Source organism: Leifsonia sp. (assembly GCF_051955155.1).
Classification (GTDB): Bacteria; Actinomycetota; Actinomycetes; order Actinomycetales; family Microbacteriaceae; genus Leifsonia.
Genome location: NZ_JBQCGZ010000086.1, coordinates 1 through 94,757 on the forward strand (window position 1 = coordinate 1; position 94,757 = coordinate 94,757).

The window sequence follows — 94,757 nt, forward strand, 5'->3', positions numbered from 1 at the left end:
CGGCGGGCACGGCGACTACCAGTACGTCATGGTGGCTGCGCTGATCGTCACCCTCCCGATGCTGCTGCTCTTCGCCTTCGGGCAGCGGTACTTCATCGAAGGAGTGGCGACCCAAGGCCGGAAGGGCTGACGCGCTAGCGACGATCGGGCCGTTGGTCAGGAAGGGAGGACCGGCCGGGGCGCGGGCCGGCGTGTCGCTGCGAACGGAGGAGATCGGCGAGAGATCGCGTCGGGAAGTCCTCCCTTGCCGACGGGCTGGTGTTACTTGCTGCTCTTCGTGGACTGCTGGTAGGCGGTCATCGAGGCGGACTGTGCGTCCGCGAGCGCCTTCTCCGCCGACTTGTTGCCGAGCAGGTAGGACTGGATGGCGTTCTGCAGCTCGGTCTGGATCTGCTGACCGGCCGGCGATGCGCCGAACGACTTGCCCTGGTCCACCACGTCGTAGTACGTCGAGATGGCCGAGTCGAAGCCCTTGTTGCCCGACGTCTTCACGTACTTCTCGCGCAGCGTCTTGTCCGCCTCCGGCGAGCCGGTGAAGAGGCCGGTGTTGATGGCGCCCGGCGTCTTGTCGATCGTCTTCTGGCGTGCCGCGCCCGCGGCCTCCCAGGCCTGCAGGTTCGTCAGGTTCAGCGCCCAGGCACACGCGGCGTCCTTGTTCTTGGCGCCGGCCGGGATGACGAACGAGGTGCCGGAGGCGACCGCGAACGGCTGGCCGTCGCTGTTCTTGAACGGGACGCCGCCGATGTCCACCTTGTCGACGAACGGCGTCAGCACGTTGACGTACCACTGGGCGTTCACCTCGGCGCCGACCTGGTCCTTGACGTACTGGTTGTTCTCGCCGAAGAAGTCGAACGAGTCGGTGAAGCTCTTCATCTTGGCGTAGCCGCCCTGGGCGTCCGCGATCTGCTTCAGGACCTCGAGGCCCTTCTGGTTCTTCGGGTCGTCGAGGGTCGGCTTGCCGTCGGAGCCGATGATCTGGCCGCCGTAGGCGAGCACCCACAGACCGGCCTGCCCACTAGCCTGCGGGTCGAACCCGAGCGTGCTGGGGTTGCCGCCGGACGCCTTGTACATCTTCTTGATGGCGGCGACGAGCGTGTCCGGCTTGGACGTGTCGATGTCGGAGTCGGTGACGCCCGCTGCTTTCATCACGCGCTCGTTGGTCATGATCGCCGGTGGCTGGTAGAACTGCGGGACCGCGTAGATCTTGCCCTTGTACGTGATGTCGTCGACCACCGACGGGTAGTACGACTTCTTCGGGTCGACGTTGTGCGTGGAGTAGCACTGGTCGAGCGGCAGGATCAGGCCCTGCGCGGCGTAGGTGGCGACGAACTGCCTGTCCATCTGCACGACGTCCGGGACGTTGCCGCCCGCGACGCGCGTCGTGAACTTCTGCGCATCGAACGGGGTCTTGTCGATCGTGATGGTGACGCCCTTGAGCTGGTCCTTCGCGTAGTCGAGGCGCGAGGTGCCGACCTCGTCCGCGTTATCGAAGCCCCAGGCGTTCAGCGTGCCCTTGGCGTCCTTCGAGAAGTCGGTGCTGGACGAGCCTCCGCCACTGGAGCTGCATCCCGCGAGGAGCGCCACCGAAGCGGTGACGGCCAGCGCGGCCAGGGCCGTGTGCCTCTTGTTCATCGTGTTCCCTTCGGATGCGTGACAGGCGTCGTCGCCCGGCGAGGCCTGGTGATTCCTGATGCCGGCACTCCGGCAGCAAACCTGGAAACCTTCCCACATCCCAAATGGTGCAGGATTTCCTTCGCGGGCACTTTAGTTACGTGATCGTTTTGTACGCCGGAAGCGTCGCGCCGTCAACCGGGGCGCGAGCTCTGGCAACGATGCCACATGGCGTCAGGTACGGAGGACGATCGAGCCGGGAGAGCGGCGTGTCGCGCGGAAGGGAGGACGGCCCGCCGTCCTCGGCGCGGATGTCCTCCCTTCCGGACGGCGGGCGCCGTCCCGGCGTGCGCGAAAGGGAGGACGCACCGTCGCGGCCGGCGCGGAGGTCCTCCCTTCCGCGCGACACGCCGCCGTCCCGGCGCGGGTGTCCTCCCTTTTGGACGCGGCTAGACCACGCGGTCGTTTCCGCCGTCGACAGAGAGGTGGGCGCCGGTCGTCGCCGGCAGGCCGGAGACGAAGGCGAGCACCGCCTCCGCCACGAGCGCGCTCGTCACCTCGATGCCGAGCAGGTTGCGGGTGCGGTACTCGTCGACGGTCAGGCCGTAGCGGGCGGCGCGCTCGGCAAGCAGCTCCGGGGTCCAGATCGCGGTGTCGAACACCGCGTCCGGCTCCACCTGGTTCACGCGGATGCCGTCCGCCGCCCACTCCAGGGCGGCGACCCTCGCCAGCTGCGCCGCCGCGGTCTTGCTCGCCGAGTAGGCGGCGGCGCCGGGACCAGGAGCGACGACGTTCTTGGTCGAGACCAGGACGACCCGTCCGCCGCGCGGCGCGAGCGCGAGCAGGGGATGCGCGGCACGCAGCGCCCGCGCGACGGCGGTCGTGTTGACGCGCAGCGAGCGCTCCCAGACCGCGTCGGCGAACGCGTCCAGAGGCTCGCTGGCCGGAAAGATGCCCGCCGCGACGACCAGGATGTCCAGCCCGCCGAACTCGCGTGCGGCGGTCTCGAGCGCCGTGGCCAGCACGGCGTCGTCCGCCACGTCCCCCACCACGCCGCGCCAGGCCGGCCCGTCGAACGCGTCCCGCACGCTCTCACTGAGGTCCACCCCGACCACCGACGCGCCCTGCGCGAGCAGGGCGGCGACCGCGGCCCGCCCGATCCCCGACGCTGCGCCGGTGACGAGCGCGACCTCGCCGTCCAGCGGACGACGGGCGGACCCGGAGCGCAGCCTGGCCTGCTCCAGCTCCCAGTACTCGATGTCGAAGCTGAGCGCGGGATCCAGCGAGCGGTAGCCGTCCTGGCCGTCAGCGGCGTCCACGATGTCCATCGTGTGCAGCGCGATGTCGTGGACCGCGTCGGCCGCCGTCCGTGAGACGCCCGCGGTCAGCAGGCCCAGTTCCGGATCGAGGATCACCCGCGGCGCGGGGTCGATCGGCTCGATGTCGCCGGGGATGCGGTGCCGGTGGGCGTCGACGTAGCCGCGGTAGGCGTCCGCGTAGCCGGCCACATCCCTGCCGAGCAGCGGGAGCCGCTTGGTGCGGATGATGTGCTCCGGCGTCGCCGTCCCGCGCGAGGTCGCCTCCGCAGCGTCCGCCCGGCGCGCGAACGCGCTGCCGCGGGACGACTCCGACTGCCGCACGATCAGCGGCCGACCGGCGGCGGCGGACAGGTCCCGGCGCAGCCCGGCCAGCTCGACCGGCGAGCCGCCGCGCGGCGCGGCCGTGCCGGGGTCGCCCCAGGCGGGCGCGCCGAACGACGCCGATGCCCGGTCGACGAGCTCGCGGTGCCGCCGCAGCGCCTCGTCCGGGTCGTCGGCGAACGTGAAGAGACCGTGGTTCGCGAGCACGAGGGCGTCGACGCCGTCGAGCGGCGCGGAGGCGACGGCGCGCGCCAGCGGGAAGCCCGGCATCACGTAGGGCAGCACGGTCACGCCGTCGCCGAGCACCTCGGCGGCGCGGCGGACGCCGTCCGGCTGGTCGGTCAGCGCGACGATCGCGTCGGCGTGCGAGTGCAGCACGACGCGGGCGGGCAGGTGGGCGTGCAGCAGCGCCGCGATCGAGGCGGCGGGGGCGGAGGCGTCGAGCGAGGCCTGCCTCAGCTCGTTGACCATCCGGCCGTCGCCGAGCTCGTCCAGTTCGAGCAGCCGGCGCAGCCGCTCCCTGCGGAGCGGGGCGAAGCCGGCCGGCTCGATCGAGCCGAGGTCCCAGCCGCTGCCCTTCACCAGGACGAGCTCCACCGGCTCGCCGGTGACGTCGACGCCCACCGTCTTGATGGAGGTGTTGCCGCCGCCGTGCAGCACGAGGGCGGGATCGCCGCCGAGCGACCGGGACACGCGCGTGATCTCGGCCAGCGCCGCCTCCGCGGTCTCACCGAGCGGGAGGCGCGTCACCGCGACAGCTCCGTCCACACGGCGCCCATCGCGTCCAGGACGCGGTCGAAGCGCTCGGCCTGCCGCCGGTACAGCTCGCGGTCGGCGCCGGGGGCGACGACGAGCGACGGGTCGGGGTCGACGCGCCAGCGGGCCGTGTCGACGCCGGCTCCCGCCGCGGCGAGCGACGCGACCCCGCGCGCGCCCAGCTCGGTCCCGAGCTGGCGGCGCACCGGGTGGCCGATGATGTCGGCGAACATCTGCGCCCACAGCGGGTTCTTGGCGCCGCCGCCGGCCAGGGTCCACGGCTCGGCCGAGACGGTCGCCCCGCTCACCCGGACCTTGTCGAGCTGCACCCGGTGGTACTGCGTGATGCCCTCGGCGACGGCACGCGCGATCTCGCGGTAGCCGTGCTTGTCCTTCACGCCGAGCAGCGTCCCCGACGCGCCGAGGTGCTCGGGCGCTCCGTGCACGAAGGGCAGGAAGAGCAGCCCGTCCGCGCCCGCCGGCACGCCGGAGGCGGCGTGCAGGAGGTCGCGCGGGGTCACGGCGTCGGCCGCCATCGTCGACATCAGGGTGGAGAACCACTCGACGCCCGCGGCGGAGGTCGGCGCGACCTCCTGCGCGAGCATGTACCGGTTGTCCGGGAGCAGCGCGTTGAGCGTGACGCGCGGCGGCTCGGAGTCGGCGGGGACCACGACGGAGTTGATCGCCCAGGTGCCGACGATGACCGTGACGTCGGACGGCTCGACGGCGCCGGCGCCGATCGGGCTCGCGATGCAGTCCATGCAGCCCGCGACGACCGGCGTCCCCTCCGGCAGGCCGGTCAGAGCGGCGGAGGCCGCGGTGACAGCGCCGACCACCTCGTCCGAGCGGGAGAGCTCCGGCTGCAGCCGCATCAGGTCGCGCGGGAGGCCGAGCAGGTCGAAGACCGCGGGCTCGTAGGCGCGCTCGGCGAGGTTCACGAGCCCGCACGCGGACGCGTCGGAGAAGTCCGCGCTCGGCCGGCCGGTCAGGCAGGCCGTGATCCAGTCCTTGCAGCTCAGCGCCCAGCGGGCGCGCTCGAGCGTCTCCGGCTCCTCGTCGTGCAGCCAGCGCAGCAGCACGCCGGGCTGGCCCGCCCACGGCACGGAGCCGGTGAGCAGGCGCACCCGCTCCACCTCGTCCGCGTCCAGCGCACCCACGATCCGCTCGCTCCTGCTGTCGGTCGACGCGAAAGCCGTGCGCACCGGGCGCAGCCGGTCGTCCACGAGGTACAGGCCGTTGCCGTGGCCGGTCGCGCCGACCGCGCGGGGCGTCCAGCCCTCGGCGTCGAGCCACGCGGTGAGGTCGGCCAGCACGCCGGCGACCACCTCCCACAGCGCGGCCATGTCGATCTCCTGACGGTCGGCGGCGACGGCGACGCGCGGATTCGGCGCGGACACCGTGCGCAGCTCGGCGCCGTCCTCGTCGAAGGCGGCGGCCTTGGCGGCGGTGAGGCCGACGTCGATCCCGATCAGGCAGTGCTTCATTCCGTGCTTCCTCGCAGGGTCCCGGCCTCGCGCTCGGTGTCGAGGGCGCGCGGCTTGAAGCGTCGCATCGCGGCGCGGTAGCGGTCAAGTTCGGCGGCGGCGCGGTCCTCGCTCCAGCCGGCGTGGCGGACGAGGACGGCGGCCACGGCCGGGGCGGCGGCTAGCCCGACGTCGCGGTTCAGGGCGACGGCCATGCGGCGCAAGACGACGTCCTCGAGGGTCAGCGCCCCCTCCTCTGCCACGGCGTGCACCGCCTCTGCGGCGATCGCTCCGGTGTCCTCGTCCACCACCTCCGCCAGCTCCGGGGTCTCCTCGGCGAGCCGCGCGATGGCCTCCGCGACCACCCCGTAGGTGTCGACGAGCCGCGTCGCGGTGCGGGCGGGGAGCGTGCCGGCCTCGATGAAGCCGCGGCGGTAGGCGGCCCACTCGCCCTCCGGCGCGCCCGGGAGGCGCGCCGCGCGGGTCGGAGAGGGGCCGGGGCGACGGCCGAGCTCCCGCTCCAGCCGGCGGACGACGAACTCGCCGAGCGCGCGGTGCGTCGTCAGCTTGCCGCCGATGATCGTGACCAGCCCGGAATCCGCGCCGTCGTGCACCACGATCTCGTGGTCGCGGCTGACCTTCGATGGGTCGTCCAGCTCGCCGACGTACGGCAGCGGGCGGACGCCCGAGTACGACCACAGCACGTCCTCCGGCGTCAGCCCGGCCTGCGGGATGAGCGAGTTGACCGCCCCCAGCAGGTACGCGGTCTCGTCGTCGTCGATCACGATGTCGTCGATCGAGCCGTCGTAGGGCAGGTCGGTCGTGCCGATCATGTACTTGCCCTCCCAGGGGAGGACGAACATCGGCCGGGCGTCGTCCGGCGACTCGAAGAAGATGCAGGTCTCCGGGGCGCCGGGGAACGCGTCGACGACCAGGTGGCTGCCCTTGGTGGGGCCCATCCTCCGGTCGTGCGCCCCGGCGAGGTCGAGCACCCGGTCCACCCAGGGCCCCGCGGCGTTCACGACGAGTCGCGCCGGCACGGTCCTGGTCTCCCCGGTCTCGCGGTCGCGGTAGCGCAGGCCGGAAATGCGGCCGCCGGTGCGCACGAGCGACTCGACGGGGGCGTGCGTGGAGACGATCGCGCCGTGGCGCTGGGCGTCGACCGCCAGCTCCACCGCCAGACGCTCGGTGACCGGCACGTTCGCGTCGTGGAACAGGCCGCCCCAGCGCAGGCCGGCCTCGGCGAGCGCCGGCCAGTCCCGCTGCAGCCGCTTGCGGAAGACGACCCGGTTGAGCGGAAGCGGCTTGCCGAGCGACAGCACGTCGTGCAGCATAAGCCCGCACGCCAGCAGCCAGCCCGGCCGGCTCTGCTGCTTCGAGAACGGGATCAGCATCGGGTAGTGGTGAACCAGGTGCGGCGCCTTGGCGAGCAGGATGTTCCGCTCGCGGATCGACTCGTAGACGAGGTGCAGCTCGAAGCGCTCCAGGTACTTGAGGCCGCCGTGGATGAGCCTGGTCGAGATCGCGGAGGTGCGGGCGGCGAGGTCGTCCTGGTCGAACAGGGCGACGGTCAGGCCGCGCGCTGCGGCTTCGCGCGCGACGGCCAGGCCGTTGATGCCTGCGCCGATGACGGCGACGTCGACCGCCGGGATCTCCGGCGTGTATGTGCTGAGCGCCGGCATGTCAGTGCGCGAGCTGCTGGTAGAACTCGAAGGCGTCCTCGGCCGTGAGCCCGTCGTGGACGACGCCGCGGACGGCGGCGAGCATCGCGGACGGGTGCTCGGACTGGAAGACGTTGCGGCCCATGTCCACGCCGGCGGCGCCCTCCTGGATCGCGCGATACGCCACCCGCAGCGCCTCCTTCTCCTCCACCTTCTTGCCGCCGGCGATGACGATCGGGACGGGGCACGCGCTGGTGACCGTCTCGAAGCCCTCCTCGACGTAGTAGGTCTTGACGAAGGCCGCGCCGAGCTCGGCGGCGATGCGCGTCGCGAGCCGGAAGTAGCGGGCGTCGCGAACCATCTCGCGGCCGACGGCAGTGACCGCCAGCACCGGGATGCCCGCGGCCTGGCCCTGGTCGACGAGGGTCGTCAGGTTGCGGACGGACCTGCTCTCGTTCTCGGCGCCGACGAAGACCTGGACGGCGAGCGCGGCCGCATCCAGGCGCACCGCGTCGTCGATGCTCACCGCGATGTCCTCTGTGCTCAGGTCGCCGAGCACGCTCGGGCCGCCGCTCGCGCGCAGCACGACGCCCTTGCCGCTCGTGGCGGGGACCGTGGTGCGCAGCGCCCCTCGCGTGCACATCAGCGCGTCCGCCTGCGGGATCAGCGGCACGATGGAGCGGTCGAGCCGCTCCAGTCCCGAGGTCGGGCCCTGGAAGTAGCCGTGGTCGAAGGCCAGCATGACCGTCTTGCCGTCCGCCGGGTCGAAGACGCGCGAGAGGCGCGCGCGCATCCCCCAGTCCTGTCCGGCGAGGCCCTTGAGCGGGAAGTCGCCCGCCCGGGCGACGGCACCCGTGAAGTCGGTCCCTTCGCGGAGGTCGTCGAGGTCAGCCATGGATGTTCTCCTTCTTCTTGGCGGGGATGGTCAGCGAGTCGCGCAGGCGCGACAGGGCGGAGCGGCCGGTGCCGGTCGCGGCGGTCGAGACGACGACCACGGCGACCACCAGCACGCCCTTGAGGATGTTCTGGGCTCCGACGCTCCAGCCGACGAGGTTGAGCAGGCCGGAGAGCAGCACGAAGAACAGGGCGCCGGTCCAGGCGCCGACGGGCATCGCGCGGCCGCCGGAGATCAGCGTCCCGCCGATCACGACGACGGCGACGGAGTCGAGCATGTACGAGCTGCCGAGCACCGTGCTCGGCGAGATGAACGCGGCGAGCAGGCCGCCGGAGAGGCCGGCGAGCCCGCCGGAGAGCAGGTAGGTGACGGCGGTGACGCGCCAGACCCGGATGCCGGCGCGCTCGGCGGCGCGCGGGCTCTGCCCGACGGCGAGCACAGAGAGACCGAATCGGGTGCGGGCGAGCATCAGCGCGACGACGACGGTCACCGCGGCGACGAGCAGGGCCATCACCGGGATGCCGAGCAGCTTCGCGTTCACGAACGCGCGCAGCCCGGCGTCCGCCGACGCCCGGTTCGCGTCGGCGAGGACCAGGGTCGTCGACTGCACGATGAGGCTGGTGGCCAGCGTCGCGATGATCGGAGGCACCCGCAGCACGAGGATGGCGATCACGCTCACCGCGCCGGCGAGCAGGCCGACCCCGGCGGCCGCGGCGACACCGGCGACGGGCCCGGCGGCCGCGCCGACGCCGACGGAGACGTAGGAGGCCATCGAGACGACCGTCCCCACCGAGACGTCGATGTTGCCGGGGCCGAGCGTGATGACCAGCATCTGGCCGAGCGCGACGAGGACCAGGAACGGTGCGAGCGAGAGCGCCTGCGCCAGCGGGTCGAACGGCTGCGCGGGACGGACCGCGACGATGCACGCCCAGACGGCGATGACGCCGATCAGGGACCAGCCCCAGGCGGGCCAGTGGAAGCGGGCGCGCTGCGCCACCGGGGCGGGGAGCGTCGGAGTGGTGGATGCGGTCATCGGCTGAACCTCTCGGTGACGATGCGGCCGGCCAGCACCGCGAGCACGATCACGCCCTGCGCGCCCGCCTGCATGCTGGAGGGGAGCGCGACCAGGCTGAGCAGCACGGAGATCAGGCCGAGGGTGACGGCACCGAGCGCTGTCCCGAACGGGAGGGCGCGGCCGCCGGAGAAGGTGCCGCCGCCGAGGATGACCGCGGCGATGGTGGTGAGCGTGAAGTTGCTCGCCGAGTTGATGTCGCCCGACCGGGTCTGCGACGCGAGCAGCAGGCCCGAGATCAGGATGAGCACGGCGGCGAGCACGTACGCGGCGATCCGCGTGCGGGTGAGCGACCAGCCGGCCTTGTCCAGGGTGGCCGAGCTGGAGCCGAGCGCGCGCATCCTGGTGCCGATGCGGCTGCGCCGGGTGAGCCACCAGCCGAGCACGGCGGCGAGCGCGATGAAGACGAGCGGCGGCGGCACGATCGTGCTGCGCCAGGATCCGATCGCGGTCAGCCACTCCGGCGTGGCGCCTCCCGGTGTCGGCAGCAGCTGCAGGCCGATGCCGAGCCAGACGAAGGACATGCCGAGGGTGACGATGATCGAGGGCACGCCGCGCTTCTGGACGATGAGGCCGAGCAGGGCGTAGACGACGAGCACCGCGGCGAGCATGAGGACGCCGAGGAGCGGGTTCGTCGCGAGGCTGGTGGCCGCGATCACGGTGACCAGGCCGACCAGGTTGCCGATGCCGAGGTCGATGTCGCCGACCGACATCACGATCATCTGCGCCTGGGCGGCGAAGACCAGCGGGACCGCCGACATCAGCATCAGGCTGAGGCCGCTGACCGAGAGGATGCCCGGCTGGATCGCGGCCGCGATCGCGACGATGACGACGAGCGCCACGAGCGAGAGCAGCGCGGGCGAGCCGTGGGCGAGCGATGCGCGCAGCCGGACGGCGGGCGCCGGCCGCCCGGAGCGGGCGGGCGCTGGTGCGGTGGTGGCGCTCATCGCGCGTCCCCTTCCTCGAAGGAGTCGGCGATGATCCGCTCCTCGGTGTTCGTGTCGCCCGCGAGCTCGGAGACGATCCGGCCCGTGCGCAGCACGTAGACGCGGTCGCAGTGGGCCATCTCGGCGTTCTCGGTCGAGTACCAGACGATCGCGCGTCCCGCGGCCGCTTCGGCCTTCATGAGCGTGTAGAGCTCGTTCTTGGTCGCGACGTCGACGCCCCGGAACGGGTCGTCGAGGAGCACGAGCGCGGCGTCGGTCGCGAAGGCCCTGGCGACCAGAACCTTCTGCTGGTTGCCCCCGCTCAGCGCGGTGATGGGGGCGCCGGCTGCGCCGCGGATGCGGAGCGCGTCGATCCAGCGGGCGGCGAGGTCGCGCTTGGCGCGCGCGTTCACGATGCCCGCGGTGCTGATGGAGCGGAGCGCGGCGATGGTGAGGTTCTGCGCGACGCTCCAGAGCGGCAGAATGCCGGAGGTCTGCCGGTCGCCCGGCACGTACGCCCTGCGGCGCGGGGCGGTGACCCCGCGGGAGAGCACGCCGGCGGCCCAGAGCCGGGTGAGCATCCGCTCCTGGCCCTGCCCGGCCAGTCCGGCGAGGCCGACGATCTCGCCGGAGCGGACCGTGAACGGGATGCCGTCGCCCCGGATCGAGGCGACGACATCGCCCGCCTCGCGCGCGTCCGCGGCTGCCTCCACCTCGGCGGCGGCGTGAACCTCGCCGCCCATCGCGTGCAGCAGCGTGCGCTCGTCCGCGCCGGTGAAGACGCCGGCGACGGCGCCGTCGCGCATGACCGCAACGCGGTCGCTGTGCCCGATGACCTCGGCCATCCGGTGCGAGATGAGCAGCACGCTCACGCCGTCCGCCGTGAGGCGGTGCAGGTGCGCGTAGAGCTGACCGGCGGCGTCGACGCCGAGGGACTCCGTGGGCTCGTCGAGGATCAGCAGGCCGAGCCGGTCCGTGCAGAGCGCGCGGGCGATCTCGACCATCTGGCGCTGCGCCAGGGTGAGCTCGCCCACGCGTCGGACGACCGCGATCCCGTGCCCGGGGAACACGGTGTCCAGCACCTCGCCGATGCGGCGCTGCGCGCGGCCCCTCCACCCGCAGGAGGGGCCGGCGCCGCCCGCGGAGAGGTACGCGTTCTCTGCGACGGTCAGGTCGGCGCAGAGCGCGAGCTCCTGGTAGACCATGCGGACGCCGGCGGCCGCGGCCGTCCTGGCGTCCCACGGCCGTCCCGCCTCGGCGTCCCGCGCGGTCACGGCACCGGCGTCGGGCTGCTCGCGTCCGGCGAGGATGCGCATGAGCGTGCTCTTGCCCGCGCCGTTGTGACCGACGAGCCCGAGGATCTCGCCGCGCTCCACGTGCAGGTCGACACCGGTCAGCGCGCGGGTGCTCCCGTAGCGCTTGGCGACACCGCGCGCGGCGATGGTGGCCGTCGCGCTCGGTTCGGCGGAGGCGGGGGTCCCGGCTCCGGGACCCGCGATGGTGGGATCGATCGTCGTTGGCATGGGGTTCTCCTCGAACTCGCCGGTCGCATCGCTACTTGAGCGCGGGCGCCTCGGCGTCCTTCCCGTCGGCGACGGCCGCGATGGCCGCCTCGACGCTCTTCTTGTCCCACGGGTAGGCGGCGTACTCGTCGGCCGAGAGGGCGTTCACCCAGTGGTCGAGGTCGCTCTGGCCGATCTCCAGCAGCGGAAGGACGACGGTGGACGGGACCTTCTTGCCTGCCAGCAGCTCGAGACCGACGTACAGCGCGGCGACGCCCTGGCCCGGGTCGGTCAGCGCGGCGAACGAGCCGTTGTCGATGCCCTTGTCCTTCCAGAACTTCAGCGACTTGCCGTCGGTGTCGAACACGACGACCGGGTCGGGGCGGCCGGCGGACTCGAACGCCTGCACGACGCCCATGCCGCCGATGCAGCCGGGGACGGCGGCGATCCTGGGGAGCGAGCCGAGCACCGACACGATCTCCTTCTGGGCCGTGGAGCCGTCGCAGTAGCCGTTGACCTCGGCCGCGACCTTCACGTCCGGGTAGTCCTTCAGGATCTCGTGCTGCCGCTTGTTGAACTCCTCCTCGGGCTGGGAGCCGATGACGCCGCGGTTGATGATGATGTCGCCCTTCCCGCCGATCGCCTTGAGCGCGGGGACCAGGGAGACCTCGCCCCACTTGGCGTAGTCGTTGCGGACGATGTGCGCGCACGGCGCCTTCATGTCGGCGTCGAGCACCAGCACGGTGATGCCGGCGTCGCAGGCCTCCTGCACGGCCGGGACGAGGGCGGTCGAGGACGCCGGGATGACGACGAGCATGTCCGGCTTCTGCAGCACGAGGCTGCGGATCTGCGACGCCTGCTCGGTCGCGCTGTTCTCGCCGGGGGCGTTGACGGTCGTGTACTTGGACACGACACCGTCCTTCTTGAGCTTCTCCGCCTCCTTCTCGAACTTGTCGATGAGGGTGAGCCGCCAGCCGTTGACGAAGCCGTTGCTGAGCGCGACGGAGATGCCGGACGTCTTGGTCTCTCCGGCGGCCCCGCCGTCTCCGGCGGCGCCGGCCGAACAGCCGGTGAGTGCGAGGGCCGCCGCGACGGCGGCGACGACGCCGATGCGGCGCCAGGATCCAAACGACATTGTTCTGCCTCCAGGGGATTCGCTTCTCTGCGAAGGGTGTGTGCGTATTCGGGACGAGTGCTTGGAATGCTTGCTTCCGGTCAACTTGTCACGTCTAACTCATCATGACAAGCTTGTAGTGACAAGACTGTAGACAGTAGCCTTGCGACGTGTCAAGCGAAGGCCACCGGACGAGGACGCCGGGCCCGGAGAAGGGGGATGCGATGCCCGCACACGCACTCAGCGATGCGCGGCTGGACAGGGACTCGAAGGAGCCCCTCTGGCAGCAGCTGGTCGCCGTGCTCCGCGACGCCATCGAGACCGGCGCGCTCGCGCCCGACCAGGCCCTCCCGTCCGAGGCCGACCTCATCGACCGCTACGGCGTCTCGCGCACCGTGGTCCGGGAGGCGCTGGCCGAGCTGGTCCGCCGCGGCCAGATCTACAAGATCCGGGCCAAGGGCTCCTTCGTGGCGCCGCCGCGGCGCGACCTGTCCTTCATCGGCTCCAACGCCGGCTCCTCGGAGGACCTGGCCGGCAGCGGGCGCGCGGTCGTCACGCGCATCCTCTCGCTCGACGAGGCGGAGGCCGACCAGCAGGAGGCGGCGGCGCTGCGCGTGCCGGAGGGGACGCCGGTGGTCCGGATGCGCCGGCTGCGCACGGTGGACGGGACGCCGTGGCTTCTGGTGCGCACGACACTCCCACTCGACCGGTTCTCCGGCCTGCTCAAGGCGCACCTGGAGAACCGCTCGCTCTACGACCACCTGCGCCGCACCTACGGGGTCGCCCCGGCCGGCGCCGACCGCTGGCTGAAGGCGGTCATCCCCTCGCCGGAGGAGGCGCACCTGCTGGAGCTGCCGGCGGGAACCCCCGCGCTCGACATCGAGTCGGTGGCGTGGGACGAGGACGGCGTCCCGTTCGAGTACTACCACGCGCTGCACCGCAGCGACGAGTCGCGGTTCTACGTCGGCGTGCGCTGACCCGTCAGGCGTTCGCGGCGGCGACGAGCTGGTCGAGCTGCTCGCGGGTGACCGGGCTGCCGGGGAACGCCGCGGCCCGCACCAGCGGGATGGACTCCGCCATCCTGCGCAGGCTCGGGTCGGCCAGCATCGCGCCCATCCCCGCCGCCTCCGCGCTCTGCGCGAGCGCGCCTTGCAGGATCGGCCCGCCGACCGGGTGGCTCAGCCACTCGCCCAGGGTGGAGTCGACGGTCAGCGGGGCCCGCGTCCCGTCGCCGGCCAGCGCGACCGTCGCCGTGCCGCGCAGGTCGCGGGACGACGCCCCGACCGACACGACGTAGTCGCCGCCCTCCACGACCCAGCCGTCCACGTCGGTGTCGAAGTAGGCGAGGTCGCCGGCGGGGATGTCCACCGTCGCGGTCGCCGTCTCCCCGGCCGCGAGCGGCACGACCGCGAAGCCCTTGAGCTCGCGCACCGGGCGCTGCACCCGCGACCCGGGCAGCGACACGTAGACCTGGACCACCTCGCGCCCGTCGCGACCGCCGGTGTTCGTCACGTCGACGCTCACCCGGATGCCGCCGTCCTCCGTCGCGGTCGCCGAGACCGGGCCGTACGCGAACGTCGTGTACGACAAGCCGTGGCCGAACGGGAAGCCGACCGCCGCGTCCCGCGCGTCGGCGTCGCGGTAGCCGACGAAGAGTCCCTCGCCGTAGCGGACGTGTCCCTTCTCGCCGGGGAAGTTGAGGTAGCTCGCGGTGTCCTCCAGCCGGAGCGGGATGGTCTCGGCCAGCCGACCGGACGGGTTCACCACCCCGAACAGCACGTCCGCGATCGCGCCGCCTCCGGCCTGGCCGAGCAGCCAGCCCTCGACGATCGCCGGGACCCGGTCCGCCCAGCCCGACACCCGCACGACACCGCCGTTGGAGAGCACGACCGTGACCCGCGGGTTGGCCGCGATCACCGCCTCCAGCAGCGCCGTCTGCGCGGCGGGAAGCTCGATGTGCTCGCGGTCGAAGCCCTCCGACTCGTCCTCGGCAGGGAGGCCGAGGAACACCAGCACGTCGTCCGCGTCCGCGGCGAGGGAGACGGCCTCGGCCGTGAGCGCGACCGCGTCTCCGTCGGCACCGTCGCCGAGCGCGTACCCCGCGGCGAAGTCCACCATCGCGTCGCCGGCGAGCGCGCGGATCTCGTCCAGCGCGGTGTCCAGGCGCGTCGGCACGATCTGCGACGACCCGGCGCCCTGGTAGCGCGGCGTCCTGGCGAACTCGCCGACCACCGCGATCCGGCGGCCGGCGTCGGCGGCGAGCGGCAGGATCCCGTCGTTCTTGAGCAGGACGACGCTGCGCCCCGCCACCTCGCGGGCGAGCGCGTGGTGCGCGTCCACGTCGTAGCTCGCGTCCGGGTCCGCCCCGGCGAGCGCCTTCTCGACGAGCGCGATCACGCGGTCGGCGGCGCGGTCGAGCACCGCCTCGTCGAGCGAGCCGTCGCGCACCGCGGCGGCGAGCTGCGCGTCCGTGGCGCCCGACGTGGACGGCATCTCCAGGTCGAGACCGGCGACGAGCGCGCTGACGCGGTCGTTCACCGCGCCCCAGTCGGAGACGACCAGCCCGTCGAAGCCCCACTCGTCGCGGAGCACCGAGGTGAGCAGCCACGGGTCCTCGCTCGCGTAGACGCCGTTGATCCGGTTGTAGGAGCACATCACCGTCCACGGCTGCGCGTTCTCGACGACGTGCTGGAAGCCGCGCAGGTAGATCTCGCGCAGCGGGCGCTCGTCCACGTCGGCGCTCACCCGCAGCCGGTCGGTCTCCTGGTTGTTGGCGGCGAAGTGCTTGAGGGAGGCCCCGACGCCCTGGGACTGGAGCCCGCGCACGAGCGCGGCGCCGAGCCGGCCGGAGACGATGGGGTCCTCGGAGAGGTACTCGAAGTTGCGGCCGCACAGCGGCGAGCGCTTGATGTTGATGCCGGGGCCGAGAAGCACGCCGACACCCTCCGCTTTCGCCTCCTCGCCGAGCGCGGCGCCGACCCGCTCCAGCAGCTCGGCGTCCCAGCTGGAGCCGAGGGCGACGGCGGGCGGGAAGCAGGTGGCGGGAACGCTGTCCCCGATTCCGAGGTGGTCCCCACCCTGCGCCTGCTTGCGGACGCCGTGCGGCCCGTCGGTGAGGTACATCGACGGGATGCCGGCGCGCTCGACGGCCTCGGTCTCCCAGAAGCTCGCGCCGCTGGTCAGCGACGCCTTCTCCTCTGTCGTCAGTTCGGATGCGCGGGCGAGGCGGTCGACCATGGTTCTCCTTCGATGCAGGCCGGGTGTGACCAATACCATACACCGCTCGGTTTTAAGCGTCGAGAGCCCGCCTCAGATGCGCCGCATCAGCTCCCGCAGCGCGGTGTAGTACTGGGCGGTCGCCGGGTAGTTCGAGTGCGTCGCGACCGTGATCAGATAGCGCTGCGGCCCGAACTCGTCCGCGCCGCGATCGATGTCGTTGCGGCCGTAGGAGACATCCGGGAAGCCGAGGAAGTCGGTGCGCCGCCACAGGTTGATCCACGCGATCGGGCCGCCGGGACCCGGCTGCCGCAGCAGCTCGCGCAGGGTCGGGTGATCGCCGCCGGCGACGGGTACGGCGCCAGCGGCCTGGTCCTCGTTCACCTGGCGCCGCCAGGGGTCGGCGGACACCAGCGACGGTCCGCGCGAGCGGTGGCCGCCGAGCGCGGCCGGGCCGTACAGTTCGGGGAAGAAGCGCCCGAAGTAGACCCTCAGCTGGGTGCCGTAGGTGAGCAGGCCGACGTTCCTGAGCCCGCCCGCGGTGTCCGAGCCGAGGGTGAAGAGCGTGGACACGGCGAGCACGCCGCCGAGGCTGTGCGCGCTCAGGATGACCTTGCGGCGCTGCGGCTCGGTGAGCGCGGCGAGCTCGTCCTCGGTCTGCCGCTCGGGCGATCTGGTGTCCCTGCCGTCCACCGTCTTCCCGCGCACGAGGTCCGTCTCGAGCCAGGCGACGATGCGGTCGCGCAGCTCGGGGACCACCCGTTCCGAATAGCACGGCGGCCCGTAGGGGTGGCCGCCGCGCGGGAGGAAGCACATCAGGTCCCACATCACGCCGATGGGCCGCTCCTTGGTCGTGATCGCGTTGTCCAGGATGGCGACGATGCCGAACACGGCGACGAGACCGAGCGCGGGCAGCGTGAGATCGAGCAGGCCCGTCCAGCGCTTGTCGGCCAGCACCAGGTCGATCCCGATCGCCACGGCGAGCAGCAGGGCGAGGAAGCCGAGCACCGGCTCGCCGCGGTGGAAGAGGGCTGCGGAACGCCGGGCGCGCAGGATCCTGGTGTCGAGCTTCCCGGCCGGAGGCGCCGTGCGCACCCGGCCGCCTTCGTAGCGCTCCAGCGGCATCCGCAGCTCACGGCCGCCGTCGGTGCGCGGCGTCGTCAGCCACGGCAGGTGCATCATCCTGGCGAGCCCGACGATGCCGACGAAGAGGGCGAACACGACGACGAGGACCGGCACCAGGTCGCCGAAGTTGGCGAACGCGCGCGGAGGATCGAGCGCGCTGGCGGCGAGGTTGCACATCGGCGGCGAGCCGGTGGAGGTGAGGTAGCACTGCGCGCCGAACACCAGCAGCGTCGACAGCAGCAGCGCGGCCCCCAGCGCGAGCAGCAGCACGACGCCCGGTCCCGCTCCGCGCCAGCCCTCGTAGCGGTTCGGCCGCCGGCGCGCCGACGGCCACACCACGATCAGCAGGACGAGCACGAGGACGCAGCCGCCCGCCACCGCGTACGCCGCCGGCGCCGCAGGCGGCCACAGCGCCGCGACGAGCAGCGCGACGCCGCCGAGGGCGACCAGCGCGATCGAGAGCGCGGACGGGATCCCGCGCACCCACCGCCGGTGCTCCCGCCTCCACAGCTTCGGGTCGCCCAGCCGTCGCCAGCCGAGCGCGGACACCGCGATGGCGAGCAGCACGCCGAGCACCAGGGACGGCGTGATGACCAGGCCGAGGAAGGAGGCGTGGACCTGCTCGGCGCGCTCGGTGGGCAGGGCGATGACGACCGCGACCGCGAGGTAGACGGCGATGCCGAACAGCAGCGCGATCACGGCGCTGCGGTCGCGGCGCCGCAGCTTCTCGCGCACCAGCTCACGGCGCAGCCGGTCCCCGGCGCCCCGCCCGACGGACGCGATCTGCCGTTGCTGCCGACGCGTGACGTGCGTGCGCGCCTGCAGGGCGACGGCGAAGACGGCGAACACCAGGCCCGCGATCGCGAGCGCCCCGAGCAGCGAGATCCACCAGTACCGGAACAGCGGGGAGCCTGCGCCCTGCCAGCAGGCCGCGGGCAGCGAGACGCTCTCGGCGCTCGCCCCGCACTCCGCGAACACGGCGTCCCAGCTCAGCAGCAGGGCCACCAGGAACAGGGTCGCGGTCAGGTGCAGCAGCTCCGACGGCAGCTTCACCCGCGTGATCCCCCAGAAGCCCTCGGTGGCGAGCGGCCGGCGCATCGTCCCCTCGACGCCGCTGCGCGCCGCCGCCTCGTGCATCTTGTGGGCGGTGTCGAAGATCGCCGCCTCGTAGCGGACCCGCGCGGCGTGCGAGACCAGGAAGAGCACCAGCACGCCGGCGACCGGGACCAGCGAGAGGACGGCGAGCCGGAAGCCCCGGTAGTCCAGGCCGAGCGTCACCAGGGCGTCGTGGACGCCGCTCGGCAGGCCCGTGCACCGCGTCCCGTCGACGAGGCACTGCGAGCCGACCAGGTCGAAGGCGACCGACGCCAGCGCGCACACGTAGAGCAGGGTCAGTCCCAGCGCGAAGACCCGGATCGGAGCGGCGCCGCGGCCGGCGCGCCACTCGCCGACATCGGGCTGGTCCGGGATGCGCCGCATCCAGTACGCCGTGTTGCAGAGCCCGAACGGCAGGATCAGCAGCCACGCGAGCTGCACGAAGAACAGCGCGATCACGCCCTTGGCGCCGCCGCCGTATCGGGCCAGCCCGCCCCAGCGGTAGCCCTCCCTGCGGATGCGCGTCGGCGGGGTGGCCGGGTCGTCGGGGTCGAGCGGGTCGACGGTCGGCACGTAGAAGCCGCCGACGTCGTCGCCCTCGTCCAGCCGCGCCTGGCCGGGAGGGACGCCGAGCATCTCCTCCGCCGGCGTGTTGTCGATGCCGTGGATGCGCAGCTCGAGCACCTCCGGGTCGGGTGTCTTGGCGCGCAGGATTGACCGGATCATCGTCGATCCCCCTTGGTGCCGGCGTCGCGTCCGGCAGCGGGCACCTTACTCCTGTCGAGGAATGCTCGGCTATGCCGCGCGCGGTCCATCGACCCTCTGGTCGCGCGGCCCGCGGCGGCGTAGTGTCCCTGCTATGAGCACCCCAGATGCGGGCGACGCCCGCGAGAACCTCGAAGGCAGCTACACCGAGGCCAACGACGAGGGGCCGCACGAGCGCACGGTCCACGGGCAGTACACGGAGACCGAGGAGTCGGCGCCGGAGCCCGAAGTCGAGGGCACGTACACCGACGCGGAGGAGCCGGCCGACGCCCCGGACGGCGAGTACACCGAGGGCGACTACCGGGAGCCCTGAGCCCGCCGGCCGCGCGTCGGCTCAGCGAAGGCTCGAGCCGGCGCAGGCTCAGGCCAGGCGCTTGCGGGCCTTCTCGGCCGCGCGCTTGGCCTTCTTGCGCGCGTTCTTCACGTCAGGGTCGTTCCAGAACGAAGTGACGGAGCCGACGATCTGCTCGTACCGCTCACGGCCGGCGCGGGCGCCGAGGATGTAGGCCGCGGCGAGGAGGACGAGCAGGAGGAGAGTCTTGGGTCGCATGCCGCGACGATAATCCTCACTCCGTCGTCTGGGAAGGCCTGCGCCTGAGCCGGCGCAGCAGCAGGTGCAGCGGCTCCGAGAGGAACATCAGGAACAGCCAGAACATCCCGACGCTCGGAACGAGCACGGCGAGCACCAGGCACACGGCGATGATGATGATGGCCGACCAGCCGCGCGTCGAGTCCATCGCCCCGCGCGCGTCCTCCCGCACCAGGTGTGGGCTGCGCACGAGCACCGCGCCGATCGCCTGCATGGCGAGGGAGATCGCGAGCAGGTTGCCGATGTAGAGCGCGTCCACCTCCGCCCGCTCGCCGTTGCTGTTGGAGAGCACGTTCGCGGTGAACGGCATGAACACGATCGTCGCCAGCCACAGGAAGTTCAGCCAGACCAGCCGGCCGTCGTAGTCCTGGACCCATTCGAAGACGCGGTGGTGCACCACCCAGTAGCGCGCGATGACGGCGAACGAGATGACGAAGGCGAGCAGCTCCCAGAAGTTCTCGCCGAAGAAGTCGCCGAAGCTCTGATGCCCGATGTCCTTCGCGGCGTCCACGAGCGGAAGGATGAGCAGCGTGATGGCGATGGCCACCGTCGCGTCCGAGAAGTTGACCAGACGGTCCAGTCCCCGTTCGGTGCGCACGACAGCCATGCGCACATTCTGCTATCCGAGCAGGCCGAGCTCCAGGGCACGACGCACCGCGGATGTGCGATCGGAGACGCCGAGCTTCTCGTACGCACGGCTGAGGTAGGTCTTCACCGTCGCCTCGCCGAGGAACAGCTCGGCGCCGATCGCGGCGTTCGTCCGCCCGTCCGCGGCGAGCGCGAGCACCCGCAGTTCCTGCGGTGACAGTGCCGGAGCGGGCTGCCGGCCCTGCACCCGGCCGAGCAGCGCGGAGGCCGCCGACGTCGCGAGCACGGTCTCGCCCGCGGCCGCGGCGCGGACCGACCGGGCCAGCTCGGCCGGCGCGATGTCCTTCAGCAGATACCCGCTCGCGCCCGCCTCGATCGCGCGCAGGATGTCCTGATCCGTTTCGTACGTCGTGAGCACGACCACACGGGTCCCCGGATGCCGCGAGGCGATCTCCCGTGTGGCCTGCACGCCGTCGCCGCCGGGCATCCGCAGGTCCATGAGCACGAGGTCCGGCGTCAGAGCCGCGACCAGCGCCACCGCCTCCGGACCGCTCGCGGCCTGAGCCACCACGTCGATGTCGTCGTAGGCCGAGAGCATCCCGCGGATCCCTTCGCGGACCACCGGGTGGTCATCGGCCAGGATGATGCGGATCACGGCCGACCCGCTTCCGTCGACGCCGGGGATGCCGCCGGCAGTGCCGCCGTCAACGTCGTCCCCGTCCCGGGCCGCGAGTGCAGCTCGAATCGGCCTCCGACCTCGCTTACGCGCGCCGCCATCCCGTCGAGCCCATAGCCATCGCGCGGGGCGTCGGGATCGAACCCGCCTCCGTCGTCCGCGACGGTCAGCACCAGCTCGGCGGGCCGGAAGGCGAGGCGCACCGACACCTCCGTCGCCCGCGCGTGCTTGCGAACGTTGGCAAGCGCCTCCTGCAGCACGCGCAGAGCCACCACCTCGACCGCCGGCGGCGCGGTCCGCGGCTCGCCGTCCGTGTCGAACGCAGCGTGAACGCCGGTCTCCTCCACGAAGCGCGCCGTGACCCGCTGGAGCGCCTGGTCGAGCGATGAGGACTCCAGCCGGACCGGCGTGAGCGCAGCGATGATCCGCCGCGACTCCTGGAGGTTCTCCTGCGCCGTCTCCGTCATCAGCCGGACATGCCGCCTGGCCGCTGTCGGGTCCGTCTCGAGCTCGGCCTGGGCGGCGTGGCCCAGCGTCACGATGCTCGTGAAGCCCTGCGCCAGCGTGTCGTGCATCTCGCGCGCGATCCGCTCGCGCTCGGTCGCAGCGCCCTGCCGCTCCGAGAGCTCGGCGATCTCGCGCTGCTGCTCGCGCAGCCGGTCGATCAGGAGCCCCCTCTCGCTGCTCTCGCGCGTGATGCTGATGATCCGGTTGCTGAACCAGATGGACATCACGATGATCAGGATGGTCAGCGCGAGCAACTGAAGCAGGTCGCTCGGTCCGAGCGTGTCCCGCACCAGGCGGAGGACCATACCGGCGACGTTGACCACCACGATCGAGAGCGCGGCGGGAAGGGTGCCGAGCAGCAGGAAGATCTGCGGCGAGATCACGAAGAGGGCCACGTTCGCCGTCTCGTTCAGCCCGAGCGCGACGAGATACGCCACGATCGCGATCACCACGTAGCACCAGGCGCGCACGGTGTTGCCGCGCACCCCGGCGAGCACCGGGCGGGCCAGGAGCCAGTAGAGCGGGAAGAGCGCGAGCACGATCGCGGCGGACAGCGCCGTCCTGGCGAACCCCGGGTACGGGTTCGCCAGGATCAGGAGCACCGAGACCACGGTCGCGACCGCCGAGTAGACGATCCAGTCACGGAAGCCGCGATCGCCGATCCGAGCTGCTGTGGTCTGCACGATCAGACTGTAGCGGGTCGGGCGTCCCGCTCCGCCTGGCCGGGCTCGGCGGCGCCCGCGGCCTGTCCTGACGGGTAGAGCAGACCGATGACGGCGACGACGAGCATCGCCGCCGCCATGCCCCAGAACGCCCACTGCACGGCGCTCGCATAATCCGTCTGCACGGCGTGCATGATGCTGTCCCGGACACTGGAGGGCAGGGCAGACAGCGAGGACGACGAGTCGCCGGACGCCCCGCTGATCTGCTCGACAGCGCTCCTGGCGTCCGCCGCCGACCCTCCGAACCGGGAGAAGTCCGCGGTGAGCAGGTCGGTCAGCCTGGACGTGACGACAGTGGTCAGCACGGCCAGACCGAGAGCCCCGCCGAAGTTCTTCATCGTCTGCGAGATGGCGGTGACCTCGCCGTAGCTGGCGCCGACGGCACGGTTGACCGCATCGGTGGAGACCGGGCTGAACATCAGGCCGATTCCGGCACCGGCCACCATGATCGGCCAGGTCTGCTGGTTGAAGAAGGCATCGGCGTGGATGTCCAGGTCCGTCGCGCTGATCGCCAGCCACGCGAAGCCGGCCGCACCGACCAGACCGCCGAGCAGGACGACACCCCTGGCGCCGTGCCGATCGAAACGGACGGAGCCGATCCTGCTGGCCACGACGAAGCCGATGAAGAACTTGAGGAACAGCAGGCCGGTCTCCATCGCCGGCAGCTGCAGCGACACCTGGCCGTAGACGCTGAGGAAGAAGAACGTGGAGATGAACGCGATCGAGGCGAACAGGGTGGCGAGCGTCGAGAGCGAGAAGCCCCGGTCCCGGAACGCCGCCAGCCGCACGAGCGGGCTCGTGCTGCGCAGCTGGGTCACGACGAACAGCGCCAGCAGCACAACACCGGCCACGAGGGCCCCGATCACGCGGGCGTCGCCCCATCCCCACGCGCTCGCCTGCTGCAGGCCGAACACAAGCGCGCCCATCCCGGCCGCCACGACCGCGGCTCCGAGCCAGTCGATGCGCTCGCGGCGGCGCACGGACGGTCGCGCGGCGACGGCGACGATCACGAAGGCGGCGATCGCGATCGGCACGTTCACCCAGAAGATCGCCCGCCAGGTCCACAGCGTCAGGTAGCCGCCGGCGATCGGGCCGATGGCCGTCATGGCGCCCGTGATCGCGAAGAAGATCGCCATCGCCCGGCCCCGGCTCTCGCGGGCGAAGCCCTCGACGACGATACCGATCGCGGCGGGGAACATGATCGCTCCGCTCACGCCCTGGAGCGCCCTGGCCGTCACCAGCCACGCCTCGGCGAGGTCGCCGGTCGGCGCCAGCCCGCACAGCAGCGAGGTGATGCCGAATCCGGCGATGCCGACCAATGCCATCCGCTTGTGGCCGACGACGTCGGCGATGCGACCGCCGAGCAGGAAGAACGCGGCGGTGGCGAGCAGGTACACGTTGACCGCCCACTGCATCCCGTCGTGGCCGAGCCCGAGGTTCTGCTGGATGGTCGGGGCGGAGAGGGCGACGATCGTCTGGTCGATGGTCGTCATGGAGACGGCGAGGATGAGGCCGGCGAGGGCGAACCGCGAGGAGCCGGCGCCGGGGGCGGGTGCGGATGTCATGCTCCCAGCCTCGCGACCTGCGCCCGGCGGCGGCACCGGCGGTCGGATGTCACCCGTGTCCACCGATCGGCGGACACGGGAATCCACGCGCCGAGGGCTCGTGCCAGACTGGCGGGCATGCCCCACCTGAACACCGGCCCCGGCGAGTACGACCTGACGGCGAGCGCGATCGTGCTGCGCGAGCTGGAGGGACGCATCCACCTGCTGGTGCACCGGCACCGCAAGCGCGGCATCCTGCTGCAGCCCGGCGGTCACGTGGAGCGGACGGAGGACCCGTGGGCCGCGGTCGCGCACGAGCTGCGGGAGGAGTCCGGCTACGACCTGGAGCAGCTGATGCTGCTGCAGCCGCCGCACCGGATCGCGTGGGCGGAGGGTGTCAACGTTCTGCCGTCGCCGCTGTGCGTCGACGTGCACCCGATCGCCGAGGACCACGCGCACACCGACATCGTCTACGCGTTCCTGGCGACGACCGACCCGGCGGGCACGCCGGAGGAGGGCGAGTCGCAGGAGCTGCGCTGGCTGCCGGTGGACGCGGTCGACGACCCGGACATCCCGGCCGGGCTGGTCGCGATCGCGCGCTACGCCAGCGACGCGATGAAGTCGTCGATGCTCGTGACGGTTGCGCCGCCGCGCGCGAACACCTTCTCGGTGAGCACGCGGTGGACCTCGGGGTCGGAGTCCCAGCAGCCGTCCTCGAGCACGACGATCCGGTAGTCGCGGTCGGCCGCGTCGCGGACGGTCGAGAGCACGACGCCGCTGGTGGCGACGCCGGCGAGCACGAGGGTGTCGATGCCGCGCGCGTCAAGCTGCTCGCGCAGGTCGGTGGTGGAGAAGGCGCCGACGCGCTTCTTGCGCACGACGAGCTCGCCCTCGGCGGGCGCGATGCGCGCGTCGATCTGCGTCGCGGGGCTGCCGGCGTCCAGCCGGGCGCCGGCACCGGCGAAGCGCGAGGTGGCCGGGATGGTCGCCGCCTCCTCCGCGGTGAGGGCGACGCGCACGAAGCCGATGGTCAGCCCGGCGGCACGCGCCGCCTCCCGCGCGCGGACCAGCCCGCCGAGGAAGCCGTCGACGTCGGGGTGGCGCCCGACGATCCCCTTCTGCAGATCCATCAAAAGAAGAGCCGCCCGCCCCGGCTCGAACCCGATTTCGTTCACACACATAAACTACCTCCTCCCCTCAGCCGTCGAGCCCGCGGGACGGGCGGTCAGGAGCAGGCGGCGAGGATGTCGTCGCTGACGTCGCTCAGGTGGCGGAGCGCGCGGGAGCGCTCGTCGGCGGTGTCGGTGAGGTAGGCGACCACGAGGTCCCGCGCGGGATCGGCCCACACGTTGCAGATGCTGCTGCCGTTGTGCCCGAAGGTGAGCGGGTCCGCGCGCGAGCCGGTGGGCCGGGCGAGGCCGATCGGGCCGCCGAGCTGGAAGCCGTGCGCCCAGCGCACCGGGAATCCCATCACGCGGTCGCGCTCGTCCCCGTCGCTGGACACCGCGCGGGCCGCGGCGATCGTCTCCGGTCGCAGGATGCCCTCGCCGCCGGCGAGCAGGACGCGGTAGAACTCCGCGAGCTCGCGCCCGTTCGTGCTGATCGCGGCCGCGGGGATGGGCACCTGCCGCGTCCGCGGCCGGTTGAACAGCAGCGTGCGCGCGTGCTCCGCCGCGCTGCGCGCTCGCAGCGGGACGGCCCGGTTCGCCCGCTCCGGCGGCAGTCCGAGCGTCGTGTCGCCGAGGCCGGCCGGCCCCAGGAGGTTCTCTGCGATGAAACGCTGCACCGGCATCCCGCTCACCCGCCGCACCAGCTCGCCGAGGATGAAGCCGTAGCTGATCACGTGATAGCCGACCACCTCGCCGGCCGGCCAGCGCGGCCGGGCGTCCTCCGCGGCGGCCACCGAGCGCGCCGGATCGGTCATCCGCACCGTGTCACCGAGCATCGTCCCGGTGGAGAACGGCACGCCGGCCCGGTGCGAGAGCACCTGCCGGATCGTGATGCCCTCCTTTCCGCGCGACCCGTAGCCCGGCCAGTGGTCGGCGACCGGGTCGTCCAGCCTCAGCAGCCCGCGCTCGGCGAGCAGGTGCACCGACAGCGCGACGAACGGCTTGCTCACCGAGAACGTGTAGAAGAGAGCGTCCGCGTCGCAGCCGGACCGCCGGTCGAGCAGCACCTCCGATCCGCGCAGGACGGTCAGCCAGGTCGCGCCGCCCCTGGCGTCCACGCGCTGCAGGACGCGGCGGAAGTCGGGCATGAACGCATCTTCCCGTGCCCGCAGGGGGCTTGCAATACCCGCATTGCCTACTGTATACAGAATACAGACCCACCCCGATGCGCATCCCGAAGCATCGCACACAGCAGAGACACTTCAAGGAACGAGGTACTCATGTCTCGCGTCGACTCAACGGTGAGAAGGGCGCTGGCCATCACGGCGGCCGCCGCACTCGCGCTCAGCATGGCGGCCTGCTCCGGCTCCGGAGGCTCCAGCGGCAAGACCGTCGTCTGGTCCACCTGGGGCACCCCGGAGGAGCTCACCCGGTACAAGGACTTCGACACCCAGTTCATGAAGGACCACCCGGACATCAAGGTCGTCCTGCAGCCGGTCGCCGACTACGGCGACTACCACACCAAGCTGCTCGCGCAGCTCGCCTCCGGCACCGCCCCGGACGTCTTCTACATCGGCGACGACAAGATCGGCCAGTTCGTGAACTCGAACGCGCTGCTCCCGCTGACCGACCTGATGAACTCGTCCGCGAGCAAGACCAAGCCCGAGGACTTCGCGCAGGGCCTCTTCGGCGCCACCAAGAAGGGCGACGAGATCTACGCGGCGCCCAACGACTCCAACCCGGACGCCCTCTGGTACGACAAGGCCGCGCTCAAGAAGGCCGGCGTCACCGACGACCCGGCGACGCTCGCCGCCGAGGGCAAGTGGACGACAGAGGCCTTCCTCGACATGAACGCGAAGCTGCACAAGGCCGGCCTCACCGGGTCGATGTTCTGGAACTACTGGTCAACCCACTACAGCTGGATCTCCGCCCAGGGCGGGAAGGCGTTCGACGACTCCGGGAAGTTCGTCGCCAACACGGACGAGACCAGCGTCAAGGCGATGGATGTCCTGGCCAAGAACTTCCAGAACGGCACCTTCGTAGTCGCCGACACGCTCCCCGAGGGCGCAGGCGCCGACAGCGTCTTCGTGACCCACAAGGCCGGCTTCTTCGTGCAGGGCCGCTACACGATCGGCACCGTCAAGGCCGCGGGCGACCCGGAGAACTACGACGTGGCGCCCTGGCCGACGCCGTCCGGCAAGGCCGCGCCGACCGGCGTCGCCGTGAGCTACCTCGCGATCAACGCCAAAACCAAGAACAAGGACGCCGCGTTCGAGTTCTGGACCAGCTTCCTCTCCGCCGAGGGCCAGACCTTCCGCCTGAAGGGCGGCGGCAACGCCGTCCCGTCGATCACGGGCGCGGACTCCGTCGTGCTCGACGGCTACCCGAAGCACGCGCAGACGATGCTCGACATGCGCGACATCGGCTTCGAGGACTACACCACCGAGGCGAGCGTCCCCGGCCTCTCCAGCGACATCAGCGACAAGATGCTCGCCCTGTACCAGGGCAAGGCGTCCACGCAGGCGACGCTCGACGAGGTCGCGAAGATGATCGCCGACAAGACCGGCGGCAAGTGAGGCGACGAGCGTGAGCGCATTGGGAGAGGCGGCCGTCGCCACCGAGGCCGAGGTCGTCCCCGCGACGCCGGGCGGGCTCCGGAAGGAGTCCGCCTGGCGGCGTCGCGACCGGCGCTGGGGCTACGTCTTCGTCGGACCGCAGCTGATCGGGATGGCGCTGTTCGTCGTCGTCCCGTTCATCGCGAGCCTCGTGCTCGCGTTCGCGAAGTGGGACGGCCTGAACGCCCTCAGCTGGGTCGGCTTCGACAACTTCCAGACCGAGATGACCGACCCGCTGTTCGGCCGGGCCATCCTGAACACCCTCCTCATCGCGCTGATCACGGTCCCGGTCGGGCTCGGCCTCGCCGTGGTGCTCGCGGTCGCGCTCGAGCGACTCAAGACCCGCACGCTCTACCTCATCCTCTTCTTCGCGCCGGTCGTCACCTCGTCGGTGGCCGTCGCGATGATCTGGCAGCAGCTGTTCCGCAAGGACGGCGTGCTGAGCGGCTTCATCGCCTCCGTCTTCCACATCGCCCCGCCGGACTGGCTGGGCGACCCGCACCTGGCGCTGATCGCCGTGTGCATCGTGACGATCTGGTCGTCCGTCGGCCTCAACGTGATCATCTTCCTCGCGGGCCTTCAGAACATCTCGCCGACGGTCATCGAGGCGGCCCGGCTGGACGGCGCCGGAGCGGTGACCCTCTTCTTCCGGGTGCGCCTGCCGCTGCTGTCCCCGATCATCTTCTTCTCGACGGTGATCGCGTTCATCAGCTCGCTGCAGACGTTCGACACCGTCTTCATCCTGACCGCGAACGCCGGGCCCGACAACGCGACCCGCACGATCGTCTACCACATCTACGACCTGGGCTTCGGGAAGTTCCAGTTCGGTCCCGCGAGCGCCGCCTCGATCATCCTGCTGATCATCACGCTGGTGATCACGGGCATCCAGTTCGCCGCGCAGAAGAAGTTCGTCCACTACGAGGATGGTGCAGCATGACCACCGCCACCGCGCCCACCGAGCGCACGCGGTCCGTGGACCCCGCTCCCCGCACCGGCCGCGGAGCCGCCCGCGCCCGCACGCTCGCGCTGCACATCGTGCTGCTCGCCGGCGGCATCGCAATGGTCTTCCCGTTCCTCTGGATGCTGCTGACCTCGTTCAAGCCGCTCCCCCAGCTGCTGAACGACCCGCTGAGCTTCTGGCCGAAGCCGTTCACGCTGCAGAACTACGTGGACGCGTGGAACGACGTGCCGTTCGGCACGGCCTACTGGAACACCATCTACATCGCCGTGCTCGTCGTCGTCGGCACGCTGATCACCGCCGCGATGGCCGGCTACGCGTTCGCGCGCATCCCGTTCCGCGGCTCCCGGGTGCTGTTCGTGGTGTTCCTGGCCACGCAGATGATCCCGATGCAGGTGACGCTGATCCCGTTCTACTTCCTGATGGCGAAGCTCGGCTGGGTGGACTCGCACCTCGCGCTCATCGTGCCGGCCGCGCTCGCGAACCCGTTCGCAGTGTTCCTGATGCGCCAGTTCGTGCTGTCGCTGCCGAAGGAGCTGGAGGAGGCCGCGATCGTCGACGGCGCGGGGCGCTGGCGGATCTTCTGGAGCATCATCCTGCCGAACCTGCGCCCCGGCCTCGGCGCACTCGCGATCATCGTCGCGCTGAGCACGTGGAACAACTTCCTGTTGCCGCTGGTGATCCTGAACTCGCAGGAGCTGTTCACCGTCCCGCTGCTGCTGCAGAGCTTCCGCGGGCAGTTCGGCTCGGTCAACTACGGGCTGATCATGGCGGCGTCCGCCATCGCGACCATCCCGATGCTGATCGCCTTCGTGATCGGTCAGCGCCGGATCATCGGCAGCATGGCCGCCTCCGGGCTGGGCGGCCGGTGACCCCCGCGGAGCGGGCGGCGCGGTACCTCGACCTCGAGAACGCGCCGTTCACGCTGCCCGGATCCCGCATCCTGGTGCTGCGCGCCCACAGCGGGCTGACCGTGTGCCTCGCCGAATACGAGCGGCGGCTGGACGAGTCCATGCTGGTGCGCACCCTGCGCGTCTTCGGCGCGGACGGCCGCCTCGCCCCGGTCTCCGACGTACGGCCGGACCGCATCGCGTTCGGAGACGCCGGGGTCACCCTGACCTTCGACGGACCGGACGCGCTCAGCCTCGGCGGCGACGGCCGGTGGAGCGTCGAGCTCGACCTCCCCGGCCTCGCTCCGGACCACGTCTGGCGTCCCGGTCTGCCCTCAGCGGCGACGGCGGGATGGTCCGCGACCGGCGCGGACGACGTCGTCGTGACCGGCGACACGGTCCGGCTCTCGTTCGGCGGCGGCTCGCTCCGGCTCGGGATCGGTGCCGCCGCTGCCACCGCGCCCGCGGACCATCCCGCCTCCCTCGCCCGCACTCTGACCGTCTGGGACGACTGGTTCACCCGCACACCCGCCGTGCGCGACGACCTCGCCGACATGACCGCCTTCTGCTGGTGGGTGCTCGGCGCGAACATCGTCTCGCTGCCCGGCCGTGGCGCCCGCGCCGTCGTGCCGTCCAAGATCGGATACGTCGGCGTCTGGCAGTGGGATGCGTACTTCATCGCATCGGGGCTGCGGCACGGCGACCCGGAGCTCGCGAAGGAGCAGCTGAAGCTGGCCTTCGCCTTTCCGACGGTGGACGGCCAGCTGCCCGACGTCGTGCACGATGAGGGCGTGCTCGCCTCCAGCGACGACCTGCCGCCCGGCGACCGCGAGAACCTGCGGCGCGCGGGCTCCGCGATCGCGGACCCGACCGCACCGATCCCGCTCACCAAGCCGCCGCTCGCCGCGTGGGCGCTGCGCCGGCTGGAGGGCTTCGTCGACGACCCGGCGTGGTTCGACACCGCCTGGGCGACCGTCGCGCGCAGCCAGGAGTGGTGGTTCGCACGCTCCGACCTGGACGGCGACGGGATGCCCGAGTACGGGCACCCGTACTCGTCCGGCCTCGACGACAGCCCAGTCTTCGACGCCGAGCTGCCGGTGTCCTCGCCCGACCTCGCCGCGTACCTGATCCTGCAGGACGACCTGCTCGCCTCCCGCGCCCGCGCGACGGGCGACGTCGAAGCCGCCGAGCGCCACACCGCGCGCGCGGCGCGGACCCTCGAACTGCTCGAGGGGATGTGGGACGAGACCGCCGGGTTCTTCCGCTCCTCCGGCGCCGGCACGCCCGTCGGCTCGGAGACCGCAGTCTCGCTGCTGCCGCTGCTCACCGGTCGACTGCCCGGCCGTTACGTCGCGGGCATCCTCGCCGCGCTCGACGACCCCGATCGCTTCGCGACCGCCTGGACCGTGCCGACGGTGGCTCGGCGCGACCCCGACTTCTCCGAGGAGCGGATGTGGCGCGGCCCCGTGTGGGTCAACGTCAACGCCCTCCTCGCCGAGGGGCTCGCCGTGTCCGGCCATCCCGACCGCGCCCGCGAACTGGCCGAGCAGACGCTCCGCCTGGTCATCCACGGGGGCGGCCCGCACGAGTACTTCACCCCCGGCACCGGCCGCAAGGCCCGTACCGCGACCACCGCGTTCGGGTGGTCCGCTGCGTTGTTCGTGGACCTGGCGGTGCAGCTCTCGGCCTGATCCACCCCTATCGAACCGTTCCATCGACGAAGGAGTCACATGAAACGCCTGCGCATCATCGCGCCCTTGACCGCTGCCGTCCTGGCCCTGACCGGCTGCGCCATGGCCGGCAACGCCGGGACCGGACCAGCCACGCTCGACCCGTCCGCGAAGCCGGAGGGCTCGATCACCGTCTGGTCGTGGGACGCCGCCGCGACGTCGCTCAAGCGGCTCGCGGGCGAGTACCAGTCCGCGCATCCCGGAACGACGGTGAAGGTCGTGGACGTCGGCTACGACAACGCCTACGACAAGCTGTCCGTCGGCCTCCAGGCCGGCACCGGCCTGCCGGACGTCGTGACGATGGAGACGGATCACACCCCCGGGTACCTCAGCCAGTTCCCGAAGGGCTTCGTCGACCTGACACCGATCGTGGGATCGAAGAAGGCCGACTTCGACCCATCCAAGTGGGCGGCGTCCACCGACAAGACCGGTGCGATCCGCGCCGTGCCGTGGGACTCGGGCACGGTCGGGCTGTTCTACCGCTCCGACTACCTCCAGAAGGCCGGCGTCGAACCGGCGAGCCTCGGGACCTGGGACGAGCTCGTCTCCGCGGGCGAGCGCATCAAGGCCGCGACCGGGCACACGCTCATCACGGCCGACGTCGCCACCGGCGGACTGTTCCAGATGCTGCTGCAGCAGCAGGGTCAGGGTCTCTTCGACGCGAAGGGCGACATCACGGTCGCGACTCCTCAGGCCGTCGCAGCGCTGCGACTGGAGAAGGAGCTGAACGACAAGGGGCTGCTGAAGAGCGTGAAGGGCTGGGACGCGCGCGTCACCAGCGCGAAGAACGGCGACTCCGCGGTCACGCCGGAGGCGGTGTGGTGGATCGCCACCCTCACCGGCGAGGCCGCCGAACTGAGCGGGAAGTACGGCGTCACCGAGCTGCCGGCCTTCGCCGATGGCGGTGCCCGCACCTCCAACAGCGGCGGCTCCGGCCTCGCCGTGCCCGCGCAGTCCAAGAATCCGCAGCTGGCGGCGTCGTTCGTGGCGTTTGCCCTCGCCGACACCGGCAACCAGGTGTCGATGATGAAGCAGGACGGCCTGTTCCCGTCCTACCTGCCGGCGCTGAAGGATCCCTTCTTCAGCACGCCCGACCCGTACTTCGGCGATCAGAAGGTCTACACGCTGTTCGCCGAGCAGACCGCGAAGATCCCGGCGATCACCTACACGGCGGACAACGCCAAGGCGAGCGACATCGTGGGCGCTGCCGTCTCCGCATCGGTGCTCGGGGGCAAGGACCCGGAGGCGGCGCTTCAGGATGCGGCCAGGCAGATCGCCACGGCCACCGGCCGCTCGATCGCGGGCTGAGATGGTCGCCGTCGACACCGCAGCCGGGGGTCGCGCGGCGTGGGCCGGAGGGCCCAGGTCGCTGGAGCGCTGGCTTCAGCGACCGGGCCTCTGGTTCGCGCTGCCCGCCGCCGCGCTGTTCGCGATCTTCTTCGCCTATCCCCTGGTCGTCTCGCTCTGGCAGAGCTTCTTCAGCACCCAGGGCGGCGAGCTGCGCTGGGTAGGCCTCGGCCAGTACGCGCGGCTCTTCCGGGACCCGCTGGTCGCCACCAGCCTCAGCAACGCGTTCCTCATCCTCGTGGTGCAGGTGCCGCTGATGATCGGCATCGCCCTGGTGCTCGCGTACACGCTCAACCAGACGTGGCTGCGGTTCCGTTCCGGCTTCCGGCTGCTGTACTTCCTGCCCGCGGTGACCACGCTGGTCGCGTACTCCGTGGTCTTCCGGGTGCTGCTCACCACCGACGGCGGCGCGGTCAACCAGCTGCTCGGGCTGGTCGGGGTCGCGCCCGTCGACTGGCTGGACAGCGAGGTCTGGGCACGCGTCGCGCTCATCGCCTCGATCACGTGGCGCTGGACCGGCTACAACATGGTCATCCTGCTCGCCGGGCTGCAGAGCATCCCCGCCGAGCAGTACGAGGCGGCGAGGATCGACGGCGCCGGCCGCTGGGCGACCTTCGCGCACGTCGTCGTGCCCCAGCTGCGCCCGGCGATCGTGTTCACGACCGTGACCTCGACGATCGGCGCTCTGCAGCTCTTCGACGAGAACGTCATCCTCACCGGCGGCGGCCCGAACAATGCGACGCTGACGCCGGTGCTCTACCTCTACAAGGTCGGCTTCCAGCAATTCGATCCCGGCTACGCGTCGGCGATCGCGTGGCTGCTGGTGCTCATCACGGGCATCGTCTCGATCATCCAGTTCCGCCTGCTCCGGGAGAAGAAGTGATCCGCGCGCTCCGCCACACCCCCGCCTACCTGCTGCTCGCCGCGGGCGCGCTGCTCAGCGTGGTGCCGTTCCTCTGGATGCTCACCGCATCCACGCACACCACCTCCGACCTGTTCGCGCGGCCGCTGCCGATCCTGCCCGGCGGCGAGCTGTGGGCGAACCTGACGCGGCTGCAGGAGCAGACCGGGTTCGGCCAGGTTATGCTGAACAGCCTGCTGATCGCGGTGATCTACACGGTGTTCAGCTCGGCCGTGAGCGTGCTCGCGGGCTACGGCCTCGCGAAGTTCCCGTTCCGCGGCCGCGGGGTCCTGCTCGCCGTGGTGCTCGGCACGATGATGATCCCGATGCAGGTGCTGCTCGTCCCGCTGTTCCAGATGATGGCGAGCCTCGGCTGGATCGACACCTACCAGGCGGTGATCCTGCCGTTCCTCGCGAACGCGTTCGGCATCTTCCTGATGCGCCAGGCGTTCCTCGACTTCCCCGAGACGATCGTGGAGGCGGCACGGATCGACGGCGCGGGCGAGCTGCGCACGTTCTACCGGGTCGTGCTGCCGGTCGCGCGCCCGCAGATCGCGGCGCTCGTGATCTATACGTTCGTGAGCCAGTGGAACGCGTTCATCTGGCCGCTGCTGATGCTGAACACCGAGGACAAGTACACGATCCCGGTCGCGCTGAACACGATGATCGGGCTCTCCCGCGTCGACTACTCGGGCCTGATGCTCGGCTCGCTGCTCGCGACGCTGCCGCTGCTCGCGCTGTTCCTGGTGTTCCAGAAGCAGTTCGTGTCGGGGCTGCTCGGCGGCGCGGTGAAGGGGTGAGGGCGAGACGCGGCGTCGTCGCGTCAGGCCAGGCGCTCCCACTTGATGCCGGCGTCGGCGAGCAGGCGGCGCATCCCGTTGGTCCAGTTCTCGGAGAGGGCGGCCTTGGCGGCGGGCACGTCGCCGTCCGCGAGGTGCTGCGCGATGGCAGCGTGCTCCTCGGCCGAGCGCTCGACGAGCACCTCGGCGCCGACGAGCAGGGACTCGTAGCGGTGGATGGCGCTGCGCACCTGGGCGATCTGCTCCAGCAGCTTCTGGTTGGGGCACGCGCTCAGCATGAGGTTGTGCCACTCGTCGTCCTTACGGTTGACCAGGGCGTGCTGGGCGACGTCGTCGGAGAACGCTGCGGCCAGCTCGGACAGGCGCTTCCCCAGCTCGGCCAGCTCGTCGGCGGGCGACAGGTCGAGCGCGAGGCCCTCGAGCGTCACGATGATCGGGCAGAGCTCCTCGAACTCGCGCGCGCTGAGCGGGACGAAGCGGAAGCCCTTGCCGTTCTCGCTCTCGATCTGGCCCTCGCTCTCGAGCGCGATCAGCGCCTCGCGGAGCGGGGTGCGGGAGACGCCGAGCTCGGCGGCGAGGGCGACCTCGTTGATGCTCTCGCCCGGACGGACCTCGCCGGCGCGCATCCGCGCGAGGAGCTCCTCGCGCACCTGGGAACGCAGATTCTTGCGCTCGATCGCCATGTGGACCCTCCCGGCCGGACTCGTGGTCGTCAGCTTAGGGCTTGACCCGTCGCTGCGTTCGCTCTAGCGTTACTGTATACAGAATACAGTCGACACAGAGCGACGCACAAGCAGCAGCCCTCAGCAGATCCCCCGAGGAGACCGATGACGATCCCCGCGCCCCGGAGCATCCGGCTCGACGCGCTCGCCTACGGCGGCGACTACAACCCCGACCAGTGGTCGGAGGACGTCTGGGCGGAGGACGTCCGCCTCATGGTCGAGGCGGGCGTGAACATCGTGACGCTCCCGGTCTTCTCCTGGCCGCTGCTGGAGCCGGAGCCCGGGCGCTTCGACTTCGCGGGACTCGACCGCATCATCGACCTGCTCTGGGCGAACGGCATCGCCGTCGACCTCGCGACCGCGACTGCGACGCCCCCGGCGTGGCTCGTGCGCCAACACCCGGAGGTGCTGCCCTGGAACGCCGACGGCGTGCGCCTGGAGTTCGGCTCCCGGCAGTCGTACTGCCCGAGCTCCCCCGTCTTCCGCGAGGCCGCGCTGCGGCTCACCCGCGCGCTGGCCAAGCGCTACGGTGCACATCCCGCGCTGGCTCTCTGGCACGTCTCGAACGAGTACGGCGACCACGTCGCCCGCTGCTGGTGCCCGGAGTCTGCACGGCACTTCCGGCGCTGGCTGCGTGCGCGCTACGGCGACATCGCCGGGCTCAACGCCGCCTGGGGCACGAGCTGCTGGGGGCAGAACTACCTGGACTTCGATCAGATCGAGCCGCCCCGCACGGCGACGGGACCGATCAACCCCGCCCAGGTGGTCGACTTCGAGCGGTTCTCCTCCGACGCGCTGCTGGAGCTGTTCCGCGCCGAGGTGGATGTGCTCCGCGAGGTCACGCCGGAGGTCGCGGTGACGACCAACTTCATGAGCCTGTTCCGCGAGCTCGACTACTGGGACTTCGCCGACGCCGAGGACCTGGTCACCGATGACGCGTATCCCGACCCCGCCGACCCGCACGCGCACGTCGGCGCCGCGCTCAACTACGGCCTGATGCGCAGCCTCAAGGACGGCCGCCCGTGGCTGCTCCTGGAGCAGGCGCCGAGCGCCGTCAGCTGGCGGGACGTCAACGTCCCGAAGGCGCCGGGCCAGATGCGGCTCGGCAGCCTGCAGGCGGTCGCGCACGGCTCGGACGGCGTGATGTTCTTCCAGTGGCGGCAGGCGAAGTTCGGCCCGGAGAAATTCCACTCGGCGATGCTCGGCCATCGCGGCGAGCGCAGCCGCAGCTTCCGGGAGACGAAGGCGCTCGGTGCCGAGCTGAAGCTCCTGGAGCCGGTGCGTGGGACGCGCGTGCGCTCCTCCGTCGCGCTGGTCGCCGACTGGGACGCGTGGTGGGGCGTGACCCAGACCGAGTCGATGCCGTCGCAGCGGCTGAACTGGCTCACCGAGGCCAGGGCGTGGCACGCCGCGGCCTTCGCGCTCGGCCAGCCGGTCGACGTCGCGCGCGCCGCCGGGCCGTTCGGCGACCACCGGGTCGTGCTCGTGCCGAACCTGTACGCGGCGACCGTCGAGCAGGCCGAGGCGCTCACCGCCTTCGTCGCGGCAGGCGGCCACGTCGTCGTCGGCCCGTTCTCCGGCGTCGTCGACCACCGGGAGCAGGTGCACGACGGCGGAGCCCCTGGCCCGCTGCGCGGCCTGCTCGGCGTGGAGGTGGACGAGTGGTGGCCGCTGCCGGACGGCGGGCACCGCACCGTCGAGCTCGGCGGCGTCGTGCATCCCACGCGCGTCTGGGGCGAGTGGATCGATGCGGCGGACGGCACGGACGTGCTCGCCCGGTTCGCCGACGGCGACCTCGCCGGCCTTCCCGCGCTGACCCGGCGCCCGCATGGCGCCGGCGCCGCCTGGTACCTCGCGGCCGGGCTCGGCGAGGACGGGATGCGCGCCGTGCTCTCCGCGGTGTTCGCCGAGGCGGGCGTCGCGGCGCGCGAGCCGGACACCGCGCTCGAGATCGTCACCCGCACCGACGGGAGCACCGACTTCACCTTCGTGCTGAACCACGGCAGGGACGCGCGGACGGCTCCGCGCATCCCCGGCGGCACCGACCTGCTCACCGGCTCGGACGCCGGTGCGGGCATCCCGCTCGGCGCGTTCGGCGTCTCCGTCATCCAGCACCCGACCACTGAGAGGCAAGCATGACCCACCCCTTCGTCCATCCCTACGTGCCGAACACGGCGCCGGAGTCGCGGCAGGCGATGCTCGACGCGGTCGGCGCGGCGAGCGTCGACGAGTTCTACGCGGACGTGCCGGCCGACCTGCGCCTCGGCCGCGACCTGGACCTGCCGGAGCCGCTCGTGGCCGAACAGGACCTGGTGCGGCATGTCGGCGGGCTGCTGCGCCGCAACCGCGCGGTCGAGCCCGGCCGCCTGTTCCTCGGCGCCGGCACCTACCACCACGCCGTGCCCGCGGTCGTGGACGAAGTCATCAACCGCAGCGAGTTCCTCACCGCGTACGCGGGGGAGCCGTACGAGGACCACGGCCGCTTCCAGGCGCTGTTCCAGTACCAGTCGCTGATGGGCGAGCTGCTGAACCGCGACGTCGTCAACGTACCCACCTATGACGGTTACCAGGCGGCGGCGACCGCGCTCGCGATGGCGACGCGCGTCACCGGCCGCCGCGGCATCCTGCTGGTCAGCGATGCGCACCCGGACAAGCTCTCCAAGGTGCGCGACTACGTGCGGCCGGTTGCCGACCTGGTCGTCGTGCCGACGGTGGACGGCGTGGCCGACGCCGCGGCGGCGACGGCGCTGATCGGGCCGGACACCGCCGCCGTCTGGGTGGAGACCCCGAGCTTCCACGGCGCTCTGGAGACCGCCGTCGCCGGGCTCGCCGACGCGGCGCACGCCGCGGGTGCGCTGCTGGTGGCGGGCGTCGACCCGATCGGGCTCGGCGTCCTCGCCTCCCCCGCCGACCTCGGCGCGGACATCCTGCACGGCGACATCCAGTCCCTCGGCCTGCACCCCTGGTACGGCGGCGCGCACGCCGGCTTCATCGCCGTGGACGACGACCCGCGCCTGGTGATCGAGATGCCGTCGCGCCTGTTCGGGCTGGAGTCCACCGACGTCCCGGGCGAGTACGGCTTCGGCGACGTCGCCTACGACCGCACCTCGTTCGCGCTCCGCGAGGAGGGCAAGGAGTGGGTCGGCACCGCCGCCGCCCTCTGGGGGATTGCCGCCGGCGTCTACCTGGCGCTGATGGGCCCGCAGGGCATGGCCGAGCTGGGCGAGACCCTGCTCGCTCGCACCGCGTACGCGCAGCACGCGTTGACCGCGCTGCCCGGGGTCGCCGCCGGCGACGGCGCCGTTCACCTGCGCGAGTTCGTGCTCGACCTGCGGGAGGCGGCGCTCACCGCCCCGGAGCTCGTGTCCACCCTCCGCGCGCGCGGCTTCGAGCCGGGCCTCGCGCTCGACGACGACCGACTGCTGGTGTGCGTCACCGAGCAGAACACCCAGACCGACATCGACGAGCTGGCCGACGCGTTCGGCGCCGCCCTGAAGGAGAACGCCCGATGACCCTCCCCATCGCCCCCAAGCCAGCGCTGCGCCGCTTCCACCAGGCGCGCTGGGACGAGCCGATCGTCTTCGAGCTGCACACCCCCGGCGAGCGCGGTGTCGTGCCGTCGCAGACCGAGGACGGCGTCCGTGCGGTCGTCGGCGACGTGGTCGCCGACCTGCGGCCCTCGCTCCGCCGCCCCGCGCCGCCCGCGCTGCCCGAGATCGGCCAGATGCGCGTGCTCAAGCACTACCTCCGGCTCAGTCAGGAGAACCTCGGCGCCGACCTGAACGTGGACGTAGGGCAGGGCACCTGCACGATGAAGTACGCCCCGAAGGTGAACGAGGCGATCATCCGCACTCCCGACCTCACCGACCTGCACCCGCTGCAGGACCCGGAGTCGGCGCAGGGCGCGCTGGAGATCATCTGGCGCACCGAGCGGATGCTGGCCGAGATCTCCGGGATGAGCCGGGTCTCGCTGCAGACCGGCGGCGGCTCGGAGGCGATCTGGGCGAACATCTCGATGATCCGCGCCTATCACGCTTCCCGTGGCGAGGGCGAGCAGCGGGACGAGGTGATCACCACGATCTTCTCGCACCCGTCGAACGCGGCCGCGGCCAAGATGGCCGGTTACCGGGTCATCACGATCTTCCCCGACGCCGACGGCTACCCCGACGTCGAGGCCCTCCGCGCCGCGATCTCGTCGCGCACCGCCGCGATCATGGTGACCAATCCCGAGGACACCGGCATCTACAACCCGCGTATCCGCGAATGGGTGGAGCTCGCGCACTCCGTCGGCGCGCTCGCGTCGTACGACCAGGCGAACGCCAACGGCATCCTGGGCATCACCCGCGCCAGGGACGCGGGCTTCGACGTCTGCCACTTCAACCTGCACAAGACGTTCGGCACCCCGCACGGCTGCGGCGGACCGGGTTCCGGCGCGAACGCGGTGTCCGAGGCGCTGGCGCCGTTCCTGCCGGGACCGGTCGTGGAGAAGGTCGGCGACCGGTTCGTCATCGACTCCGACCGGCCGCAGTCCATCGGCTCGGTCGCGCCGTTCTTCGGCGTCGTCCCGAACATCGTCCGCACCTACGCGTGGATCCGGGCGCTCGGCGCTCCGGGTCTCCGCGCGGTCGCGGAGACCGCGGTGCTGAACAACAACTACCTGATGAAGCGCATCCTGGAGATCCCCGGGGCGAGCGCCCCGTACGCGACCGGCCGCCGGCGCATCGAGCAAGTCCGCTACTCGTGGCAGGAGCTCTTCGAGGAGACCGGCGTCAGCTCGGAGGAGATCGGCATCCGCGCGGCCGACTTCGGGATGCACTACTGGACGAGCCACCACCCCTACGTCGTCCCGCAGCCGTTCACGCTGGAGCCGACCGAGTCCTACTCCAAGGCCGAGCTGGACGAGTACGCCGTCGTCCTCGCCGAGGTCGCGCGCGAGGCGCGGGAGACCCCGGAGGTCGTCCGCAGCGCGCCGCACAATCAGACGGTCCACCACACCCACCACGACGACCTGGACGACCCGGAGCGCTGGGCGGTGACCTGGCGCGCCTACCGCCGCAAGTACTTCGGCGAGGGTGCGTCCGTCGCGGCCTCCGCGGAGGACGCGGCGGCGTGAACGCCATCGGGCTCGTCGTGAACCCGGTCGCCGGGATCGGCGGGCCCGCCGGGCTCGCCGGCAGCGACGGCGCCGCGGTGCAGCGCGAGGCGATGCGCCGCGGCGGCCGAGCGCGCGCGGGCGAGCGAGCCGCGGAGGCGCTGCGCGTCCTCGCGTCGCTGCGGCCCGGTCTCGAGATCGTCACCGCCGGCGGCGCACTCGGAGAGGATGCGGTGCGCGCGGCCGGACTGATCCCTCGCGTCGTATACGCGGGTGGGAATATGGAGACGACGGGCGACGACACCGCGCGTGCGGCGGGAGCCGTCCACGCGGCCGGAGCCTCGCTCGTGCTCTTCGCGGGCGGCGACGGGACCGCACGGGACGTCGCCCGCGGCCTGCCCGCCGGGGCCGCCGTGCTCGGCATCCCCGCCGGCGTGAAGATGTACTCCGGCTGCTTCGCCGTCGGCCCCGCCTCGGCCGGGGCCGTCGCCGCCGACTGGATCGCCCATCCCGCGCCCACCGCGACGGTCGAGGTGCTCGACCTGGACGAGGACCTGATGCGGGCCGGGCGGCCCGACCCGCGCCTGTTCGCGCTCGTCGACGTCCCCGCCTCCCCCGGCCGCACCCAGGCGCGGAAGGCGGCGACCCCCGCGAGCGAGCGGGAGGCCGTGCGCGCCGCGGCCGCGGGAGCCGTTGCGCGGATGCGTCCGGGCGTGCGCTATCTGCTCGGCCCGGGCGGGACGACCGCCGCGGTGGGCCGCGCACTGGGACTCGACACCAGCCCGCTCGGCGTGGACATCGTGGCGGACGGCCGCCTGCTCGCCCGGGACGTCACGGAGCAGCAGGCGCTCTCCGCCGTCGCGGGGCACGAGGCGCAGGCCGTCGTGACGGTGATCGGCGGCCAGGGCTTCCTCCTCGGCCGCGGCAACCAGCAGCTGTCCGCGCGCGTGATCGCCGCGCTCGGCGACCATCCCCTGCTCGTAGTCGCCACCGAGCAGAAGCTCATCGACCTCGCCGGCCGGCCCCTGCTGGTCGACACCGGCGACCCCCGGCTCGACCTGCGGCTGGCCGGCCACGTCCTCGTGGTCACCGGCCCCTCCACCGCGAGCCTCTACCCTGTCAGTGCCGCCACCGCGGCCCCCATCGAAGGAGAACCCGAATGCGTCTAGCCGGCAAGTCCGCCATCGTCACCGGAGGAGCGGGCGGCATCGGCCGCGCCACCTCCCTCGCCCTCGCGGCGGAGGGCGCGCGGGTCGCCGTCGTCGACCTCGAGCAGGATGCCGCCGAGGCCGTCGCCGCCGAGATCCGCGCCGCGGGCGGCGAGGCGATCGCGTTCGGCGCCGACGTCTCCGCGGAGCCCGACGTCGAGCGCGTCGTCGCGGCGGCCGCCGAGCAGTTCGGCGGCATCGACATCGCCTTCAACAACGCCGGCATCATCCGCCGCACGACCGCGGTGGAGACCACCGTCGAGGAGTGGGACCGCGTCTTCGGTGTGAACGTGCGCGGCATCTTCCTGATGTGCAAACACGTCGTGCCGATCATGGCCGAGAAGGGCGCGGGCTCCATCATCAACACCGGAAGCGGCTGGGGGCTGAAGGGCGGCGGCCAGGCGATCTCCTACTGCGCCTCCAAGGGCGCCGTCGTCAACATGACCCGCGCGCTGGCGATCGACCACGGCCCCCAGGGTATCCGGGTCAACTCCGTGAACCCGGGCGACGTGAACACCGGGATGCTGCGCGACGAGGCCCGCCAGCTCGGCCAGGAGACCGGCTCGTTCCTCGCCGAGGCCGCCGACCGCCCGCTGCGCCGGATGGGCGAGCCTGAGGAGATCGCTGCGGCCGTCGTCTGGCTCGCGAGCGACGAGTCCTCGTACGTCACCGGCTCCGCCCTGGTCGTCGACGGCGGCGGCATCGCCTGACCGTCGTTCTCCCACGCCGCGATTGACCCCGTCCGGAACGTCTGCCCCCTGCTCGAGCAGCGGCAGAAATACCGGGCGGGGTCAGTCGCGCTTTCGAGCTCGCACGACGACCTCACCTGGAGGATGATGACGCCGTGGACGAGCTCACGATCCGTCCTCTGAGCGAGGACACCTGGAACGCCTTCGTCGCTCTGTGCGACCGGCACAGCGGCGGCGGCTTCGGCGGCTGCTACTGCACGTGGTTCCACCGTGAGACGCACTCGGCGCCGACGGCGGAGTCGCAGGCGCGCCCCGCGAGCTTCGCGCGCGATTTCAAGCACGACCTCGTACGCGCAGGCCGGGCGCACGCCGCGCTCGTGTTCGACGGCGACGTCGCGATCGGCTGGGCGCAATACGGGAGCCCCGCAGAGCTGCCGGGCATCATGCACCGCAGACAGGTGGAGTCGGCGGGCGATCCGCTCCCGGACTGGCGCATCACGTGCGTCTTCGTGGACCGGCGGCAACGGCATCGCGGGATCGCGCACGTCGCCGTCGCGGGCGCCCTCGAGCTGATCGCGGACGCCGGAGGCGGCGTCGTGGAGACGTATCCGCAGGACACACCGGGTAAGCCGGTTTCGGCGACGTTCCTTTACAACGCCACCCGGAGCGTCTTCGAGGCGGCCGGGTTCACCTACATCAGGCCGAAGGGCAAGAACCACTGCGTGATGCGCGCCGTGGTTCCGGCGGTCAGAGTCCCAGCGACTTCTTGATGAGAGCTTCGGCGTCGTCCGTGCCTGCAGCCTGCTCGCGCGCCTCCTGATTGGCCTCGCTCACGGCCTTCACGACCTCGTCGCGCTGGATGCGGATGCCGCGCGGTGCGTCGATCCCGATGCGCACGCCGTCCCCTCGCGCGTCCAGGATGGTGACGACGATGTCGTCCCCGATCAGCACCCTCTCACCGGGCTTGCGCGTCAGAACCAGCATCGGTCCAGCCTATCCGCGGCGACGGGCCCGCGGAACCGCAGCCGTCGGCCTCCGCGCCCTCTCACCGCTCGGGCGGGGCGTCGAGCCAGAGCACGGGGAGGCCGAGTCCGCGGACCTCGTCCGGGGACGCGGTGAGCGCGGCACCGGTGGCCGCGATGCCGTCCACCGCGAGCACGGCGTCCACCGCCTGCACCCAGTGCGCGGTGTCCTGCGTCTTGCGGCTCGCGTCCACCGCGACCCAGACCTGGTCGGGCGCGATGCCCGCGAGTTCCGTTGCCAGGCCGGGCACGGCATCCACGCCGGGCAGGCTGAACGCGCCGACCGCGGGATGCTCGCCGCGCACGCCGTCCGCCCGCGCCGCAAGCGCATCCCGTCGATCTGCGATCACGAGCGCCTCGCCGCCCGCATCGGCCGAGACCGCGAGCACCCGGGCCGCGGCGAGCGCGTCGCCGCCGAGCCCGACCACCAGCGTCAGGTCGCCCTTGCCCCGCAGCCGCGCGGGAGGCGGCGCGAACGTGGCGGCGAGGGGCACGTTGTTGTCGCTTTCAGCGCCCGAAAGCGACAACAACATGCCCTTCGGCGACTCAGAGGGGGCGGGAGGAGCGGCGGGTGCGGGAGAAGCGGGCGGTGCGGGAGGAGCGGCGGGCGCGGGGAGGTCCGTGGTGCGCACGAGGTCGTCGAGGATGGCCGCGAAGGCCGCCGACGACGTCGACACCGCCGGCAGCACCTCCTCCAGCTCGTCGGCGCCCAGCCACTCAGGCCGCGATCGGCTCCGCAATCCTCACCACCCCCACCGTCTCGATCGTCGCCTGCACGGCGGTCACCTCCTGATAGCTGAGCACCGCCAGGCCGGACAGCTGACCGGCCACGAGTCTCCGGATCGCCGGCCGCAGGGCCGGCGCGCAGACCAGGACGGCGGAGACGTTCGCCTCGTCCAGCTGCGTCGCGGTCTGCCGGATCGAGCCGAGCACCGCCTCCAGGCGGGTCGGGTCGAGCACGATCTGGGTGCCGTTCTCCGCCGGCCGCAGCCCCTCCAGCATCGCCTGCTCGAGCCCGGGGTCGATCATGATCACGCGCAGCGTCCCGCCGTCGAGGTGCGGGGCGACCACGGCCGGCCCGAGCGCGCCGCGCGCGGCCTCCACCAGCCCCTCCGGGTCGTTCGACACCTTCGCCCGGAGCGCCAGCGCCTCCAGGATGCGCGGCAGGTCGTTGATCGGCACCTGCTCGGCGAGCAGCCCCTGCAGCACCCGCTGCACCTCCGCCAGCGAGAGCAGGTTCGGGATGAGCTCCTCCACCGCGGGCGGGTTCACCTGCTTGACGCCCTCGGTGAGCTGGCGGACGTCCTCGCGGGTGAGCAGCCGTGCAGCGTTCGCGGTGATGATCGCCGACAGGTGCGTGATGAGCACCGAGACCCGGTCGATCACCGTCGCGCCGCCCAGCTCGGCGCTGTGCCGCATCTCGGACGGGATCCACTTGGCGGGGAGGCCGAACACCGGCTCGACCGTCGGCGTTCCGGGCAGCCCGTCCAGCGCGTCGCCCAGCGCGAGCACCCGGCCGCCCGGCGCCTGCCCGCGACCCGCCTCCACGCCGGCGATCTTGATCACGTACGTGGACGGCGGCAGCTCCGCGCTGTCGCGCGTGCGCACCGGAGGCACGATCACCCCGAGCTCCAGAGCGATCTTGCGGCGCAGCGCGCGCACCCGGGCGAGCAGGTCGTCCGTGGTGCCGCTCACGATGTCGACCAGGTCCGGCGCGAGCGTGATCTCGAGCGCGTGCACCCGCATCTGCTCCATCAGGTCCTCTGTCGTCTCGGTCTTGCCCGCGTTCGCGACGGCGGCCTGCGCCGCCTTCGCCTTCTTGGCAGCGGCCTGCGAGGTCTTGATGCGCTGCGCGGCGAGCACCAGGAAGGCGCCGACGAGCACGAACGGGATGGGCGGCATCCCCGGGATCAGCGCCATGACGATGGCGGCGCAGCCCGCGATCGTGAGCGCGTTGCGCGACTGGCTGAGCTGCCCGCTGGCGGTGGTGCCGATCTCGGTCTCCGCGTTCGAGCGGGTCACGATCATGCCGGTCGAGACCGCCATCAGCAGGGCGGGGATCTGCGTCACCAGGCCGTCGCCGATCGTCAGCAGCGTGTAGGAGTTGACCGCGTCGACGAGCTCCATGCCGCGCTGGATCATGCCGAGCGCGATGCCGCCGACCACGTTGATGACGATGATGAGGATGCCGGCGATCGCGTCGCCCTTCACGAACTTGCTCGCGCCGTCCATCGCGCCGTAGAAGTCCGCCTCCGCCGAGACCTCCGCGCGACGCGCCCTGGCCTGCTCCTCCGTGATGAGCCCGGCGTTCAGGTCCGCGTCGATGGCCATCTGCTTGCCCGGCATGGCGTCGAGGGTGAAGCGCGCGCCGACCTCGGCGACGCGCTCCGCGCCCTTCGTCACGACGATGAACTGGATGACGATCAGGATGAGGAACACCACGGCGCCGATGATGATCGAGCCGCCGACGGCGACGTGCCCGAACGCCTGGATGACCTGGCCCGCGTAGCCGTCGCCGAGCACGAGCCGGGTGGATGCGACGTTGAGGCCGAGCCGGAACAGCGTGGCGACCAGCAGCAGCGAGGGGAACACTGAGAAGTCGAGCGGCTTCTTCACGAACATCGTGGTGAGCAGGATGACCAGCGCCAGCATGATGTTGACGATGATCAGCGTGTCCAGCAGCCAGGCGGGCACCGGGATCACCAGCAGCATGATGATGCCGACGACGCCGATCGGGACGGCGACCTTCGCGGCGGTGGACTTCATGACAGACCTCCTGCGGGAACGGCTCCGGCGCGCGCGGCGCCGGGTGCGGCCGACGGGGCGGCCGAGGGGACGGGCGACGGCGACGGCATGGTGTGCACGCCGGCCGCCGCCCCGCGCGCCTTCAGGGACATGACGAACGCGAGCACCCGGGCGACCGCATTGTAGAGCTCGACCGGGATCTCGTCGCCGAGCCGGCAGCCCGCGTGCAGCGCCCGGGCGAGCGGGATGTCCTTCACGACCGGAACGCGCTCCTCCTCCGCCTTCTCGCGGATGCGCAGCGCGATGGCCCCCGCACCCTTGGCGACCACGCGGGGTGCGGACTTGCCCGGTTCGTATTTGATGGCGATCGCGATGTGCGTCGGGTTGACGAGCACGACGTCCGAGCCGCCGATCGCCGCGATCATCCGGTTGCGGCTCATCGCCAGCTGCCGGGAGCGGCGCTGCGACTTGATCAGCGGATCGCCGTCGGTGTTCTTGTTCTCGTCGCGCACCTCGCGCTTGGTCATGCGGGTGTGCTTGCGGTTCCTGCGCATCACGACCAGGACATCCAGCCCGGCGAGCACGAGGCCGGCGCCGACCGCCGCCTGCAGCAGGCCCGCCGCGCCGCCGCTCGCCGCGGACAGCAGCGAGGAGAGCGGCATGCTCCCGGAGGTCAGCAGCGTCGGCATCAGCCCCTGCACCACCAGGAACAGCCCGATGCCGACCACCGCGGACTTGAGCAGGGTCTTCGCGCCCTCCCAGAGCGCGCGCATCCCGAACACGCGGGTGAATCCCGTGACCAGGTTGAACTGCTCGAACTTGCCCGAGAGCCGCTTGACGTGGATGCCACCCTGCACCGCGGCGGCGCCGATCACCGCGATCGCGCCGACGACGAGCATCGGCCCGACCGTCGCCATGATGCTGCCGAGCCCGTCCCCCAGCGCCGCAACCGCCTTCGCCGGGTCGGGGCTCTCGATCACCGAGCGCACCGAGAACAGCTGATCGAGCGCGGCGTCGCTTCCGCGCTGAAGCGTGAACGGCAGCATCACGGCGGCGGCGCCGACGCCGACCCAGGCGGTGAGGTCGGTGGACTTGGCGAGGCGGCCCTTCTGGCGCGCCTCCTTCATCCGCTTGTCGGTCGCCTGTTCGGTGCGTTCCTGGGCGTCGCTCACCGCGTCACCCCCAGCATCGTCTTGACGGCGCCGTCGGTCAGCGACGACACCACGCCGGGCAGGGCGACGAACACGACCGCCGCCAGGACGATCGTGAGCATGATCTTGAGCGGGAAGCCGAGCGCGAGCGCGTTGAGCGCCGGCGCGACCCTGGTGAGCAGGCCGAGGGCCATGTCCGCGAGGAACAGCACGACGATCAGCGGCCCCGCGATCTGCAGGGCGGAGAGGAACATCTGGGTGAGGCCGGTGACCATCGCCTTCGCCGGGTCCGCCATCCCGAGCCCGGAGGCGAGGGGAACGGCGTCGAAGGTCCGCACCAGGCCGCCGATGATCAGCTGGTAGCCGCCGGTCGCGAACAGCAGCGCCAGCGCGGTCAGCTGGAACATCCGGGTGAACTGGGCGCCGTTGATCATCGACTGCGGATCGAACGCCTGCGCCAGCTGGAAGCCGCCGAACAGGTCGATCAGGCTGCCAGCAGACTGGATGGCCGCGAAGGTCAGGAAGACCAGGAAGCCGAGCGTCGCCCCCACCGCGAGCTCCTTGACCATGTCGAGCAGGAAGACGCCGGTGTCCGCCGTGTGGTAGCCGGCGCCGACGCGCGGGGCGACCGCGATGGCGAGGCCGATCGCGAGCATCCCCTTCACCTGCGCGGGGAAGCCGTTGTACGAGAACGGCGGCGCGATCACCAGGAAGGCGACCATGCGCAGCGACGCGAGGGCGATCGCCTCGATGGCGGCGAGGTCGATGGGGATGTTCATCAGCCGCCGCCCAGCAGCATCGGGATCTTCTCGAACAGCACGTGCGTGAACGAGACCAGCTCGGAGATCATCCACTGCCCGCAGATGATCAGGGCGACGGCGACGGCCGCGGCCTTCGGCACGAAGGAGAGCGTCACCTCCTGGATCTGGGTGATCGACTGGATGAGCGAGATCGCGAAGCCGACCACCAGGGCGGTCACCACGATGGGCGCGGCGAGCTTCGCCGTGACCAGCAGGCCCTGCATGGCGATGTCGAGGACGGCGTTCGCGTTCATCCGCCGCCCCGGTAGCTCGTGATCAGGCTCGTGACGATCAGCCCCCAGCCGTCGACCAGAACGAACAGCAGGATCTTGAACGGCAGCGAGATCATCACCGGCGGCAGCATCATCATGCCCATCGACATCAGCGCGGCCGAGACGACCATGTCGATCACGAGGAACGGCACGAAGATCACGAAGCCGATGATGAACGCCGCGCGCAGCTCCGAGATCATGAACGCCGGGATGAGCGTGAGCATGGGGACGGCGGACGCCGACTCCGGGTTCGGCCGGCCGGCCGCCCTGGTCATCAGCGCGATGTCCTCCTCGCGCGTGTGCGCGGCCATGAACCCGCGCAGCGGGGCCTCCGCGGCGTGCACGGCCGCGGTGAAGTCGATGTGCCCGGCGAGGTAGGGCTGGACGGCGGTGCTGTTGATGTCCACCAGCACCGGGCTCATGATGAACAGGCTGAGGAACAGCGCGAGGCCGGCGAGCACCTGGTTCGGCGGGATGGACGGCAGCGCGAGTGCGTTCCTCGTGATCGCGAGCACCACGAAGATCTTCGTGAACGACGACATCATCAGCAGCAGCGCCGGCGCGATCGACAGCACGGTGATGCCGACGAGGGTCAGGATGGCCGCGTTCGGCGTTCCGTTCGGGCCGTTGATGTCGACGGTGATGCCGGTGCCGCCGCCCGGTCCGGCCGGGCCGCTCGGGGTCGGCACCGGGGACGGGGTGGGGACGGCGTGCGCGGTCGTGGCGTTCAGCAGCAGGAACGCGAGGGCGATGAGCGCGACGAGGACGGCGGCGACCGCGAAGCGGGCGAGCCGCGGCGCGCGGGCGGCCGTCACTTCTTGGGCCGCACCGCCAAGCCCGCCTGTCGCCACGTCGCCGGTGACAGGATCGAGCCTTTGAGTGCCTCGTCGAAGACCGAGGCGCGTCCCTGCGCCGTGAGGAAGTCGGCATCCTGCCTGCTGTCCGTGGAGACCCGCGCCGCGGCGTCCGCCGCCGGCACGTCCTTGGCGAAGGTCCTGCGCACCGGCACCAGAGGGGTCACCTCTGCGTCCGCCTCCTGCGGACGGGCTCCGGCGTACAGCACGCTCACCTCTCGTTCCGTCACGCCGAGCACGAACCGGTTGCCGTCCACATCCACGACGACGACCGACGCCTTCGGCCCGACCCCCTGGCGGCCGACGACCGACACGGCGTTGCCACGCCGGGAACGGCCGCCGAGCCCGCGGCCCTTGGCGACGCGGCGCTGCACGAACCACAGCAGCCCGACGATCACGCCGAGGACGACGAGCACCCGGAGGGCGACGAACAGGGTCTCCACGGGTGCGACTATCGGCCGCCCCCGCGCCCCCGTTAGGCGCCCGTGCCCGTCCCGCCCCATCCCCCGCCATCCGTTCCGGAGTTGTTCACGCAACACGCCGACCGGATGCGTGCACAACTCCGGAACGGATGGCGGGAGTGGCGTGGGAGGCTGGGGTCCGTGACTGACATCGAGCTGGCGTACATCCCGCCGGGCACCGTCGCGCTGCACGACGCGCGCCAGAAGCGGCGCTGGAGCGTGGAGCTGGAGTCGTTCGAGATCGGCGTCTACGCGGTCACCGAGCAGCAGGTCGCCGAGCTGATCGGCGAGCCCGCCGCGCACCCCCGCCGCCCGGCGACCGGGATCAGCTGGCTGCGCGCCATCCGGTTCTGCAACGCCGCCTCCGAGTGGGAGGGCCTCGACCCCGCATACTCGTTCGACGGCGAGGACGTCACCTGGCACGTCGACTCCGACGGCTACCGCCTGCCCACCGAGGCGGAGTGTGAGCACGCGAGCCGCGCCGGCTAGACGGCCCCGCACTACGCCCCGCTCTGCGAGGTCGCGTGGACGAGCGCGGACGGCCTGTCCGCCCCGCACGACGTCGGCGGCAGGATGCCCAACCTGAACGGGCTGTTCGACACCCTCGGGAACGTCTGGGAGTGGTGCTGGGACTTCCTCGACCCCGCCCGCTACGACGACTACCGGGTGTTCCGCGGCGGCGGCTTCGCCGACGACGCCTGGAGCGTCCGCGCGTCGACACGCCGCGGCGGCTCCCCGCGCACGCAGCACGAGGACCTCGGCTTCCGCGTCGCCCGCGGCGGCTTCGACGCGGTGGACGCCGCGCAGGGCTGGTCGGCGGCGGCCGACGCCGAGCGCGCGGCCATCACCGCCCCGCTGCCTCCCGGCTGGACCCCGCGGCGCTGAGGCCTTCAGCGAGGTCGAGAGCGACGTCCGTGATCATGTCCTCCTGCCCCCCGATCAGCCGGCGACGGCCGACCTCGACCAGAATGTCCCTCGCGTCGATCCCGTGCCGCGCCGCCGCGGCTTCCGCGTGCCGCAGGAAGCTCGAGTACGCGCCCGCATAACCCACAGAGAGGGTTTCGCGATCGACCTGCACGGGCCGATCGTGGAGGGGCCGGACCAGATCGTCCGCGGCGTCCTGCAGGGCGAACAGGTCGGCCGCGACCTCCCAGCCCTGCAGCCGGGCGGCAGCGACGAACGGCTCGATCGGAGTGTTGCCCGCTCCGGCTCCGTGCCCGGCGAGCGATGCATCCACCCGGCATGCCCCCGCCTCCACCGCGACGATGGAGTTCGCCACCGCCAGCGACAGGTTCTGGTGCGCATGGATGCCGATCTGCGTCCCCGGGTCCAGCACGTCGCGGTAGGCCGCGATCCGGTCGCGGACGCCGTCCATCGTGAGCCTGCCCGCGGAATCGGTCACGTACACGCAGTTCGCGCCGTACGACTCCATCAGCTTCGCCTGCGCGGCGAGGGACGCGGGATCGGACAGGTGCGCCATCATCAGAAACCCCGACACGTCCATGCCCCACTCGCGCGCCGCCGCGACGTGCTGGGCGGCGACATCCGCCTCCGTGCAGTGGGTCGCGACACGGACCGAGCGTACGCCGGCATCGAACGCACGACGCAGGTCGTGCAGCGTGCCGATACCGGGCAGCAGCAGAGTGGTCAGAGTCGCGTTCTCCACGACGGCGGCGACGGCTGCGATCCACTCGGAGTCGCTGTTCGACCCCGGACCGTAGGTGAGCGAGCTGCCGGACAGCCCGTCGCCGTGGGAGACCTCGATCGCGTCGACACCGGCCGCATCGAGCGCCCCGGCGATCCGGGCCGCGTGCTCCGGGCTCAGCCGGTGCCGGATGGCGTGCATCCCGTCACGGAGGGTGACGTCCTGCAGGTACACGGCGGTCATGCTGCCGCCTCGCTGCGACGCGCGGCGATCAGGCGCTCCGCGGTGCGAAGCGCTGCGCTGGTCATGATGTCGAGGTTGCCCGCGTACTCCGGCAGATACATGGCTGCTCCCTGCACCTCCAGGAACACGCTCACGCGCGTGTATCCGCCCGGGTCACGCCGGTCGTCGGGGACGATCGTGTCGACCTCGTCGCCCTGGTCCTCGAACTGGACCGCCTGCTTCAGCCGGTAGCCGGGGACATAGCCGGCGACCTGCGCCACCCGCTCCGCTACGGACTCCTCGACCCGCGTACGGATCGCGCCGTCGAGCCTGCGAGTGAGCACCTGGACGGTGTCGCGCATGATCATCGGCGGCTCGGCGGGGTTGAGCACGATGATCGCCTTGCCTCTCGCCGCACCGCCCACCGCTTCCAGGGCAGCGGACGTGGTCTCGGTGAACTCGTCGATGTTCGCCCGGGTGCCGGGGCCCGCGGATGCGGAGGCGATGGACGCGACGATCTCGGCGTAGTGCACGGGCGTGATCGCAGCGATGGCCGCGACGACCGGGATGGTCGCTTGGCCTCCGCAGGTCACCATGTTGACCTCGTCCGCGTCCACGTGCGCATCGAGGTTGACCGCCGGCACGACGTACGGGCCGATCGCGGCCGGCGTCAGGTCGACGATGAGCTTGCCGTACTGCCGGAGCGCGTCGGCGTTCGCCACGTGTGCCAACGCGCTCGTCGCATCGAAGACGATGCCGATATCGTCGAAGCGCGAGCAGCCGATGAGGCCGTCCACCCCTTCGTGCGTCGTCTCGATGCCGAGACGGGCCGCGCGGGCGAGCCCATCGGAGGCCGGATCGATGCCGACCATCATCCCCATCTCCAGGGTGTCGGAAAGGCGGAGGATCTTGAACATCAGGTCGGTGCCGATGTTGCCCGATCCGATGATGGCGGCAGGTGTCTTTGACATGCTCACTCCTTCAGGGGAATGTCTTCGAGGATGTGCGGCTGGTCGAGCACCCACTGCGGCTCGCTGACCAGCAGGGACCGACCGCCGCTGCGGAGTTCGACGTCGACCACGTAGCGGAAACCGGCGTCCTCGGCCCAGCCGATCGCGGCGAGGTCGCGCTCCGGAACGGCGAGGACCACGCGCCGGCAGCGCGGCGCCTCCTCAAGCGCCGCGCGGGATGCCTCGCCCAGTTCAGAGGCTGTGACGTCGCCGGACACCCGCAGTTCCAGGTCGTTCGCGCCCGCGGGGTAGGCATCGGCGAGCTCGCCGCCGCGCACCCGCTCCGCCGTCACCGTGCCCGCACCGAAGCGGAACACTCGATCGGTGGTCGTCACAAGTCGTCACCTCCCGCTGCCGTCGCGAAGCCGCGAATCCCGATGCCGCCGTCGGCGTTGACGATCGCGCCGGTGATGACGCCCGCCTCTCGCCGGGACGCCAGCAGCACGTACGGCCCCGTGGAGTCGACGGGGTCGACGCTTGCGTCGTGCAGCGGCAGCCACATGTTCGGTCCCCGGGAGCCGTCGCGCTTGGCGAAGGACTGCTCGATCGACCGCTCCTGCATCCGGGCTGCTGCCGGCCCGCGCAGGTCGGTGCGCAGGCCGCCGACCGCAACGCCGTTGACCCGCACCTTCGGCGCGAGTTCGTAGGCGAGTTGGGTCACCAGTCCGCGCGTCGCGTGCTTCGCCGCCGTGTAGACGGGCCCGCCACCCGCACTGTAGAACGAGGCGTTGGACAGCGTCATCACGATGCTGCCCCTGCTCTCCACGAGCTCCGGCCAGGCGACCGACACCGCGAGCAGGTAGCCCTTGACGTTGATGTCGAAGAGTTCGTCGTAGATCGAGGCCAGCTCGGCGGTGCTGGTGCGCGTGATCGAGGCGTTGAAGTCCCAGATTCCGGCGTTCGGGACGAGGATGTCGAGCGTCCCGAACCGCCGGACCGTGCGGTCCACTGCGGCGAGCATGTCGTCCGCCGAGCGGACGTCGCCCTGGATGGCGAGGACCCGGCCGGCGTCTTGGCCGGCGGCCGCGACGACGCTCTCCAGACGTGCGGCATCGCGCCCGACGACGGCCACTCCCGCCGCGCCCTCCCGCAGGAAACGCAGCGCGATCGCCTTGCCGATGCCGGAGCCACCCCCGGTGATCAGGGCGACATCGCCCTCCAGCCAGCCGGTCATGCGCCCGTCCCAAGGAACTCGGAGACGAGTCGCTCGAATTCCGGTTTCCGCTCCACCTGGACCCAGTGGCCGCATCCTCCGAAGACGTGCAACCGGACGTCCCGCAGGGTGCGCAGCATGATCCACGCACCGTCGAGGGTGATGGTGCGATCGTCGCGGCCCCACAGCAGCAGCGTCGGGGCGGTGATCCGGTCCAGATCCTTCCACAGCGGATCCATCCCGCGTCGCGCGGCGAACGCCGCGTTGAGCCGGTGATAGAACGCGACGTGGTCGGGGTCGAGCGAGGCCTCGTACCTCGCGTGGATCGCAGCGTCGTCGAAGAGCCGGGGATTCGCGACCATCACCCGGATGAAGTTCTTCATCTTGCGCAGGCTCGGACCGTCGCCGTTGTAGTAGCGGAACATCTCCTTCTGTCCCTCGGTCGGCGTCGGGCCCGTCGGCAGCCAGCCGCCAGCCGGCGCCATCAGCACCAGACGCAGCACCCGGCTCGGATGCGCGATGGCCATCGCGAGGGCGGCGGCTCCTCCTAGCGAGTTGCCGAGGAGGTGGAACTGGTCGATCCCGAGCGCGTGCAGCGTCTGGTACATCGCATCGACGGTGATCTCGGTGATCGACCGCTCGGCGAGATCCGCTTCCGTCGGGCGATAGCTCGCCCCGAAACCCGGTTGGTCCGGAAGGATCACCTGGAAACCGGCGAAGGCGTCGAGGTTGTCGCGGTAGTTCGCGAGCGCGCTGGCCCCCGGCCCTCCGCCGTGCAACAGGACGAGGGGCTCGCCATCGCCCACGATGGTGACACCGATCGACCCCAGGGAGGTCTCGATCGTGCGCGTGTGCAGTTCCGGTGTTGCGATCATTCTCGGTTCCTCGGTGTCGTCTCAGAAGAAGGTGCTGATGTTCTTCATCAGCAGGACGCTCTGCTCGAACAGAATCGTGCGCTTGGCCACCTCGAACCCGTGCACGCCCTGCCTGCGCACGATGTCGACGCGCCCGCCCGCATAGATGTCGACCTCGGTCTGGAGACGATTCCGGTAGACGAGGAAGGCGCTCCTGACCTGCAGCAGTCCGTCCGACCGGACGCGCGCAGCAACGTTCGAGATCAGGTGGCGGGTGCGGCTCGGCGGGTCCTCCGCCCAGGCCATGCCCGAGTCGTAGCGCCGGATCCGCCAGGCGAGCGACTCCTTCGTCTCGTCGTAGAACGCCGCCTCACCCGGCGCCGACACGGCGAGCGCCTGCTGCCGCCGCACCCGGTTCGTCCGGGTCGGCGCCCAGTAGTGCAGGTCGTCCGCCAGCATCTCCAGCCAGTCGGCGAACCGTCCGTCGTCGAGGAACTCCGCTTCGAGGATGTAGAACTGGCCGACCTCGAAGTGCGTCTCGGCGTCGGCCAGCCGCATCCCGTCGATCTCGTCGCTCAGGATCGACGGACTGTCCGAGGTCGCCCCGTTCAGCGTCTGCGGGTTCAGGAAGGTCTCGGTCATGCTCTCATCCCACTTTCTGCGTCTCGTGACGCCTTCAGCAGCGCGCGCAGCGGCACCGCCGGGTCTGCGAGTTCGGCAGCCGACACCGGGATGCGCTGGTCGATCAGACGGCGGGCCGCGCGGACGGTGTTCGCGTCGTCCACCGTCGCCGCCCCGGCCAGCTGGCCGTCCTCGATCAGGAACACCGCGGGGTGCTGCGCGCCCTCGCGGATGACGACCTTTCCCGGGCCGCTCAGACGGCCGACAGCCTCGAGGTGGATGCCGTGCCTGTCCGACCAGAACCATCCGGCTCCTCGTTCGGGCGCGTCCAGCCCGAGGATGCAGGAGGCCGCCGCCGCGCCGGAGGACTGCGCAGCCTCCCAGTGCTCCTCGCGCCGGGCGAGAACGCCGTCCGGCTGCCGGCGGCGTGCGACATCGCCCGCGGCGAAGACGCGATCAGCCGATGTGCGCATCCGTTCGTCGACGATGACGCCGTCGTCCACGTGAAGGCCGGCTCGCTCCGCGATCTCGCTGTTCGGGACGATGCCGACGCCGACGACGACGAGATCGGCGTCGAACGCGCGGCCGTCGACGACCACCGACAAGCGTCCGTCCAACCTGTCGATGCGCTCGCAGACCCCGACCACCACCGCGATGCCGTGCTCGGTGTGCATCCCGTGCAGATGCCTGGCCATCCGCTCCCCGACCGCGGGCGCCAGGGGCACCTCGACGGGATCGACGAGCGTGACGGCGACGCCACGGCTCCGGAGGGACGAGGCGAGCTCCGCGCCGATCAGGCCGGCGCCGACGACGACGGCCGTCGACCCGGGGTGCGCCCTGTCCCGGATGGCCACCGCGTCCGCGTACGTCCGCAGCGACAGGACGCCCTCTCCGTCGGCGCCGGGAATCGGGAGCACCCGCGCCCGGCCCCCGGTGGCGATCAGCACCGTGTCCGCGTGCAGACCCTCGCCGGTGTCCAGCCGCACCCGCGCCTCGACCGGATCGAGGTCGACAGCGCGCGTGCCCAAAAGGGTCGCGATCCGCGCCTCAGCGAGCTCGCGCGCCGAGGCGAAGGCGAGGCGTTCGAGCCCGAAGTCCTCGGCGAACAGCTCCTTCGAGAGCGGCGGCCGATCGTAGACGGCCGGCTCGGTGTCCACGATCGTGATCCCGCCCTCGTGCCCGAGGGCGCGCAACCGGGTGGCCGCGCTGAAGCCGGCGAGACCGCCGCCGACGATGACGACGTCTCCCGCGTCCCGTGGGGTGCCGCCACTCATTCGCGCAGCCGTCCAGGATCGGGGATGACACGGATATCGTCGCCGTCGACGACCACCCGGTGACAGGCCACAGCCCTCGTGGCCGGCATCGACAGCACCGAACCGTCTGCGAGACAGAACCGAGCGCTGTGCAGCGGGCACTCGACGGCACCGTCCTCGACCCAGCCCTCCGCCAGGGACGCCTTCTCGTGCGAGCAGGTGTCGTCGAGCGCATAGAACTCGCCGCCGTCGTTGAAAACGGCGACGTCGTCGACTGTGCCGAGGACGTCCGCCGCGACCGCGATCCCTTCGCCGTCCGGGACGTCGCCCGTGGTGGCGACGACGATTCCCTCGGCCATTCACTCGCCCCTCTCGTGCCAGGCAGGCGTATTCATCAGCTCTGCCCAGCGTCGGTAGAACCGGCGGCCGGCCGAGTCGCTGTACAGGCCGCTCGTCGACCCCGGGTAATCGCTGTCGTGACGCTCGCTGCCGATGCCCATCTGATAGTTGAGCGGGAGGGTGTTGGTACGCCAGCCGTGCGAGATCGCCTGGATCTCGCTCCAGTTCTCTCCGTCGTCCTGCTCGAAGATGCCGGACGGGCCGAAGGTGCGCAGGTTGTAGAGACGCTGCGCGTTGCGCACCTCCTCCGGCATCGAGCGGTCGAGGACGGTCCAGGCCCAGACCTCCATCGCGTCCGGACCCTTCGGGTGCCACACCCGGATGCTGCCGTTGACCGGCAAGTACGAGAAGTTCGGGAACACGGTGGCGTGCGCGGTGGTCATCGGTCCCTCCGCCCGCGCATCGCCGAGGCGCTTCCGGAGCGCCGCGTAGTCGTAGTACTCGTGCACCGGTTGCGCATCGAACCTGCTCTTGGGATGCGTCGGGAAACCGGTACCGTTGCCGCGCTCGTCCGAATATTGGCGCCCTCGGGTGTCGGCGATCTCGGCCTTGGGTCCCTTGCCCGTCGGCGAGAGCACCATCAGCGCCGACGCGTGGCTCATGTTCACGTGGTACCAGTCGGTTCCGAACTGTTCGGCGGCGAGCTTCCAGTTGCCCTTGAGCACCCACTTGGTGATGCCGCCGACGACGGTCGTCCCCTCGGAGTCGCGGTCGAGGAACGCCTCCATGTACCACTTCATGTCGCCCAACTGGTCCAGCAGCGGCGGCGCCTCCGGGTTCCAGGTGGCGAAGATCAATCCGAGCACCGTGTCGAGCTGGGCGACTTCGAGGAGCCCCCACTGCGCACGGTCCCACTCGCCCTGCGGGTAGCCGTCCTCGTTCGGCACGCTGGTCAGCGTGCCCTCGAGGTCGTACGACCAGCCGTGATAGGTGCAGGTGAAGGCCCTCGTCGCGCCGTAGTCGGCGCGAAGCACGCGCGCCCCACGGTGCCGGCAGCTGTTGAGGTAGGCGCGGATGCGACCGCTCTTGTCCTTGGCGACGATGACCGGGTCCTCGCCCATGAACGTCGTGAAGAAGTCGCCGGGCTTTGCCAGCTGGTCGGCGTGGCCGAGGAACAGCCAGCTCGCCGCGAAGACGCGCGCCTGCTCCTGCTGGTAGAGGCGGTGGTCGGTGAAGATCGCCCGGTCGACGAGCCCGTTGTCCGCGTCGACCATGCCGCTGACGTCCACGCCCGGGATGAGTTCGGCCGGTCGGCACAGATCACCGCTGGGGTACTCAGGCCGCTGACCCTCGTGTGTGCTGGGCAGCTTGGTGATCGTCATCGTCATCGTCCTTCCGGGAGCGAATGCAGTCGGACGGGTGGGAATCCGCTCGCCCGAGCCGTCCAGGCGGAGCCCGCCGTCAGCGGGACGGAGGCTGCGACGGCGCCCGCGAGCACGACGTCCCCCGCCCGGAAGTCGTCGCCGTACGCGCCGATGGCGGTCAGGAGCCATCCGAGCGAGACGAGCGGGTCGCCGAGAACCGCGGAGCCGGGTCCGACGGCGACGGAGACGCCGCCGCGGTCGAGCTGGATCGCCTGGGACGGCAGCTCTGCCAGCAGGTCGGGAGTGGCGGCGCGGAAGCCGCCGCATACGATGCGGGCGGAGGAGGCGTTGTCCGCCACTGTGTCCGCCAGCGTGATCCGCCAGTCCTGGATGCGCGAGTCGATGATCTCCAGCGCGACCGCGACCCCGTCGATCGCCGCGACGAGATCGTCCCGCCCGGCGTCCCGCGCGACGTCGCTGCCGATCCGGAAGGCGAACTCGGCCTCCACCTTCGGCGCGATGAGAGTTGCCATGTCGACGACGCCGCCATCGGGGATCACCATCCGGTCGGTGATCGTGCCGAAGTCCGGCTGGTCGACGCCGAGCTGGCGCTGCATCGCGAGGGAGGTGAGGCCCACCTTGCGGCCGACAACGCGTTCGCCTGCGACCAGCCGCCGCTGCAGGTTCGCACGCTGGACTCGGTAGGCGTCGTCCACGGTGAGCCCAGGGATGAGCGAGGTGGGCGGCGGGATCGGGCACAGCGATTCCTCCGCCTCGTGGAGCGCGTCGGCCAGGAGCTTCAACTCTGCGGCGCCCCGCTCGGTGCTGATCGTCATTCAGCCATGTTCTGCGGCCACCGCGCGGCACGCGAACGCGTGTGCCGCGCGGTGGAACGGTGCGGACTCACTCCGGTGCTCGGGGCGGAAGGATCGGGTCATGCGCGCCGCCGTCGCCCTCGACCAGAACGAATCCGATCCGCTCGCCGGGCTCAGGCTGCTCGAGGTCCCCGTGCCTGAGCCGAGGGCGGGGTGGACCCGCATCCGGCTGCGGGCGGCGTCGCTGAATCCGCACGACACCTGGACGTTGCGCGGGGTCGGCCATCCCGCCGACCGGCTGCCGATCGTCCTCGGCTGCGACGGAGCGGGGGTCACCGATGATGGCCGCGACGTCGTCATCCGCCCGGTGATCGGCGACGCCGCGCGCGGCGGCGGCGACCTGACGCTCGACCCCGAGCGCGCCCTGCTCTCCGAGACCATCGACGGCACGCTGGCGGACGTCGTGCTCGTGCCGGACGCCCTGGTCGTCCCCAAGCCCGCGTCGCTGTCGTTCGCGCACGCGGCGTGCCTAGGCGTCGCATGGGGAACCGCCTTCCGGATGCTGTTCAGCCGTTCCGGGGTCGCGCCGGGCCACCGGGTGCTCGTCCAGGGCGCGAGCGGCGGCGTCGCGAGCGCCGCGATCGCGCTCGCCTCAGCCGCCGGCGCCCGCGTGTACGCCACGGCGCGCAGCGCGCGCAAGCGGGCGTTCGCGCTCGACTGCGGTGCCCACGCCGCGTTCGAACCGGGGGCGCGCCTCCCCGAGCGTGTGGATGTCGTCGTCGAGACGGTCGGCGCAGCGACCTGGGCCCATTCGCTGCGCTCGCTCCGGCCGGGCGGGACGGTCGTCGTCGCCGGGGCGACCAGCGGCTCGATGCCGCCGGCCGAGTTGCAGCGCGTCTTCTACCAGCAGTTGAGCGTGCTCGGCTCCACCGGCTGCACACGGCGGGAGTTCGAGGCGCTCCTGCGCTTCCTGGACACGACCGGCGTTCGACCGGTCGCCGAGCCGATCGCGTTCGATGCCATCGGCGACGGGTTCGGCCGGCTTCTGGAGGGCGATGTCCTGGGTAAGCTCGTCGTCGAGTTCGGGGACTCCTGAACGCGCTCCTCAGAAGCCGAGTTCCACCCGTGTCGTCGACACCTGGGGCGCTGTCGTGCACACCACGAGAGTCGCGGTCGGCGTGAGCGCCTCGAAGACATGCACGGCGTCGGCGGGAAAGCGGATGAAGTCGCCGCGCTCCGCGATCGCCGGGTCCGGTTCCAAGCCCAGTCGAAGTCGGCCGTCGATGACATAGCAGTGCCGCAGGGCGCCCCTGCTCATGGGCTTGTGGCGCGTTGCACCACGGGCCGCGGTCAGCCGGAGCACGACGTTCGTGACGTAGCCGGAGCCGAACACCTGATCGAGGCGGCGCACGTCGACTCCTCCCGTTCTCGTCCAGCGCGCGTCGCGCTCGGAGGTCATCGACAGCTCGCTGCCGAACTCGGTGAGCAGCGCGCGCACGGAGACACCGAGACCGTCGGCCAGCCGATCGAGCGTCTCCACGGTTGGGTTGCCGGAGGCGGCCTCGACGCTCGCGATCGTCTGTTTTGCCAGCCGCGAACGTCGAGCGAGTTCGCCGAGCGAGAGCCCGCGCTCGTGACGCAACCGGCGGGCGTTCCTGGCGACGAGTTGGCCGACTGTCATTTTGAACACCTCATTGCTGCGTCCGTATGTCTACTGTAGTGGACGATTCTGCGCGGCCTTCTGGCGCATCCGCGACACTGAGCGGACCCCATCAACGCCGATGGAACGGACGGGAGACATGGCAGAGACCGGTCGAGAACGGGACAGCAGGACAGCGGTCGACAAGGCTACGAGCGTCCTCAGGGCCTTCGGAACCGATGCGGACGTCGGCGTCGGCGTGAGCGAGCTCGCGCGAAGGGCCGAACTCAGCAAGTCCACGACTTTTCGGCTGCTCGCGACGCTGGAGCGCAACGGCTTCGTTGAGCGGGCCGGCACCGCCTACCGGATCGGCCGCGTCGTCCACGACCTCGGCGCGCAGGCCAGCACGCACGATCTGGACACTGTACGCGACCTCATGACACCGCATCTAGCCGACTTGTACGAAGCCACGCACCGCACGGTTCAGCTGGCGATGCTTCGAGGATCCCATGTGGTCTACCTGAACAAGCTCGAGGGCCATCAGCGGCTGCGCTCCCCCAGCCGGATCGGTGGCAGGATGCCCACCTACTGCACGGGCGTCGGCAAGGCGCTGCTCGCTTTCGACGCAGGCGCCGCCCACGTCGCGCTCGCGAGCCCGCGCCGCGCGTGGACGGCCGGCACGATCGTGGGCGAAGCAGAGCTCGCGGAGGAATTGCGCAGGGTCAGGCACGCCGGAGTCGCCGTCGACCGCGGTGAGACCCTGGAATCCTTGGTCTGCGTCGCCGCGCCCGTCTTTGGAGCGAACGGCCTTGCGATCGCGGCGCTCTCGGTCTCGGGCGACGCCGCGACGTTCAACCCGGCGTCGGTCGAACACATTCTCCGCCGGGTCTGCGTCACGGCCTCGCGGGCCGCGCGAATTCTCACTGCATGAGGTTCAGCGCAGACCGGCGGACGGCGTCGTCTCCAGGCTCCGTGCGTCGCCCTTGTAGACGAACGGGTCGCCGTACCAGGTGAGCCCGTCGGGGAACTGCTCGCGCTCCCACTTGATCGCCTCCCAATCGGGGTCGAAGATCAGGTAGCCGCCCGCGTAGATCTCGACGCGGTGCCCCGAACCGGGGTCGATCACGTACAGGTACATCGCCTGCCCGATGCCGTGCTTGCCGGGGCCGAGGTCGAACGTGACGTCGTAGTCGCGCAGGATGTCCGCCGCCGTGAGCACGTCGTGCAGATTCTCGAGGTTGAATGCGACGTGGTGCAGCTGACCGGTCTTCCCGAACGTGTTCGCCACGATGGCCAGGTCGTGCACTTGGGGGGTCACCGACATCCAGGAAGCGAGCACCGTCGTGTCGTCCCTGTGCAGGGCGTATTCGCGCCGGTTGAAGCCGAGCGTTTCACGCACCCAGCTCTCCGCCTGGTTGATGGTCTCGCGTGACGTCTGGATGTTGAAGTGGTCGATCCTGCGCACTCCGAGCCCTCTCCGCTTGGAGCTGTTGCTCGGAAGCGTCGACCGCAGTTCGGGGACGGCGAGCGGCTTCTCGATGTCGTAGTACAGCTCGAAAGGATGGCCGCCACCCGGCAGCAGGAAACGGACGGCGGTGCCGCGGCCGGACTCGGCTCCGCTCGGCACCTCGACTGCCTCGATCTCCTGCCGTTCCAACTCCTCGGCGAACAGTTCGACGTCCTGCGGCCGCTTCACACGGAAACTGTAGGAGTTGACGATGCTCTCGGCCTGCTGCGTGAGCACGAGCGAGTGGTGCGTGAGCTCCTGATTGCCCCGCAAGTAGGCCGTGTCCCCTGCGCGCTCGACGATCTCCATGCCGAGGAGGTCGGAGAAGAAGTGCAGCGAGGCCACGAGGTCCTTGGTGCCGAGGTTGATGGCTCCGCACTGGGCGACCTGGGGGCCGGGATCGTAGGAGTCGGAGAGTCTGCCCATGAGGGTGGTCCTTTCGTGTCTGACCGGTCAGCGATTCGTGACGGCGCGGATGGCCTCGGTGAACGGGGCCGATTCCGTCGAGGTCGACTCGGCGTCATCGAGTTCCTGTACGAGGCGCCGGATGTACGGCTTGTCGAGCTTGCCTGCGCCGTTGTGCGGAACGGCGTCGAGCACCACCAGCCTGCGCGGGAGCTTGTAGCGGGCGATCCGAGAGGACAGCCACTCGCGCAGGTCTTCGAGCGTGAGCGGGTCGCCCGCGAACGCGACGACGGCGCACACCGCCTCCCCCCACGCCGGGTCCGGCACCCCGATCACCGCGACATCCGTCACAGCGGGGTGGCCGTTCAGCGCGTTCTCGAGCTCCGCTGGATAGACGTTCTCGCCGCCCGTGATGACCATGTCCTTGAGCCGATCGACGACGAACAGGTATCCGTCGTCATCGGAGTAACCGAGGTCGCCGGTTCGGAACCAGCCGTCCGGCGTGAAGACGTTCTGCGTTGCCGCCGGATTGTTCCAGTAGCCGTGGCACACGTTCGGTCCGCGCACCCAGAGCTCACCCGTCGCCTCGGGCTCGTCGACCTCAGCGAGGGTCACCGGGTCGACCACCTTGACCTCCGTGTACGGCATCGGGATGCCGCAGGAGCCGAGCTTGGCGGAGGTCATCCCCGCCTCCAGATAGGTGGCGAACGGTGAGGTCTCGGTCAGGCCCCAGGCCTGCTGGATGGCGACGTCCTTCTCGACGTACGCCGCGATCAGCGCGGGCGGCACCGGCGAGCCGGCGACGATGGTGGACCGGAGCTGGGACAGGTCGGCGTCGGCGAAGCCCGGTTGCCGTTGGATGGCCGCCAGCATCGCCGGGACGACGAACATGCTGTTCACTCCGTGCGCGGCGAGGTCCTCGAGCGCTTGCGCCGGATCGAACACGCGCCGGACGACGACCGTCCCTCCGCGCGTGAGGGTGCGCAACGTCACGGCGTTGAAGCCGCCGATGTGGAACAACGGGGCGATCGCGAGGTTGACGTCCCCCACCCGCGTGTCCACCACAGCGTCCACGTTCACCCAGTTCCACCACAGATTGCCATGCGTCAGCATGGCCCCCTTCGGCTTCCCGGTCGTTCCCGAGGTGTAAAGCAGCGCGGCCAGATCGTTCTCATGCTGCGGGACATGCGGGATGGGACCGGTCTCCGCGGTCCGGAAGCCCAGGAAGGACTCCCAACCGCCGGCGACTGAGGCGGTTGACGCGACCGCCTGATCGTCGTCCACCACGAGAGCGCGTCGGATCCGCAGTTCCGGAAGGAACCCGTCGACCGTCGCGGCGTGGTCGGGCTCCGCCACCAGCACATCCGGCCTGGCGTCCTCCAGGACGACGCGAAGCTCCGGGCCGGCGAGCCGGAAGTTCAGCGGCAGGAAGGCGGCGCCCACCCAGATGGAAGCGAAGTAGGTGACCAGGAAGGTGAGGCTGTTCAGTCCCGCGTAGGCGACCCTGTCTCCCGGTCCGACCCCGTCCGCACGGAGCCCGGCGGCGAACCGTCCGGCGATCGCGTACAGCTCGGAGTACGTGACCTCGCGGCCTTCGTAGAGAACGGCGACGGCGTCGCCGTGGATTCTGCGGTACCGCTCGATCAACGGAATCGCACTGATGTCGTTGTTGCTCATGACGAGCACCTCCTGGCCCGGACGACGGTGTCCGAGAACAAGACTGTCGCCGGTGCGCGGTCGCCGAGGCCGGTCGTTCCGGACGACGGAACGTGGCCGAGACCGAACCAGTGTGACGGCGAGGCTGCTCGCTGCGCCGCCGGCGGCGGCGCTCGCCCTCAGTCCAGCTCTTCCGCGGCGTCCAGGATCTTGGTGATGCGCACGGCGTAGTCCTGGTCGACGACCACGATCTCGCCGTGCGCGATCAGCCGGCCGTTGAGGAGCACGTCCGCGGGGGACCCGGCGGAGCGGTCGAGCTCGATGACGGCGCCCGGCTCCATCGAGAGCACGTCGCGGACGGCCATCCTGGTGCGGCCGATCTCGACCGTGAGCGCCATCTCCACGTTGCTGATCCTGGCGAGCTTGCCGGCGATCGCCGAGGCGGGGGCCGGGCGGTCGATCGGGCCGCGTCCGCGGACCGCGAACCAGCCGGCGACGCCGGTCGCTCCGGTCAGCTCGAAGACGGTCGCGGCGGGGTCGGCGAACAGCTCTGCGGCGTCCTGCACGCGGGCGTCGTCCAGCACGCCGGCGCCGAGGGTGTCGCTCGCGGCCTCCAGGGCCGGCTGCAGCACGTCCTGCAGCGCAACGACCGGTGCGCCGTCCACCCCGTCGTCGACGAGCGCGGGAGCCTCCAGCAGGACGACGGCCAGGTCCGCGGAGACGGCGCCGACGAAGCTCGCGACCACGGCGCTGCCGGTGCGGCCGGCGAACGCGTCGCCGGTGTGCAGCAGCGGGGTCAGCGGAGCGCCGGTCGGCAGCACGGCGGCGAGCGCCTCTGCTGCCGCCTGCGCCTGCCCGAGGGAGAGCGCGGCGCCGGATGCGATGGCCATGTTCATCGGTTCAGTCCTCTGTCTTCACGATCACGCAGGCGAGCCTGCTCCCGCTGGAGCCCAGCGCGGCGCCGGCGACGGGCTGGCCGCCCACGGCGAGATCGAACGGTCGGTGGTGCGGGTGCGGGAGCGGCAGCACGTCGCCCACCGCGAGGCCGAGCACCACGCTCGGCTTCACGGTCGCCGGCGCCAGCCGCAGCGAGACGTCGACGGGCACGCGGGCGAGCTGCGCATCCACGAGCTCCCTGGCGTCCTCGGCGCTCGACGTCGGATTGGTCTCGCCGAGCTGCGGGAGCAGCACGGACGCCGGGAGGGCGAGCGTCGACATGGCGACCGAGTCGCCGACGCGCAGCTCGAACCCGGCCACGATCATCAGCTCGTTCGTCGCCGCCGCCTGGGCGAACTGCGAGTTGTACTGGATGGCGTCCACCGCGATCGGCGTCGCCAGGATGCTGCCGAGGGAGTAGCGCAGGTCCTCCAGCGCGTCGTCCATCAGCCGGCGGACGAGCGCGTGCTCGATCTGCGTGAACGTGCGCTCGGCCTGGACCGGGACCCCGGATCCGCCGAGCATCGCGTTCACCCAGGAGAGCGCGGCGGTCGTCGGGAACTGGATGACGCCCTTCGGGGCGACCCCTTCCAGCTCGCACAGCACCATCGCCGTCGTCGCGGGCAGCGAGGCCGCGTACTCGTCGTACGTCTGCATCGCGACGCGCTCGCAGGTGACCTGCGAGAGCACGCGGACCTTGGCCGTCAGCTGCGTCGCCCACTGCCGCGCGAAGGTCTCGAAGGCCAGCTCCAGCACGCGCGAGTGCTCGCGGGCGAGCGTGGTCGGCCGCCGGAAGTCGTAGGCCGGGATCTCCGGCGCTGGGGCCTGCAGGGTGGTCACGGGAGGCACTATCGGCAGCCCGCCGGGTGTCGTTAGCAGGTCGGCGCACATCCCGGTCCCCCTAACGACCGACCGGGGTGCGCCGATAGTGGCCCTGTGACGGCTCACCCGGAGCCGAGACCAGGATTCGCGCCCATGATCGTCGTCACCCGATTGAACGACAGCCAGTTTGCGGTCAACCCCGACCTCATCGAGCGCATCCACGCCAGTCCGGACACCACCCTCGTGATGGTGGACGGGGCCAAGTTCATCGTCACGGAGTCGATGGCCGAGGTCATCGAGAAGATCGCCGCATACCGTGCGCGGGTCATCGCGCTCGCGCACGAGATGCCCGCATCCGGTCCGCGTCCCGTGCCCGTCCCGCTGCCCGAGGCGGAGACGGCGCCGGCGGTACCGCTCCGTGCCAGGAAGAAGTAGCGAGGAGAGACTCAGCATGGATCCGGCAACGATCATCGGGATCGTCCTGGCCTTCGGCGCCGTCGTGGCGATGGTCACGATGGAGGGCGCGCACTTGAGCGCGCTCGTGCTGCCGGCCCCGATGGTGCTCGTGTTCGGGGCGACGATCGCGGTCGGGATCGCGAGCGGCACGCTCAAGGACTTCCTCGTGGCGGTGAAGGCGCTCCCGCGTGCCTTCCGCGGCAAGATCGAGCCGCCGCAGAAGGTCATCGACCAGGTGGTCGGCCTGGCCGAGAAGGCGAGGGCGAACGGCCTGCTCGCGATGGAGCAGGAGGCCGACGGGATCGACGACCCGTTCCTCAAGCGCGCCCTGCAGAACATCGCGGACGGCACGGACGGCGACGAGCTGCGCGTGCTGCTCGAGGACGAGATCGCCACCCGGTCGAAGAAGGACCGCGTCGCGGCCAAGTTCTTCTCCGGCATGGGCGGTTACGCGCCCACCATCGGCATCATCGGCACGGTCGTCTCGCTGACGCACGTGCTGGAGAACCTGTCCCAGCCCGCCGAGCTCGGCCCGATGATCGCCAGCGCCTTCGTCGCGACCCTGTGGGGCCTGCTCTCCGCCAACTTCCTCTGGCTGCCGATCGGCGCGCGGCTGCGCCGGCTCTCCGAGCTGGACGTCGAGCGGATGAACCTGCTCATGGAGGGCGTCCTCGCCGTCCAGGCGGGAAGCCAGCCGCGCCTCCTCGGCGAGCGCCTGCGCGCCATGGTCCCGGACGGCGACTCCGCCAAGCCGGCGAAGGGCCCGAAGGCCGTCCCCGCACCCGAGAAGGAAGCGGCCTGACATGTCCGCCCGCCGCCGGCGCAAGCACCAGGAAGAGGAGGAGCACGAGAACGAGGAGCGCTGGATGGCCTCCTACATGGACATGGTCACCGTGCTCATGTGCATGTTCATCGTCCTCTTCGCCATGTCGACGGTGGACGCCAAGAAGTTCGAGGCCCTGAAGAACTCGCTCGCGACGGGCTTCGGCCAGGTCAAGACCGAGAAGATCGACACCGCGACCGGCGTCGTCGTGCCCCCGGCGCACGTGAAGGACAACGGGACGACGACCGACTTCGCGCTGGCCCAGCAGGAGGCGCAGAACCTGGAGAAGCTGAAGGACAAGATCCAGGCGAGCCTCACCCGCGACGGCCTGCAGGACGCGGTGCAGATGAAGATCGACCAGCGCGGCCTCACCATCGGCCTCGTCGGCAGCTCGACGTTCTTCGCCTCCAACCGCGCCGAGCTGAGCGCGCAGGCGGTGCAGGTGCTCAACGACATCGGCCCGGTGCTCTCCCCCGAGCCGTACCAGGTGTCGATCGAGGGGCACGCCGACTTCCGCCAGCCGGGCGCCCCCTACCCCACCAACTGGGAGCTCTCCGCCGGCCGTGCGACGAGCGTCCTGCGCCACCTCGTGGAGAGCAACGGCTTCCCCGCCGCGCGCATCGCCGCGGTGAGCTACGGCTCGGCACGCCCGCTGGCCTCGGCCACCGGCTCCTCCGACCAGGACCTCGCCCAGAACCGCCGCGTGGACGTGGTGGTCCTGTCGAACCAGCCGGAACGCATCCGCGAGCTCATCCCGAAGGCGCTGCAGTCGGCGACGACGACGGCGGGGGCGAGCGGGTGAGGACGTCCGACGGTGTTGCCGTCGTGCCGCTCGCGCTCCTCGGTCCCTGAAACTCCGCGAGCGCGTCGTTCCCCTACCGCAGCCGCGCCGGCCGCACCCGCACCGGCGCCAGCCAGGCGGCGACGATCCCCGCGGTGATCGAGCCGGCGCACATGATCGCCGCGAGCACGACGACCTGGAACCGGCCCGCCTCCAGGGGCGAGACGCCGCCGAAGATCGCGCCCACGAACGCGCCGGGCAGCGTGACGAGGCCGGTCGTCTTGGTCTGGTCCACGCTCGGGATGAGCGCAGAGTAGACCGCGGTGCGCGCCTGTTCCAGCGTTGACTGGCGCGGGGTGGCGCCGAGCGCGAGCCAGCCCTCCACCTCGTCCCAGTGGTCGTCGACCGCCTCCGTGAACCGGCGGCCGGAGAGCGTGGCGATGCTCATCGAGTTGCCGATGACGATGCCGCCGATCGCCAGCGCGTAGCGCGCGCTGAACTCGATGGCCCCGGTCGCGAAGACCACCGTGAAGGTGACGACGACGCCCGTCGCCATCGCCACGGCCATCATGGTCCCGTGCGGCAGCGACCAGCCGATCCTGTGCGTGGCGGTGGCCGCGGCGACGCCGAACATGACGAGCAGCGCGAGCGCGACCCACACCGGGTTCGTGATGACGCCCGCGAGCACCACGCTGATGACCGCGAGCTGGGCTGCCCCGCGCAGGATCGCCAGCAGCGGCGCCCAGCGGTGCGGGACGCGGTACGCCGCGAGCACCGCGGTGGCCAGCAGCGCCAGCAGGGCAACGCCGAGCAGGGTGGGCGCGAGCTCGCGGACGATGGGCACGCGTCGAGCCTACGCGGCGGGATGCTTGAGGCATGGGCACCCGCGTCCTCGGCCTACGCGTCGCAGTCCGAAAGGGAGGATTCCGAGGGCGGCACGCCGCTAAATGACGGGAACGGAGGACGAAACTGGCGCGCAGCGCCTTGCCGTCCTCCGTTCCGGTCCCGCAGGATCAGCGCTTCAGGTTCGTGAGCTCCTGCAGCACCTCGTCCGAGGTGGTGATGATGCGGGCGTTCGCCTGGAAGCCGCGCTGGGCGACGATCAGGTTGGTGAACTCCTGCGAGAGGTCGACGTTGGACATCTCCAGCGAGCCGCCCTGCAGGCTGCCGAGGCCGTCCTCGCCGGGGCCGCCCACCTGCGCCGCGCCCGAGTTGACCGTGGCGCGGTAGGTCGAGCCGCCGGCCTTCTCGAGGCCGCCCGGGTTCACGAAGGTCGCCAGCGCGATCCGGCCGACGGCCTGCTTGTCGCCGTTCGAGAACAGGCCGATGATCGTGCCGTCCTTGGACAGGGTGAAGGATTCGAGGGTGCCCGCCGCGCGGCCGTTCTGCTCCTTGAACGCGACCGTCGTCATCCCCGCGTAGCCGGTGCTGGTCGACAGGTCCACGGTGATGCCGCCGATCGCGAGCGAGCCGCCGCTCGTCAGCACGCCCTTGTCGAAGACCAGGGCTCCGTTCGCGGTGGTGCCGTTCGCGTCGGTGCCCGCGACGTTCCAGCCGGCGGCGGTCTTCGTGAAGGTCAGCGTGAGCTTGCGCTCGGTGCCGTTCGCGTCGTAGACGGAGACGTCGCGCACGAGCTGGGAGCCGTCGGCGGCGTCCGAGGGCAGGTTGCCGGTCACCGACGCGGTCGTCGTCGCCGATGCCGGAGCGACGGCCTTGAGCGGGATGGTGACGTCGGTGAGCGCGCCGCCCTGCTGCACGACGCCGTTGACCGCGTTCCAGCCCTGCAGGATCGCACCGCCGGGGCCGACCAAGCGGCCGAGCGCGTCCGGGTCGAACGAGCCGGCGCGCGTGTAGACCGTCTCGCCGCCGACCTTGGTGACGAAGAAGCCGTCGCCGTTGATCATCATGTCGGTCGGGCGGCCGGTGGCCTGCGCCGCACCCTGGGTGAAGTTGGTGGAGATCCCGGCGACGAGCACGCCGAGGCCGATCTGGGCGGGGTTGGTGCCGCCGGTCTGCGCCTGCGGGCCGCCTGCACCCTGGACGAGCTGGGACAGCGTGTCCTGGAACTGCACGGCGGACGACTTGAACGCCGTGGTGTTGACGTTGGCGATGTTGTTGCCGGTGACGTCGAGCATGGTCTGGTGCGAGCGGAGTCCGGAGATTCCGGAGTAGAGCGAACGGAGCATGGCGCTGCCTTTCTGTGTTCCGCCGTCAGGCGGGCGTCGAAGCCGACGCGGACGTGGAGGGGGTGACGACGCCGAGGATGGCGTCCAGGTTGATCTGCTTGTCGCCGACGGTGACGACGGGAACGGCACCGGCGTAGGAGACGGAGGAGGCGACGCCGGTCTGGGTGTCGCCGTTCTTGTCGAGGTAGCTCACCGTGTGCCCGATGAGGGCCGCGGCGGAGGTGCGCATCTGCAGCGCGAACGCCTCCTGGTTGGTGGTGTCCATGTTGGTGAGCTTCTCCATCATGGCCAGCTGGGTGGTCTGCGCGATCATCTGGTTGGTGTCCATCGGCGAGCTCGGGTCCTGGTTGCGCAGCTGGGTGACGAGCAGCTGCATGAACGCCTCGCCGTCCAGCGACTGCTTGGGCACGCGCGTCGGTGCGGTGGTGTAGATGCCGCCGGTGGAGGCGGTGTCGGTTCCGGTGACGGGGTCGACTGCCACGGTGGCTCCTTTCGGTGTCTAGACGATGAGGTCGATCGAGTGGGCGCGGCCGTCGCCAGCGGGGGCGCGGTCGCCGGTCGGTGTTCGGCGCTGCTCCGCGTCCGGCGCGTCGCCACTGCCGCGGTCGGGCAGGCTCGGGCGCCAGCCGCCCGGAGCGTCCCGCTGCGGGGACGGCTGGCTCTGTGCGGAGAGGTCGAGGGTGCCGGAGAGGCCGGCGCCGCCGAGGTCGCGACGCAGGTCGGGGAGGATCGCGCGCAGCGCATCCCGCGCGGCATCGGTTGGCGCGAACAGCTCGACGCGCACGCCCTCGGCCCCGACGTGCGCCCGCACGGTGACGGGACCGAGCGTGTCGGGCGTGACGTGCACGGTCATCACGTGCTCGCCGCGCCCTGCCGCGGCCAGCGTGAAGACGGGACGCGTGAGCTGGGCCCCCAGGGTCGGGGCGGAGGTCGGCGTCGCCGTCGCCGGTGCCGCCGCTGCGGGCGCGGCGACGGGAGCGGCGGCCGGGGCCGGAGCGACGGCGACGGGCGCGGCGGGCGCGGTCTGGTGAGGCTCGGCCGCCGGCCCGACCGGGACGGGCGCCTGCTGGTGCCGGTCGCGGGAGGCGGATCCCTGCTCGCCCGCGGTGTCCGGGAGCACCGCAGCGGGAGCGGGCTGCGCGGGCGCCGCCTGGCTCGCGGCTGGCGCGGATGCGGGTGCCGGTTCGGGCGCGGGCGCTGTCGCGGCGGTTCCCGCGGCCGAGGCGACCGCAGTTCCCTCCGCTCCGGCGGTGACCGGTGCGGCGGGCGCGGGAGCCGCGGCGGTTCGCGAGCCTTCCGCTGCGGGGCGCGGCGTGGACGGGACGGCGGCCGGCGCGAGCGGCACGGCCGGAGTGGAGGCGGCCGGCGCCGCCGGTCCCCCGACGGTCGGCGCGACGTCGACCGGGGCCGGCGCGGCGGAGGGCATGACGGCAACGGTGCCCGCGATCGCCGGCGCCGTGGCGGCGGGCGCCTTCACGTCCGCGGACGGGTCCGCAGCGGTCACCGCCGCCGCCGCAGCGGGCGTCGGTACCGCGGAGGGGATGGGCTCCGCGGCGACGACGCCGGGCGTCGCCGCAACCGGAGCGGCAGGTGTCGCGGGCGCCGTCGAAGCGGACGCGTCATCGGGAGCCGCCGCGCCCCCGGCGGCCGTCGCCTCGTCCGCAGCGGTGCCCCTCGCGCCGGCGCGGGCGTTCCGGCCGTGCGGTTTGGCCTCCCCCGCGCGGTCCGCGTCGTTCCCGCGTGCCGGTCGCCCGTCGACGCGCGTCCCCGCGTCCTGGGCGGACGCGGCCCCGTGCAGGAACGCAGCGAACGCGTCCCCGCCTCGGTTCGGCCCCGGCTTCCCGGCGCTTCCCGTCGCGGCGGGCGCGGCGGGTGCCGGCGCCGCCGCCGTCACCGGGCTCACAGGCTGCCGCCCTTCACGAGGGAGGCGAAGAGCGCCTGCAGCATCGCCGTCTGCGACGAGGCCGACGTGCCGGAGCCGGCAAGCCCGGACAGCCCGGAGAGTCCGGACATCCCGGACATCCCCGCCAGCCCCGACATCGAGGCCAGCCCCGACGACACCGCAGCGGACGCCGTCTGCGCCTGCGGAACGACCCGCCGGATCGTGACGATGTCGGAGTCGTCCAGCCAGTTGTCGACCAGGCTGACGTTGCGTCCCTCGCTCGGCGCGTGGATGACCTTGCCGTTCCCCGCGTAGATGACGATGTGCTCGCCGCCGTTGCAGACGATGAGGTCGCCCGGCTGCGCTTGCGCCAGCGACGGCACCTCGGTGCCGACCGTCGACTGCCCGGAGACCAGCCGCGGGACGTCGATCCCGAGGTCCTTGAACACGCGCTGGACGAGGCCGGAGCAGTCCAGCCCGGACGCGCTGGTGCCGCCGAAGACGTACGGAACGCCCAGGTACTTCTTCGCGTCCGCGACCACGTCGGCGCCGGTGACGGTGCCGCCGCCCGCCGTCGCGCCCGTCGCGCCGGTCGCGCCCGTCGCCCCCGCCGTTCCCGAGGTGCCGAGCGCTCCCGCGAGCGCGTCCGCGAAGTCCGTCGCTCCCGAACCCGACGCCGCGGACGGGCTCGACGTCGCCGTCGCGCCCTTCCCCACGCTGTCCAGCTGCACCAGTGTCGCCTGGATCTGCGCGATCCTGCCGATGGCGTCCGTGACACTCACGCCTCTCCCCTTCCTTCGCCCGCGACCCTCTCGCGCAGCCATGCGCCGGTCGCGATCTCGTCGATGGCCGCCTGCTCCGCGCCCAGCTCGCCCGCGACCACCTCGGCCCGGTGCCGGTTCTCGAGCTTCTCCAGCCCGACCGCGCGCTTCTTTGCCTCGGTGAACGCCGCCTGCGCGGTCGCCGCCTGCGCCTCCGCCTGTTCCGCGAGGGCGGACAGATCGGTCAGCATGCTGCGCGTCGATGCGCGCGCCGCGGCGAGCGCGAACAGCGTCGACGAGTCCGTCGCCTCCACCGGGACCGCGTGCAGCGCGGCGATGGCGCTGGCCTGCCTGTCCTGGGCAGTCCTCCGCAGCGCGTTCGCGGCCGCCAGGTCGCTCGCCGCGTGCTCCTTCTCGATCTGGCGAAGCCGCAGCAGCCCGGCCAAGGGGAACGCTCGTGCCATCAGACCACTCCCATCCCTGCGACGAGGGCGCCGAGGCGCCCCCACGAATCCGTGAGCGGCGCCGGCTCGCCGATGCCCTGACGCAGGAACGCGTTGATCGCGTCCTCGTTCGCGACCGCGGCGTCCACCTTCGGGTTGGTTCCCGGCTTGTACGCGCCGACGTCGAGCAGGTCCTGCGCGCCCACCTTCGCGGCCAGAACGCTTCGGAGCGCGGTGGCGGCGGCGCGCTGCTCCGGCGTCGTGACGCGGGAGGCGAGCCGCGAGACCGAGCCGAGCACGTCCACGGACGGGAAGTGCCCGACGACGGACAGCCGACGGTCGAGCACCACGTGCCCGTCGAGGATGCTGCGGGCGGCGTCGGCGATCGGCTCGTTGTGGTCGTCGCCGTCCACGAGCACCGTGTAGAGGCCGGTGATCGAGCCGGTCTCGCCGGTGCCCGCGCGCTCCAGCAGCTGCGCCAGCAGCGAGAACGTCGACGGCGGGTAGCCACGCGTCGCCGGCGGCTCGCCCGCGGAGAGGCCGATCTCGCGCTGCGCCATCGCGACGCGCGTCAGCGAGTCCATCATCAGCACCACGTCGCGGCCCTGGTCGCGGAACGCCTCGGCGATCCTGGTGGCCGCGAACGCGGCGCGCAGCCGCATGACGGCCGGCTCGTCGGAGGTCGCGACGACCACCACGGAGCGGGCGAGACCGGCGGGCCCGAGGTCGTCCTCGAGGAACTCGCGCACCTCGCGACCGCGCTCCCCCACCAGCGCGATGACCGAGACGTCCGCCTCGGTCCCGCGCGCGATCATCGACAGCAGCGACGACTTGCCGACGCCCGACCCGGCGAACAGCCCCAGGCGCTGGCCGCGTCCCGCGCTCACCATCGTGTCGAGCACGCGCACGCCGAGACCGAGCGGGTTCAGGATGCGCGCCCGGCGCATCGCGTCCGGCGCGCGGTTGTCGAGGGGCACGAAGCCGTCCGGCTCGATCGGTCCCCGGCCGTCGACCGGCCTGCCGAGTGCGTCGATGACGCGTCCGAGCATCCCGGCGCCGGTCGGGACGAGCAGCGGCGTGCTGACGGCGCGCACCGGCGCCCCGGCCGCGACACCGGTCAGCCGACCGTACGGCATGACGCGCGCACCGGACGCCGTCGTCGCGACGACCTCGGCGTGCACGCCGGGATCCTCGCCGATCACCACGAGGTCTCCGATCGCGGCGGCGACGCCCTCGATCTCCGCTCCGAGCCCGACCACGCCGGTCACCCGGCCGACGCGCTCAGGACGGGCGGCCGCCACGGCCGCCTGCCACCCCGCGAGCACGCTCATCCGATCGCGCCCTTCGCACGCTCCAGCGCCGCGTGGATGCGGGCGTCGAGCCAGCCGTCCGGCAGCTCGCCGATCGCGTCGCCGCGGTTCAGGGCGGCGTCCGCCACGATCCGCGGGTCGGACGCGGGCGCGCCCTCCCGGCCCGCGAGCAGGGCGACGTCCTCCGGGTGCATCCGGATGGTCGCCACCGCTCCCCCGGCCGGGTCGCTCAGCACCCGCGCGACGGCAGCCCGCGCCGCGGCGAGCCGGTCGGCCAGCGCGTCGCCGACCACCGCTCCGGCGAGCGCGAACGCCGCCGCCGCGAGCGTCCCCTCCGCCTCCTCCAGCACCGGGACCGTCGCCTCGCGCAGTTCGACGGCCGCCGTGTGCAGCGCCGTCATGAGGATGCGCACCCGGTCCGCGGCCTCCGCGGCCTCGGCCGCCCGCGCCGCCTCCGCGTCCGCCAGCCACCGCGCCTGCTCCTCCGCTGCCGCCCGCAGGCCCGCGGCGTAACCCGCCGCGTACCCGCGCGAGCGGGCGGCGGTCATCGCCGCGTGCTGATCCTCGGTCTCCGCGAGGACCGGCACAGCGAGCGGCGCGAAGGCGACGTCATTCGACATACGCGTCCTCGTCCCCGCGCTGCACGGTGATCGCGCCCGTCGCCTCCAGGTCGCGGATAGCACGGACGATGGCCGCGCGCGCATCCTCGACCTGCGAGAGCCGCACCGGGCCGAGGATGCGGATCTCGTCCTCGAGCACCTCGCGGTTCCGCTCGGACAGATTGGTCGTGATGACCTCGGCCACCGCGTCGGGCGCACCCTTCATGGCGACGGCGAGCACCGCAGCGTCGACGCCGCGCAGCACCTGCTGCACGTCGCGCGCCTCCAGCCGGACGATGTCCTCGAAGGTCAGCATGCGCGAGCGCACCTCTTCGGCGAGTGCAGGATCGCGCTGCTCCAGCGCCTCCAGCAGCGCCTTCTCGGTGCTGGCGTCCGCCCGGTTGATGATGTCGACGAGCGGCTGGATGCCGCCGACGGAGTCGGAGGACGTTCGCGCCGCGACCACCGCGCTCGCGCGCTGCTTGAGGGTGTCCGCGACCACGCGCACTGCGTCCGGGCTCGGCGAGCCCATGGTCGCGATCGCGTGCGCCACCTCGGTGCGCGCCGTGTCGTCCAGGCCCGCGAGGATGCGCGAGGCGTGGTCCGCGCGCAGGTGCGCGAGCACCAGGGCGCTGGTCTGCGGCAGCTCCCCCGCCAGCAGCATCTGCACCTGCCCCGGCTCCACCGCGTCCAGGAACTCGAACTGCTTGCCTGCGAGGCTCGACGCCACGCGGTTGAGGACGCCGGTCGCCCGCTCGGCGCCGAACGACGCCTCGAGCAGCCCGACGGCGATGTCGCGGCCGCCGCGGGTGACGGCGCCGCGGGTGGTGATGTCGTGGAACTCGTTCAGCGCCTTCTCGGCGATCCCGGGGTCCACGCGCCGCAGCCGCAGGATCTCCGCGGTGATCTCGTCGGCCTCCTCGTCGGAGAACTGCTTCATCACCTGGGCCGCGCGCTGCTGGTCCATGTTCATCAGCACGACGGCGACCTTCTGGGCGCCGGTCAGCTGGCTCTTGGTGTCGGTCATACGCCCGCCCGGTCCTCCATCAGGCTGCGCAGGTACTCAGCCGTCTTCTGCGGGTCGCGCTCGGCCAGGGCCTCGATCTCCGCGCGGCGGCGCTCGGCCTCGAGCTCCGGTCCCTCGGGGTCCGGGAGCGGGTCGAGCTGCATCGGCACGGTCGGCGGCGCCGGGTCGAGCGCGATCGGGAACGGCAGCTGGTCGAGCGCGAGGGTGTCGGCCGCCTCGGCATCCAGCTCCGCCTGCTCGGCGGCGCGCTTGCGGCTGCGCCGGAACAGGGCGAAGGCGATGATCGCGGCGGCGACGATGGCCGCGCCGATGATCGTGCTGCGGATGATCCCGCTCAGCTGGTCCGCGGCGGCCGCGTCCTTCGCCTCCTGGATGGCCTTGGCCGCCTCCTTCGCGCCCGCCGTGCTGAACGGCACCATCTCGACGCTCACGGCGTCGCCGCGCGCGGTGTCGATGCCGGCTGCGGCGTTGACCAGGTTGCGGATCTCGTTGGCGCTCACGTTGCCGACCGCGTCCGAGTTGAGCGCGACGGAGACCGTCTGCCTGGTGACCGCGCCGGCGGGGATGGTGCGCTGCTCGGTGACCTTGTCCACCGCATTGTCCTTGGTGGCCGACTCCGAGCTGAAGCTGCCGTTGCCGTTGGTGCCGTTCGGGACCGCGATGTTGTCGGGGCCGAGCACACCGGCCGCGCCGCCTCCCGTCCCGGTGTAGGTCTCCTTCTGCGTGGTCTCGCTGAGCGACGGCGCGTTCGTCGGGGTCGTGTACGACTCCTCGGTGCGCTGCGCGGACTCGGTGCTGACGTCGGCGGCCACCGCGACCGTGGCGTTGCCGGGGCCGACGACCTTGTCGAGCATCTCCTGCACGGCCGACTTGACCCTGGTCTCGTACGTCGTCGCCTGCTTGTCCGTTCCCCCGGTCGCGCCGGCGCCGACGGTGCTGAGCACCGTGCCGTCCGCGTCGACGACTGCCACGTCGGTCGGCTTCATGCCCGTGACGGCGGCGCTGGTCAGGTGGACGATCGCCTGCACCTGGTCGGACGTCAGCGTGACGCCGTTCTGCGTCTCCACGAACACCGAGGCCGTCGGGTCCTTCTTCTCGGACACGAAAACGGTGTCCTCGGGGATCGCCAGGCGCACGGACGCGGTCTTCACGCCCTTCATGGCGCCGATGGTGTTGGCGAGCTCGCCCTCCATCGCACGCTTGTAGGTCACCGACTGCTGGAACTCGGACGACGTCACGCCCATCTTGTCGAGCAGCGAGTAGCCGCCCGAGGTGGAGGTCGGCAGCCCGGCGGACGCGGCCTTGAGCCGCTCGTCGTAGACCTTCTGCTGCGGGACCATGATCGTGGACCCGCCGTCCGTCAGCTCGTACGGGACGCCGTCGGTGCGCAGCTGGTCGACGATCGAGGACGCGTCGGACGCCTGCAGCCCGGAGAACAGCGGCGTGTACGACGGCTGGGACGCCCACATCGCCAGCCCGGTCGCGCCGAGCGCGATCACGGCGATGCCCAGGACGGCGATGACCCGCTGGGCCACGCTGAACCCGCGGATCGTGTCCCCGATCCGCCGGAAGAAGCTCGTCACCTGCTGAGGCATCAGGCCTGCATCCGCATGATCTCGTTGAACGCGTCGACGGCCTTGTTGCGGACGCCGGCGACGAGCTCCATGGTGACCTGCGCGCGGGTGGCGGCGATGGTCGCGTCGTGGATGTCGTCGAGGTTGCCGGTGACGGCCTTGATCGCGAGGGTGTCGCTCGTGCCCTGCAGCTGCTGGAGGTTGTCGACGGCGCTGGTGAGCGCGTCGCCGAACGCCGCTCCCCCGGTTCCCGAAGTCGCGGTGGCCGCGCCCGCGGCGCTGGTGGTGGCGTCGACGGCGCCGATCGATCCGATCGCGGGGATGGGCATCAGTTCTTTCCGATCTGCAGAGCGGCCTGGTAGGACTCCTTCGCACGGTCGACCACCGCGGCGTTCGCCTGGTAGCCGCGCTGCGCCATGATCAGCGCGCCCATCTGCTCGGAGAGGTCGATGTCGGGGTAGCGGACGTAGCCGTTCGCGTCCGCGACCGGGTTGTTCGGCTCGTAGACCATCCGGCCCTCCGCGCTGCCGTACGCGGCGCCCGCGACGTACGCGCCGGAGACGCCCTCCCCCTCCTGCGCGACGATGTACCGCGCCTGGAAGGCGGCGCCGTCGGTGGGCTTCGCGGTGTTGATGTTGGCGAGGTTGTCGCTGATCGCGTCCAGCCACTTGCGGTGCAGGGTGAGCCCGGTGCCCGCGATCCCGATCGCGTCGAAGGTCATGGGGTGCGTCCTCTCGGTCTGGGTCGTCGTCGCCGGGTCAGGTCGTCTTCAGCGCGGCGCGGACGGCCGAGAACTGGTTGCCTGCGGCCTGCGACGCGAACTGGAAGCGGAGCACCGTGTCGACGTTGGAGAGCGTCTCGGTGTCGAGGTTGACGTTGTTGCCGTCGAGCCTGGTCGGCTCGAGCGAGCGGGCGGTGGTCGCCGCGACGTGACCGTCCCCGCGCTCGACGGAGGCAGCGAGCGCGTCCTCGAACGACACCCGCTCCGCGGTGTAGCCGGGAGTGTTGACGTTGGCGATGTTGTTCGCGATCGCACGCTGGCGCGCGGCGAGGCCGTCGAGCGCGCTGAGCAGGGCGGCGCTGGTCACGGATTCGAGCACACTGCACTCCATCGGTGTCGAGGGGGCGGCCCATCCGTGGCCAGTCGATGAGCGATCCGTGCTCGATTCGCTCTATCGACCACGGCGCGGTATGCGTTAGGCGGGGTGCCTGTGCCCAGTTCGGGGTGGTTCCGATCCCGGTGAACGGCAGGTGTCGCGCCCTCCCCGCGGAACGCGACCCGCCTGTGGATGAAACCGGCTAAGCCGGCGTTATCCCACACCTTCATCCACAGCCTTACACAGTGTGTGAACTACACCCGTGTGCTTTCGAACGCACTTTCGAATGCGTGATTGTTGCGCCGAAAACGCTGGTCAGACCGGTTTTCGCTTTCCTGGGAATTCTGAGATTCCACACATTCCGCGCGTGTCCTCCACACGTTTCGCACTCCCATCCACGGGTTCTCCCCATAGTTATCCACAGGTGGACAACCTGGGGAGGGATGCGACGGCGGACGGCGCGGTCGACCCCCGCAGATTGAACGGAGGTTGAACGCCGTCGACACGCCCGGGAGGCGCGCAGTCAGCCGATCAGGTCGAAGTAGACCGGGTGCGGACCGGCCTCGGCGCGCGGGACGGATTTGACCGCGGCGAGGTGCTTCGCGGTGGTCTGGCGGACGTCCTCCAGGTAGCGGATGGTGTGTAGCTGCGCCTCGAGCAGCCGCGCGGCGCGCTCCTGCAGCTCGGCCGGGATCGGGCCGAGCCCGATCGGCGGACGCCAGGGGACGGGGTCCACCGTGGCGAGCGCCCCGTGCAGCTCCTGCTCCATGCGGGCGAGCGCGTCCGCCCACGCCTCGATGGCGGGGGAGGAGGCCGCCTCCGCGGCGAGGTCCTCGTACTCGTCCTCGAGCTCAGGCGACACCGAGGTCATGCCCACCCTCGTCTCCGGCCGCCCCATAGGCGCCCGCGCCGGCCGCCGTACCGGCGCGTGGCGATCCGCCGGCCGCCGGCAGCGCCGCGGCGGCCTCGTGCCAGGTCTGCCGCAGCGGCTCGACGAGCCCGATGGCCTCGTGCACCTTGTCCGCGTCGCGCTCGATGGTGCCCGCGACGATCAGGTCCGCGACGTACGCGTACAGCTGGAGGAGCCCCTCCGCGCCGTCCCACAGGTCGACCCGCAGGCTCGAGGCGAGCTCCGCGACGATCTGGTCGGCGTGCCGCAGGTTCTCCCACGCGGTCGGCCACGCCTCGGCGCGCAGGGCATCCTCGGCGCGCGTGAGATCGAGCACGAGCCGGTCGTAGAGCATCGTGAGCAGGCGGGCGGGGCTCGCCGAGAGCACGCTGTCCCTGTTGTAGGCGGAGAGCTTGGCCGCCGCGTTCCCGAGCATCGTCATCACTTGCCCGACGAGAGGGAGGCGAGCTGACCGGTCAGCCACGACGACTGGGACTGCAACTGCTGGAGCTGGACTTCGAGATTGGCATAGGTCTTCTCCAGGGTCGACCGCCGGTCGGCGAGACGGGTGTCCCAGTCCGCGATCTGGTCGTTGAGACTCTTGACCGTCTTCTGCTCGCCCTGGATCTTCGTCGTGATGGTGCCGTCGTACTTGTCGCTGGCGACCGTCGCAGCGTCTGAGACGCGCTGCGCGATGGTGGACAGCGCCGCCTTGACCTTGTCGGGGTCGGTCGCGAGCGCCGTGGCGAACTTGTCCTTGTCGAACGTGACCTGGCCGTCGCTCGTGATGCTGATTCCGTAGGTCGAGGGGGAGACGCCGTCGATGGGCGCGATCACCGCGTCCATGAGCTTCTGGTTCGCGTCGCGCACCGTCGACTCGCCGGTGAAGGCGCCCGCGGTGACGACCGTGCCGCCGGCGGAGTCCGTGCTGGTGGCGACGGCCTGCTTCTGGCCGATGTAGGTGAAGATGTCGTTGACGGAGGTGACGAAGGTGTTCGCCGCGTCCGACAGTGCTTTGTCGTCTCGGGCGACCGTGAGGGTGACCGGCGTCGTCGACGCGGCCGTCACGGTCACGGTGACACCGGGCAGCACGTCGCCGAAGGTGTTGGTCGAGCTGGTGACCACCTGCGCGGCGCCGGTGCCGGACCAGAGCGTGAGCTGGGCGTCCTGGGCCTGCCGCACCTGCGCGGCGCCCGGATCGCTGAGGATGTTCGTGGCGGTGCCCGCCGCGACGTCCGCCGGGGTGCCGCGGTACGCGGTGAACGCACCAGCGGCTCCCGTCTTCGTGGAGCTGAGCTGCAGGCGGTAGAGCTGCTGGCCGGTCGCGGGATCGAGCCCGGCCGAGACGCGGGTCGCGCTGACCCCGACGCCGGCCTTGTTGATCGCGGCGGCGACATCGGCGAGAGACGAGCTGGCGGCGGTGACCTGCGTCGTCGTGCCGTCGGCGGCGACGAACGTGAGGGTCGGCGGCTGATCCGGCCACTGGGTGAGCGGTCCTGTGACCGTGACCTGGGACTGCGCCAGGCGGTCAACGGTGAAGTCGATGCTGCCGTCGACGGCCCCCGGCCCCGCAATGGCGGTGACGGCAGTCGAGCTGCTGCTGGTGGTGTGCAGGTCGGTGCCCGCGGGCTTCGCGAGCTTGCCCGCGGAATCGGCGAGCGCGGCGACCTTCGCGTTGAGGGTCTGCATCGCCGTGATGAAGGTCGTCGAGTCGCTGACCTTGTTCTTGAGCAGGGTCTGCGGAACGGCTTCCGCCTGCATCAGCTGGTCGATCAAGTCCGTCGTCTTCAGGCCGCTGATCAGACCGTCGATGGCCAATCCCATGCGGTGCTCTCCCTTCTACGGACCTGCTGCGGGTGGTGCCGGATGTCGTTGTGGTGCACGTGGTCGGCGACCGGGACGTCCTTTGGGGATGACGTCCCGGCCGCCGGGCCTGTTGCTTCTGCGCTAGGAGCCTGTGTGCTGCTTAGCGGAGGAGCTGCAGGACGCCCTGGCCGGACTGGTTGGCCTGGGCCAGCATCGCGGTGCCCGCCTGCGACAGGATGTTGGAGCGGGTGTACTTCACCATCTCCTCCGCCATGTCGGTGTCGGTGATGCGCGAGTTCGCAGCGGACAGGTTCTCCTTGGAGACGTTGAGGCTGCGGATGGTGCTCTCGAAGCGGTTCTGCACCGCACCGAGGTTGGCGCGAGCCGTCGAGACGCCCTTGATCGCCGTGTCGAGCGCGGTGATCGTGGTGAGGGCGTTGGCGGCCGAGTCGTAGGTGAGTGCACCCACGGTGGTGGCGATGGTGGCGACGTTCGCGCCGGACAGGTCGACGTCGATCTGGTCGTTCGCCGCCGAGTCGCCGGCGCCGACCTGGAAGGTCAGCTTCGCGTTGGAACCGTCGAGCAGCTTGATGCCGTTGAAGTTCGCGTCGCCGGAGATGCGCGTGAGCTCCTTGGTCAGCTGGTCGACCTCGGTCTTGATGGCGGCGCGCGAGTCGGCGTTGTTCGAGTCGTTGCCTGCCTGGACGGCCAGGTCGCGCATGCGCTGCAGGATCGAGTGGACCTCGGTGAGCTGGCCTTCAGCGGTCTGCACGACGCTGATGCCGTCCTGAGCGTTGCGGGCGGCGACGGTGAGGCCACCGACCTGCGACTTCAGGCCCTCGGAGATCGCGAGACCCGCCGCGTCGTCCGCCGCACGGTTGATGCGGAGGCCGCTGGACAGCTTCTCGAGCGACTTCGAGAGGTCGCTCTGAGTGTTGTTCAGGTTGCGGTAGGCGTTGAGCGCCGAGATGTTGGTGTTGATCTGCATACCCATGATGTTTCCTCCATGACTGGGCTGTTCTTACGCGGTCCGTCCGTGTCCCGCAGAACCCTCTATCGGCCGTCGCCCTCGCCCCGTTAGCGACGACTTCGGGGACGGCTCAGGATGCCTGCGCGGCGGGGGAGGCGGGGGCCGGAGCGTGCGGGTGCAGGTTCGCGACCGCGTGCTGCGCGAGCCGGGCGAGGTAGGCGCTGCGGCGGGCCTGCGAGGTGCGTGCCTCGATGACCTCCGGATCGCCCTCGTCCGCGTAGTGCGTCGCGAGGCCCTCGCGCATCAGGCGGATCGCCTCCGAGCGCTGCTGGGACACCGCGGAGTGGGTGATGCCGAGCTCCTCGGCGATCTCGGTCACCGTGCGGTCGTCGAAGTAGATCGCCTCGACGATCGAGCGCATCCGGTCGGGCAGCGCTGCCACCGCAGCGCGGACGTAGGACGTGCGCTCGCCGGCGAGCAGCGCGTCCTCCGGGCCCGGCGTCTCCGAGATCAGGAACGGCTCGATGGTCTCGTCGAGCGTCGTGACCGACCGGGCGGCGTCCGCGAGCCCGGCCGCCGCGGTCTCCCGGTCGACGCCGAGCGCGCTCGCGATCTCGTCGACCGATGGGGTCCGTCCCAGCGCCGAGCTGAGGCTCTCCTGCACGGCGAGCGTCTCCTTGATGCGCTTGCGGGCGGACCTCGTCGCCCAGTCGCTCGCGCGCAGCTCGTCGGCGAGCGCGCCGAGGATGCGGGTGCGGGCGTACGCCCCGAACGGGACACCGGTCGTCGCGTCGTACGCCTCGGCGGCCTGCACCAGCGCGAGCGAGCCGGCCGAGGCCAGGTCGTCGCGCGACAGGTGCGTAGCGCGCGCGCACAGGTCGGAGACCAGGTAGCCGACGAGCGGCAGGTTCTCGACGACGAGCGTGTTGCGTTCGTTCCGGTTCACGCGGGCGACCCCTCTGGTAGTTCCGGGCACCGTGCATCCACCTCGGTCGGGAGGCGGTGCGCGGGTACGCGGGCGGTGCTTGGATGCTCGGGCTGGGTCGGGTGCCGAGCGGGTGCTAGGGGTCTTTCGTGTTCACGGTAACAACGCCCGCACGGCGCGGTCCCGAGTGTTTTGCCCCCACTACGGGGCAGCACCTACCCCCAGTACGGGGAGAGGAGAAACGCGCGCAGACCGGCTAGGCCCCTGAGGGATTTCAAAGCCTGCACCGCCTAACGTTGGCTTCGAGGCTGCCGATGGTCCCCCATGAGGCGGACAACCCGTCCGCTGTCGGATCGAGGGACCCAGGTGCGCACATCGACTCACGAGGACGTCAGGAGCGACATGGCCGCGAGCGAACTCTCCGCGCAGCTCTGGAAGGAGCGTGAGCTCCTCGAGCTCCTGCTCTTCAAGCTGGAGGAGGAGCAGCTGCTGCTCATCTCCGGCAAGTCGCGCTGGATCTCTCACGCGACGCGCGAGGTGGAGCAGGTGATGGAGCGCATGCGGGCGGTCGGGCTCGCGCGCACGGTCGAGGTCGCCGTCGTGGCCGAGGAGTGGGGGATCGGCCCCGACGCCACCCTGCGCGAGCTGGCCGCCGCCGCACCGAGCGGCATCTGGTCCGACATCTTCACCTCGCACCTGACGGCGATGACCGAGCTCACCGGTCAGATCGCCGAGGTCCGGGACACCAACGAGCGACTGCTGCGCGAGGCGGCCCGGTCCACCCAGGAGACCCTGAGCGGCCTCACCGGGAGCGGACCGGACGCGGGCGTGTACGGCGCGGCGGGCGAGAACCGCCCCGGCGACACCGGCGCGCGGCTCTTCGACACGGAGGCGTGATGAGCACTTTCAGCGGACTGAACACCGCGTACACCGGCCTGGTCGCCGCGAAGGCGGGGCTCGACGTCGTCGGCCAGAACCTGGTGAACGCCAACACCGCCGGGTACACCCGCCAGCGGGTCACCACCTCCGGTGTCCCCGCGCTGAACAACGCCGGGCTGTTCTCCGGCGGCGTGCGCCCCGGCCAGGGCGTGAGCGTCGACGGCATCCAGCGGCTCGACGACGCCGCCCTCGACGCGCGCGTGCGCACGACGACGGCGCTCGCCGGCTACTCCTCCACCCGCGCTCAGGCGCTGGCGACGCTGGAGGGCTCGCTGAACGAGCCGGGCACCAACGGCATCTCCGCCCAGCTGCAGAAGTTCTGGTCCGCCTGGGGCGACGTCGCCAACCAGGCGGGGGAGCAGGCGCCGGTCGGCGTGCTGCTCGGCCAGGCGGGCAGCCTGGTCACGCAGATCGCCGCCGGCTACCGCGCCGTCGACGACCAGTGGACGGCGCTGCGGCAGAACGCGTCGGGGATGGTCAACGACCTCAACAGCGCCGCCGCCGAGGTTGCCGACCTGAACGGCCGCATCCGCTCGGCGGTCGCCGCCGGTGCCTCGCCGAACGAGCTGCTCGACCGCCGCGACCTGCTGACGGCGAAGATCGCGAACCTGGCGGGCGGCGTCGTCCGCCCGAACGACGACGGCACGGTGGATGTGCTGGTCGGCGGCAACGCGCTCGTCTCCGGCACCACGGCGAATGTCGTCCAGCTGGCCGGAGGCCAGCGGATGTCCGACGCCGCGGGCGACCCCGTCCGCCTGGAGTGGGCCCACCGCCCCGGCGCCGCGATCGCCCTGGAGGGCGGTCAGATCGCGGGCGCCGTCTCCACGCTCGCGCCCGCTGACGCCTCCGGAACCGGCGGCGTGCTCGCCGAGGCCGCCGCGAGCTACAACGCCTTCGCCGTCTCGCTCGCCCAGCGCGTGAACGCCGTGCACAGCACGGGCGCCACGCCGACCGGCGCGACCGGCCTCGACTTCTTCGCCATCGACGCGTCCAAGCCCGCCGCGCTCGGCCTGTCCGTCGTCCCGACCTCCGTCTCGCAGGTCGCGACCGGCACGCCGGGCGCCGGCGGCAGCAACGGCAGCATCGCCGACGCGATCGCCCAGCTCGGAACGGGCACGGACGCCGTCGACAAGCAGTGGTCCGCCTTCGTGGTGCGGGTCGGCGTCGCCAGCAAGACCGAGCAGCAGCAGTCGGATCTCGCCGACCTGGCCGCGAGCTCGGCCAGCAGCGCGCAACTGGCGAACTCCTCCGTCGACCTCGACGAGGAGAACATGAACATGCTCGCGTTCCAGCACGCCTACCAGGGCGCGGCGCGGGTGATGACGGCGGTGGACGAGGCGCTCGACGTGCTCATCAACCACACCGGATTGGTCGGGAGGTAATCGTGTTCACCCGCGTGACGAACGCAACGCAGACGCTGAATGCGCAGCGGAACCTGCAGCTCAGCCTGCAGCGCCAGGCGCAGCTCTACGATCAGGCGACCAGCCGCAAGCAGATCACCAAGCCGTCGGACGACCCGACCGCTGCGGCGAGCGCGATGGTGGTCCGCTCCGACCAGGCGGCCACCGCGCAGTACCAGCGCAACGTCGACAACGGCGACGCCTGGCTGACCACCGCCGACTCGGCCTTGACCGGCGTGGAGAGCATCCTGCGCCGGATGCGCGACCTCACCGTGCAGGGCGCCAACGACGGCGCGCTCTCCCCGGAGGCGAAGGAGTCGGTCGCGACAGAACTCGACGGCCTGAAGAAGAGCCTGATGGCCCTCGCCAACTCCACCTACCTGGGCCGCACCGTCTTCGCGGGCAACTCGGACGCGGGGGTGGCGTTCCAGCCCGACTACACGTTCACCGGCGTCGCGGGAAGTACAGTGGAGCGCAGGATCGGCCCCGACACCACCATCCGGGTGGACGCCGACGGCGCCGCGGTCTTCGGAACCGGTGCCTCCTCGGTGTTCGCCCTGATCGACAACACGGTGAGCGACCTGCGCAACGGGGTCAACGTCGGGCCGCGCCTGGCGGAGATCGACGACAGGATGAAGGCGGTCGTGGGAGAGCACGCGGAGATCGGCGGACGCCAGACCCGCATCGACAAGGCGAAGGACACCCTCGCCGTCGGCGCGAACTCCCTCGAGGCGCAGCGCGCCGGCCTGGAGGACGTCGACCTCAGCAAGGTGCTGCTCGACCTGAAGACGCAGGACGTGAACTACCAGACCGCGATCGCCGTCACCGCGCGCGTGCTGCAGCCGACCCTGATGGACTTCCTCCGATGACCGCCGTGCGTTTCGTGACCCCGCCTCCCGGGCTGGAGCCGCTCGACGCGTTCGAGCTGGTGCCGGTCGCCGGCGCGGACGGACTGTTCACGCTCACCGCGACCGAACGCCCGGAGATCCGGCTGTTCACGCTCGACGCGGAGCGGCACCTCCCCGGCTACTCGCCGGAACTGCCGGACGACCGCGCGGCCGAGCTCGGCATCCAGTCGGCGGAGCAGGCGCAGCTGCTGGTGGTCGTGACGCCGTCCCGCGAGGGCAGCACGGTCAACCTGCTGGCCCCGGTGATCGTCAACCGGGGGACCGGCGCCGCGCTCCAGCTCGTGCTGGACGACGACGCGCTCCCGGTCCGCGCCGAGCTCGCGGCGCTCGCGGGCGCCTGAGCCGCTACTTCTTCGGCGCAGGCAGCGGGCAGGCCGCCGCCTTCGTCATGGTGTCGACCGCCTGCTGCTCCGACCACGGCAGCGCGGAGACGACCTTGGCGCCCTTGGTGTCCGCGGGGACCTTGGAGACGATGGAGGCCAGGCGCTCGGCGAGGGCCTGGGCGAAGCCGGCACCCGCCGTCGAGTTGTTGAGGGCGACGACGATCGTGAGGCCGGACGCCGGGTCGGTGTACATCGCCGACAGGTAGCCGGGGATCGCGCCGGAGGCGCCGCGCAGCGGCCCGAGCAGCTGCATCCCGAGTCCGTAGCGCTGCCAGGACGCCCCGGCGGGAACCCCCTGCGCCTGCGCGTCTGCCGACCTCTCGCTGACGAGCGAGCCGGACGCGAGGGCCTGCGAGAACATGCGCAGGTCGTCGAGCGTGGAGACGACTCCGCCTGAAGTCCAGCCGACGGTGGGGGAGAGCCTGGTCAGATCGTGCATCGGCTCGCAGACCGTCTTGCCCGTCGCGTCCGGCAGGGCGGCATAGCCGACGGGATGCGGTCCGGGCGGCGTCAGCACCGTCGCGTCCGGGAGCACGGTGGCGTCCATTCCGAGCCGGTCGAAGATGCGCTCCTTGTAGAGCTGCTGCCAGCTGGTGCCCGTCGCGTTCTGCAGCGCCATCCCGAGCAGGATGCCGTTGGTCTGCGACGGCGTGTACTTCTCGCCGGGGTTCCCGGTCCGCGCGGTCGCGATGCCGTCGCTCGCGAGTTCGAGCGGCGGCCACGATCGAGTCGGGTTGGTGAGGAACTGCGTGCGCAGCTGGCCGGCGTAGTCGCCGATCCCCGAGGTGTTCTGGCACAGCTCGCGGAGAGTGACCCCCGTCACACCGACGAGGCCGGGCAGCCACTCGGTGACCGGGTCGTCGAGCTTGACCTTGCCGTCGTCCACCAGGGACAGCAGCACCGTGCACGACATCGGCATCGTCAGCTGACCCGCGCGGAACGTCATCGCCGTGGTGACCGGCGTGCCGCCCTTGAGCGCGGTCGTCCCGGTCGCGGCGGTCCAGCTGCCCGCCCAGGGCGCCCACACCCCGGCGATGCCCGCGGAGGCGCCCGCCTTCGTCATCGCCTCGGTCAGAGCGCTGTCCAGCCGCTTCTCGACCTCGGTGCCGAGACCGCCCGGCTGCTGCTGGGGGAGGCCTGCGCCCGCGTTCACGCTCGTGCACGCGGCGAGCGCGAGTGCGACGAGAGCGGCGGTCGCGGCCAGGGCTGCCCTGTGGAGCCGCTTCGGTCGTCGCATGCCATCCCCCGACGGTCGTGTGCCAGTCTGTCCAGCGATTGTAGCCCGCACGGGGGTCTCCAATCCGTTCGGACGTGGCGCGCCGAAGACACACCGAGGCGCGCGACCGTGCGCCGTCGTCCAAGGAGGAGACTCTCATGCGCACATCCCCGAACCGCCTCGTCGCCACCATCTTCGGCGCCGTCTATCTGCTGGTCGGCCTGCTCGGCTTCGCCTTCACGGGTGGCGTCGGCTTCGTCGCGACGAAGGGCGGCCTCATCCTCGGGATCTTCGAGGTGAACCCCCTGCACAACATCGCCCACCTGCTCATCGGCGCCGCGCTGCTCATCGCGGGTCTGACCAGGGTCGCGGCGGCGAAGGCCGTGAACACCACGGTGGGCGCGGTCTACCTGCTGCTCGGCATCGTCGGCTTCTTCCTCGTGGGCACCGGCGCCAACATCCTGGCACTGAACACCCCCGACCACTTCCTTCACCTCGTGAGCGCGATCGTGCTCCTCGGTGTCGGTCTCGGCGCCGAGCGGACCGTGCGCTCCCGCTCGATGGCGGTCTGACCGACGTGGCCACGGCGCACCCCTTGAGCAGGATGTCGGACGCCCGTCCCGTCGCCCCGGCGACGCGGGCGTTCCTCGCCGTGGCCGCGCTGGGGGCCGGGCTGCTGCACGCCGCCCTGGCCCCCGGCGCACCCCCGCCGCTGCTGGCCGCGTTCGTGGCGCTGGCAGCGGCGGAGCTCGGCTGGTCGGTCGCCGCCCTGGCGCGCGACCGGCCGCCGGCGTTCGCCGCCGTTCCCGCGCTCGCGCTCGTCCCCCTGGGGATGTGGGCGGCGCTCGCGACGGCCGGCGCGACGGCGTCGGGGGGAACGGTCCTCTCCCTCCCGATCCTCCCGATGGCCGTCGCCTCCCTGCTCGACCTCTCCGTCGCCGCGGTCGCCGCGGTCGTGCTCCGCCGCGCCCGACGGACCCCGCGGTCCGGCGCGCGTAGCCCCGGCGCCCTCCGCTTCGTCGCCTCGCTGACGCTGAGCGCGTGCGCGGTCTGCGCGGTCACCATCCCCGCGCTCGGCGCGACCGACGCGGGCATCGCCGCGGTCACCGTGCACCACCAGCACTGACGCCCGGCCGCGGTTGACGCCGCAGGCCGCACGCGACAGACTTAGGTAAGCCTTACCTGACCGGGAGACCAACGTGGCCGAACTCATCCCCTTCTCGCAGGCGCTCCGCGAGCGCACCCGTACGGTGCACCAGGAGAGCGAGGGCGCGGTCTTCATGCAGGACCTGATGAGCGGCAAGGGCAGCCGCGACGACTACATCCACCTGCTCTCGCAGCACTACTTCATCTACGAGGCGCTCGAGGAGGCCGCCGAGCGGATGGCGGACGACCCGGTCGCCGCCCTGTTCATCACGCCGAAGCTCACGCGGCTTCCTGCCATCGAGGCGGATCTCGAGTTCCTGATCGGGCCGGACTGGCGGGACCGCATCCACCCGCTGCCGAGCACGCTCCGCTACACCGCGCGGGTCCGCGAGGTGGGCGCCGGCTGGCCGGGCGGCTTCGTCGCCCACCACTACACGCGCTACCTCGGCGACCTCTCCGGCGGGCAGATCATCCGCACGCTGCTGCAGCGCCAGTACGGCTTCGAGACCAACGGCGTCGGCTTCTACCTCTTCACCGAGATCGCCAAGCCCAAGGTCTTCAAGGACGTCTACCGGGCCCAGCTGGACGCCGTGGACTGGGACGACGAGGAGCGCGACCGCGTCATCGCCGAGGTGGCGCTGGCGTTCCGCTTCAACACCGAGCTGTTCGACGACCTCGCCGCCGCGAAGGCCGCCGCCTGACGCCTTCGGCTACGACATTTGTGCCGAATCGCGGCCTGCGCGCGCGCAGTCACCGAGATCTGGCACAAATGTAGGCGAGCGCTAGCGCCTGCTCAGCGAGAACGACGCGTTGCCGAAACGGACGATCGAGCCGGGGTCCACCTCGTGTCGTGTCTTCGGGTCGCACGCGAACGTCCCGTCGCCCGGGTAGCTGATCGTCGTCCCGTTCGCGGAACCGAGATCCATCACCCAGAAGACGCCGTCGTACTGGCCGAACGCCAGGTGCGCGCGCGAGACCGACTTCGCGTCGTTCCCGATCGTCACCAGCTCGACGTGCGCGGGGTCGTCCAGCTCGGTGCCCGGCGTGTGGACGGACGGGTTGCGGCCGATCACGCCGTTGCCCATCGTCTCCAGGTGCTGGCCGTCGCTGAAGTCCAGCACGAACGTCGCTGCCATGGTGTCTCCCCTCACGTCCAGGCAGAACCCTAGCGGGTCGGCCTAGGGCGTCGCAGGGGAGGCGGCGGCCACCGGGACGTGCACCGGGCGCGCGTCGCGCATGAACCGCTCGACGTCCGGGTCGACGGTGATGTCGCTCGGTCGCAGCGGCCGGGTCAGGTAGAGGCCGTCCAGCGTCGTGATCCTGCTGAGCGCGACGTACGTCTGCCCGGAGGTGAACGCGCGCGTTCCGAGGTCGACGATCGCCGCGTCGTAGGTCTTGCCCTGGGACTTGTGGATGGTGACCGCCCACGCGAGCCGCAGCGGGAACTGCGTGAACTCGGCGACCACGTCCTTCGTGAGCTTCTTGGTCTCGGGGGAGTAGCTGTAGCGGTACTTCTCCCAGATCGCCGGCTCCACCTCGTGCACCTCGCCGTCGACGTCGACGTACACCGTCGAGTCGATCCGGGTGACGGTGCCGATCGTCCCGTTCACCCAGCGCGGGCCGTCGCCCTGGCCGACGTCGTTGCGCAGGAACATCACCTGCGCTCCCACCTTGAGCTCGAGCACCTCGTCGGCCGGGTAGGTGCGGCCGCCGAAGTCGCCGGACACCTCCGCCTTCGCCGTGAGCGCGCGCCCCGGCAGGCGGCCGAGCGCCTGCGCGTTGATCCGGTTGACGGTGTCGTTGCGCGTCGCGAGCGTGATGGTGCCGTCCTGCGGCGCGGGCCGCGCGCCCACCTCGTTCAGCCGGTCCGCGATCTCCTTCGTCACCTGCCCGTGCCGCACCGCGTTGAGCATGAACCGGAACTCGGACTCGTGCTGCCGGTGCACCTGCAGCAGCTCCACGATCCGCAGGTCCGCCTCGCGCCAGACCTTGGCGTCGAAGAACCACATCGACCGGTAGGTGTCGCTGAAGTAGGCGCGCTCCTCGTGGTCCCCCGGCACCGGGGCGAGCTGGTAGGGGTCGCCGAACAGCACCACCTGCACGCCGCCGAACGGCTCGGCGGGACGCTGGCGCGCCTGCCGCAGGCTGCGGTCCACCGCATCCATCAGGTCCGCGTTCACCATCGAGACCTCGTCGATGACCAGAGTGTCGATGCTGTTGAGGAGCTTCCGCAGTTCCACGGTCTGCTCGATGTCGTGGTCGGCGATCACGCCGATCGGCAGCCGGAAGAGCGAGTGGATGGTCTGGCCGCCCACGTTCAGCGCCGCGACGCCGGTGGGCGCGGAGATGACCAGCGACTTGTCCGTGTTCCAGGACAAGTGGTTCAGCAGCGTCGACTTGCCGGTGCCCGCCCTGCCGGTCACGAACACGTGCTCGCGCGTGTTCTCGATCAGCTCGTAGACCGCCTGCTGCTCGGGCGAGAGGGACAGCCGGCCCATCGGCGAACCCCTTCCACGCACCTGCCGAACGAGTGCAGAGCGCCGGACCGGATCCTCCGGGCGAGTCCCTTCCGCGCGCGACCTGCCGAACTACTCTAACCCCGCACGCGCACCGGCAGGCGCTCATCCACAGGCCCATAGGATGGCCTCATGAGTGGGGACGGCTCGGGCATCAGGACGCGTCCCCTCCTGCTCTGGGCCGGTATCGGGATCCTGCTCGTCGTCGCGTTCGCCGCGGCCGTCGGCGCGGTGCAGCGCGCGTTCTACAGCCCAGCCGGATTCGTCACCGCGTACGTCGACGCCCTGGCCTCGCACGACGTCGCCACCGCGCTGTCCATGCCCGGCGCCGCGCCGACGAGAGCCGCGCTGACGAGCGCCCGGCTGCCCGCCGACGCCTCGCGCGAGCTGCTGCGCAGCGACGTGCTGCCGACGCTGACGGACATCACGGTCCGCTCCGACGAGGAGCTCGCCGGCGGCGAGCACAAGGTGACGGTGCACGCGCTCGCGGACGGCAGCGCGGTCACCGCGGACTTCATCGTCCGGCCCGCCGGCTCGGTGCTCGGCGTGCTGACGACCTGGGAGTTCGCGTCCGTCCCGCTCACGGTCGCCCACATCACGGTGGCGCACGCCTCCACCTTCACGATCGGGTCGCACACCGTCGACCCGCGCGCGGCCGCTCCCGACCAGCCGGAGTCCGCGTTCAGCGTCGCCGCGGACTACCTGATGTTCGCCCCCGGCCGCTACGAGCTGGGGCACCGCTCCCTGTACCTGCACGCCGATCCCACCGTCGTCTCCGGTTCGCCCGGCCGGACGACGGAGGCCGTCGTGGACGCGCAGCCGACCACGGGGTTCACGGCCGCGGTGCAGAAGCAGCTGAACGCGTTCCTCGACGAGTGCGCGAAGCAACAGGTGCTGCAACCCGCGGGCTGCCCGTTCGGCGTCGTGATCGACGACCGGGTGCAGGGCACGCCGACGTGGAGCATCGTCAGCTACCCCGTCGTCCACCTCACCGCCGGCGCGACCGCCTGGACGATGGACCAGGCCGTCGGCGTCGCCCACCTGTCGGTCACCGTCCAGTCGCTGTTCGACGGGACGGTGCGACAGCGGGAGTCGGACGAGAAGTTCGCCGTCTCGCTCTCCAGCGTCACGATCCGGCCGGACGGGTCGCTGGACATCGTCGTCGCCGACTAGCGGCGGGTCACCGCTTGGCGCCGTCGCGCTCCGCGAGCCGGGCGAGCCGTTCGTTGTACGCGCGCAGCTCGGCGTCCCCGGTGCGGTCCGCGTTGCGGTCGCGGCGCCTGGTCTCGCGCTCGTCGCTCCTGCTCCACTGGATGGCCACCACGATCGCGAGGATCACCGTCGGGATCTCGCCGATGCTCCACGCGATCCCGCCGCCGGTCTGCTGGTCGACCAGCGGCGTCGCGCCCCAGGTGCGTCCCATCGCCCCGAACCAGTCGGCGAGCAGCAGGCCGTGCATCTGCATGATGGACAGCCCGAAGAAGGCGTGGAAGGCCATCGTCAGCAGCAGCAGGAGCAGCCGGAACGGGTACGCCAGGCGGTACTTGACCGGATCGATCCCGATCAGCGACTGGACGAACAGGTAGCCGGTGATCAGGAAGTGCACGATCATCCACTCGTGCCCGATGTGGTCGGTCGTCGCCCAGCGGAAGATGGGCGTGTAATAGAACGCCCACAGCGAGCCGGCGAACAGGATCGCCGCGACGATCGGGTTGGAGATGATGCCGGCGAAGCGGGAGTGCACGGCGAGCAGGATCCACTCGCGGCCGCCGCGGCTGCCGTCCGTGCGCTTGCGGATCGCCCGGGCCGCCAGCGTGATGGGCGCGCCGGGCACCAGGAGCAGCGGGACCGCCATCGTGAGCACCATGTGCGCGGACATGTGCGCCGAGAACAGGTACTTCTCGTAGACGTTCACGCCGCCGTTGGTGATGTAGAACAGCAGGGCGATGCCGAGCACCCAGAGCACCGTCCGGTACACCGGCCACTTGTCGCCGCGGCGGTGCAGTCGCCAGGCGCCCGCCAGGTAGAAGAACAGTGCGAAGGCGCAGCCGAGCACCCAGAGCAGGTCGAAGTTCCAGCTCGTGAACAGCCGACCCCAGGTGAGCTCGGGCGGCAGCTTCTCGCCGGTGAGGATCTCCGCGGGCGTCGGGGTGGCCGCGCGGGTCTGCGGGACGGGCGTGACCGTCCTCGCGAGTGCCGCGGCGACGCCGGAGGCGATGCCCATGAAGGCGAGCTCGGCGGTGACGATCCACCAGAACGTGGAACGGGATCCCCCGGACTTCAGCCGGCCGATGAGGACGCGCCGCTGCATCACGCCGAACAGGCCGAGCGCCACCAGCGCGGCGACCTTGATCAGCACCAGGATGCCGTAGGGCGTCGCCAGCTGCGCAAGGCTGCCGACCCGCAGCTCCGCGTTCACGTACCCGGACGCGGCGACGACGACGAAGCAGATCAGGGCGATGCTGGAGTACCGCTCGAGCACGGTGACCAGCCGGCCGCCGCCGAGCGTGGATTTGATCACGATCAGCGTGACCAGCCCGCCGAGCCAGATCGCGGCGAACAGGACGTGCAGGCCGAAGGACGTCACGGCCGCGTCGTGGCCCGCGGCCTCCGCGCTGTGACCCTGCTGCGCCATCGGCACGACCGACGCCATCGCCAGCAGCGTGACGAAGACGATCGCGGTGTGGTTCCGCACGGCGAAGCACAGCACCGTGACGGCGGCCGCGATCAGCGTGATCCCGAGCCAGGCCTGGCCGAGCGACACGCTCGTGATGAACGAGCTGAGGCCATTCGTGAACGTCTGGTCGAACGACCACGGGACGTTGGAGACGCTCACGAAGGTGAAGAGCCCGGTGATCGCCGCGGCGACGGTCATGACCGCGGCGCTTCCCGCGGCGAAGTCGAGCGCCTTGCCGTACTCGGGACGGTCCGGTGCGAACGCGAAGCATGCCAGCACCAGCGCGCCGACGGTGCCCGCGAGCGAGAGGTTGACGACGAGCGTGGAGATCGGGAGGCCCCAGCGCACCAGGGCGCCGGGGTCAAGGAGCAGCGGGGCGGCCGCGCCGCCTCCGAACGCGAGGGCGGCGAGCACGGACGCCAGGGCGGCGACCAGCAGCACGGCAGGTCCCATCACGCGGAGAACTCGGGGCACCCGTCAAGCCTACGTCGCTGCCGCTGAGCGACCGCCCACAGCGTCCGCCGCCCGGGCCAGGACAGACGACGAGGGCGGCACCGCACCGTGTGCGGGGCCGCCCTCGGGCAAGCGTGCGAAGACTACTTGACGGCAGCCTTGAGCTTCGAGCCCGCGGTCAGCTTGACGCGGTGGCCGGCCGGGATCGAGATCTCCTCGCCGGTCTGCGGGTTGCGGCCGGTGCGAGCGGCGGTCTCGGTGCGCTCGGCGGCGAGCCAGCCCGGGATGGTGACCTTGCCGCCCTTGGCGACGGTGTCGCTCACGGTGGCGAAGAACGCGTCGACGACGCTCGAGACGGTGGCCTGGCTCTGACCCGACGCCGCAGCGACGGCAGCAACGAGCTCGGTCTTGTTCAGGTTGTCAGCCATTGAGTGTCCTCCTCGGACCTTGTGCTGGATCTACAGCTATCGTGTGGAACGGTTGAGGCCACGAAGGCCGTTACGTTTGGTCGGTTGA

General features: G+C 71.4%; 93 protein-coding genes and 3 pseudogenes. 31 read left to right on the forward strand and 65 right to left on the reverse strand.

What is annotated here, in order from left to right; genetic code table 11:
• Positions 1-130, forward strand: a pseudogene (locus ACTHMF_RS08695) (carbohydrate ABC transporter permease); the annotation flags it as partial.
• A 131-nt stretch (positions 131-261) separates the two neighbouring features.
• Here ACTHMF_RS08695 and ACTHMF_RS08700 read toward each other — a convergent pair.
• The 9 genes from ACTHMF_RS08700 to ACTHMF_RS08740 all read right to left on the reverse strand — a co-directional run bounded on the left by ACTHMF_RS08700 (position 262) and on the right by ACTHMF_RS08740 (position 12,661).
• A complete protein-coding gene (locus ACTHMF_RS08700; RefSeq protein ID WP_440317124.1) occupies positions 262-1,632 on the reverse strand; it encodes an ABC transporter substrate-binding protein in 1,371 nt (456 codons plus the stop codon).
• Between the two features lie 428 nt (positions 1,633-2,060).
• A complete protein-coding gene (locus ACTHMF_RS08705) occupies positions 2,061-4,019 on the reverse strand; it encodes an SDR family NAD(P)-dependent oxidoreductase (protein ID WP_440317125.1) in 1,959 nt (652 codons plus the stop codon).
• Positions 3,998-5,491, reverse strand: coding sequence for an FGGY-family carbohydrate kinase (locus tag ACTHMF_RS08710; RefSeq protein WP_440317126.1), 1,494 nt, complete (start codon positions 5,489-5,491; stop codon positions 3,998-4,000). The genes ACTHMF_RS08705 and ACTHMF_RS08710 overlap by 22 nt, the downstream gene beginning before the upstream one ends.
• Positions 5,488-7,152, reverse strand: coding sequence for an FAD-dependent oxidoreductase (locus ACTHMF_RS08715; protein WP_440317127.1), 1,665 nt, complete (start codon positions 7,150-7,152; stop codon positions 5,488-5,490). Before ACTHMF_RS08715 ends, ACTHMF_RS08710 begins: the two co-directional genes overlap by 4 nt.
• Before the next feature lies 1 nt (position 7,153).
• The gene (gene lsrF / locus ACTHMF_RS08720; protein WP_314147997.1) at positions 7,154-8,026 is read right to left on the reverse strand and encodes a 3-hydroxy-5-phosphonooxypentane-2,4-dione thiolase; all 873 of its coding nucleotides are present in this window, start codon (positions 8,024-8,026) and stop codon (positions 7,154-7,156) included.
• Positions 8,019-9,059 carry an ABC transporter permease gene (locus tag ACTHMF_RS08725; RefSeq protein ID WP_440317128.1) on the reverse strand — a complete coding sequence of 347 codons (1,041 nt, stop codon included), beginning with the start codon at positions 9,057-9,059 and terminating at the stop codon, positions 8,019-8,021. Before ACTHMF_RS08725 ends, lsrF begins: the two co-directional genes overlap by 8 nt.
• A complete protein-coding gene (locus ACTHMF_RS08730; RefSeq protein WP_440317129.1) occupies positions 9,056-10,045 on the reverse strand; it encodes an ABC transporter permease in 990 nt (329 codons plus the stop codon). Before ACTHMF_RS08730 ends, ACTHMF_RS08725 begins: the two co-directional genes overlap by 4 nt.
• On the reverse strand, positions 10,042-11,547 hold the full coding sequence (locus tag ACTHMF_RS08735; RefSeq protein ID WP_440317130.1) for a sugar ABC transporter ATP-binding protein: 1,506 nt from the start codon (positions 11,545-11,547) through the stop codon (positions 10,042-10,044). Before ACTHMF_RS08735 ends, ACTHMF_RS08730 begins: the two co-directional genes overlap by 4 nt.
• Positions 11,548-11,578: 31 nt before the next feature.
• Positions 11,579-12,661, reverse strand: a complete 1,083-nt coding sequence (locus ACTHMF_RS08740) for a substrate-binding domain-containing protein (RefSeq protein ID WP_440317131.1) — start codon at positions 12,659-12,661, stop codon at positions 11,579-11,581.
• Positions 12,662-12,864: 203 nt separating this feature from the next.
• On the opposite strand from ACTHMF_RS08740, the gene ACTHMF_RS08745 reads away from it, so the two are divergent.
• The gene (locus tag ACTHMF_RS08745) at positions 12,865-13,617 is read left to right on the forward strand and encodes a GntR family transcriptional regulator (RefSeq protein ID WP_440317132.1); all 753 of its coding nucleotides are present in this window, start codon (positions 12,865-12,867) and stop codon (positions 13,615-13,617) included.
• A 4-nt stretch (positions 13,618-13,621) separates the two neighbouring features.
• Here ACTHMF_RS08745 and ACTHMF_RS08750 read toward each other — a convergent pair whose 3' ends face one another.
• Both ACTHMF_RS08750 and ACTHMF_RS08755 read right to left on the reverse strand, forming a co-directional pair.
• Positions 13,622-15,877: a glycoside hydrolase family 3 C-terminal domain-containing protein gene (locus ACTHMF_RS08750; protein ID WP_440317133.1), complete on the reverse strand. Its 2,256-nt coding sequence runs from the start codon at positions 15,875-15,877 to the stop codon at positions 13,622-13,624.
• 72 nt (positions 15,878-15,949) lie between these two features.
• Entirely contained in the window at positions 15,950-18,802 is a 2,853-nt protein-coding gene (locus tag ACTHMF_RS08755) for a hypothetical protein (RefSeq protein WP_440317134.1), read from the reverse strand.
• Positions 18,803-18,935: 133 nt separating this feature from the next.
• Between ACTHMF_RS08755 and ACTHMF_RS08760 the strand changes: the two genes are divergently transcribed.
• The gene (locus ACTHMF_RS08760) at positions 18,936-19,154 is read left to right on the forward strand and encodes a hypothetical protein (RefSeq protein WP_440317135.1); all 219 of its coding nucleotides are present in this window, start codon (positions 18,936-18,938) and stop codon (positions 19,152-19,154) included.
• Positions 19,155-19,202: 48 nt separating this feature from the next.
• Here the strand turns inward: ACTHMF_RS08760 and ACTHMF_RS08765 are convergent, their stop codons facing one another.
• From ACTHMF_RS08765 to ACTHMF_RS08785, 5 genes are read right to left on the reverse strand one after another with little or no spacing between them, the layout of a single operon-like run.
• On the reverse strand, positions 19,203-19,391 hold the full coding sequence (locus ACTHMF_RS08765) for a hypothetical protein (RefSeq protein WP_440317136.1): 189 nt from the start codon (positions 19,389-19,391) through the stop codon (positions 19,203-19,205).
• A 16-nt stretch (positions 19,392-19,407) separates the two neighbouring features.
• Positions 19,408-20,037 carry a TMEM175 family protein gene (locus ACTHMF_RS08770; RefSeq protein ID WP_314148007.1) on the reverse strand — a complete coding sequence of 210 codons (630 nt, stop codon included), beginning with the start codon at positions 20,035-20,037 and terminating at the stop codon, positions 19,408-19,410.
• A 12-nt stretch (positions 20,038-20,049) separates the two neighbouring features.
• Positions 20,050-20,673, reverse strand: coding sequence for a response regulator transcription factor (locus tag ACTHMF_RS08775; protein ID WP_314148008.1), 624 nt, complete (start codon positions 20,671-20,673; stop codon positions 20,050-20,052).
• A complete protein-coding gene (locus ACTHMF_RS08780; protein ID WP_440317137.1) occupies positions 20,670-21,884 on the reverse strand; it encodes a sensor histidine kinase in 1,215 nt (404 codons plus the stop codon). Before ACTHMF_RS08780 ends, ACTHMF_RS08775 begins: the two co-directional genes overlap by 4 nt.
• A 2-nt stretch (positions 21,885-21,886) precedes the next feature.
• Complete coding sequence (locus tag ACTHMF_RS08785) at positions 21,887-23,488, reverse strand: MFS transporter (protein WP_440317138.1); 1,602 nt, start codon at positions 23,486-23,488, stop codon at positions 21,887-21,889.
• Between the two features lie 117 nt (positions 23,489-23,605).
• Between ACTHMF_RS08785 and ACTHMF_RS08790 the strand changes: the two are divergent.
• Positions 23,606-24,019 (forward strand): annotated as a pseudogene (locus ACTHMF_RS08790) (NUDIX hydrolase); the annotation flags it as partial.
• 47 nt (positions 24,020-24,066) lie between these two features.
• Here ACTHMF_RS08790 and ACTHMF_RS08795 read toward each other — a convergent pair.
• On the reverse strand, positions 24,067-24,597 hold the full coding sequence (locus tag ACTHMF_RS08795) for a cysteine hydrolase family protein (RefSeq protein ID WP_440317139.1): 531 nt from the start codon (positions 24,595-24,597) through the stop codon (positions 24,067-24,069).
• 95 nt (positions 24,598-24,692) lie between these two features.
• On the reverse strand, positions 24,693-25,724 hold the full coding sequence (locus ACTHMF_RS08800) for a serine hydrolase domain-containing protein (protein ID WP_440317140.1): 1,032 nt from the start codon (positions 25,722-25,724) through the stop codon (positions 24,693-24,695).
• 132 nt (positions 25,725-25,856) lie between these two features.
• Between ACTHMF_RS08800 and ACTHMF_RS08805 the strand changes: the two genes are divergently transcribed.
• Genes ACTHMF_RS08805 through ACTHMF_RS08835 form a run of 7 tightly spaced genes read left to right on the forward strand, consistent with a single transcriptional unit; the run spans position 25,857 to position 33,817 of the window.
• Complete coding sequence (locus ACTHMF_RS08805) at positions 25,857-27,152, forward strand: ABC transporter substrate-binding protein (RefSeq protein ID WP_440317141.1); 1,296 nt, start codon at positions 25,857-25,859, stop codon at positions 27,150-27,152.
• A 10-nt stretch (positions 27,153-27,162) separates the two neighbouring features.
• Positions 27,163-28,128: a carbohydrate ABC transporter permease gene (locus tag ACTHMF_RS08810; RefSeq protein ID WP_440317142.1), complete on the forward strand. Its 966-nt coding sequence runs from the start codon at positions 27,163-27,165 to the stop codon at positions 28,126-28,128.
• Positions 28,125-29,021: a carbohydrate ABC transporter permease gene (locus ACTHMF_RS08815; protein WP_440317143.1), complete on the forward strand. Its 897-nt coding sequence runs from the start codon at positions 28,125-28,127 to the stop codon at positions 29,019-29,021. The genes ACTHMF_RS08810 and ACTHMF_RS08815 overlap by 4 nt, the downstream gene beginning before the upstream one ends.
• Positions 29,018-30,730 (forward strand): amylo-alpha-1,6-glucosidase, encoded by a 1,713-nt coding sequence (locus tag ACTHMF_RS08820; protein WP_440317144.1) that lies wholly within the window; start codon positions 29,018-29,020, stop codon positions 30,728-30,730. The genes ACTHMF_RS08815 and ACTHMF_RS08820 overlap by 4 nt, the downstream gene beginning before the upstream one ends.
• Before the next feature lie 39 nt (positions 30,731-30,769).
• Positions 30,770-32,077, forward strand: a complete 1,308-nt coding sequence (locus ACTHMF_RS08825; RefSeq protein ID WP_440317145.1) for an ABC transporter substrate-binding protein — start codon at positions 30,770-30,772, stop codon at positions 32,075-32,077.
• Between the two features lies 1 nt (position 32,078).
• Positions 32,079-32,999 (forward strand): carbohydrate ABC transporter permease, encoded by a 921-nt coding sequence (locus ACTHMF_RS08830; RefSeq protein WP_440317146.1) that lies wholly within the window; start codon positions 32,079-32,081, stop codon positions 32,997-32,999.
• Positions 32,996-33,817, forward strand: a complete 822-nt coding sequence (locus tag ACTHMF_RS08835; protein WP_440317147.1) for a carbohydrate ABC transporter permease — start codon at positions 32,996-32,998, stop codon at positions 33,815-33,817. The genes ACTHMF_RS08830 and ACTHMF_RS08835 overlap by 4 nt, the downstream gene beginning before the upstream one ends.
• A 23-nt stretch (positions 33,818-33,840) precedes the next feature.
• Here ACTHMF_RS08835 and ACTHMF_RS08840 read toward each other — a convergent pair whose 3' ends face one another.
• A complete protein-coding gene (locus ACTHMF_RS08840; RefSeq protein WP_440317148.1) occupies positions 33,841-34,500 on the reverse strand; it encodes a GntR family transcriptional regulator in 660 nt (219 codons plus the stop codon).
• A 144-nt stretch (positions 34,501-34,644) separates the two neighbouring features.
• Between ACTHMF_RS08840 and ACTHMF_RS08845 the strand changes: the two genes are divergently transcribed.
• The 6 genes from ACTHMF_RS08845 to ACTHMF_RS08870 all read left to right on the forward strand — a co-directional run bounded on the left by ACTHMF_RS08845 (position 34,645) and on the right by ACTHMF_RS08870 (position 42,298).
• Complete coding sequence (locus tag ACTHMF_RS08845) at positions 34,645-36,678, forward strand: beta-galactosidase (protein ID WP_440317149.1); 2,034 nt, start codon at positions 34,645-34,647, stop codon at positions 36,676-36,678.
• Positions 36,675-38,051, forward strand: coding sequence for an aminomethyl-transferring glycine dehydrogenase subunit GcvPA (gene gcvPA / locus ACTHMF_RS08850; RefSeq protein ID WP_440317150.1), 1,377 nt, complete (start codon positions 36,675-36,677; stop codon positions 38,049-38,051). The genes ACTHMF_RS08845 and gcvPA overlap by 4 nt, the downstream gene beginning before the upstream one ends.
• Positions 38,048-39,652 (forward strand): aminomethyl-transferring glycine dehydrogenase subunit GcvPB, encoded by a 1,605-nt coding sequence (gene gcvPB / locus ACTHMF_RS08855; RefSeq protein ID WP_440317151.1) that lies wholly within the window; start codon positions 38,048-38,050, stop codon positions 39,650-39,652. Before gcvPA ends, gcvPB begins: the two co-directional genes overlap by 4 nt.
• Complete coding sequence (locus ACTHMF_RS08860) at positions 39,649-40,800, forward strand: ATP-NAD kinase family protein (protein WP_440317152.1); 1,152 nt, start codon at positions 39,649-39,651, stop codon at positions 40,798-40,800. Before gcvPB ends, ACTHMF_RS08860 begins: the two co-directional genes overlap by 4 nt.
• Positions 40,791-41,549 (forward strand): SDR family NAD(P)-dependent oxidoreductase, encoded by a 759-nt coding sequence (locus tag ACTHMF_RS08865; RefSeq protein ID WP_440317153.1) that lies wholly within the window; start codon positions 40,791-40,793, stop codon positions 41,547-41,549. Before ACTHMF_RS08860 ends, ACTHMF_RS08865 begins: the two co-directional genes overlap by 10 nt.
• 134 nt (positions 41,550-41,683) lie before the next feature.
• Positions 41,684-42,298, forward strand: a complete 615-nt coding sequence (locus tag ACTHMF_RS08870) for a GNAT family N-acetyltransferase (protein ID WP_440317154.1) — start codon at positions 41,684-41,686, stop codon at positions 42,296-42,298.
• Here ACTHMF_RS08870 and csrA read toward each other — a convergent pair.
• The 8 genes from csrA to ACTHMF_RS08910 all read right to left on the reverse strand — a co-directional run bounded on the left by csrA (position 42,276) and on the right by ACTHMF_RS08910 (position 48,815).
• Positions 42,276-42,512 carry a carbon storage regulator CsrA gene (gene csrA, locus ACTHMF_RS08875; RefSeq protein WP_314148014.1) on the reverse strand — a complete coding sequence of 79 codons (237 nt, stop codon included), beginning with the start codon at positions 42,510-42,512 and terminating at the stop codon, positions 42,276-42,278. The two genes, ACTHMF_RS08870 and csrA, sit on opposite strands and share 23 nt — an antisense overlap.
• A 61-nt stretch (positions 42,513-42,573) precedes the next feature.
• On the reverse strand, positions 42,574-43,290 hold the full coding sequence (locus tag ACTHMF_RS08880; RefSeq protein ID WP_440317155.1) for a hypothetical protein: 717 nt from the start codon (positions 43,288-43,290) through the stop codon (positions 42,574-42,576).
• Complete coding sequence (locus ACTHMF_RS08885; protein ID WP_440317156.1) at positions 43,268-45,316, reverse strand: flagellar biosynthesis protein FlhA; 2,049 nt, start codon at positions 45,314-45,316, stop codon at positions 43,268-43,270. The genes ACTHMF_RS08880 and ACTHMF_RS08885 overlap by 23 nt, the downstream gene beginning before the upstream one ends.
• Positions 45,313-46,467: an EscU/YscU/HrcU family type III secretion system export apparatus switch protein gene (locus ACTHMF_RS08890; protein WP_440317157.1), complete on the reverse strand. Its 1,155-nt coding sequence runs from the start codon at positions 46,465-46,467 to the stop codon at positions 45,313-45,315. Before ACTHMF_RS08890 ends, ACTHMF_RS08885 begins: the two co-directional genes overlap by 4 nt.
• Positions 46,464-47,225: a flagellar biosynthetic protein FliR gene (locus tag ACTHMF_RS08895; protein WP_440317158.1), complete on the reverse strand. Its 762-nt coding sequence runs from the start codon at positions 47,223-47,225 to the stop codon at positions 46,464-46,466. Before ACTHMF_RS08895 ends, ACTHMF_RS08890 begins: the two co-directional genes overlap by 4 nt.
• On the reverse strand, positions 47,225-47,500 hold the full coding sequence (locus tag ACTHMF_RS08900) for a flagellar biosynthetic protein FliQ (protein WP_314148020.1): 276 nt from the start codon (positions 47,498-47,500) through the stop codon (positions 47,225-47,227). The genes ACTHMF_RS08895 and ACTHMF_RS08900 overlap by 1 nt, the downstream gene beginning before the upstream one ends.
• Entirely contained in the window at positions 47,497-48,333 is an 837-nt protein-coding gene (gene fliP / locus ACTHMF_RS08905; RefSeq protein WP_314148021.1) for a flagellar type III secretion system pore protein FliP, read from the reverse strand. The genes ACTHMF_RS08900 and fliP overlap by 4 nt, the downstream gene beginning before the upstream one ends.
• On the reverse strand, positions 48,330-48,815 hold the full coding sequence (locus ACTHMF_RS08910) for a flagellar biosynthetic protein FliO (RefSeq protein WP_440317159.1): 486 nt from the start codon (positions 48,813-48,815) through the stop codon (positions 48,330-48,332). The genes fliP and ACTHMF_RS08910 overlap by 4 nt, the downstream gene beginning before the upstream one ends.
• A gap of 159 nt (positions 48,816-48,974) precedes the next feature.
• Here ACTHMF_RS08910 and ACTHMF_RS08915 point away from each other — a divergent pair.
• Positions 48,975-49,718: pseudogene (locus ACTHMF_RS08915) on the forward strand (formylglycine-generating enzyme family protein).
• Here the strand turns inward: ACTHMF_RS08915 and dmpG are convergent.
• From dmpG to ACTHMF_RS08965, 10 genes are read right to left on the reverse strand one after another with little or no spacing between them, the layout of a single operon-like run.
• Entirely contained in the window at positions 49,678-50,721 is a 1,044-nt protein-coding gene (dmpG, locus tag ACTHMF_RS08920) for a 4-hydroxy-2-oxovalerate aldolase (RefSeq protein WP_440317160.1), read from the reverse strand. The pseudogene ACTHMF_RS08915 and the gene dmpG sit on opposite strands and share 41 nt — an antisense overlap.
• Positions 50,718-51,671, reverse strand: coding sequence for an acetaldehyde dehydrogenase (acetylating) (locus tag ACTHMF_RS08925; RefSeq protein ID WP_440317161.1), 954 nt, complete (start codon positions 51,669-51,671; stop codon positions 50,718-50,720). The genes dmpG and ACTHMF_RS08925 overlap by 4 nt, the downstream gene beginning before the upstream one ends.
• A 2-nt stretch (positions 51,672-51,673) precedes the next feature.
• The gene (locus ACTHMF_RS08930) at positions 51,674-52,045 is read right to left on the reverse strand and encodes a hypothetical protein (protein ID WP_440317162.1); all 372 of its coding nucleotides are present in this window, start codon (positions 52,043-52,045) and stop codon (positions 51,674-51,676) included.
• On the reverse strand, positions 52,042-52,884 hold the full coding sequence (locus tag ACTHMF_RS08935) for an SDR family NAD(P)-dependent oxidoreductase (protein ID WP_440317163.1): 843 nt from the start codon (positions 52,882-52,884) through the stop codon (positions 52,042-52,044). Before ACTHMF_RS08935 ends, ACTHMF_RS08930 begins: the two co-directional genes overlap by 4 nt.
• Positions 52,881-53,738: an alpha/beta fold hydrolase gene (locus ACTHMF_RS08940; protein WP_440317164.1), complete on the reverse strand. Its 858-nt coding sequence runs from the start codon at positions 53,736-53,738 to the stop codon at positions 52,881-52,883. Before ACTHMF_RS08940 ends, ACTHMF_RS08935 begins: the two co-directional genes overlap by 4 nt.
• Positions 53,739-53,759: 21 nt before the next feature.
• On the reverse strand, positions 53,760-54,359 hold the full coding sequence (locus tag ACTHMF_RS08945; RefSeq protein WP_440317165.1) for an aromatic-ring-hydroxylating dioxygenase subunit beta: 600 nt from the start codon (positions 54,357-54,359) through the stop codon (positions 53,760-53,762).
• Positions 54,356-55,612 carry an NAD(P)/FAD-dependent oxidoreductase gene (locus ACTHMF_RS08950; RefSeq protein ID WP_440317166.1) on the reverse strand — a complete coding sequence of 419 codons (1,257 nt, stop codon included), beginning with the start codon at positions 55,610-55,612 and terminating at the stop codon, positions 54,356-54,358. The genes ACTHMF_RS08945 and ACTHMF_RS08950 overlap by 4 nt, the downstream gene beginning before the upstream one ends.
• A complete protein-coding gene (locus ACTHMF_RS08955) occupies positions 55,609-55,950 on the reverse strand; it encodes a bifunctional 3-phenylpropionate/cinnamic acid dioxygenase ferredoxin subunit (protein WP_440317167.1) in 342 nt (113 codons plus the stop codon). The genes ACTHMF_RS08950 and ACTHMF_RS08955 overlap by 4 nt, the downstream gene beginning before the upstream one ends.
• On the reverse strand, positions 55,951-57,312 hold the full coding sequence (locus ACTHMF_RS08960) for an aromatic ring-hydroxylating oxygenase subunit alpha (RefSeq protein ID WP_440317168.1): 1,362 nt from the start codon (positions 57,310-57,312) through the stop codon (positions 55,951-55,953).
• Positions 57,313-57,314: 2 nt separating this feature from the next.
• Positions 57,315-58,130 (reverse strand): 2-keto-4-pentenoate hydratase, encoded by an 816-nt coding sequence (locus ACTHMF_RS08965; RefSeq protein WP_440317169.1) that lies wholly within the window; start codon positions 58,128-58,130, stop codon positions 57,315-57,317.
• A 100-nt stretch (positions 58,131-58,230) separates the two neighbouring features.
• Between ACTHMF_RS08965 and ACTHMF_RS08970 the strand changes: the two genes are divergently transcribed.
• The gene (locus tag ACTHMF_RS08970) at positions 58,231-59,205 is read left to right on the forward strand and encodes a zinc-binding dehydrogenase (protein WP_440317170.1); all 975 of its coding nucleotides are present in this window, start codon (positions 58,231-58,233) and stop codon (positions 59,203-59,205) included.
• 9 nt (positions 59,206-59,214) lie between these two features.
• On the opposite strand, the gene ACTHMF_RS08975 is transcribed toward ACTHMF_RS08970, so the two are convergent.
• Positions 59,215-59,790: a helix-turn-helix domain-containing protein gene (locus ACTHMF_RS08975; protein WP_440317171.1), complete on the reverse strand. Its 576-nt coding sequence runs from the start codon at positions 59,788-59,790 to the stop codon at positions 59,215-59,217.
• A gap of 118 nt (positions 59,791-59,908) precedes the next feature.
• On the opposite strand from ACTHMF_RS08975, the gene ACTHMF_RS08980 reads away from it, so the two are divergent.
• Positions 59,909-60,679 (forward strand): IclR family transcriptional regulator, encoded by a 771-nt coding sequence (locus tag ACTHMF_RS08980; protein WP_440317172.1) that lies wholly within the window; start codon positions 59,909-59,911, stop codon positions 60,677-60,679.
• A 3-nt stretch (positions 60,680-60,682) separates the two neighbouring features.
• Here the strand turns inward: ACTHMF_RS08980 and ACTHMF_RS08985 are convergent, their stop codons facing one another.
• From ACTHMF_RS08985 to ACTHMF_RS09000, 4 genes are all read right to left on the reverse strand, one after another.
• Positions 60,683-61,681 (reverse strand): VOC family protein, encoded by a 999-nt coding sequence (locus ACTHMF_RS08985; RefSeq protein ID WP_440317173.1) that lies wholly within the window; start codon positions 61,679-61,681, stop codon positions 60,683-60,685.
• A gap of 27 nt (positions 61,682-61,708) precedes the next feature.
• The gene (locus ACTHMF_RS08990) at positions 61,709-63,337 is read right to left on the reverse strand and encodes an acyl-CoA synthetase (RefSeq protein WP_440317174.1); all 1,629 of its coding nucleotides are present in this window, start codon (positions 63,335-63,337) and stop codon (positions 61,709-61,711) included.
• 158 nt (positions 63,338-63,495) lie between these two features.
• Positions 63,496-64,212: a flagellar motor switch protein FliN gene (fliN, locus tag ACTHMF_RS08995; RefSeq protein ID WP_314148917.1), complete on the reverse strand. Its 717-nt coding sequence runs from the start codon at positions 64,210-64,212 to the stop codon at positions 63,496-63,498.
• A gap of 4 nt (positions 64,213-64,216) precedes the next feature.
• Complete coding sequence (locus ACTHMF_RS09000) at positions 64,217-65,092, reverse strand: flagellar motor switch protein FliM (RefSeq protein ID WP_314148918.1); 876 nt, start codon at positions 65,090-65,092, stop codon at positions 64,217-64,219.
• 135 nt (positions 65,093-65,227) lie between these two features.
• Between ACTHMF_RS09000 and ACTHMF_RS09005 the strand changes: the two genes are divergently transcribed.
• The 3 genes from ACTHMF_RS09005 to ACTHMF_RS09015 are packed head-to-tail and all read left to right on the forward strand — an operon-like array spanning position 65,228 to position 67,155.
• Positions 65,228-65,509 carry a flagellar FlbD family protein gene (locus tag ACTHMF_RS09005; protein ID WP_314148919.1) on the forward strand — a complete coding sequence of 94 codons (282 nt, stop codon included), beginning with the start codon at positions 65,228-65,230 and terminating at the stop codon, positions 65,507-65,509.
• A 16-nt stretch (positions 65,510-65,525) separates the two neighbouring features.
• Positions 65,526-66,332 (forward strand): motility protein A, encoded by an 807-nt coding sequence (locus ACTHMF_RS09010; protein ID WP_314148920.1) that lies wholly within the window; start codon positions 65,526-65,528, stop codon positions 66,330-66,332.
• 1 nt (position 66,333) lies between these two features.
• On the forward strand, positions 66,334-67,155 hold the full coding sequence (locus tag ACTHMF_RS09015; RefSeq protein ID WP_314148921.1) for a flagellar motor protein MotB: 822 nt from the start codon (positions 66,334-66,336) through the stop codon (positions 67,153-67,155).
• 73 nt (positions 67,156-67,228) lie between these two features.
• Here ACTHMF_RS09015 and ACTHMF_RS09020 read toward each other — a convergent pair whose 3' ends face one another.
• From ACTHMF_RS09020 to ACTHMF_RS09105, 18 genes are all read right to left on the reverse strand, one after another.
• Positions 67,229-67,978: an ABC transporter permease gene (locus ACTHMF_RS09020; protein ID WP_440317175.1), complete on the reverse strand. Its 750-nt coding sequence runs from the start codon at positions 67,976-67,978 to the stop codon at positions 67,229-67,231.
• Positions 67,979-68,147: 169 nt separating this feature from the next.
• Complete coding sequence (locus ACTHMF_RS09025) at positions 68,148-69,320, reverse strand: flagellar hook protein FlgE (protein ID WP_440317176.1); 1,173 nt, start codon at positions 69,318-69,320, stop codon at positions 68,148-68,150.
• Between the two features lie 25 nt (positions 69,321-69,345).
• Positions 69,346-69,801, reverse strand: coding sequence for a flagellar hook capping FlgD N-terminal domain-containing protein (locus ACTHMF_RS09030; RefSeq protein WP_314148924.1), 456 nt, complete (start codon positions 69,799-69,801; stop codon positions 69,346-69,348).
• Between the two features lie 18 nt (positions 69,802-69,819).
• On the reverse strand, positions 69,820-71,223 hold the full coding sequence (locus tag ACTHMF_RS09035) for a flagellar hook-length control protein FliK (RefSeq protein ID WP_440317177.1): 1,404 nt from the start codon (positions 71,221-71,223) through the stop codon (positions 69,820-69,822).
• Complete coding sequence (locus ACTHMF_RS09040) at positions 71,220-71,984, reverse strand: C40 family peptidase (RefSeq protein WP_440317178.1); 765 nt, start codon at positions 71,982-71,984, stop codon at positions 71,220-71,222. Before ACTHMF_RS09040 ends, ACTHMF_RS09035 begins: the two co-directional genes overlap by 4 nt.
• Positions 71,981-72,427, reverse strand: a complete 447-nt coding sequence (locus ACTHMF_RS09045) for a hypothetical protein (RefSeq protein ID WP_440317179.1) — start codon at positions 72,425-72,427, stop codon at positions 71,981-71,983. The genes ACTHMF_RS09040 and ACTHMF_RS09045 overlap by 4 nt, the downstream gene beginning before the upstream one ends.
• On the reverse strand, positions 72,427-73,737 hold the full coding sequence (locus tag ACTHMF_RS09050) for a FliI/YscN family ATPase (RefSeq protein WP_314149913.1): 1,311 nt from the start codon (positions 73,735-73,737) through the stop codon (positions 72,427-72,429). Before ACTHMF_RS09050 ends, ACTHMF_RS09045 begins: the two co-directional genes overlap by 1 nt.
• Positions 73,734-74,336, reverse strand: coding sequence for a FliH/SctL family protein (locus tag ACTHMF_RS09055; RefSeq protein ID WP_440317180.1), 603 nt, complete (start codon positions 74,334-74,336; stop codon positions 73,734-73,736). The genes ACTHMF_RS09050 and ACTHMF_RS09055 overlap by 4 nt, the downstream gene beginning before the upstream one ends.
• On the reverse strand, positions 74,326-75,342 hold the full coding sequence (gene fliG, locus ACTHMF_RS09060) for a flagellar motor switch protein FliG (protein WP_314149008.1): 1,017 nt from the start codon (positions 75,340-75,342) through the stop codon (positions 74,326-74,328). The genes ACTHMF_RS09055 and fliG overlap by 11 nt, the downstream gene beginning before the upstream one ends.
• A complete protein-coding gene (fliF, locus tag ACTHMF_RS09065; RefSeq protein ID WP_440317181.1) occupies positions 75,339-76,937 on the reverse strand; it encodes a flagellar basal-body MS-ring/collar protein FliF in 1,599 nt (532 codons plus the stop codon). The genes fliG and fliF overlap by 4 nt, the downstream gene beginning before the upstream one ends.
• Positions 76,937-77,245: a flagellar hook-basal body complex protein FliE gene (fliE, locus tag ACTHMF_RS09070; RefSeq protein WP_314149006.1), complete on the reverse strand. Its 309-nt coding sequence runs from the start codon at positions 77,243-77,245 to the stop codon at positions 76,937-76,939. The genes fliF and fliE overlap by 1 nt, the downstream gene beginning before the upstream one ends.
• The gene (locus tag ACTHMF_RS09075) at positions 77,245-77,637 is read right to left on the reverse strand and encodes a flagellar basal body rod protein FlgC (protein ID WP_314149005.1); all 393 of its coding nucleotides are present in this window, start codon (positions 77,635-77,637) and stop codon (positions 77,245-77,247) included. Before ACTHMF_RS09075 ends, fliE begins: the two co-directional genes overlap by 1 nt.
• Before the next feature lie 37 nt (positions 77,638-77,674).
• Positions 77,675-78,016, reverse strand: coding sequence for a flagellar basal body rod protein FlgB (locus tag ACTHMF_RS09080; protein WP_314149004.1), 342 nt, complete (start codon positions 78,014-78,016; stop codon positions 77,675-77,677).
• Between the two features lie 520 nt (positions 78,017-78,536).
• On the reverse strand, positions 78,537-78,884 hold the full coding sequence (locus tag ACTHMF_RS09085; protein WP_440317182.1) for a hypothetical protein: 348 nt from the start codon (positions 78,882-78,884) through the stop codon (positions 78,537-78,539).
• Positions 78,865-79,344 (reverse strand): flagellar export chaperone FliS, encoded by a 480-nt coding sequence (locus tag ACTHMF_RS09090; protein WP_314149002.1) that lies wholly within the window; start codon positions 79,342-79,344, stop codon positions 78,865-78,867. Before ACTHMF_RS09090 ends, ACTHMF_RS09085 begins: the two co-directional genes overlap by 20 nt.
• The gene (gene fliD / locus ACTHMF_RS09095) at positions 79,344-80,726 is read right to left on the reverse strand and encodes a flagellar filament capping protein FliD (protein WP_440317183.1); all 1,383 of its coding nucleotides are present in this window, start codon (positions 80,724-80,726) and stop codon (positions 79,344-79,346) included. The genes ACTHMF_RS09090 and fliD overlap by 1 nt, the downstream gene beginning before the upstream one ends.
• A 142-nt stretch (positions 80,727-80,868) precedes the next feature.
• Positions 80,869-81,702, reverse strand: coding sequence for a flagellin N-terminal helical domain-containing protein (locus tag ACTHMF_RS09100; protein ID WP_314149000.1), 834 nt, complete (start codon positions 81,700-81,702; stop codon positions 80,869-80,871).
• Positions 81,703-81,808: 106 nt separating this feature from the next.
• A complete protein-coding gene (locus tag ACTHMF_RS09105; protein ID WP_314148999.1) occupies positions 81,809-82,624 on the reverse strand; it encodes a sigma-70 family RNA polymerase sigma factor in 816 nt (271 codons plus the stop codon).
• A gap of 381 nt (positions 82,625-83,005) precedes the next feature.
• On the opposite strand from ACTHMF_RS09105, the gene flgN reads away from it, so the two are divergent.
• From flgN to ACTHMF_RS09125, 4 genes are read left to right on the forward strand one after another with little or no spacing between them, the layout of a single operon-like run.
• Positions 83,006-83,500: a flagellar export chaperone FlgN gene (gene flgN, locus ACTHMF_RS09110; protein ID WP_314148998.1), complete on the forward strand. Its 495-nt coding sequence runs from the start codon at positions 83,006-83,008 to the stop codon at positions 83,498-83,500.
• Positions 83,500-84,924 carry a flagellar hook-associated protein FlgK gene (gene flgK, locus ACTHMF_RS09115; RefSeq protein WP_314148997.1) on the forward strand — a complete coding sequence of 475 codons (1,425 nt, stop codon included), beginning with the start codon at positions 83,500-83,502 and terminating at the stop codon, positions 84,922-84,924. The genes flgN and flgK overlap by 1 nt, the downstream gene beginning before the upstream one ends.
• 14 nt (positions 84,925-84,938) lie before the next feature.
• Positions 84,939-85,811 carry a flagellar hook-associated protein FlgL gene (gene flgL / locus ACTHMF_RS09120; RefSeq protein ID WP_314148996.1) on the forward strand — a complete coding sequence of 291 codons (873 nt, stop codon included), beginning with the start codon at positions 84,939-84,941 and terminating at the stop codon, positions 85,809-85,811.
• Positions 85,808-86,191, forward strand: a complete 384-nt coding sequence (locus ACTHMF_RS09125) for a flagellar assembly protein FliW (RefSeq protein ID WP_440317184.1) — start codon at positions 85,808-85,810, stop codon at positions 86,189-86,191. Before flgL ends, ACTHMF_RS09125 begins: the two co-directional genes overlap by 4 nt.
• Before the next feature lie 4 nt (positions 86,192-86,195).
• On the opposite strand, the gene ACTHMF_RS09130 is transcribed toward ACTHMF_RS09125, so the two are convergent.
• A complete protein-coding gene (locus ACTHMF_RS09130) occupies positions 86,196-87,470 on the reverse strand; it encodes a serine hydrolase domain-containing protein (protein WP_440317185.1) in 1,275 nt (424 codons plus the stop codon).
• A 137-nt stretch (positions 87,471-87,607) separates the two neighbouring features.
• Here ACTHMF_RS09130 and ACTHMF_RS09135 point away from each other — a divergent pair, with 137 nt between their 5' ends.
• The 3 genes from ACTHMF_RS09135 (at position 87,608) to ACTHMF_RS09145 (ending at position 89,296) form a co-directional block, all read left to right on the forward strand.
• Positions 87,608-88,021 (forward strand): DUF4383 domain-containing protein, encoded by a 414-nt coding sequence (locus ACTHMF_RS09135; RefSeq protein ID WP_440317186.1) that lies wholly within the window; start codon positions 87,608-87,610, stop codon positions 88,019-88,021.
• Between the two features lie 32 nt (positions 88,022-88,053).
• Positions 88,054-88,575 (forward strand): hypothetical protein, encoded by a 522-nt coding sequence (locus tag ACTHMF_RS09140; RefSeq protein ID WP_440317189.1) that lies wholly within the window; start codon positions 88,054-88,056, stop codon positions 88,573-88,575.
• A 73-nt stretch (positions 88,576-88,648) separates the two neighbouring features.
• A complete protein-coding gene (locus tag ACTHMF_RS09145; protein ID WP_314146119.1) occupies positions 88,649-89,296 on the forward strand; it encodes a heme oxygenase (biliverdin-producing) in 648 nt (215 codons plus the stop codon).
• An 81-nt stretch (positions 89,297-89,377) separates the two neighbouring features.
• On the opposite strand, the gene ACTHMF_RS09150 is transcribed toward ACTHMF_RS09145, so the two are convergent.
• Positions 89,378-89,731, reverse strand: a complete 354-nt coding sequence (locus tag ACTHMF_RS09150) for an FHA domain-containing protein (protein WP_314146120.1) — start codon at positions 89,729-89,731, stop codon at positions 89,378-89,380.
• A gap of 42 nt (positions 89,732-89,773) precedes the next feature.
• The gene (locus ACTHMF_RS09155; RefSeq protein ID WP_440317187.1) at positions 89,774-91,093 is read right to left on the reverse strand and encodes an ATP-dependent DNA helicase; all 1,320 of its coding nucleotides are present in this window, start codon (positions 91,091-91,093) and stop codon (positions 89,774-89,776) included.
• A 150-nt stretch (positions 91,094-91,243) separates the two neighbouring features.
• Here ACTHMF_RS09155 and ACTHMF_RS09160 point away from each other — a divergent pair, with 150 nt between their 5' ends.
• Positions 91,244-92,284: a hypothetical protein gene (locus ACTHMF_RS09160; protein WP_440317188.1), complete on the forward strand. Its 1,041-nt coding sequence runs from the start codon at positions 91,244-91,246 to the stop codon at positions 92,282-92,284.
• 7 nt (positions 92,285-92,291) lie between these two features.
• Here the strand turns inward: ACTHMF_RS09160 and ACTHMF_RS09165 are convergent, their stop codons facing one another.
• Positions 92,292-94,241, reverse strand: coding sequence for a cytochrome c oxidase assembly protein (locus tag ACTHMF_RS09165; RefSeq protein WP_314146256.1), 1,950 nt, complete (start codon positions 94,239-94,241; stop codon positions 92,292-92,294).
• Positions 94,242-94,384: 143 nt separating this feature from the next.
• Positions 94,385-94,669 (reverse strand): HU family DNA-binding protein, encoded by a 285-nt coding sequence (locus tag ACTHMF_RS09170; RefSeq protein ID WP_314146123.1) that lies wholly within the window; start codon positions 94,667-94,669, stop codon positions 94,385-94,387.
• Positions 94,670-94,757: the final 88 nt, after the last annotated feature.

Excerpts from the sequence above, each read along its gene's own strand:
- ACTHMF_RS08800 (WP_440317140.1), bottom strand. The coding sequence starts at position 25,724 with ATGCCCGACTTCCGCCGCGTCCTGCAGCGCGTGGACGCCAGGGGCGGC.
- ACTHMF_RS09140 (WP_440317189.1), top strand. The coding sequence starts at position 88,054 with ATGTCGGACGCCCGTCCCGTCGCCCCGGCGACGCGGGCGTTCCTCGCC.
- ACTHMF_RS08715 (WP_440317127.1), bottom strand. The coding sequence starts at position 7,152 with ATGCCGGCGCTCAGCACATACACGCCGGAGATCCCGGCGGTCGACGTC.
- ACTHMF_RS09160 (WP_440317188.1), top strand. The coding sequence starts at position 91,244 with ATGAGTGGGGACGGCTCGGGCATCAGGACGCGTCCCCTCCTGCTCTGG.
- ACTHMF_RS08940 (WP_440317164.1), bottom strand. The coding sequence starts at position 53,738 with ATGATCGCAACACCGGAACTGCACACGCGCACGATCGAGACCTCCCTG.
- fliN (WP_314148917.1), bottom strand. The coding sequence starts at position 64,212 with ATGAACATGGCCATCGCATCCGGCGCCGCGCTCTCCCTCGGGCAGGCG.
- ACTHMF_RS08975 (WP_440317171.1), bottom strand. The coding sequence starts at position 59,790 with ATGACAGTCGGCCAACTCGTCGCCAGGAACGCCCGCCGGTTGCGTCAC.
- ACTHMF_RS09135 (WP_440317186.1), top strand. The coding sequence starts at position 87,608 with ATGCGCACATCCCCGAACCGCCTCGTCGCCACCATCTTCGGCGCCGTC.
- ACTHMF_RS08795 (WP_440317139.1), bottom strand. The coding sequence starts at position 24,597 with ATGGATCTGCAGAAGGGGATCGTCGGGCGCCACCCCGACGTCGACGGC.
- ACTHMF_RS08950 (WP_440317166.1), bottom strand. The coding sequence starts at position 55,612 with ATGAGTGGCGGCACCCCACGGGACGCGGGAGACGTCGTCATCGTCGGC.
- ACTHMF_RS08970 (WP_440317170.1), top strand. The coding sequence starts at position 58,231 with ATGCGCGCCGCCGTCGCCCTCGACCAGAACGAATCCGATCCGCTCGCC.
- ACTHMF_RS08815 (WP_440317143.1), top strand. The coding sequence starts at position 28,125 with ATGACCACCGCCACCGCGCCCACCGAGCGCACGCGGTCCGTGGACCCC.
- flgN (WP_314148998.1), top strand. The coding sequence starts at position 83,006 with ATGGCCGCGAGCGAACTCTCCGCGCAGCTCTGGAAGGAGCGTGAGCTC.
- ACTHMF_RS08765 (WP_440317136.1), bottom strand. The coding sequence starts at position 19,391 with ATGCGACCCAAGACTCTCCTCCTGCTCGTCCTCCTCGCCGCGGCCTAC.
- ACTHMF_RS08730 (WP_440317129.1), bottom strand. The coding sequence starts at position 10,045 with ATGAGCGCCACCACCGCACCAGCGCCCGCCCGCTCCGGGCGGCCGGCG.
- ACTHMF_RS09075 (WP_314149005.1), bottom strand. The coding sequence starts at position 77,637 with ATGACCTTCGACGCGATCGGGATCGCGGGCACCGGGCTCACCCTGCAC.
- ACTHMF_RS08845 (WP_440317149.1), top strand. The coding sequence starts at position 34,645 with ATGACGATCCCCGCGCCCCGGAGCATCCGGCTCGACGCGCTCGCCTAC.
- gcvPB (WP_440317151.1), top strand. The coding sequence starts at position 38,048 with ATGACCCTCCCCATCGCCCCCAAGCCAGCGCTGCGCCGCTTCCACCAG.
- ACTHMF_RS08700 (WP_440317124.1), bottom strand. The coding sequence starts at position 1,632 with ATGAACAAGAGGCACACGGCCCTGGCCGCGCTGGCCGTCACCGCTTCG.
- gcvPA (WP_440317150.1), top strand. The coding sequence starts at position 36,675 with ATGACCCACCCCTTCGTCCATCCCTACGTGCCGAACACGGCGCCGGAG.
- ACTHMF_RS09100 (WP_314149000.1), bottom strand. The coding sequence starts at position 81,702 with ATGGGTATGCAGATCAACACCAACATCTCGGCGCTCAACGCCTACCGC.
- ACTHMF_RS09005 (WP_314148919.1), top strand. The coding sequence starts at position 65,228 with ATGATCGTCGTCACCCGATTGAACGACAGCCAGTTTGCGGTCAACCCC.
- ACTHMF_RS08755 (WP_440317134.1), bottom strand. The coding sequence starts at position 18,802 with ATGATCCGGTCAATCCTGCGCGCCAAGACACCCGACCCGGAGGTGCTC.
- csrA (WP_314148014.1), bottom strand. The coding sequence starts at position 42,512 with ATGCTGGTTCTGACGCGCAAGCCCGGTGAGAGGGTGCTGATCGGGGAC.
- ACTHMF_RS08725 (WP_440317128.1), bottom strand. The coding sequence starts at position 9,059 with ATGACCGCATCCACCACTCCGACGCTCCCCGCCCCGGTGGCGCAGCGC.
- ACTHMF_RS09010 (WP_314148920.1), top strand. The coding sequence starts at position 65,526 with ATGGATCCGGCAACGATCATCGGGATCGTCCTGGCCTTCGGCGCCGTC.
- fliD (WP_440317183.1), bottom strand. The coding sequence starts at position 80,726 with ATGGGATTGGCCATCGACGGTCTGATCAGCGGCCTGAAGACGACGGAC.
- ACTHMF_RS09045 (WP_440317179.1), bottom strand. The coding sequence starts at position 72,427 with ATGGCACGAGCGTTCCCCTTGGCCGGGCTGCTGCGGCTTCGCCAGATC.
- ACTHMF_RS08735 (WP_440317130.1), bottom strand. The coding sequence starts at position 11,547 with ATGCCAACGACGATCGATCCCACCATCGCGGGTCCCGGAGCCGGGACC.
- ACTHMF_RS09025 (WP_440317176.1), bottom strand. The coding sequence starts at position 69,320 with ATGCTCCGTTCGCTCTACTCCGGAATCTCCGGACTCCGCTCGCACCAG.
- ACTHMF_RS08770 (WP_314148007.1), bottom strand. The coding sequence starts at position 20,037 with ATGGCTGTCGTGCGCACCGAACGGGGACTGGACCGTCTGGTCAACTTC.
- ACTHMF_RS08990 (WP_440317174.1), bottom strand. The coding sequence starts at position 63,337 with ATGAGCAACAACGACATCAGTGCGATTCCGTTGATCGAGCGGTACCGC.
- ACTHMF_RS08935 (WP_440317163.1), bottom strand. The coding sequence starts at position 52,884 with ATGACCGGCTGGCTGGAGGGCGATGTCGCCCTGATCACCGGGGGTGGC.
- ACTHMF_RS08840 (WP_440317148.1), bottom strand. The coding sequence starts at position 34,500 with ATGGCGATCGAGCGCAAGAATCTGCGTTCCCAGGTGCGCGAGGAGCTC.
- ACTHMF_RS08750 (WP_440317133.1), bottom strand. The coding sequence starts at position 15,877 with ATGGTCGACCGCCTCGCCCGCGCATCCGAACTGACGACAGAGGAGAAG.
- ACTHMF_RS08985 (WP_440317173.1), bottom strand. The coding sequence starts at position 61,681 with ATGGGCAGACTCTCCGACTCCTACGATCCCGGCCCCCAGGTCGCCCAG.
- lsrF (WP_314147997.1), bottom strand. The coding sequence starts at position 8,026 with ATGGCTGACCTCGACGACCTCCGCGAAGGGACCGACTTCACGGGTGCC.
- ACTHMF_RS09165 (WP_314146256.1), bottom strand. The coding sequence starts at position 94,241 with ATGGGACCTGCCGTGCTGCTGGTCGCCGCCCTGGCGTCCGTGCTCGCC.
- fliF (WP_440317181.1), bottom strand. The coding sequence starts at position 76,937 with ATGCCTCAGCAGGTGACGAGCTTCTTCCGGCGGATCGGGGACACGATC.
- ACTHMF_RS09090 (WP_314149002.1), bottom strand. The coding sequence starts at position 79,344 with ATGACGATGCTCGGGAACGCGGCGGCCAAGCTCTCCGCCTACAACAGG.
- ACTHMF_RS09050 (WP_314149913.1), bottom strand. The coding sequence starts at position 73,737 with ATGAGCGTGCTCGCGGGGTGGCAGGCGGCCGTGGCGGCCGCCCGTCCT.
- ACTHMF_RS09130 (WP_440317185.1), bottom strand. The coding sequence starts at position 87,470 with ATGCGACGACCGAAGCGGCTCCACAGGGCAGCCCTGGCCGCGACCGCC.
- ACTHMF_RS09150 (WP_314146120.1), bottom strand. The coding sequence starts at position 89,731 with ATGGCAGCGACGTTCGTGCTGGACTTCAGCGACGGCCAGCACCTGGAG.
- ACTHMF_RS09015 (WP_314148921.1), top strand. The coding sequence starts at position 66,334 with ATGTCCGCCCGCCGCCGGCGCAAGCACCAGGAAGAGGAGGAGCACGAG.
- ACTHMF_RS08760 (WP_440317135.1), top strand. The coding sequence starts at position 18,936 with ATGAGCACCCCAGATGCGGGCGACGCCCGCGAGAACCTCGAAGGCAGC.
- dmpG (WP_440317160.1), bottom strand. The coding sequence starts at position 50,721 with ATGACCGCCGTGTACCTGCAGGACGTCACCCTCCGTGACGGGATGCAC.
- ACTHMF_RS08925 (WP_440317161.1), bottom strand. The coding sequence starts at position 51,671 with ATGTCAAAGACACCTGCCGCCATCATCGGATCGGGCAACATCGGCACC.
- fliE (WP_314149006.1), bottom strand. The coding sequence starts at position 77,245 with ATGCCCATCCCCGCGATCGGATCGATCGGCGCCGTCGACGCCACCACC.
- ACTHMF_RS09085 (WP_440317182.1), bottom strand. The coding sequence starts at position 78,884 with ATGACCTCGGTGTCGCCTGAGCTCGAGGACGAGTACGAGGACCTCGCC.
- fliG (WP_314149008.1), bottom strand. The coding sequence starts at position 75,342 with ATGACCGACACCAAGAGCCAGCTGACCGGCGCCCAGAAGGTCGCCGTC.
- ACTHMF_RS08865 (WP_440317153.1), top strand. The coding sequence starts at position 40,791 with ATGCGTCTAGCCGGCAAGTCCGCCATCGTCACCGGAGGAGCGGGCGGC.
- ACTHMF_RS08895 (WP_440317158.1), bottom strand. The coding sequence starts at position 47,225 with ATGAACATCCCCATCGACCTCGCCGCCATCGAGGCGATCGCCCTCGCG.
- ACTHMF_RS08900 (WP_314148020.1), bottom strand. The coding sequence starts at position 47,500 with ATGAACGCGAACGCCGTCCTCGACATCGCCATGCAGGGCCTGCTGGTC.
- ACTHMF_RS08740 (WP_440317131.1), bottom strand. The coding sequence starts at position 12,661 with ATGTCGTTTGGATCCTGGCGCCGCATCGGCGTCGTCGCCGCCGTCGCG.
- ACTHMF_RS08830 (WP_440317146.1), top strand. The coding sequence starts at position 32,079 with ATGGTCGCCGTCGACACCGCAGCCGGGGGTCGCGCGGCGTGGGCCGGA.
- ACTHMF_RS09055 (WP_440317180.1), bottom strand. The coding sequence starts at position 74,336 with ATGTCGAATGACGTCGCCTTCGCGCCGCTCGCTGTGCCGGTCCTCGCG.
- ACTHMF_RS09155 (WP_440317187.1), bottom strand. The coding sequence starts at position 91,093 with ATGGGCCGGCTGTCCCTCTCGCCCGAGCAGCAGGCGGTCTACGAGCTG.
- ACTHMF_RS08710 (WP_440317126.1), bottom strand. The coding sequence starts at position 5,491 with ATGAAGCACTGCCTGATCGGGATCGACGTCGGCCTCACCGCCGCCAAG.
- ACTHMF_RS08965 (WP_440317169.1), bottom strand. The coding sequence starts at position 58,130 with ATGACGATCAGCACCGAGCGGGGCGCCGCAGAGTTGAAGCTCCTGGCC.
- ACTHMF_RS08945 (WP_440317165.1), bottom strand. The coding sequence starts at position 54,359 with ATGACCGAGACCTTCCTGAACCCGCAGACGCTGAACGGGGCGACCTCG.
- ACTHMF_RS08805 (WP_440317141.1), top strand. The coding sequence starts at position 25,857 with ATGTCTCGCGTCGACTCAACGGTGAGAAGGGCGCTGGCCATCACGGCG.
- ACTHMF_RS08825 (WP_440317145.1), top strand. The coding sequence starts at position 30,770 with ATGAAACGCCTGCGCATCATCGCGCCCTTGACCGCTGCCGTCCTGGCC.
- ACTHMF_RS08980 (WP_440317172.1), top strand. The coding sequence starts at position 59,909 with ATGGCAGAGACCGGTCGAGAACGGGACAGCAGGACAGCGGTCGACAAG.
- ACTHMF_RS08955 (WP_440317167.1), bottom strand. The coding sequence starts at position 55,950 with ATGGCCGAGGGAATCGTCGTCGCCACCACGGGCGACGTCCCGGACGGC.
- ACTHMF_RS08960 (WP_440317168.1), bottom strand. The coding sequence starts at position 57,312 with ATGACGATCACCAAGCTGCCCAGCACACACGAGGGTCAGCGGCCTGAG.
- ACTHMF_RS08745 (WP_440317132.1), top strand. The coding sequence starts at position 12,865 with ATGCCCGCACACGCACTCAGCGATGCGCGGCTGGACAGGGACTCGAAG.
- ACTHMF_RS09170 (WP_314146123.1), bottom strand. The coding sequence starts at position 94,669 with ATGGCTGACAACCTGAACAAGACCGAGCTCGTTGCTGCCGTCGCTGCG.
- flgK (WP_314148997.1), top strand. The coding sequence starts at position 83,500 with ATGAGCACTTTCAGCGGACTGAACACCGCGTACACCGGCCTGGTCGCC.
- ACTHMF_RS08785 (WP_440317138.1), bottom strand. The coding sequence starts at position 23,488 with ATGACATCCGCACCCGCCCCCGGCGCCGGCTCCTCGCGGTTCGCCCTC.
- ACTHMF_RS09125 (WP_440317184.1), top strand. The coding sequence starts at position 85,808 with ATGACCGCCGTGCGTTTCGTGACCCCGCCTCCCGGGCTGGAGCCGCTC.
- ACTHMF_RS08885 (WP_440317156.1), bottom strand. The coding sequence starts at position 45,316 with ATGAAGTCCACCGCCGCGAAGGTCGCCGTCCCGATCGGCGTCGTCGGC.